Origin of the sequence: Paraburkholderia sp. Cy-641, from assembly GCF_011752945.1 — a bacterium.
GTDB lineage: Bacteria > Pseudomonadota > Gammaproteobacteria > Burkholderiales > Burkholderiaceae > Paraburkholderia.
This window is the reverse complement of record NZ_VWWM01000004.1, coordinates 1-115,343: the sequence shown is the minus strand read 5'-3', so window position 1 is coordinate 115,343 and position 115,343 is coordinate 1. Positions and strand designations below refer to the sequence as shown.

90 protein-coding genes and 5 pseudogenes (1 of these 95 running past the window's edge) are annotated in these 115,343 nt (G+C 61.5%); 32 read left to right on the top strand and 63 right to left on the bottom strand.

Annotated features, from left to right (window positions below; all coding sequences use genetic code 11):
* Both folE and F3J20_RS03565 read left to right on the top strand, forming a co-directional pair.
* Positions 1 to 256: the 3' portion of a GTP cyclohydrolase I FolE gene (folE, locus tag F3J20_RS03570; RefSeq protein WP_167281949.1), read on the top strand. 383 nt of this gene lie to the left of the window's left edge; only the last 256 of its 639 coding nucleotides appear in the window; its start codon lies beyond the left edge, outside the window; it ends in the stop codon at positions 254 to 256.
* A gap of 170 nt (positions 257 to 426) precedes the next feature.
* Complete coding sequence (locus tag F3J20_RS03565; protein WP_167281947.1) at positions 427 to 1,524, top strand: VTT domain-containing protein; 1,098 nt, start codon at positions 427 to 429, stop codon at positions 1,522 to 1,524.
* A 228-nt stretch (positions 1,525 to 1,752) separates the two neighbouring features.
* On the opposite strand, the gene F3J20_RS03560 is transcribed toward F3J20_RS03565, so the two are convergent.
* Positions 1,753 to 3,321: a GGDEF domain-containing protein gene (locus F3J20_RS03560; RefSeq protein WP_240162692.1), complete on the bottom strand. Its 1,569-nt coding sequence runs from the start codon at positions 3,319 to 3,321 to the stop codon at positions 1,753 to 1,755.
* 143 nt (positions 3,322 to 3,464) lie between these two features.
* Complete coding sequence (locus F3J20_RS03555; RefSeq protein ID WP_167281945.1) at positions 3,465 to 4,307, bottom strand: CHAD domain-containing protein; 843 nt, start codon at positions 4,305 to 4,307, stop codon at positions 3,465 to 3,467.
* Between the two features lie 523 nt (positions 4,308 to 4,830).
* Here F3J20_RS03555 and F3J20_RS03550 point away from each other — a divergent pair.
* On the top strand, positions 4,831 to 6,417 hold the full coding sequence (locus tag F3J20_RS03550) for an inorganic phosphate transporter (RefSeq protein ID WP_167044660.1): 1,587 nt from the start codon (positions 4,831 to 4,833) through the stop codon (positions 6,415 to 6,417).
* 119 nt (positions 6,418 to 6,536) lie between these two features.
* Here the strand turns inward: F3J20_RS03550 and ppk2 are convergent, their stop codons facing one another.
* The gene (gene ppk2, locus F3J20_RS03545) at positions 6,537 to 7,463 is read right to left on the bottom strand and encodes a polyphosphate kinase 2 (RefSeq protein WP_167281943.1); all 927 of its coding nucleotides are present in this window, start codon (positions 7,461 to 7,463) and stop codon (positions 6,537 to 6,539) included.
* 248 nt (positions 7,464 to 7,711) lie between these two features.
* A complete protein-coding gene (locus tag F3J20_RS03540) occupies positions 7,712 to 8,113 on the bottom strand; it encodes a VOC family protein (RefSeq protein ID WP_167281941.1) in 402 nt (133 codons plus the stop codon).
* Between the two features lie 235 nt (positions 8,114 to 8,348).
* On the opposite strand from F3J20_RS03540, the gene F3J20_RS03535 reads away from it, so the two are divergent.
* Together F3J20_RS03535 and F3J20_RS03530 are read left to right on the top strand one after the other, a co-directional pair.
* Positions 8,349 to 9,395 carry a trypsin-like peptidase domain-containing protein gene (locus F3J20_RS03535; RefSeq protein WP_167281939.1) on the top strand — a complete coding sequence of 349 codons (1,047 nt, stop codon included), beginning with the start codon at positions 8,349 to 8,351 and terminating at the stop codon, positions 9,393 to 9,395.
* A gap of 165 nt (positions 9,396 to 9,560) precedes the next feature.
* A complete protein-coding gene (locus F3J20_RS03530) occupies positions 9,561 to 10,763 on the top strand; it encodes a Fic family protein (RefSeq protein WP_167281937.1) in 1,203 nt (400 codons plus the stop codon).
* 24 nt (positions 10,764 to 10,787) lie between these two features.
* Here the strand turns inward: F3J20_RS03530 and ggt are convergent, their stop codons facing one another.
* The 6 genes from ggt to F3J20_RS03500 form a co-directional block, all read right to left on the bottom strand.
* The gene (ggt, locus tag F3J20_RS03525; RefSeq protein ID WP_167281935.1) at positions 10,788 to 12,533 is read right to left on the bottom strand and encodes a gamma-glutamyltransferase; all 1,746 of its coding nucleotides are present in this window, start codon (positions 12,531 to 12,533) and stop codon (positions 10,788 to 10,790) included.
* 350 nt (positions 12,534 to 12,883) lie between these two features.
* Complete coding sequence (locus F3J20_RS03520) at positions 12,884 to 14,278, bottom strand: MFS transporter (RefSeq protein ID WP_167281933.1); 1,395 nt, start codon at positions 14,276 to 14,278, stop codon at positions 12,884 to 12,886.
* A 252-nt stretch (positions 14,279 to 14,530) separates the two neighbouring features.
* Positions 14,531 to 15,295 carry a phosphocholine cytidylyltransferase family protein gene (locus F3J20_RS03515; protein ID WP_167044679.1) on the bottom strand — a complete coding sequence of 255 codons (765 nt, stop codon included), beginning with the start codon at positions 15,293 to 15,295 and terminating at the stop codon, positions 14,531 to 14,533.
* Between the two features lie 27 nt (positions 15,296 to 15,322).
* Complete coding sequence (locus F3J20_RS03510; protein WP_167281931.1) at positions 15,323 to 16,351, bottom strand: lysylphosphatidylglycerol synthase domain-containing protein; 1,029 nt, start codon at positions 16,349 to 16,351, stop codon at positions 15,323 to 15,325.
* The gene (locus F3J20_RS03505) at positions 16,348 to 17,166 is read right to left on the bottom strand and encodes a 2OG-Fe(II) oxygenase family protein (RefSeq protein WP_167044685.1); all 819 of its coding nucleotides are present in this window, start codon (positions 17,164 to 17,166) and stop codon (positions 16,348 to 16,350) included. Before F3J20_RS03505 ends, F3J20_RS03510 begins: the two co-directional genes overlap by 4 nt.
* Entirely contained in the window at positions 17,163 to 17,864 is a 702-nt protein-coding gene (locus F3J20_RS03500) for a CDP-alcohol phosphatidyltransferase family protein (RefSeq protein ID WP_167281929.1), read from the bottom strand. The genes F3J20_RS03505 and F3J20_RS03500 overlap by 4 nt, the downstream gene beginning before the upstream one ends.
* 249 nt (positions 17,865 to 18,113) lie before the next feature.
* Here F3J20_RS03500 and F3J20_RS03495 point away from each other — a divergent pair, with 249 nt between their 5' ends.
* Positions 18,114 to 18,545: a hypothetical protein gene (locus F3J20_RS03495; RefSeq protein ID WP_167282055.1), complete on the top strand. Its 432-nt coding sequence runs from the start codon at positions 18,114 to 18,116 to the stop codon at positions 18,543 to 18,545.
* Positions 18,546 to 18,553: 8 nt separating this feature from the next.
* Here F3J20_RS03495 and F3J20_RS03490 read toward each other — a convergent pair whose 3' ends face one another.
* Entirely contained in the window at positions 18,554 to 19,102 is a 549-nt protein-coding gene (locus tag F3J20_RS03490) for a hypothetical protein (RefSeq protein WP_167281927.1), read from the bottom strand.
* 613 nt (positions 19,103 to 19,715) lie between these two features.
* Here F3J20_RS03490 and F3J20_RS03485 point away from each other — a divergent pair.
* The 3 genes from F3J20_RS03485 to F3J20_RS03475 all read left to right on the top strand — a co-directional run bounded on the left by F3J20_RS03485 (position 19,716) and on the right by F3J20_RS03475 (position 22,299).
* The gene (locus tag F3J20_RS03485; protein ID WP_167044696.1) at positions 19,716 to 20,867 is read left to right on the top strand and encodes a porin; all 1,152 of its coding nucleotides are present in this window, start codon (positions 19,716 to 19,718) and stop codon (positions 20,865 to 20,867) included.
* 406 nt (positions 20,868 to 21,273) lie between these two features.
* Positions 21,274 to 21,627 (top strand): hypothetical protein, encoded by a 354-nt coding sequence (locus F3J20_RS03480; RefSeq protein WP_167044699.1) that lies wholly within the window; start codon positions 21,274 to 21,276, stop codon positions 21,625 to 21,627.
* Between the two features lie 159 nt (positions 21,628 to 21,786).
* Positions 21,787 to 22,299: a metal-dependent hydrolase gene (locus tag F3J20_RS03475; RefSeq protein WP_167044700.1), complete on the top strand. Its 513-nt coding sequence runs from the start codon at positions 21,787 to 21,789 to the stop codon at positions 22,297 to 22,299.
* Between the two features lie 175 nt (positions 22,300 to 22,474).
* On the opposite strand, the gene epsC is transcribed toward F3J20_RS03475, so the two are convergent.
* Together epsC and F3J20_RS03465 are read right to left on the bottom strand one after the other, a co-directional pair.
* On the bottom strand, positions 22,475 to 23,401 hold the full coding sequence (gene epsC, locus F3J20_RS03470; protein WP_167281925.1) for a serine O-acetyltransferase EpsC: 927 nt from the start codon (positions 23,399 to 23,401) through the stop codon (positions 22,475 to 22,477).
* 106 nt (positions 23,402 to 23,507) lie between these two features.
* Positions 23,508 to 23,741 (bottom strand): hypothetical protein, encoded by a 234-nt coding sequence (locus F3J20_RS03465; protein WP_167044705.1) that lies wholly within the window; start codon positions 23,739 to 23,741, stop codon positions 23,508 to 23,510.
* Between the two features lie 333 nt (positions 23,742 to 24,074).
* On the opposite strand from F3J20_RS03465, the gene F3J20_RS03460 reads away from it, so the two are divergent.
* Positions 24,075 to 24,527 carry a DUF3005 domain-containing protein gene (locus tag F3J20_RS03460; RefSeq protein ID WP_167281923.1) on the top strand — a complete coding sequence of 151 codons (453 nt, stop codon included), beginning with the start codon at positions 24,075 to 24,077 and terminating at the stop codon, positions 24,525 to 24,527.
* Between the two features lie 180 nt (positions 24,528 to 24,707).
* Here the strand turns inward: F3J20_RS03460 and araD are convergent, their stop codons facing one another.
* The 3 genes from araD to F3J20_RS03445 all read right to left on the bottom strand — a co-directional run bounded on the left by araD (position 24,708) and on the right by F3J20_RS03445 (position 28,620).
* Positions 24,708 to 26,468 (bottom strand): L-arabinonate dehydratase, encoded by a 1,761-nt coding sequence (araD, locus tag F3J20_RS03455; RefSeq protein ID WP_167281922.1) that lies wholly within the window; start codon positions 26,466 to 26,468, stop codon positions 24,708 to 24,710.
* Between the two features lie 155 nt (positions 26,469 to 26,623).
* Positions 26,624 to 27,568: an SMP-30/gluconolactonase/LRE family protein gene (locus tag F3J20_RS03450; protein WP_167044715.1), complete on the bottom strand. Its 945-nt coding sequence runs from the start codon at positions 27,566 to 27,568 to the stop codon at positions 26,624 to 26,626.
* Positions 27,565 to 28,620: a dihydrodipicolinate synthase family protein gene (locus F3J20_RS03445; protein WP_167281920.1), complete on the bottom strand. Its 1,056-nt coding sequence runs from the start codon at positions 28,618 to 28,620 to the stop codon at positions 27,565 to 27,567. Before F3J20_RS03445 ends, F3J20_RS03450 begins: the two co-directional genes overlap by 4 nt.
* A gap of 558 nt (positions 28,621 to 29,178) precedes the next feature.
* On the opposite strand from F3J20_RS03445, the gene F3J20_RS03440 reads away from it, so the two are divergent.
* Positions 29,179 to 29,883, top strand: a complete 705-nt coding sequence (locus F3J20_RS03440) for a LuxR family transcriptional regulator (RefSeq protein WP_167044721.1) — start codon at positions 29,179 to 29,181, stop codon at positions 29,881 to 29,883.
* Here F3J20_RS03440 and F3J20_RS03435 read toward each other — a convergent pair.
* A complete protein-coding gene (locus F3J20_RS03435; RefSeq protein ID WP_167044723.1) occupies positions 29,867 to 30,184 on the bottom strand; it encodes an XRE family transcriptional regulator in 318 nt (105 codons plus the stop codon). The two genes, F3J20_RS03440 and F3J20_RS03435, sit on opposite strands and share 17 nt — an antisense overlap.
* 154 nt (positions 30,185 to 30,338) lie before the next feature.
* Here F3J20_RS03435 and F3J20_RS03430 point away from each other — a divergent pair, with 154 nt between their 5' ends.
* Positions 30,339 to 30,932 (top strand): acyl-homoserine-lactone synthase, encoded by a 594-nt coding sequence (locus F3J20_RS03430; RefSeq protein ID WP_167044726.1) that lies wholly within the window; start codon positions 30,339 to 30,341, stop codon positions 30,930 to 30,932.
* Positions 30,933 to 31,161: 229 nt separating this feature from the next.
* Here F3J20_RS03430 and F3J20_RS03425 read toward each other — a convergent pair whose 3' ends face one another.
* Complete coding sequence (locus F3J20_RS03425; protein ID WP_167281918.1) at positions 31,162 to 31,851, bottom strand: FCD domain-containing protein; 690 nt, start codon at positions 31,849 to 31,851, stop codon at positions 31,162 to 31,164.
* A gap of 298 nt (positions 31,852 to 32,149) precedes the next feature.
* Here F3J20_RS03425 and F3J20_RS03420 point away from each other — a divergent pair, with 298 nt between their 5' ends.
* The 4 genes and pseudogenes from F3J20_RS03420 to F3J20_RS03405 form a co-directional block, all read left to right on the top strand.
* Positions 32,150 to 32,617, top strand: coding sequence for a universal stress protein (locus F3J20_RS03420; protein WP_167044732.1), 468 nt, complete (start codon positions 32,150 to 32,152; stop codon positions 32,615 to 32,617).
* A gap of 236 nt (positions 32,618 to 32,853) precedes the next feature.
* Complete coding sequence (fnr, locus tag F3J20_RS03415) at positions 32,854 to 33,648, top strand: fumarate/nitrate reduction transcriptional regulator Fnr (RefSeq protein ID WP_167044906.1); 795 nt, start codon at positions 32,854 to 32,856, stop codon at positions 33,646 to 33,648.
* A gap of 258 nt (positions 33,649 to 33,906) precedes the next feature.
* On the top strand, positions 33,907 to 35,199 hold the full coding sequence (locus F3J20_RS03410; protein ID WP_167281916.1) for an SUMF1/EgtB/PvdO family nonheme iron enzyme: 1,293 nt from the start codon (positions 33,907 to 33,909) through the stop codon (positions 35,197 to 35,199).
* 117 nt (positions 35,200 to 35,316) lie between these two features.
* Positions 35,317 to 35,544 (top strand): annotated as a pseudogene (locus F3J20_RS03405) (transposase); the annotation flags it as partial.
* Here F3J20_RS03405 and F3J20_RS31990 read toward each other — a convergent pair.
* The 3 genes from F3J20_RS31990 to F3J20_RS03390 form a co-directional block, all read right to left on the bottom strand.
* The gene (locus tag F3J20_RS31990; RefSeq protein WP_240159104.1) at positions 35,519 to 35,728 is read right to left on the bottom strand and encodes a hypothetical protein; all 210 of its coding nucleotides are present in this window, start codon (positions 35,726 to 35,728) and stop codon (positions 35,519 to 35,521) included. The pseudogene F3J20_RS03405 and the gene F3J20_RS31990 overlap by 26 nt on opposite strands.
* A gap of 776 nt (positions 35,729 to 36,504) precedes the next feature.
* Positions 36,505 to 37,956: a TIGR00366 family protein gene (locus F3J20_RS03395; RefSeq protein ID WP_167281913.1), complete on the bottom strand. Its 1,452-nt coding sequence runs from the start codon at positions 37,954 to 37,956 to the stop codon at positions 36,505 to 36,507.
* A 149-nt stretch (positions 37,957 to 38,105) separates the two neighbouring features.
* The gene (locus tag F3J20_RS03390; RefSeq protein WP_167281912.1) at positions 38,106 to 41,543 is read right to left on the bottom strand and encodes a molybdopterin-dependent oxidoreductase; all 3,438 of its coding nucleotides are present in this window, start codon (positions 41,541 to 41,543) and stop codon (positions 38,106 to 38,108) included.
* Positions 41,544 to 41,714: 171 nt separating this feature from the next.
* Between F3J20_RS03390 and F3J20_RS03385 the strand changes: the two genes are divergently transcribed.
* Complete coding sequence (locus F3J20_RS03385; protein ID WP_167281910.1) at positions 41,715 to 42,629, top strand: LysR family transcriptional regulator; 915 nt, start codon at positions 41,715 to 41,717, stop codon at positions 42,627 to 42,629.
* A gap of 307 nt (positions 42,630 to 42,936) precedes the next feature.
* On the opposite strand, the pseudogene F3J20_RS03380 reads toward F3J20_RS03385, so the two are convergent.
* Positions 42,937 to 43,245, bottom strand: a pseudogene (locus F3J20_RS03380) (catechol 1,2-dioxygenase); the annotation flags it as partial.
* Entirely contained in the window at positions 43,245 to 44,570 is a 1,326-nt protein-coding gene (locus tag F3J20_RS03375; RefSeq protein ID WP_167281909.1) for an MFS transporter, read from the bottom strand. The gene F3J20_RS03375 and the pseudogene F3J20_RS03380, both read right to left, overlap by 1 nt.
* 406 nt (positions 44,571 to 44,976) lie before the next feature.
* Here F3J20_RS03375 and F3J20_RS03370 point away from each other — a divergent pair, with 406 nt between their 5' ends.
* On the top strand, positions 44,977 to 45,489 hold the full coding sequence (locus F3J20_RS03370) for a MarR family winged helix-turn-helix transcriptional regulator (protein WP_240162691.1): 513 nt from the start codon (positions 44,977 to 44,979) through the stop codon (positions 45,487 to 45,489).
* A gap of 34 nt (positions 45,490 to 45,523) precedes the next feature.
* Here F3J20_RS03370 and F3J20_RS03365 read toward each other — a convergent pair whose 3' ends face one another.
* From F3J20_RS03365 to F3J20_RS03300, 14 genes are all read right to left on the bottom strand, one after another.
* Positions 45,524 to 46,615: a porin gene (locus tag F3J20_RS03365; RefSeq protein ID WP_167281907.1), complete on the bottom strand. Its 1,092-nt coding sequence runs from the start codon at positions 46,613 to 46,615 to the stop codon at positions 45,524 to 45,526.
* A gap of 85 nt (positions 46,616 to 46,700) precedes the next feature.
* The gene (locus F3J20_RS03360) at positions 46,701 to 48,296 is read right to left on the bottom strand and encodes an MFS transporter (protein ID WP_167044758.1); all 1,596 of its coding nucleotides are present in this window, start codon (positions 48,294 to 48,296) and stop codon (positions 46,701 to 46,703) included.
* Positions 48,297 to 48,466: 170 nt separating this feature from the next.
* Positions 48,467 to 49,090, bottom strand: a complete 624-nt coding sequence (locus tag F3J20_RS03355; RefSeq protein WP_167044761.1) for an N-carbamoylsarcosine amidohydrolase — start codon at positions 49,088 to 49,090, stop codon at positions 48,467 to 48,469.
* A gap of 9 nt (positions 49,091 to 49,099) precedes the next feature.
* Positions 49,100 to 50,134: a 2,5-dihydroxypyridine 5,6-dioxygenase gene (locus tag F3J20_RS03350; protein WP_167044764.1), complete on the bottom strand. Its 1,035-nt coding sequence runs from the start codon at positions 50,132 to 50,134 to the stop codon at positions 49,100 to 49,102.
* A gap of 23 nt (positions 50,135 to 50,157) precedes the next feature.
* Entirely contained in the window at positions 50,158 to 51,012 is an 855-nt protein-coding gene (locus tag F3J20_RS03345; RefSeq protein ID WP_167281906.1) for an alpha/beta hydrolase, read from the bottom strand.
* A 31-nt stretch (positions 51,013 to 51,043) separates the two neighbouring features.
* The gene (locus F3J20_RS03340; protein ID WP_167044770.1) at positions 51,044 to 51,796 is read right to left on the bottom strand and encodes an Asp/Glu racemase; all 753 of its coding nucleotides are present in this window, start codon (positions 51,794 to 51,796) and stop codon (positions 51,044 to 51,046) included.
* 59 nt (positions 51,797 to 51,855) lie between these two features.
* A complete protein-coding gene (locus F3J20_RS03335) occupies positions 51,856 to 52,848 on the bottom strand; it encodes an amidohydrolase family protein (RefSeq protein ID WP_167282049.1) in 993 nt (330 codons plus the stop codon).
* 74 nt (positions 52,849 to 52,922) lie between these two features.
* Positions 52,923 to 54,140, bottom strand: a complete 1,218-nt coding sequence (locus tag F3J20_RS03330) for a 2Fe-2S iron-sulfur cluster-binding protein (protein ID WP_167282047.1) — start codon at positions 54,138 to 54,140, stop codon at positions 52,923 to 52,925.
* A gap of 13 nt (positions 54,141 to 54,153) precedes the next feature.
* Entirely contained in the window at positions 54,154 to 54,993 is an 840-nt protein-coding gene (locus F3J20_RS03325; protein ID WP_167044772.1) for an FAD binding domain-containing protein, read from the bottom strand.
* Complete coding sequence (locus F3J20_RS03320) at positions 54,993 to 57,398, bottom strand: xanthine dehydrogenase family protein molybdopterin-binding subunit (protein ID WP_167281904.1); 2,406 nt, start codon at positions 57,396 to 57,398, stop codon at positions 54,993 to 54,995. The genes F3J20_RS03325 and F3J20_RS03320 overlap by 1 nt, the downstream gene beginning before the upstream one ends.
* Before the next feature lie 51 nt (positions 57,399 to 57,449).
* Complete coding sequence (locus F3J20_RS03315; RefSeq protein ID WP_167281903.1) at positions 57,450 to 57,959, bottom strand: aromatic-ring-hydroxylating dioxygenase subunit beta; 510 nt, start codon at positions 57,957 to 57,959, stop codon at positions 57,450 to 57,452.
* Positions 57,960 to 59,252 (bottom strand): aromatic ring-hydroxylating dioxygenase subunit alpha, encoded by a 1,293-nt coding sequence (locus F3J20_RS03310; RefSeq protein WP_167281901.1) that lies wholly within the window; start codon positions 59,250 to 59,252, stop codon positions 57,960 to 57,962.
* An 18-nt stretch (positions 59,253 to 59,270) separates the two neighbouring features.
* Positions 59,271 to 60,497 (bottom strand): FAD-dependent oxidoreductase, encoded by a 1,227-nt coding sequence (locus tag F3J20_RS03305; RefSeq protein WP_167281899.1) that lies wholly within the window; start codon positions 60,495 to 60,497, stop codon positions 59,271 to 59,273.
* Positions 60,498 to 60,533: 36 nt separating this feature from the next.
* Positions 60,534 to 60,839: a non-heme iron oxygenase ferredoxin subunit gene (locus F3J20_RS03300; RefSeq protein ID WP_028197862.1), complete on the bottom strand. Its 306-nt coding sequence runs from the start codon at positions 60,837 to 60,839 to the stop codon at positions 60,534 to 60,536.
* Between the two features lie 483 nt (positions 60,840 to 61,322).
* Between F3J20_RS03300 and F3J20_RS03295 the strand changes: the two are divergent.
* A pseudogene (locus tag F3J20_RS03295) lies at positions 61,323 to 61,721 on the top strand (aldo/keto reductase); the annotation flags it as partial.
* A gap of 662 nt (positions 61,722 to 62,383) precedes the next feature.
* Here F3J20_RS03295 and F3J20_RS03285 read toward each other — a convergent pair.
* The 12 genes from F3J20_RS03285 to F3J20_RS03230 all read right to left on the bottom strand — a co-directional run bounded on the left by F3J20_RS03285 (position 62,384) and on the right by F3J20_RS03230 (position 77,588).
* Entirely contained in the window at positions 62,384 to 62,809 is a 426-nt protein-coding gene (locus tag F3J20_RS03285; protein ID WP_167044790.1) for a ParB N-terminal domain-containing protein, read from the bottom strand.
* A complete protein-coding gene (locus tag F3J20_RS03280) occupies positions 62,806 to 64,044 on the bottom strand; it encodes a type III PLP-dependent enzyme (RefSeq protein ID WP_167281895.1) in 1,239 nt (412 codons plus the stop codon). The genes F3J20_RS03285 and F3J20_RS03280 overlap by 4 nt, the downstream gene beginning before the upstream one ends.
* Positions 64,041 to 64,838, bottom strand: a complete 798-nt coding sequence (locus tag F3J20_RS03275; RefSeq protein WP_167281894.1) for an aldolase/citrate lyase family protein — start codon at positions 64,836 to 64,838, stop codon at positions 64,041 to 64,043. The genes F3J20_RS03280 and F3J20_RS03275 overlap by 4 nt, the downstream gene beginning before the upstream one ends.
* Positions 64,835 to 66,604, bottom strand: coding sequence for an IucA/IucC family siderophore biosynthesis protein (locus F3J20_RS03270; protein WP_167281892.1), 1,770 nt, complete (start codon positions 66,602 to 66,604; stop codon positions 64,835 to 64,837). The genes F3J20_RS03275 and F3J20_RS03270 overlap by 4 nt, the downstream gene beginning before the upstream one ends.
* On the bottom strand, positions 66,601 to 68,439 hold the full coding sequence (locus F3J20_RS03265; RefSeq protein WP_167281890.1) for an IucA/IucC family protein: 1,839 nt from the start codon (positions 68,437 to 68,439) through the stop codon (positions 66,601 to 66,603). Before F3J20_RS03265 ends, F3J20_RS03270 begins: the two co-directional genes overlap by 4 nt.
* A gap of 5 nt (positions 68,440 to 68,444) precedes the next feature.
* On the bottom strand, positions 68,445 to 69,644 hold the full coding sequence (locus F3J20_RS03260; RefSeq protein WP_167281888.1) for an MFS transporter: 1,200 nt from the start codon (positions 69,642 to 69,644) through the stop codon (positions 68,445 to 68,447).
* Positions 69,644 to 71,485 (bottom strand): IucA/IucC family protein, encoded by a 1,842-nt coding sequence (locus tag F3J20_RS03255; protein ID WP_167281887.1) that lies wholly within the window; start codon positions 71,483 to 71,485, stop codon positions 69,644 to 69,646. The genes F3J20_RS03260 and F3J20_RS03255 overlap by 1 nt, the downstream gene beginning before the upstream one ends.
* Positions 71,482 to 72,501: a 2,3-diaminopropionate biosynthesis protein SbnB gene (gene sbnB, locus F3J20_RS03250; protein ID WP_167282043.1), complete on the bottom strand. Its 1,020-nt coding sequence runs from the start codon at positions 72,499 to 72,501 to the stop codon at positions 71,482 to 71,484. The genes F3J20_RS03255 and sbnB overlap by 4 nt, the downstream gene beginning before the upstream one ends.
* 1 nt (position 72,502) lies before the next feature.
* Complete coding sequence (gene sbnA, locus F3J20_RS03245; RefSeq protein WP_167281885.1) at positions 72,503 to 73,528, bottom strand: 2,3-diaminopropionate biosynthesis protein SbnA; 1,026 nt, start codon at positions 73,526 to 73,528, stop codon at positions 72,503 to 72,505.
* 96 nt (positions 73,529 to 73,624) lie between these two features.
* Positions 73,625 to 76,090: a TonB-dependent receptor gene (locus tag F3J20_RS03240; protein ID WP_167281883.1), complete on the bottom strand. Its 2,466-nt coding sequence runs from the start codon at positions 76,088 to 76,090 to the stop codon at positions 73,625 to 73,627.
* A 114-nt stretch (positions 76,091 to 76,204) separates the two neighbouring features.
* The gene (locus F3J20_RS03235) at positions 76,205 to 77,041 is read right to left on the bottom strand and encodes a FecR domain-containing protein (RefSeq protein ID WP_167281881.1); all 837 of its coding nucleotides are present in this window, start codon (positions 77,039 to 77,041) and stop codon (positions 76,205 to 76,207) included.
* A 13-nt stretch (positions 77,042 to 77,054) separates the two neighbouring features.
* Positions 77,055 to 77,588, bottom strand: a complete 534-nt coding sequence (locus F3J20_RS03230; protein ID WP_167282041.1) for an RNA polymerase sigma factor — start codon at positions 77,586 to 77,588, stop codon at positions 77,055 to 77,057.
* 652 nt (positions 77,589 to 78,240) lie between these two features.
* Here F3J20_RS03230 and F3J20_RS03225 point away from each other — a divergent pair.
* Positions 78,241 to 79,233 carry a TRAP transporter substrate-binding protein gene (locus tag F3J20_RS03225; protein ID WP_167044819.1) on the top strand — a complete coding sequence of 331 codons (993 nt, stop codon included), beginning with the start codon at positions 78,241 to 78,243 and terminating at the stop codon, positions 79,231 to 79,233.
* Positions 79,234 to 79,612: 379 nt separating this feature from the next.
* Here F3J20_RS03225 and ilvD read toward each other — a convergent pair whose 3' ends face one another.
* Together ilvD and F3J20_RS03215 are read right to left on the bottom strand one after the other, a co-directional pair.
* The gene (gene ilvD, locus F3J20_RS03220; protein ID WP_167281879.1) at positions 79,613 to 81,475 is read right to left on the bottom strand and encodes a dihydroxy-acid dehydratase; all 1,863 of its coding nucleotides are present in this window, start codon (positions 81,473 to 81,475) and stop codon (positions 79,613 to 79,615) included.
* A 270-nt stretch (positions 81,476 to 81,745) separates the two neighbouring features.
* Positions 81,746 to 82,563: pseudogene (locus F3J20_RS03215) on the bottom strand (alpha/beta hydrolase).
* A 532-nt stretch (positions 82,564 to 83,095) separates the two neighbouring features.
* Between F3J20_RS03215 and F3J20_RS03210 the strand changes: the two are divergent.
* A complete protein-coding gene (locus F3J20_RS03210) occupies positions 83,096 to 84,487 on the top strand; it encodes a TIGR00366 family protein (protein ID WP_167044828.1) in 1,392 nt (463 codons plus the stop codon).
* Between the two features lie 127 nt (positions 84,488 to 84,614).
* Here the strand turns inward: F3J20_RS03210 and F3J20_RS03205 are convergent, their stop codons facing one another.
* The 3 genes from F3J20_RS03205 to F3J20_RS03195 form a co-directional block, all read right to left on the bottom strand.
* Entirely contained in the window at positions 84,615 to 85,760 is a 1,146-nt protein-coding gene (locus tag F3J20_RS03205) for a branched-chain amino acid ABC transporter substrate-binding protein (RefSeq protein WP_167281877.1), read from the bottom strand.
* Between the two features lie 339 nt (positions 85,761 to 86,099).
* Positions 86,100 to 87,083: a substrate-binding domain-containing protein gene (locus F3J20_RS03200; protein WP_167044832.1), complete on the bottom strand. Its 984-nt coding sequence runs from the start codon at positions 87,081 to 87,083 to the stop codon at positions 86,100 to 86,102.
* 103 nt (positions 87,084 to 87,186) lie between these two features.
* A complete protein-coding gene (locus F3J20_RS03195) occupies positions 87,187 to 88,545 on the bottom strand; it encodes a leucine-rich repeat-containing protein kinase family protein (RefSeq protein ID WP_167281875.1) in 1,359 nt (452 codons plus the stop codon).
* 241 nt (positions 88,546 to 88,786) lie between these two features.
* Here F3J20_RS03195 and F3J20_RS03190 point away from each other — a divergent pair, with 241 nt between their 5' ends.
* Positions 88,787 to 89,452, top strand: coding sequence for a methylated-DNA--[protein]-cysteine S-methyltransferase (locus tag F3J20_RS03190; protein WP_167044838.1), 666 nt, complete (start codon positions 88,787 to 88,789; stop codon positions 89,450 to 89,452).
* A 129-nt stretch (positions 89,453 to 89,581) separates the two neighbouring features.
* Entirely contained in the window at positions 89,582 to 89,887 is a 306-nt protein-coding gene (locus F3J20_RS03185) for a panthothenate synthetase (protein ID WP_167281873.1), read from the top strand.
* Positions 89,888 to 89,966: 79 nt separating this feature from the next.
* On the opposite strand, the gene F3J20_RS03180 is transcribed toward F3J20_RS03185, so the two are convergent.
* The 4 genes from F3J20_RS03180 to F3J20_RS03165 form a co-directional block, all read right to left on the bottom strand.
* Positions 89,967 to 91,208 carry a Zn-dependent hydrolase gene (locus F3J20_RS03180; RefSeq protein WP_167044923.1) on the bottom strand — a complete coding sequence of 414 codons (1,242 nt, stop codon included), beginning with the start codon at positions 91,206 to 91,208 and terminating at the stop codon, positions 89,967 to 89,969.
* 175 nt (positions 91,209 to 91,383) lie between these two features.
* A complete protein-coding gene (locus F3J20_RS03175) occupies positions 91,384 to 92,394 on the bottom strand; it encodes a helix-turn-helix domain-containing protein (protein WP_167044844.1) in 1,011 nt (336 codons plus the stop codon).
* 98 nt (positions 92,395 to 92,492) lie between these two features.
* Positions 92,493 to 93,200 (bottom strand): dienelactone hydrolase family protein, encoded by a 708-nt coding sequence (locus tag F3J20_RS03170; RefSeq protein WP_167281872.1) that lies wholly within the window; start codon positions 93,198 to 93,200, stop codon positions 92,493 to 92,495.
* Between the two features lie 668 nt (positions 93,201 to 93,868).
* A complete protein-coding gene (locus F3J20_RS03165) occupies positions 93,869 to 94,828 on the bottom strand; it encodes a porin (protein WP_240162694.1) in 960 nt (319 codons plus the stop codon).
* Positions 94,829 to 95,322: 494 nt separating this feature from the next.
* Between F3J20_RS03165 and F3J20_RS03160 the strand changes: the two genes are divergently transcribed.
* Positions 95,323 to 96,831, top strand: coding sequence for an MFS transporter (locus F3J20_RS03160; RefSeq protein ID WP_167044929.1), 1,509 nt, complete (start codon positions 95,323 to 95,325; stop codon positions 96,829 to 96,831).
* A 164-nt stretch (positions 96,832 to 96,995) separates the two neighbouring features.
* Here F3J20_RS03160 and F3J20_RS03155 read toward each other — a convergent pair whose 3' ends face one another.
* The gene (locus tag F3J20_RS03155) at positions 96,996 to 97,793 is read right to left on the bottom strand and encodes a peptidylprolyl isomerase (protein WP_167044850.1); all 798 of its coding nucleotides are present in this window, start codon (positions 97,791 to 97,793) and stop codon (positions 96,996 to 96,998) included.
* Between the two features lie 111 nt (positions 97,794 to 97,904).
* Positions 97,905 to 100,127, bottom strand: a complete 2,223-nt coding sequence (locus tag F3J20_RS03150; RefSeq protein ID WP_240162690.1) for a glycoside hydrolase family 3 C-terminal domain-containing protein — start codon at positions 100,125 to 100,127, stop codon at positions 97,905 to 97,907.
* Between F3J20_RS03150 and F3J20_RS31985 the strand changes: the two genes are divergently transcribed.
* A complete protein-coding gene (locus F3J20_RS31985) occupies positions 100,126 to 100,311 on the top strand; it encodes a hypothetical protein (RefSeq protein WP_240159098.1) in 186 nt (61 codons plus the stop codon). The two genes, F3J20_RS03150 and F3J20_RS31985, sit on opposite strands and share 2 nt — an antisense overlap.
* Before the next feature lie 595 nt (positions 100,312 to 100,906).
* Here the strand turns inward: F3J20_RS31985 and gudD are convergent.
* Complete coding sequence (gudD, locus tag F3J20_RS03145; protein ID WP_167044856.1) at positions 100,907 to 102,256, bottom strand: glucarate dehydratase; 1,350 nt, start codon at positions 102,254 to 102,256, stop codon at positions 100,907 to 100,909.
* A 575-nt stretch (positions 102,257 to 102,831) separates the two neighbouring features.
* Here gudD and F3J20_RS03140 point away from each other — a divergent pair.
* The 3 genes from F3J20_RS03140 to F3J20_RS03130 all read left to right on the top strand — a co-directional run bounded on the left by F3J20_RS03140 (position 102,832) and on the right by F3J20_RS03130 (position 105,182).
* Positions 102,832 to 103,542 (top strand): FadR/GntR family transcriptional regulator, encoded by a 711-nt coding sequence (locus F3J20_RS03140; RefSeq protein WP_167044859.1) that lies wholly within the window; start codon positions 102,832 to 102,834, stop codon positions 103,540 to 103,542.
* A 135-nt stretch (positions 103,543 to 103,677) separates the two neighbouring features.
* Positions 103,678 to 104,502, top strand: coding sequence for an alpha/beta hydrolase (locus F3J20_RS03135; protein WP_167281867.1), 825 nt, complete (start codon positions 103,678 to 103,680; stop codon positions 104,500 to 104,502).
* 452 nt (positions 104,503 to 104,954) lie between these two features.
* Positions 104,955 to 105,182: a hypothetical protein gene (locus F3J20_RS03130; RefSeq protein ID WP_167044865.1), complete on the top strand. Its 228-nt coding sequence runs from the start codon at positions 104,955 to 104,957 to the stop codon at positions 105,180 to 105,182.
* Between the two features lie 177 nt (positions 105,183 to 105,359).
* On the opposite strand, the gene F3J20_RS03125 is transcribed toward F3J20_RS03130, so the two are convergent.
* Positions 105,360 to 107,588: an NADP-dependent isocitrate dehydrogenase gene (locus F3J20_RS03125; RefSeq protein WP_167281866.1), complete on the bottom strand. Its 2,229-nt coding sequence runs from the start codon at positions 107,586 to 107,588 to the stop codon at positions 105,360 to 105,362.
* 474 nt (positions 107,589 to 108,062) lie between these two features.
* Between F3J20_RS03125 and F3J20_RS03120 the strand changes: the two genes are divergently transcribed.
* Positions 108,063 to 110,267 carry a TonB-dependent receptor gene (locus F3J20_RS03120; RefSeq protein ID WP_167281864.1) on the top strand — a complete coding sequence of 735 codons (2,205 nt, stop codon included), beginning with the start codon at positions 108,063 to 108,065 and terminating at the stop codon, positions 110,265 to 110,267.
* Here the strand turns inward: F3J20_RS03120 and F3J20_RS03115 are convergent, their stop codons facing one another.
* Positions 110,268 to 111,569, bottom strand: a complete 1,302-nt coding sequence (locus tag F3J20_RS03115) for an MFS transporter (protein WP_167281862.1) — start codon at positions 111,567 to 111,569, stop codon at positions 110,268 to 110,270.
* Positions 111,570 to 112,027: 458 nt separating this feature from the next.
* Here F3J20_RS03115 and F3J20_RS03110 point away from each other — a divergent pair, with 458 nt between their 5' ends.
* The 3 genes and pseudogenes from F3J20_RS03110 to F3J20_RS31980 all read left to right on the top strand — a co-directional run.
* Positions 112,028 to 113,299: a glucarate dehydratase family protein gene (locus F3J20_RS03110; protein ID WP_167281860.1), complete on the top strand. Its 1,272-nt coding sequence runs from the start codon at positions 112,028 to 112,030 to the stop codon at positions 113,297 to 113,299.
* Between the two features lie 130 nt (positions 113,300 to 113,429).
* Positions 113,430 to 114,509: a LacI family DNA-binding transcriptional regulator gene (locus tag F3J20_RS03105; protein ID WP_240162689.1), complete on the top strand. Its 1,080-nt coding sequence runs from the start codon at positions 113,430 to 113,432 to the stop codon at positions 114,507 to 114,509.
* Positions 114,510 to 114,892: 383 nt separating this feature from the next.
* Positions 114,893 to 115,343 (top strand): annotated as a pseudogene (locus F3J20_RS31980) (hypothetical protein); the annotation flags it as partial.

Genomic DNA, 115,343 nt, shown 5'->3' with positions numbered 1-115,343 from the left:
CGCGAAGCGTCTGCAGATCCAGGAAAAGATGACCGTGCAGATCGCCGATACGCTGAACGACGTGCTGCAACCGGCCGGCGTCGGCGTGATTCTCGAAGCCGCGCACCAGTGCATGTCGACGCGCGGCGTGCATAAGGCCGGCGTCACGATGGTCACCTCGCGCATGCTCGGCACGTTCCGCACCGATCCGTCGACGCGCCGCGAGTTTCTGTCGATCGTCGGCAGCCCCGGCGGAATGGCGGTGCCGAATACGTGAGCGGGATCAGGGCTCGAGACTTCTTCCGAACGCCCGAGCCTTGCCTTGCGGGCCGTCGCGGCCCCTGACGCTGACCACCGAAGCTGGCCGCTGAAGCCGGTCAAGTGAAGCCGGCCAGGGCCAGCCGCCCCGGCAGCATCGGCCCAACCGCAGGAACAGGAGCGCCTCAATTGGTAGAGCTTCCGTCGTCGGCGATTTCCACCTGGGGCGGCGCAATCGTATTCGCCAATGTCTTGCTGACGCGCCTCGGCATGCCGATTCCCGCGGTCCCGGTGCTGCTGTTCGCGGGCTCGGCGATCGCCGCCGGCACGTTGTCGTTCTGGCCGGTGCTCGGCGCGGCCGTGCTCGGCGCAGTGCTCGGCGACGGCGCCTGGTTCGCCGCGGGCCGTCTCTATGGCCGCAAGCTGCTGGCAGCGCTCGGCCGTCTGTCGCCGGCCGTCGATACGCGGCTCGACATGGCGCGCTCGCTCTTCGAGCACTATGGCGTGCCGCTCGTGTCGATCTCGAAGTTCGTACCGGGGCTCGGCCTCATCACCCCGCCGCTGATGGGCACGACCGCCGTCGATGCCCGCATCTACGCGCTCTGGGATGTCATGAGCGCGCTCGGCTGGGCGACGTTCTGGCTGCTGGGCGGCGCGGCGGTCCAAAGAGAGCTGCATATGCTGCGCGCATTCGTCGAATCGCGCGGCGGCACGCTCGCCGATCTCCTGCTCGCCGCGGCGCTCGCGTATCTGCTGTATCGCCTGTATGCGCGCGACCGGGGGCGGCGGCTCGCGCGCGCAGCCTCGGTGCAAGCCTCGCTGCAGTCATCCATGCAACCCGCGCGGCCCGCGCCGAAAATCGCGCGCGGCTGGCGCCGCATGGCGCCGTCGCAAGTCTTCGATGCCCGGCCCGGCGCGCCGCTGCTCGACTCGACGCACGGCATCCCCGGCGCGCTCGCGCTCGATCCGCATTCGCCCGAGCAGCTCGACGGTGCGCTGCGTGCGCACGACATGGTGATCTACTGCATCTGCCCGGACAGCGCGACCGCGCTCGACGTCTCGCAACGGATGCGCAGCAACGGCTATACGCGGATTCGAGCGCTACGCGGCGGGCTCGACGCATGGCAGCGGCGCGGCTTTCCGGTCGGCTTGCCGGCGCATAAGGATGGACAGATTGCGGCGGCCACGAAGATGCCGCGCTCGCGCGGCGACACGCAGGATGCGATCACGCTGCGCGGTTTCGCGCCACGCAGCGCGCCGCGTGTAAGCCGCGTCAGGGCAAGTTGAAGCGGAGTCAGGCGGGGGTAAAGCAAGGTCAGGCGGGCTCAAGCAGGCTCACACAGGCTCAAGCGGATTGAAGCGGCTTCAAGCGCATCGAGGCGCACCGTGCCGCACGGCGGCAATCGCGAAGCCACGCGGCACGGCCACAACGACACAAGGGCCGCACCGGCGCCGCTTCAGCCCCGCATGCGCTTTGCTTTGCGCCACATGCCTTGCCGCACAAAGCACCGATACCTACGTCCCCTGCGTCGCCGCGCACTCGTCCCATTGCGCCGATCTCGTGCGATTGCGTCCCTGCTCCTTGGCGATATACAACTGCTGATCGGCGGTAGCCAGCAATTCGAGCGCGCTGCCGCCATGCGCGGGCATCGCGCTCGCGCAACCGACGCTCACCGTCACTGCAAGCGGCGTATCGTGCCCGCGCTCGATCGCCAGGCTTGCCACCTTGCGGCGAATCTGCTCGGCAACCTCGAAGGCGCCCTGCGCCGTCGTGTCCGGCAGCAGCACCACGAACTCCTCGCCGCCATAGCGTGCGACCAGATCGGCTGGGCGCCGCGCAACCGACGAGATGCAACGGGCCACCGCGATCAGCGTTTCGTCGCCGCTCGCATGACCATAGGTATCGTTGAAGCGCTTGAAGTGATCGATATCGACAAACAGCACCGACAACGGCTGCTGCTCGCGCCGCGCGCGTCCCCATCCTTCGTCGAGCCGTTTGTCGAGCACGCGGCGATTGCTGAGCCGCGTCAGCGGATCGGTCGCGGCAAGCCGCACCAGCGCGGCCTGCGCGCGCTGCTTGTCGCGCAATGCAAACGCCAGCAGCCACGACACGAAAACGAAGACGCCGCCGAATACGAACGTCAGCGCAACGGCAATCTCGGTGCGGTGCCGCCACGGCTCGAGCACGTCGTCGACGGCGGGCGCCACCACCGCGATCAGCGGCGTGCCCGGTACATGCGCGTAGCTATAGATGCGGCGCACGCCGTCGACGGCCGCGACCGACAGATAGGTCCCGGCGTCGTGCGTCGCCATCGTCTGAAAGGAGAGCGACTTCGCGATGCTCGCACCGATATCGCGCGCGACAAACGGCTTGCGCGCAAGCAGCGTGCCGTCGCTCATCGCGATAAACACCGAGCCCTGTTTGCCGGGATCGACGCGATCGATCAGATGCTGGAAATACTCGATGCGAATCGCGATCAGCGCGATACCGGCAAAGCCGCCCTGCTCGTCGTTGATGCGCCGCGTCAGCGCAATCGACAGTTTGTTGTCGCGCAGCCGCGAGCGGTAAGGATGCGAGAAAAACAGGCCGGCCGCCGGATTGCGCTGCTGCGCCTGAAAATAATCGCGGTCGTCGAGACGAACCGCGGGGTGGGCGTCGTCGTATTGCGCGACCATGACTGCGCCATTGGCGCCGATCAGATAGGCGCCGCCGAGATAGGGCGCGGTGGTCGCGCGCTCGAACAGCAGCGAGCGCCGCACCTTGACGGGCAATGCCGAGATAACCGGATTGCGCGCGCCGTCCACCATCGATTGCAGCGACAGGTCGTAGATTTCGACGTTGCGCGCGAGATCGGCGGAAATGATCGAGACGAGATTGCGCGAGGTCTGCCGCGCATGATCGAGCGTTTCGGTGCGGCCCGCGTCGAGCGTCAATAGCGTCAGCACCGCCATGAGCGTGGCGACCAGCGTGCCCGCCACGCCGGCGAGCCATGGCCGGTTGCCGAGGTAGCGCGTCATGGCGGCCCTGCCGAGATGAAACATCGTATGCAACCGCCACAGCAGCGTCCGCCATGCCACGCTCATCAACTCTCCTTTCGCGGACGATTCCGCCGCGGCGTCGTTGCGCCGCGGCCTACACCCCGGTCATGCTTCGAATCTGGCAGGCCCGCGCGGCGTCGGCGAGCCGAACTGCGTCGCACTGCATCGCACTGCGTAAGCGCGTGCGATCAGCGCAGCAATCCGGCCACCACGCGCAAATGGCGCTTGCGCTCCTTATCGAGCCACTGCAGCGCGCCGTCGAAATCGCCGGCGCCGGCCAGCAATGCGGCATTGTCGCGCAACAGCGCCTCGCTTGCGACCGTGTCGTTCAGCTCGCCGAAGCATTTCTGGATGCGCTTTAAACGCTTGAGCGTGCGCTTCTGGCCGCCCTTCAGAACCGGCCCGAAAAACTCGAACAGATAGCGCAGTTTCTTGCCCGCTTTCCTGACGTCGTGAAAAGCCGCGTAATCGGAGCGCTTTGCGCGGCTTGCGCGTTTGACGCGCTTTTTCATCGACCGCTTCGATGCGCTGACGCGCTTGAACGCAAATTGACGCAGCGCAATACGCGGTGCGTGCGCGGTATTCAGTTCCGCCGTCGTGCGCGTGAATGCATCGCGCAGCAGATGCTTGACGTCCGCATTCAGAAGCGTTTGGCGGCTAACCGCAAGCGTTTCGCCGCGTGCTTCCTCGAGCCTGGGTATCAGTTCCCGCACGCCGCTGTGCCGCGCGAGCAATTCGATCAGGATGTCCCAGTCGCGCGTCTTGCCGGCCGCGCTCGCAAGAAACTGATAGACCGCGCGCTGGCGTGCATTCTCGCCCTCGTCGAGCAACGGCGCGAAGGCCCACCACAATGAGCGCAAGCGCCGCAACGATACGCGCAGCTCGTGCAGCGCTTCGGGCGACGGGTCCTGATGCACCGCCTCGACAAGTTCGATCGCCTCGCCGATCAGCGGCCTGGCATAGGATGCAAATGCCTGCTGCGCCGAAGCGTCCTGCGCCAGTTGGCTGGTTGTCCCGCTGTCTTGCTTCATCGACACTCCCCCGCAACACGACGTTACTTCGAGGGTAGCAAAAAGGGGACTCAGCGGGTATGCAACCCATTCGATACCCTCGATACGCATAAAAACGCCCGCAAATATTTCCCACGCGCATCCATACCCGTACACTCTTCCTTGCAGCACGATGGCGCCGCGTGTCGCGAGCGTCTATCTTGATCTATACGCGGGCGGCGCAATCGTCGAGCCGCGCAGCACGCCATCATCACCGCGCACCACGAGCCGCAAACCACGAGGGTTTCGCTCCACACGCGGGCTTCTCCGGTCAACGCAGCACCAGCACGTCGTAACGGGCCGCCGGCCCGGTTCGCTTCGGACATCCGTGCGCTTGCGTCCGCCATGCGGGAAAACCCCTTTTCCGGCGCGGCGCACCGCCACGTAGCGACTGCCACGCCTTCGTTAAGCAGACCCTGTAGTGCCGTCACGCAATTGTCATTATTACGACATGTAAAGAAAGCAGCATCGAAAACTCTGCGACTCACTTTTTGGGGCTCATGTCATGCCGGAACTCTCGTATCCGCAACCAGGCGCTGCTAGCGGCAAAGGGCGCAATTTCGGCCTGTTTATCTTTCTCGCCCTGCTCGGCGCCGGCGTCATCTATTGCGCCGTCAATCTGCTCGACGATCTGCAACCCGTTCGCGAAAGCTCGTTCCTGCCGTATCTGCTGCTCGCTATCGCACTGCTGATCGCGCTCGGCTTCGAGTTCGTCAACGGCTTTCACGATACGGCCAACGCGGTCGCCACCGTGATCTATACCCACTCGCTGACACCGAACCTCGCGGTCGTCTGGTCCGGCGCGTGGAATTTTCTCGGCGTGCTGACGTCGAGCGGTGCGGTCGCATTCGGCATCCTGCAACTGCTGCCGGTCGAATTGATCCTGCAGGTCGGCAGCAGCGCGGGCTTTGCGATGGTGTTCGCACTGCTGATCGCCGCGATCATCTGGAATCTCGGCACCTGGTATTTCGGGTTGCCGTCGTCGAGCTCGCATACGCTGATCGGCTCGATCATCGGCGTGGGCCTGATGAATCAGATGATGCACGGTGCGAGCGGCACGAGCGGCGTCGACTGGAACCAGGCGCTCGGCGTCGGCAAGTCGCTGCTGTTTTCGCCGATCGTGGGCTTTCTGCTCGCTGGCCTGCTGCTACTGATCCTGAAAGCGGTCGTGCGCGTGCCGGCGCTCTATGCCGAGCCGAAGGGCAAGGAGCCGCCGCCGTTCTGGATTCGCTGTCTGCTGATTCTGACCTGCACGGGCGTGTCGTTCGCACACGGCTCGAACGACGGCCAGAAAGGCATGGGCCTCATCATGCTGATCCTAATCGGCACGGTGCCGACCGCCTATGCGCTAAACAAGGCGGTCACCGCCGAGCAGACGCAGAATTTCGTCGCCGTCGCGCAGCAAACCGCGACGACGCTCGCGAACTATACGCAGGGCGCGGCGCCCTCCGCGAATCCGCGTGCCGATGTCGAAGAGTTCGTACGCACACGCCATCTGACGCCGGCCACGCTGCCCGCGCTGCAACAGCTGACCGCGCAGATCGGCAGCCAGGTCGGCTCATCGGGCTCGATGGCCGCGGTGCCGCAAGGTATTGTCGATAACGTGCGCAACAATATGTATGTCACGTCCGAAGCGATCCGCCTGATGCAGAAGGCCAACCAGCCGCAGTTCGCGCCGGAGCATGCGAAGGTGATCGGCAACTTCAGAACGCAGATCGATCACGCCACCAAGTTCATTCCGACATGGGTCAAGGTGGCGGTCGCGATCGCGCTGGGGCTCGGCACGATGGTTGGCTGGAAGCGCATCGTCGTGACGGTCGGCGAAAAGATCGGCAAGCAGCATCTGACCTATGGCCAGGGCGCGGCGGCCGAAGTCGTGGCAATGGTGACGATCGGCGCCGCCGACGTATACGGCCTGCCGGTTTCGACGACCCATGTGCTCTCGTCCGGCGTGGCCGGCGCGATGGCGGCCAATGGCTCGGGTCTGCAATGGAGCACGGTGCGCAGCCTGATCCTTGCGTGGGTGCTGACGCTGCCCGCTTCGATCGCGCTCGCCGCGGGTCTGTACTGGCTGTTCCGGACGGTGTTCTAAGCTTGAGTGTCCAGGCCGGCGGTTGATGTAACCGCCGGCCTCGCCAATAAAAAAACGCGGTACGTAGAAAACGTACCGCGCTTTTTTTTGCCCTGCTATTTGATACCGCCAATCGCGCCTCAATACACCTCGGGCACGATCATCGTCTGCGGCACCGGCTGACGGCTATAGTCTTCGTGATAGACGCGCGACGGCAAATCGATCTGAGCATGCTCGATCTCGTGATACGGCACCTGGCTCAGCAGATGCTGAATACAGTTCAGGCGCGCGCGCTTCTTGTCGACGGCCTGCACGACCCACCACGGCGCCTCGGGAATATGCGAGCGTTGCAGCATTACTTCCTTGGCCTGCGTATACGCTTCCCAGCGACGCCGGCTTTCCAGGTCCATCGGACTCAGCTTCCATTGCTTGAGCGGATCGTGAATACGGTTCTGGAAGCGGATTTCCTGCTCTTCGTCGGTAATCGAAAACCAGTACTTGATAATCTGCACGCCGCTGCGCACAAGCATCTTTTCGAACTCCGGCACCGAGCGGAAAAATTCTTCGTACTCATCATCGGTGCAGAAATTCATCACGCGCTCGACACCCGCGCGGTTGTACCAGCTACGGTCGAACAGCACCATCTCGCCGCCCGCGGGCAGATGCGAGACATAGCGCTGGAAATACCATTGCGTGCGCTCGCGGTTATTCGGCGCGGGCAGCGCAGCGACGCGGCAGACGCGCGGATTAAGCCGCTGCGTAATGCGCTTGATCGCACCGCCCTTGCCGGCCGCGTCGCGCCCCTCGAAGATCACGACGACCCGATGGCCGGTCTGCACGATCCAGTCCTGTAGCTTGACCAGTTCGCCCTGCAGGCGGAATAGCTCGCGGAAGTACTGCTTGCGCGCCTCGCGATGCTCGGGCGTAAAGCTGTCCGGGCCGTCGATAATGCGGTCATCGACTTCCATTTCGAGCTCTTCGTCATAGGCATCGATGAGGTCCTCTTCGAAACGGCGTTGCCGCTCCGCCATGACTTCGGCTTCGGATCTCGGGTCAAGCTCTTTCATTGCGGCTCTCCTCGCAACAGAAATGGATTGGCGCGCAGCGGCAAGCGCGGCGCGGACGCAGTTGCTCGATTATCGGAGTAGAAGGTGTCATCCTTGTTACCGCATCGTAAGATTGCCGATGCATCGGTGCGACTCATGATAGCGAGGATAGCGAGTTTTGCGCGGTTCCCGGCGGCAAATTCGGCCGCCGATCCGATAGCCGGATCAGCGGCTGGATGGAGTCGCCAGCCTAATCGCAAACGCCGCCACTAGCCTAGCGGCCGGGCGAAACTCAGTTCGTGGCCATCCGGATCGGTGAGATGAAAATAGCGCTCGCCCCAAGGCGCGTCGGATGGCGCGAACGATGGCTGCAATCCCGCCGCGAGTACTTTGCGATAGAGCGCGTCGACATCCGATACATAGATAATCACGCGCCCCCACCAGTTGACCGGCGCGCGAGCATCGGCAATCAGATTCAGATAGGTCCCGCCGAATGCGAACGATGTAAACGTCTCCTGCGGGCCGCCGAATTTAAGCGGAAAACCGAGCGCTTCGTAGAACGGCACGGCGCGCCGCATATCGCCGGTGGCCAGCGTAATCGCACTCAGCGATTCGATCCGCGGTTCGGAAGAAGCGGTTTGCGACGATAACGAGGAAGCAGTTGCGGGCATAAAGCGTCTCCTTTTTATCGATAAAGCGCAGCGGCATAGGCATGGAGACCACACTATCGATATCGGTCCAGCACGCCCCACTTAACCTCGAATCAACTTCGAATTCGCGAGCCCGCACCCAACCGCCGGCATGCGGCAAGTGTCTCACACGCCGCCGTCCCATCCCCATGCGCGCGCCCTTGAAAAATCCTCGGCGCGCCCCGCATCTTTGTGCCCGCCTATCCGGAGCATCGCCATGGGAAGCCGCCCCCGCTTTATCGATGACCTGTCGAGCGCCGCATCCGACGCCCCCGGGCCCCAATCCACCGAACCGCTTAGCGACGACACTGCCCTGCTCGACGCCTATTCGCGCACCGTGATCGGCGCGCTCGAGCACGTCCAGCAGGCGGTCGCCTTTATCGCCGTCGAACGCCGCCTGCCGGGCGAGCCGTCCGGGCACGGCCGCGGCGCGCGCGGCGGCACCGGCTCGGGTTTTTTATTTACGCCGGACGGCTATCTGCTGACCAATAGCCATGTCGTGCATGGCGCGACGCATATTCAGGTGACACTCGCCGACGGCGCGAAATTCGACGCCGATCTGGTCGGCGACGACCCCGGCAGCGATCTCGCCGTGCTGCGCATCGGTTCGCCGGAGCCGCTGCCGCATGTCGAGCTTGGCGAATCGTCGAAGCTGCGCGTCGGGCAGATTGCGATTGCGGTCGGCAATCCGCTCGGCCTTCAGCAGACCGTCACGACCGGCGTGGTCTCGGCACTGGGCCGTTCGCTGCGCTCGAATTCCGGCCGCATGATCTACGACGTGATCCAGACCGACGCCGCGCTCAATCCCGGCAATTCGGGCGGCCCGCTTATCAATTCGGCGGGCCAGGTTATCGGCGTCAATACGGCGATCATCCCCGGCGCGCAGGCAATCTGCTTTGCAACGGCAATCGATACCGCCAAATGGGTCATCATGCAGATCTTTGCTTATGGCCGCGTACGGCGCGCGTATATCGGCGTGGCCGGCACGACGATGCCGCTGTCGCGACGTATGCAGCGCTATTTCGGGCTTAGCGCGCAAAGCGGCGTGCATGTAATGGAAATCGTCAAGGGCAGCCCGGCCGCGCTCGGCGGCTTGCGCACCGACGATACGATTGTCGCGATCGACTCACAGCCGGTGCAGGATGTGGATAGCCTGCAACGTACGCTCGACGCTTCGCGTATCGACAGGCCAGTCAGCGTGACCGTGCTGCGCGGCGCGCAGCGGGTGGAGCTGACGTTGACGCCGGTGGAGCAGGCGGGGTGAGGAAAGGGGTTGGCCGCGCCGCGGCCGGCCCCTGGGTAGGGCTGGGGCACTCTACATCGAACCCTACATTCAACCCTACATAAAAATAAATTAACCCTTATAAACCAATTAGTTGCGATATATAATCGAGGACATTAAACCCTACATAGAACCGTATTGTCTGTTATGACGACCGTCGTTTCATTCGAACCATTGTTTCCCGAGGAGCGCGTACTCGATCCGCTGCTCGAACGCACCGCCGAACTCGTCGATTCGTCACAAAAGCTGCTTGCCGTAAGCGGAACGCCACTTGCCGCTGCGCTCGTGCCGCAATTGCGGGCAATGAATTCGTACTACACAAACAAGATCGAAGGCCAGCACACCACGCCTGCCCGAATCGAGGCCGCGCTCAAGCGGAACTATTCCGCCGATATGGCCGAACGCAAAAAACAGCGCCTTGCGCTGGCGCATATCGCAACGGAAACCACGCTTGAAGAAGAGTGGTTTTCGCTCGGGGTATCCGCCCTGTTCGAACCCGCACGGCTTGCCGCCATTCACAACCGGTTCTTTTCCTATCTGCCGGTCGACGAGCGCTTTACCAGCGAGGGCGAGCCGATTGAACCCGGCAAGCTTCGCCAGGCGGGTGTCACGGTAGGCCGGCATCTGGCGCCGGAGCCCGAAATGATCGAGCCGCTACTCGATGCCTGGTCCACTCGATATGCGCGCATACGAATCAAGGATTACCAGTTGATCGGCATTGCCTGCTCGCATCATCGGTTGGCATGGATTCACCCGTTTGCGGACGGCAACGGCCGGGTCGCGCGCCTGCATTCGCATCTCGCCCTGCGTGCAGCCGATTTGACGCACGGTTTATGGTCCCCGCTTCGCGGCCTTGCGCGAGAACATGAGCAGTACTATGTCAGATTAAGCGAGGCCGATCAGCGGCGCCGTAATGATCTCGATGGCCGGGGCACACTCTCTCAGGAAGGCCTGGTGCAGTTCGCCCAGTTCTTTCTGGACTGTTGCCTGGACCAGGTCAGCTTTATGGTCCGCATGACCGGATTCGACGGCATTGCGGATCGCCTGCACGATCTATTGCGATATTTCGATTCCAATCCATGGATGATCGGTTCGGAAAAATCGGTTATCAAACCGGAAGCATCAGCACTGGCTATGGAATTCGTGGCGACGCGCCGCGCAGTCGCGCGCGCGGAATTCAATCAGATGCTCGGCGTAAGCGATGTTCTGGCGCGCCGGATTACGCGCTCCCTACTCGATATCGGTCTGCTCGATTCGCCTTCGCATCGCGGTGATCTTTCCTTTGGACTCCCACTAAAAAGCCTTCGCTTTCTATTCCCACGCTTGTGGCCCGAAGTCGACCAGGAATAGGCAAACCGCAACCCCCAACACCCTCTACTGAACCACCCGCGCCACCCCTCGCCCGCGCGGATCAGTCGCCGCTTCCGGCCTATTGCCATTGACCTGGATCACCTGAATATCGCCGACAAAATCCTGTCCTTCCAGCGTATAGCCCTTCGCTTCGATCTGCTTCGCGAGTTCGCCCTCGATCGGCTTATACGGCTCCCAGAAAATCGTATTCGCTGGCAATAGCTGATGATGGAAACGCATCGCGGCAACCGCATCGGGCAGCGGCATATCGTAGTCGTAGATATTGTTGATGACCTGGAAGATCGACGTAAAGATACGCGAGCCACCCGGCGTGCCGATGACGAGCGCGACCTTGCCATCTTTCGTCAGGATCGTCGGGTCCATCGACGATAGCGGCCGCTTTTTCGGCTCGATCGCATTCGCATCGGCGCCCACCACGCCAAATGCATTCGCGACGCCGGGCTTCGAGGAAAAGTCGTCCATCTCGTCGTTGAGCGCGATACCGGCGCGATCCACCACGACACCCGAGCCAAACGCGCCGTTGAGCGTATACGTATTCGAAACCGCATTGCCCCATTTGTCGACCACCGAATAGTGCGTGGTCTCGGACTTCTCCGGCATCGACGTGCCGAGGCCCGGCTGAATGCTCGCCGTATCCGAAGGCGTAACGGGATTGACCTCGGCCGCACGCTTCGCGAGATACGCATCGTCGATCAACTGCGCGACCGGCACCTGATAGAAGTCGGGATCGCCGAGATACTGCGCACGATCCGCAAACACGCGCTTCTCGATCTCCGCGATCAGATGCACATACTGCGCGGAATTGAGCGGCACGCCCTTGAAGTCGGGCGCGAGATCGGCCTTCATCTTCAACAGCTGCACGAGACCGACGCCGCCCGAACTCGGCGGCGGCGCGGTAATCACACGATAGCCGTTCCAATCGGCCTGCACCGGCTCACGCCATACGGCCTTGTATTGTTCGAGATCGGCCTTCGTAATCAGACCGTGACCGCGCATCGAGGCTGCGATCAGATCGGCGGTCTTGCCCGAATAGAAATCCTTCGCGCCCTGATCGGCAATACGCTGCAACACCGCGGCCAGATCGGGCTGCCTGAAGTGGGCGCCCTGTTTCAAACCGCCGAAATACGTATCGAAATTGGTCTTGCCCGCGAAGTTTTTCTCCGCTTCGTCGCGCCGCTGCTGTAGTGGCTGGCTGACTTCGAAGCCGTCGCGCGCATAGTGAATGGCCGGCGCAAGCACCTGCTTCCACTGGAGCTTGCCGAAGCGGCGCTGCGCTTCCCACATGCCTTCGACGGTGCCGGGCACGCCCACCGCGCGATAGCCGATAAGGCTCATATCCTTGATGACCTCGCCCTTGTCGTCGAGATACATGTTTGTGGTCGCGGCAAGCGGCGCGCGCTCGCGATAGTCGAGAAAGTAAGGCTTGCCGTCCATATACAACGTCATAAAACCGCCGCCGCCGATATTGCCCGCATCCGGAAACGTGACCGCAAGCGTAAAGGCGATCGCAACGGCCGCGTCGACCGCATTACCGCCTTGCCTGAAAATCTGCTCGGCGGCATCGGCGCTGTAGTTATCGGGCACGGCAATCGCCGAGCCGCTCAGCACGGCGGGCTGCGTTGTCGCGGGCGCCTTGGCAAGCGCGGGCGTCGCTTCGAGAAAACCAGTGGCAACAGACAGAAGCGTAACCAGCGCAAAACCGCTGGCCGAAACGCTAAGCGAAGCTTTGGCGCTGCGAAACGACTTCATTGCGATCTCCGTAAACGACGGTTTTATCCGTATGACGAATCGGGCTACCTTGGGCTTATAACATGCGCAGCAAGGTTTTGCTAAACCGCTATATGCCGTATGCCTCGGCGTACTGCCGCATAAAAAGCCTTGAAAAAGGCACTCAAGCGCAATGGGATGAACGTGGCTTGATACGTGCCGCCGCAATCGCACTGGCACTGGCGAAGTGCGAATCGGCTGGATAGAAGCAAAGCAATCGAAGCTGGGGAACGGTAAAACGGCGCAGCCGATGCCGCGAACGCGAGGCGTAAAACGATCGGCACAAATAGAGCAAGCGCGCACTACAAGCGCCGCGAATTGTGCTCACACGCTCACGTGCTCCCGCGAGCAATTTCGTCGCCCGCATCGTGCGGAAGACGCGCCGTAATCGGAATCGACAGGAACGAGAACAGGCCGACAACCACAAACGCCGGCCAGAAATCGGAGAACACGATCTTGGGATGGCCCTGCACGTAATGCGAAATCTGCAGCACGATACCCGAGATCGTCACGCCGAGCCCGAGCGACATCTGCTGGATCACGCTCGCCACGCTCGTGGCGCGGCCGATATCGCTGCCCGGAATATCCGCATAGGCGAGCGTATTGAGCGACGTAAATTGCAGCGACGGAAAAAAGCCGCCCACCAGCACGATGCACCAGATCAGCCAGTGCGGCGTACCTGGAAAAAACAGCCCATATGCGGCGATCGCAACACCCGCGCAGGCGGCATTGACCATCAGCACGGTACGAAAGCCGTAGTGCCCGAGAATGCGCGTCGCTAGCGTCTTCATAAAGATCGAGCCGAACGCGGACGCGCACGTGATCGCACCGGCTCTGAACGCGGTCATGCCAAGCCCTTCCTGCAACGCGAGCGGCAATAGAAACGGCACGGCGCCCAAGCCGATACGAAACAACGAACCGCCGATCACGCTCGCATGAAAGCTCGGAATGCGCAGCAGGCGCAGATCGAGCACCGGCAACTCGACACGGCCCGCGTACAGCACATAGGCCAGCAGCAGCGCGATACCGGTCATGCACATGCCGAACGATGCGCTACCCGAGACGAGTTCGCCGCCCACGAGCGAAAGCCCGAGCATAAACAGCGACGCGCCGCTCGCCGACAGCACGAAACCGATCCAGTCGAGCCGTCCGGGATGCGGCTCGTGCGTATTCTCGATGTATTTATTGGTCAGCCAGATGCCGAGCAGACCGATCGGCACGTTGATGACGAAGATCAGCCGCCAATGCAGATACGTCGTGATAAAGCCGCCGAGCGGCGGCCCCACTACCGGCCCGAGCAGCGCCGGCACCGCCAGATAGTTCATCGCGCGAATAAACTCGGACTTCGGCAGCGAACGGAAAATAATGATGCGCCCCACCGGAACCATCAGCGCGCCGCCAATGCCCTGCACGAAGCGCGCGGCAACGAAGGTATCGAGCGAGGTGGAGACCGCGCACAGCAGCGAGCCGGTGATAAAGATACCGATGGCCGTGCGGAACACGGTACGCGAACCGAAGCGGTCGGCCACCCAGCCGCAGATCGGAATAAAGACGCCCAGCCCGATTACATACGAGGTGACCGCAAGCTTCAGGGTGATGGGATCGTGGCCGAGGTCGCGCGCCAGAACCGGCAGCGACGTCACAATGACCGTGCCGTCCACGTTTTCCATGAACATCGCGCACGCAACGATCAGCGGAACGATGAAGGGGCCTAAGGCGAGCAGCATGGGCGTGGCGGCAGGCGGCTAGGCCGACGATTTAAAGCAGCGATTATGGCATCGCGGCGGCAACCCATGTTGTTGTGCGAAGGAATTTTCGCCACGCACAGCGGTGCGGACGACGCCGTGCCGGTATTGCACCGGGCTCGGTGTCTCCGTGTCGAGATTAGACAGTTAAGGGCTACCGCGTGGGATGCGGGGCGGCGGCGGAACGCGCCGCGTGTCCCGTCCAATGCCCCGCTCCCGGTTCCCCGCTACGGCTTAGCGCGACGCGCTAACGAGCGGCTGCAACTGCGGGAGGATCTCGTTGGCCGCGCGCGCGACGTCGTTCGGGAAGTCGATTTCGATCCACGGCGCGCCGGTCACGTCGGCGGTATCGAACACCTGGCTGCGTTCGAGCAGCAGGTCGCGCACCGCTTCTTCGTGAGGCATGTTGGCGCGGCCGCTGTCGATATAACCCGCCACAATCTGCGTAAAGCGGCGCGCGGTTTCTTCGCGGAAGCGGAAGAAGCCGACCGATTCGCCGATCGTGTCGTACTCGAGATTGACCGCCAGCTGCTTGCGCAATTCGACCGGCACGCCGTCTTTCAGACACAGCTTGACGGGCTCGTCGCCCGCCTCGAAATCGCGGTCGATCAACAGACGGTTGACCGATTCACCGGCCACCAGCGCGCTCAGGATGCGTTCGTCGTAGAGCACGTCGGCGTCCATCAGCAGCACGTCGCCACCGCGCGTCAGCGCATCGGCCACGGTATGCACGGTCAGCACGCTGCCGAGATCGAAGCGCGGGTTCAGCACGGTCTCGACCCGATGCGGCCAGCCGATGCGCGCGAGTTCCGCCTGCACCGATTCCGGTTGAAAGCCGAGCGCCAGCACGACGTCGGTCACCCCGGCGGTTTCGAGCATTTGCAGATGCCGCTCGAGCAGGCTCATGCCGTCGAACTGCAGCAGGCACTTCGGAAACTGGGCCTGTGGCGGCTGCTGAAGACGCAGGCCGAGGCCTGCGGCGAGAATGATGGCGCGCATGCGCGGTCCTTTGAAAAAATACGGAGATCAATCGGCAACCGGCACGCGCCGCGTGGCGCGCCGCCGTTGCCAGCTTCTTTCGCTGAAGTGCAAAACCAGCAGACCCGGCAAGCCGAGCAGGATTTCACGCGCGCGCTTGGCGAGCGAAAGCGCCAGCGCCGCGTCGGGCGGCAGGCCAACGAGCGGCGCGAGCAGCAGATACCCCCCCTCCTGCACGCCGAGCGAGCCCGGAATCATAAAGGCCGCGCCGCGAATCGCCTGGCCGATGCTTTCGAGCAGCAGCGCATCGATCCAGCCGACCGGATGGCCGAGAAAACGCAGCGCGAGCCATACCTCGACCGTACCGACGACCCAGCCGACCAGGCTCAGCGCAAAGCTCGCCGCCACCCGGCCGCGCTCGCGATAGAGCGACTGCACGGCGGCGTCGACGGCTTCGGCGCGCGTCATCAGCGAGGACCAGTCGCGCTTGCCGAACACCTTCGACACCATGCCGAGCAGCCGGCCGAACAGGCCGCGCCGCTGCGCATAGTAGAAACCGGCGATCAGCGCGCCGAGCACGGCCGTGGCGATCAGCGTGGCCATGCGCAGGTCGTGCAGCGCGCCGTGCGCCGCATATGCGCCGAACAACGCTAGGCCGCCGAGCGCGAAAACGATTTGTGCGAGCGCCTGCCAGGTCGTGCTGACGGTGATCGCGGCGGCCGCGTCGCGCAGCAGCATGCCGCGCTGCGACAGTTGCCGCACCATCACGACCGGACCGCCGATCTGCCCGGCCGGCAGCAGGCTATTGACCGATTCGCCGATCCAGCGTGCGAACAGCGCATCGCGCAGCGAGAGATCGTAAGCGGTGTTCTCGCGCGCGGCGCCGCTGCGCCGAAGCAGCACCGAGATCGCGCCGGCATCGAGCACGAGCGGCACGAGATGGAACGCCGCGACGACCACGAGCCCCCAGCCGGCCGCCAGCAAGGTCGAAGCCACCGAGCCGAAGCCCTGCCACGCGAGCAGGCCGACGAACAGCGCCGTGCCGATCGACAGCAGAAGCAGCGCCACGCGACTCATGCAGCGCCCTTGCCCCGCGAGACCATCTGACGGAACACCTGGCGGAAACCGAAGTACGCAATCGCGTCTTTCATGTTCGAGACGAAACGGCGCCACGGCCGCATGTTGGGGTCCGTGACATATTCGAACGTAAGCGACACGCGCATTTCTTCGGCGCCGGCCGGCGTGATGCGATGGCGCAGCTTGTCGCCGTCGAAAAACACGAGGCCGCCCGGCGGAATCTGCACCGCGCCCGGCACGTCGGGCACGTCGGGATTGCGCGTGTGCAGCTCGTATTCGAGCCGGCACGACGATTCGTCGATCACGCCGAGCAGCAGCGTGTAACGGCGTCCGTCGTAGTACGAAGTATCGTAATGCCAGCCGATATGGTCGCCCGGCCGCGTGTAGTAATAGAGCGCGTAGGCATGCGGATCGTCGGCGGGAGAAACCTGCAGCTTGTCGCCGCTCACCTGCTCGAGCCAGCCGATCAGCTCTTTCGAGCGATACAGTTCGGCGATAAACGGCGCAAGACGGTCGATCATATGGCGGCTCACGCTGCCGCCCTGCTTGTGACCCGGCAGATAGCTGCGGTTCACGTTATCGAGCAGGGCGCGCGCGCTGTGAACCAGCTGCGCGGTGGCTTCCGGCGCGAGAAAGTCGTCCAGATAAAGAAACGCACCCTGTGCCGCGAAGTCTTTGCGCAGACGCGGATTGTCGAACGTGCGGGTGCGACTTGCGACCGCGCGGTCCGCGTCCGGTGCGGGCGCGGCAGATGCTGCGACAGAGGCGGTTGCCACGGGGGATGCGATCACGTCGTCTTCGGCGTGGATACTCATTTGCTGGTCCAAAGTTGACTGGTTTCGGAGGCTTTGGCGGCGCCGGCTGCCAGCCGGGCGCTGCGGCGCGACACGCGCACATAATCGATCACGACCCAGACGGCGAACAGCGGCGCGCCGATCGACGCCACCACGACGAACGGCGTCACGACGTTCGTCAGCGTGACGATAGGTAGCAGGTACAGCACGTCTTCGGTTTCAAAGCCGCCCACCGACGCCTGCTTCGTGCCGGCCTTGCCGGCCATTTCCTCGATGCGCATGCGCAGGAAGAAGATCAGCGCGACCGCAATGCCGGCTACCGCGCCCAGCACGCCGGGCGCGAGTTTCAGGCCGCCGATCTGCGTGCCGCCGACACCGATGCCCATGCCGACGAACAGCATCACGGTGACAAGCGCGTCGCAGGCAAGATCGTAAAAATGACCGATACGGCTCGACTTGCCGCCAATACGCGCAAGCTCGCCATCCGTATGATCGACAAAATTGGAGAGCACAATCAGCAATGCGCCCGCATTGGCCGACGAAAAACCGCCGCGGGCGAGACACAGCGCGCCCGCCACGCCGATCAGAAGGCGCAGCGTGGTCAGGTGATTAGGAGTGACCCAGGTATCGACTAGCGGTGTCACGAGCCGGCGTGCGAGCCGGGCGTCCCATGTGCGGGGCGCTGGAACGTTTAATGGAGGCGGAGCTTTCGAAGTCATAATCTGCAAATATATACGGGTTCACAAAAGATTGCTTTCTTCCCGTACGTTTCTCTTCGATCCGACGATGACAGGGGTGTGTCGGTCACGCAGCGGGATTCACCGAATCGCGATAAAGTGCGAATCCTGTTGCGCCTGTCACGCCCGATCACCTTGATACACAAGGCCTCGCGGGCCTGCACGCGAGGCCATCGGCCGTTGCAAAACCACGACAGCGAACCCGGATTGCCGCTCAAGCTCATGACCCTCATGAACCGTTTTCTTGCCACCCTGCTGTTCAGCGCGGCCGCCGCGCTGCCGCTGCCCGCGCTGGCCGTTGCGCTCGACGCGCCGCTCGCCTGCAACGAAAGCGGCCATCAGTTCATTGCCGATCTGATCGGGCAGCAACTGATCAACCCGAAGCCGACGCATGTCGAAAGCAATTCGATCAACGCGTTTTCGCCGGTACCCCATGCCGATCTGACCGCGTTCGGCTTTCGCGTCTTCGCGGTGGTGGGATTCGAAAAGGACGATCCGATATTCCGTACCGGCGACGGCGAACCGCTTGCGCAGTCGGCGTATGGCGCGGTCGTGTTCGCCAGCGAAGACAAGGTGAAAAGCGCACTGGCGGATGCCGGCAGCACGGCGATCGTGCACCGCGTCGCGCCGTTCATCACCGCGATTTTCTGCAAGCGGAACTGACAGGTGGTCTAGTTCGGCCGGCGAAAGCCGTTTTCGACCCACGCCGCGGCGCTCGCCTTGTTGAGCTTGAAGTTGAGCGCGACCTGCACTTGCGCGAGCTGCTCGCCGAAGGGATCGAGCGCGCTCAGCAAGGCATACGGCTCGTCTTCGTCGGGAACGATGTCGAGCGTGATGTCGAGTTCGTCGTTGCCGTCCGCGCTCGGCACGCGCACCGCCTTATGCAGTTGCGCGCGCAATTGCTGTTCATGACGGCGCAGCACTTCCGAGGCGGTTTTCACGAGCGTGTTGAACGCCGAAACGTCGAGCGGCTTCGGGTCCTTCTTGTTGCGGCCCATCGTCCAGGGTCCGACGAGCGCGGGCTCCGCTTCGCCGTCCTTGATCATTTCGACGGCCCAGCCTTCGTCGTCTTCATTCTTGATGATGCGCGCGGTCCAGCCGTTATCGCGCCACAGACGCTCTTCGTGCACGCTGTCGTCGAGCCCGGACGAATCTTCCGCGCGGGCATCGGCATTCGGATCGGCATCCGCATCGGACGAGGAAAGGGGCGTGTCGGTCATTACAGGTTCACTCACGTTCGCGAGGGGCGAAAAACATATCGAACCCGCGATTCTACCCGCCCCGCCCACGCCGCCCTCCCGACTCTGACGAACGGACAAGCCCTGCCGCGCCACGCGCCGACCGGAATAACGCATTCCGCCAGTTTGCGGCAATGTATAACCCGGATTTAAAAGCCCATAAAAAAACGCGACCCGAAGGCCGCGTGTAAAAATGAAAAAGACACCCTTGGTCATAGGGGTCTTTCACGATTATAAGTGGCCGGCTCTGACGATTTAACGTCACCACCGGAAGACTGCATTGCAAAAAACAGTGCGAATCTCCCGTCATGAAGTCGGTGCGCGGCGCGCTCCAGTCTGCCTGACAGGCCGTAAGCCGTCGCCGCCAGGCAACGTCAAGCGGCTTGACAAGCCCTCTGTCCATTAATTGCAAAGATTATTTTTCTTTTTCCGCCCTGTACTTAGGCGATCAATTCCCACTATCTCCAATTTGAGAATTAATTGTTGTAGTACGCGGAATTAAATATCCGCATAACGGCAATTACACTTCGTCACGAATCGCCAGTCAGCGCACTGGAATCCGATTGTCCATGCCCTATCCCGGAGTGATCCCTAGATGAAAAGAACCCTCATTGCCGCAGGTCTGGTCGGCACCTTCGCCGTCACCGCACACGCACAAAGCAGCGTCACGATATATGGCTCGCTCGACGCGGGCCTCGTCTACTCGAACAACCAGGGCGGCCACACCAACTGGCAGCAAGGCAGCAGCTCGCTGTCGAACACGTACTTCGGCCTGCGCGGCAGCGAAGACCTCGGCGGCGGTCTGCACGCGATCTTCACGTTGGAAAACGGCTTCAACCTGAACAACGGGCGGAACGCAGAGAACGGCACGATGTTCAATCGCCAGGCGTTCGTCGGCCTGAAAAGCGACCAGTTCGGCACGTTGACGCTCGGCCGTCAGTACGATTCGGTGAGCGACTATCTGGCGCCGCTGTCCGAAGCGGGCGCGGGCTTCGGCAACAATCTCGCGGCCCACCCGTTCGACAACGACAATCTCGCCAGCTCGTTCTCGATCAAGAATGCCGTGAAGTACACGAGCGCGAACTATGCGGGCCTGAAGTTCGGCGGCCTGTACGGCTTCAGCAATGCAGCCGGCGAATTCGCGAACAATCGCGCATGGAGCGCAGGCGCTTCGTACGATAACGGCCCGCTCAGCTTCGCAGCCGCCTATCTGCAACTGAACAACTCGGGCAGCGCGAACCTGAACGGCGCCGTGTCGCAAGGCGACGGCACCGCGGCAGTCGCGGCCGAACTGCAACGCACGTTTGGCGCGGGCATCAACTATACGTACGGCCCGGCCACCGCGGGCTTTGTCTATACGCATACGCAACTCGACGGCATCACCGGCGTGAACGTCGGCGGCGCGACGCTGCCGGGCATCGCGGGCACCAACCTGCATCTGGACAACTACGAAGTGAACGGCCGTTACTCGCTGACGCCGGCACTGAGCCTCGCGGCTTCGTACACGTTCACCGACGGCAAGATGACGGGCTCGAACGGCTCGGGCGATCCGAAGTGGCACACGGTCTCGCTGCAAGGCGACTACTCGCTGAGCCGCCGCACCGACGTATATGTCGAAGGCGTGTATCAGCATGCGTCGGGCGAACTCGGCAACTTCGGCACGAACGTCGCGTCGATCAACACGCTCGCGCCGTCGTCGACGGGCAATCAGGTTGCGGCGGCCGTCGGTCTGCGTCACCGCTTCTAATCAACGCCTCCAGGCAGCACAGCTTGCAGGTACCGCTTCCGGGCCGTGCGCCTCGCGGTGACTGCGGCTTCGCTTGCCATCTTCCACGCAGTACGCGCGGCGCGGGTTCATCCACCCGAGCCGCGCTTCGGCCCGCGCGCGATACGATCGCGCCGCGGGTTTTTTCATGGGCCTTACGATCCGCCGTCGTTGCGCTGAACACGCTCATGCGCGCATCGACAAACGAACGCGCATAGTGACGCTGCCCGCGTGCGGTGGGTATACTGCTCCGGCCACGATACACCGCCGCGCCGCCGTGACGGTGTATCGCGGCTTCGTCGCGAAGCATTGCATTGCGCGTCACCGCAGCGCGCTTCGCCCGCGCCTCATCTTCCCATGCACGACCGGGAACGCCGACGATCGGATCATGAAAAGACTTCTTCTGCTTGCCCCCGCTGTTGCCATCACCGCCACTCTCGCCGCCTGCGGCTCGTCGAGCGGTCCCGCGCGCGATGCGTCCGCGCCGCTCGTCTATGTGTCGTCGCCACGCACGGCTACATCCATCGCCACCTGCCTGCAGGATCGTCTGTCACGCGTGCGCACCTCGCAGGCGGGCGACTCCACCGAACTCGCGGTCGGCGCGGATTCGAACAACTCCTACTTCATTACGCTGACGCCGCTCAACGGCAATACTGTCATCAAGGTGATGCGTCCCGCGAATGCGCCGAACGATCCGCCCGAAGAGGAACTGCGCTTCGACATCGCGCGCTGCGCGACCTGAGGTTTGCATCGATCGCTCATGCCGTCAGCGTTATAAGCGGCGTGAACGCGAGGCCGATGCGCGAATTTTTATCTCGCGCATCGGCTATTTTTTTATGCGCTCATCTGCGAACATAGCCGCCCTATGTTTTTTGGCGCGGCGTTCGTGTCGCGAGTTTCGATGGCATCCAGCAAGGCACATCATGCAACCGGTTTTGCGGCGGGCGTCATCGCGGCGGCGATCGTCGCGCGCGGCAGCGGCGGCCTGCTTCATCCGGGCGTGCTGCTGAGTTTTATCGCCGGCGTGGCCGGCGGCACCGCGCCGGACTGGCTCGAAGTCGCATGGTGGTCGCGCGCGCGGCGTCTGTGGATCACGCATCGCACGCTCACGCATTGGGGCCTCGCATGGCTCGCGTTGCTCGTGCTGTCGTACCGCTCGCTCGGGCATTCGCTCTATGCCGCGCCGGCGTTCGGTTTCGCGTGTGGCGGGCTCATGCATCTGCTCGCCGACTGGCCGAATCCGCTCGGCGTACCGTGGATCGCCGGACGGCATTCGTTGAATCTATGGAATAGCGGGCACTGCGATCTGATCGTGGTGGCGGCGTCGTGGGCCGCGGCGTGGTTGATCGGCGATCATGTGCTGCTGCATGGCGCGCATGGGCTGCCGTGGCTGCGGCATTGGCGGGTGGGGTGAGCGGGTCGCTACAGGCCGCTCACGCGGGGCTCATGCGGAAGTCATGCCCCGTGCTGCACATGCGCACGCGCGCGATCGTGCATCGGCACTCGCCGTTCTTCGCACTCTGCACGGCACGCGCGCCGCGAGTCGCGCAAACTTCGCGCCCCACCGCGCGCACCCCACCTCGCACGCGTCACTGCCGCCCTTCGTCACCGCGCTCGCCTTCGCGCACCTTGCCTTGCGACACGCTGCTGCCCGGCGGCACGCTATGCGTCAGCCACACGTTGCCGCCGATCACCGAGCCGCGCCCGATCGTCACGCGTCCGAGGATCGTCGCGCCCGCGTAGATCACGACGTCGTCCTCGACGATCGGATGCCGCGCGTTGCCCTTGACCAGCGCGCCGCTCTCATCGGCGGCGAAGCTCTTCGCGCCGAGCGTCACCGCCTGATACACGCGCACGCGCTCGCCGATGATCGCGGTCTCGCCGATCACGACGCCCGTGCCGTGGTCGATAAAGAAGCTCGGCCCGATCGTCGCGCCCGGATGAATATCGATGCCGGTGGCCGAGTGCGCGATCTCGTTGATAAAGCGCGCGAGCAGCGGCACACCAAGCCGATGCAGCGCATGCGCGAGGCGGTGATGCGTCATCGCCCATACGCCCGGATAGCAGAGCAGGATCTCGGTGATGTGCTGTGCGGCGGGGTCACCGGTAAAAGCTGCCTGAATGTCGCTGACGAGCAGTGCACGAATGCCCGGTAATTGCGTTGCGAATTCGCGCGCCACGGCGAATGCGCGCTCCTGCAACTCGGCGTCCGGCGTCTCGCCGAACTCGGGCAGAAAGCGCAGCGCGCGGCGAATCTGCGCGGCAAGCAAACGCAAGGTGCTTTCGAGCGTATGGCCGACGTAGTAGTCGACGGTTTCGTCGGTCAGATCGGGCGCGCCGTAATGCGTGGGAAACAGCGCCGCGCGCAGGCCGGCCACGATATTGACGATCGCGTCGCGCGACGGCAGTTCGCGAATGCCGAGCGGATGCCGCGTGCGATGCAATTGTTCGCGCGAGGCGCGCAGGTCGGCGACGATCTGTTCGAGACCCCAGTTCTGGGTGGGCACGTTGGACATAAAGACAGCGCCGTGCGGCAAGCACGGTTCGAAGTGGTTATCCGCAAAGATTACCGCGTTTTAACGCGGCCCGCGCGATACGGCTTGCACAGCGCGGTCGCGCCATTCAGATCGTCATGCTGCTCGCGTCGATCCAGCGCACCGCCCAGTCGCGGGCATGCGCGATGGCGCCGGCTTCGTCGGGGAAGCGGAGTTCGATGGGAAAGAAACGGTTGGCGACCAGTTCGCCGTCGCTCGAGCGCGAGATCACCACATACGGTTGCCAGCTTCCGTCGCCCGTGCGTGCCGGTTCGCAATTCAACAGATAGCCGCGATGTGTAAATGCAGCATCGAAGTGCATGTGTCACCCGCCCATGACAGCCCCGTAACATGTATGTATTCAGTCGCGCGGCCATTTTGTTGTTAGTTATTTCCGGCCATGCTGGAACAGCCGGAACGCGGCGTCAGTGCCACCGTACACGGCACGCCGGAGTACGATCATACTCTGTAGAAAATAGGCGTTCATTAAAAAAATCGAAAAGAACCACGGACGCCATCGCCATTCGATCGCGCGAGACAACCTCCGGCGCATGAAAGTACAGGGCATGCGCATCGCGAGTTCAGCGCCGAGGCGCCGTGTCACCCGGAACGGCTTTTGCTGCTTTCCACCCTATCCTCTGCAGGAGAATGCACGATGAACAGCGCGATCACCAGGCCGGAAAACGCCGGCACGAAACCCGCTGTGAAGGACCCGAAATCGACGGATCTGCACAACGAGCGCACGCACGACAGCACCGTCGACACCGACGGCAAGAACCTCGAAGCCGCGCGCATCGCGGGCCACAGTCCGATCTCGCCGGACGAGATCATCACGAGCAATGCGACGCTCGCGAACAGCGTGCCCGAGGCGCTCGACGGCATGGCCGGCTTCGACAGCCGGCCCGGCGGCAATCATCTGCTGCTTGCGCTCGAACCGGGCTATGCGGTCATCGACAAGGGCATGACCGCACCGCAGGGCGCCTATTCGGCGGACCATCAATACGATGATCCACGCCCCGTCGGGCAACGTCAGGAGCGTGGCCGCATTCATTACGCGCTCAATCATTTGCGGCCCACGCGCGTGATCGAATTACACCGGCTGAAATAAGCGACGAGCCCGTATTGCAACACGGGCTCGCGTTTGAATTGCCGCGTTTATTCCGCTTAATCAATCAACAGGCAAGCACGCGGCGTTTCAATATCTCGCGCCCTGGCGTTTCGCGTGCGGAGGCGGCGCAGGTATCGCGTGGCCTATCCGTGGAGTATCCGTGGCATATCGACACGCGCCTCAGTGAATCTCCGGCTCGCCCGCGCGGCCCTCGCCGGTGGCACCGGCCGCGGGGTCCTGCGCGCCGCCGCGTTGCAGAAAATCGAAGTCGCAGCCGCGGTCGGCCTGCAACACATGGGTCTGATGCAGCGCGCCGTAGCCACGCGCGAAACGCGGCTCGGGCTTGACCCACGCGGCCTTGCGGCGCGCGAGTTCGTCGTCGGACACGAGCACGTCGAGCTTGCGCCGCGGCACGTCGAGTTCGATCAGATCGCCGCTCTGCACGAGCGCGAGCGGCCCGCCGACGAACGACTCCGGCGCCACGTGCAGCACGCACGCGCCATAGCTCGTGCCGCTCATGCGCGCGTCCGAAATACGCACCATGTCGCGCACGCCCTTTTGCAACAGCTTGCGCGGAATCGGCAACTGGCCCCACTCGGGCATGCCCGCGCCGACCGGTCCCGCATGCTGCAGCACGATCACACAGGTCTCGTCGATATCGAGCGCATCGTCGTCGATGCGCGCGGCCATGTCGTTGTAGTCGCTGAACACGACCGCGCGCCCGGTATGCGCGAGCAGATGCGGCTCGGCCGCGCCCGGCTTGATGACGGCGCCGTCGGGCGCGAGATTGCCGCGCAGCACCGCGAGACTGCTGTCCCGCAGCAGCGGATTGGCGCGGCGGCGAATCACGTCGTCGTTGAAAATGCGTGCGTCGGCGAGGTTCTCGCCGAGCGTGCGGCCGTTCACCGTTTTCTGCGAGCCATCGATCAGTTCGCCGAGTTCCGCAAGCAACGCGCGCAAACCGCCCGCATAGAAAAAGTCTTCCATCAGATAGGCGCCGGTCGGCCGGATATTCGCGAGCACCGGCGTGCGGCGCGCGATCTCGTCGAAGCGATCGAGCGTCAACCCGATACCCGCGCGCCGCGCCACCGCGATCATATGGACGACCGCATTGGTCGAGCCGGACAGCGCGACGCAGGTGGTCACCGCGTTATCGATCGAGCCGGCCGTGAGCAGGTCCGAGGGCTTCAGGTCCTCCCACACCATCTCGACGATGCGCATGCCAGTGTGCGCGGCCATTTGCGCGTGACGCGAATCGGGCGCCGGAATCGAGGCGAAGCCGGGCAGCGTGAAGCCGAGCGCTTCGGCCGAGCTCGTCATCGTCGATGCGGTGCCCATCGTCATGCAGTGGCCTGGCGAGCGCGCGATGCCGCCTTCGACGCCCTGCCAGTCCTCCGGCGTGATCGTGCCCGCGCGCAGCTCGGCCCAGTACTTCCAGGAGTCGGAGCCCGAGCCGAGCGTCACGCCGTTCCAGCTGCCGCGCAGCATCGGGCCGGCGGGAAGAAAGATCGCGGGCAGGTCCATCGAGATCGCGCCCATCAGCAGCGCGGGCGTGGTCTTGTCGCAGCCGCCCATCAGCACGACGCCGTCGACGGGATATGAGCGCAGCGTCTCCTCGGCTTCCATCGCGAGGAAGTTGCGGTACAGCATCGTGGTGGGCTTCTGGAACGGCTCGGAGAGCGTCTGCACCGGCAGCTCTATCGGAAAGCCGCCGGCCTGCCAGATGCCGCGCTTCACTTCCTCGACGCGCTGCCTGAAATGCGTATGGCACGCGTTGATCTCGCTCCACGTATTGAGAATCGCGATGACCGGTTTGCCCGCGTATTCGTCGCGGTTGTAGCCCATCTGCGCGGTGCGCGAGCGATGTCCGAACGAGCGCAGATCGTTCACGCCATACCAGCGATGGCTGCGCAACTCCTCGGGGGATTTTCTTTTCGTCAACGTCTGCTCCAGGATTTCGTCATGCCTCGGTGTCTCCGCCTTGGCGCCGCGCTTTCCGCGCTTTCCGCGCTTTCCGCGCTTTCCGCGCTTCCCTCTTTTGCCGCTCGTCCGCTACGCGCGAAACGCCTGCATCGGGCTCGCGAATTGCCGCGCGCTCAACCGCCGCGAACGCCCTGCGTATTCACATACAGCGAGTACAAGCCGTGGCTCGCCGCCATGAAGAGGCGATTGCGATGCCGCCCGCCGAAGCATACGTTCGCGCAGCGCTCCGGCAACGCGATATGGCCGAGCGGCTCGCCTTGCGCGGTGAACACGCGCACGCCGTCGAGTTCGTCGTTGCCCATGCCCCAGCCGCACCACAGGTTGCCGTGCACGTCGACGCGAAAACCATCGGGCGTACCCGGACCCGCGTCGATCAGCACGCGATTGTTCGACAGCGCCGCGCCCTTGCCGCTCGCGTCGACGTCGAACGCGCGGATCTTGCGCGGCTCGCCGCGCGATTCGACCACGTACAGCAGCGACTCGTCCGGCGAAAACGCGAGGCCGTTCGGGCCGAGCACGTCGTCGGCGACGACCGACACTTCGCCCGACTGGCCGTCGATCCGATACACGCACGCGGGCAACTCCGAGGCCTGCTTTTCGCCTTCGTAGAAGCTGTCGATGCCGAAGGTCGGATCGGTGAACCAGATCGAGCCGTCGGACTTCACGACCACGTCGTTCGGCGAATTGAGACGCTTGCCCTGATAGCGGTCGGCGAGCACGGTGATCGAGCCGTCGTATTCGGTACGCGTGACGCGCCGCGTCAGATGCTCGCAACTGACGAGACGCCCCTCGCGGTCGCGCGTATGGCCGTTCGCGTTATTCGACGATTGCCGGAACGTGCTGACGGCGCCGGTCGTTTCGTCCCAGCGCAGGATGCGGTCGTTGGGGATGTCGCTCCACAGCAGATAGCGGCCGTCGCCGAACCACACGGGCCCTTCCGACCAGCGCGCGCCCTGATACAGACACTCGACCGACGCCGCCGTGACAATCAGCGACTTGAAGCGCGGGTCGAACACGCGGATGGAAGCATCGGGATAGCGGCGGCTGTTGTCGGTCATGCGGATACCTGAGTGTGAGAAAGATTCGGGTGGGTGTGCGCGAATTCGCGCTCGCGCGCAAGCAGCATGTGCGCGGCCTGCGCGATCTTCGCATGATGCCCGGGCGGCGTCGAACTGAGCAGCGGCAGAAGCGGCCCCATGTTCGCGATGCCCGACAACGTGACCGCGTCGTGCAGCACGCGGATCAACGAGATTTCGTCGCGCAGCGTTTCGAGCGGCAGAAACGCGTCGTACAGAGGTTGCGCGGGGTCGCCGCCGTTGCTGCGTTCATTGCTTCGCTCGTTGCTTCGTTCGTTATTCCGCTCGCTGCTTCGCTCATGACGTCGCTCGTTGCTCCGTTCGTTGCCACACTCATGACGCGCCGCCTGTAGCAGCGCCATCACCATGCGCGGCGCGATGCAGCCGGAACCGGTGGTCCATGCGGCAAGGCCGAACTCGCGCAGATGCACGAGCGCCGGCCGCTCGCCCATGCCCGAGATGATCTTCGCGGCCGGCACGCTGCGCAGCAGCCTTTGCAGATAAGGATCGTGCGCGGGATCGTCGCGCACGATCGCGTATTTGATGGCGCACAGCGTACCGCGCTCGACGAGCCGCGCGAGCGCGTCGACGTCCACGTAGTTTTCGCTCTTGATGTAGACCGTGAGCGGCATGGCCGCCGTGTCCGCGATCCGCGCGAGTCCCGTCTCGACGCCCTCGGCGGTCGTGAAGCCGCCAGGCGGCAGCACCATTGCGGTCCGGTAGCGCGTTTGCGCGAGAATGCGCGCCTGATCGAGCATCTTGCCGTAGTCGGGGCCGATCGCCGGGATCACGCGCGTAGCGGGGCTCGCGGCATCGGCGAGCAGGTCCAGCAGCTCACGGTATTCGCTGACGGCGGTGTGATAGAGATTCGCGTTGCCGCCGTACAGCAGCGTACGCACACCGCCGGCCTCGATATGGCGGATCAGCGCGAGATTCTGTTCGGGGTCGAGCGTGTAGTCGGCGCGGCGCGCGAGCGGCGGCACGGCCATCACCGACGCGGCGAACTCGCTGTCATGGAGCGGAGCTTCGTTCATGATCGTTCACGCAGGCAGGCGGGACGGGGGATTCGACGGTAGCACCGGCATCGCGACGATGTCAAACAACCTGGTCCGCCGGAAGCAAGGCCGGTCTCCCGTCCGAGCCATGTCAACGGCAAGGTGCGAATTGTCCATTTCGTATGACAATAGCGCCTGCGCGACGCCTCGCGCGTCATCGCGGCTCTTTTTCGGGACAGCAGCAACCCTGCCGAATTAAGCCGCCTCCCGAATAAGCTGGATAATTGCGATTAATCAAAAGGAAGCCGCAATAATTTTGTCAATAACACGCATTAAATTTCTTTATTTTTCGTAATGAGCATTTTCAATAGACTATGAACCCGGCATGGTCTAAAAATTTAATACGCATGTTTTTTCGCGACACTACGGGCACTGTCCGTTCCATGGCTGTGGTTCCGTCGCGTCGAGAATTCACCTTTTAGTGTTAGATTATGTGGATAAAACAGGTGGACGCGGAATACCGGCCCGCCGTTAACCGCAAATAGGTTGTTTGCGAGCCTGAGAGAGTCAAAATTGACGCTACATTTTATCGAGCAAATGGCTCCGCTACTGGACGCCGCCGACGAGGCGGAATGGTTCGGCGCGATCGCGGGCCTTGCCGAGACGTGGGGCTTCGACAGGATTCTGATCGCCATGCTGCCGCGCCCCACCATGCGTCTGGAAGATGCCTACCTGCGCAGCACCTACGCGCCCGCGTGGCGGCAGACGTATGACGATACGGGAATGGTTCATATCGACCCGACGGTCGCGCATTGCCTGTCGCGCGTCGCGCCGCTGATCTGGACGCCGGACCTTTTCTCGACCACGGCGCAGCAGGCGCTTTACGAGGAAGCTCGCTCGTACGGCCTGCGCTCCGGTGTGTCGCTGCCGATTCATGGGCCGAACCAGGAAGCCGGCATGATGTGCTTCGTCAACGACAGCAATCCATCCGAGGAATTCCGGCGCGATCTCAACGCCGTGCTGCCGAACCTGGTGTTATTGCGCGATCTCGTGATCGACACGAGTCAGCGGCATCTGAATACGCATGCCCAGACGTTGCTGCCCAAGCTCACGCCGCGCGAGCGCGAATGCCTGAAATGGACCGCGCGCGGCAAATCCACCTGGGAGATATCCCACATCCTGAACTGTTCGGAAGCCGTGGTGAACTTCCACATGAAGAACATCAGGACGAAATTCGGTGTGAATTCGCGGCGCGCGGCGGCCGTGATTGCGGCGCAGCTCGGGCTTATTGACCCGGGTTGAGCAACGCGGCGGCGTCGCGGCTGTACATCACGCGTTCGGCGCGGCCGAGGTCGGCGTCGGACACCGTCTTCATGAAATACAGGCCCAGCAGAATCGACACCGGTGCCGGAATCTCCGCGCCCGACTCGAAGCGGCTGCCGCGCGACTGCGTGACGCCGAAACGAGCCCAGAAACGGCGCTGGCTTTCCTTTTTCTTCTTGCGATAGGCAATGATCAGCACGCGATCCACTGCCGAGGAAACGTCCGCCGAGCGCGGCTGGAGATGGGTTTGCGGTTGCCAGTGACTATCGAGGAGTTCCATTTTTGAGCCTTGTAGGTTGAGTGTGGATACGTGTCCGAATTCTGCGTGACCCGATAAGCATCCACACCTATCCAGGTAGGTAGGTGGCAGAACGACCCAAAATGCATAAGTTTTCCTGCGTACTGGTAACCCCCAACACGTTCAGGAGAACGTCATGCAGACAACGATCCGGATTGGAATGCGGCAGGAATTCGACAACGAGGTCATCAACGAGATGTACCGCCTGCGGGCCCGGGTATTTCACGGCCGGCTAGGCTGGGAAATCCCGACCATCGCCGGCATGGAGATCGACGGCTACGATGCGCTCGGGCCGCACTATATGCTGATTCAGGGAGAAAACGAACAGTTGCGCGGCTGTTGGCGCCTGATGCCGACGGAAGGGCCCAATATGCTGAAGGACACCTTCCCGCAGCTGCTGCACGGCGCGGCCGCGCCGGTCGGCCGGCATATATGGGAATTGAGCCGCTGGGCGATCGAAACCGGCGGCGAGGAACAGTCGTTCGGCTTCACGGACATGACGATCCGCGCGATCCAGGAAGTCATGCGCTTCGCGCAGCGCATGGGCATCTCACGTTACGTCACTGTGACAACCACACCGATCGAACGGATGTTGCGCCGCGCCGGCCTCGACATCAGCCGGCTCGGCGAGCCGATGCAGATCGGCGTCGAGCGCGCCGTGGCACTCAACGTTGCAGTGAGCGAAAAGACCCTTACCGCATTGTTCGGACCGGTCGCGGCGGCAGCCTGATCGCCGGCTGAAGCGAATTCGAGCGCGGCCCGGTTTATGGACACCGTTTGACGGTCACGGTTTGCAGCCCTGATCGCCGTCTGATCGACGGCTCCGACTCTCCGCCCGATTCCAAGCCCGACTCTCGATCCGACTCCAAGCCCGGTTTGTGGCACCGATTCGCAGCCTGACAACAACCCGGCTGTGGCTTGACCACCGCGACACCCAATCCGGCGGCATGCGCGCCGACTCAGGAACCGAACATCCGTTCGAGAGCGTTCTCGAGATGCGCGCGCATCGCCGCCTCGGCGGCAGCCGCGTCCCTGCGGCGAATCGCATCGAGCACGGCCATATGCTCGGCCTGCACGAGCCGCTGCCGCTCCACCGTTTTCACGAGCGACAGATTGCGCGACAGGTTCATGCTGAACACGATCTGCTCCTCGATAAACGACATGACCGTGATGAAAAACGGGTTCTTCGAGGCGCGCGCGACCGCCACATGAAACATGAAGTCGTCCTTCGCGCCGATCCCCTGGGCTTCGATGATGCGCTCCAGTTCGTCCCACGCCTGCTCGATCGCCGCGATGTCCTCGGCATCGGCCTTCAGCGCGGCCTGCGCGGCCGCGCCCGCCTCGGTCACGATGCGGAATTCGTAGCAGCGGCGGATATCGGACAGCGTTTCGAGCGGCGCGAAGCGGCGCACGTCCGGATCGGGCCGCCGCGCGACGGTCGTGCCCGAGCCATGCCGCGTCGTAATGATGCCGTCCGCCCGCAGCCGCGCCAGCGCCTCGCGCACCGTCGGCCGCGAGGTCGCGAAACGCTCGGCGAGCGCATGCTCGGTCGGCAATCTCTCGCCTTCCTTGTACTCGCCTTCGAGAATGCGATTGAGAATGTCGCCGTAAATCTGGTCGGGCAAGCCCCTGGTTTTACGATCGTTCATCAGCGGACTGGGCTACTTGTCTGAATATGGTCTGATTGTAAGGCCAACCCTGTGACGCCTTGAGAAAACTTATGCGCCCTGTATTTTCCCGGGGATCGCCCGCGCTTGCCGCCGCAACGCTCGTCGCACAGCGACTGAGCCGCAAAATTTGGCAAATGTTTGATTTACATCCTGGTCGAGTGCATCTTTTCCGGCAATCATCTAAGCTTCGTTGGTATAAAAGACCGAGGAGCCCGGCCGCTGCAACGTTTGTTGCACAGCGGTTGCGGCAAATGCATTTCTCAGAAGCGGAGTCGATATGTACACACGCATTCTCGTCGCGGTCGACGGCAGCAATACCTCGCGCCGTGCGTTCGAAGCAGCGCTCGATCTGGCCAAATCCAATGGCGCGGTTTTGCGGCCATTCTATGTCGTCGAAAACACGCCGATGTATTTCGAGGCGCCCGGCTACGATCCGTCCATTCTGCGCAACCGGCTGATCGAGGAAGGCCAGGAGCTTCGCGCGGAATTCTCGAAGGCCATGGCCGACCAGGGCGTGCGAGGCGAGCCGGCGGTTTCCGAGGCGTCATCGCTCGGCGATGTGTCGGATATCGTGCTGAAGGCCGCGGAAGAATTCGGCGCCGATCTGCTCGTGATGGGCACGCATGGCCGGCGCGGCTTCCAGCGGCTGATTCTCGGCAGCGTCGCCGAGCGCTGCGTGCGTCAGGCTACGCTGCCGGTGCTGCTGATTCCGTCCGCCGCGGGCACCGGGAAGGAATCCGCCTGAGTTGTTGCAGCATGCGCCGGGCACCGCATACAACGCGATGCCTGGCGGCAACCGGGCCGCCGTGTCCGCCGGCAGAGAACCCACCGGCGCAATCCCCGGCGGCTCATCGTCCCGCTCCGGCGTGAACGCGCAGGCTTCGCAGAATGCCTACCCAGCCCACGCGTCACTTTGCCACCCGGCCCGTGCAAAGACGGATGGGACAATCGATTCACCCTTACGCTTACCGCGCGCAGACCATGCCGACCTCTTCCGCTGCTAGCCGTTCCCTACCCCGCGCCACCGGCACGGCCGATCGCACCACCGGCGCGCCGCCCGCGCGCGGCAGCCGCCGGACCCCGGCCGCACGCACCGCCGCGCGCTGCTCGAGTTGCTCGATGCGGCAGCTCTGCATGCCGCAGGGCTTGTCGCCGGAAGAGCTGTCGAAGCTCGAAACGCTGATCTGCTCGGCGCGTTCCGTGCAGCGCGGCGAAGCGCTCTATCGCAGCGGCGACCACTTCGACAGCATCTACGCGGTGCGCTCGGGCTCGATGAAAACGGTGATGGTTCATCGCGACGGCCGCGAGCAGGTCACGGGCTTGCGCCTTGCCGGCGAAGCGCTCGGGCTCGACGGCATCAGCGCGGACGTGCATGCGTGCAGTGCCGTCGCGCTCGAAGACAGCAGCGTCTGCATCGTGCCGTACAGCGCGCTGAAGCTGCTGTGCCGCGAGATCAGTTCGATGCAGGAACGCATGCACAAGCTGCTCGGCGCGCAGATCGTCAGCGAGGCGGCGCAGATGATGGTGCTCGGCTCGCTGTCCGCCGACGAACGCGTCGCCGCGTTCCTGCTCGACGTATCGCAACGCAATGCGCAGCGCGGCTATTCGTGGGCCGAATTCAATCTGCGCATGACGCGCGAGGACATGGGAAGCTATCTCGGCATGACGCTCGAAACCGTCAGCCGCACCCTGTCAAGATTTCAAAAGCAAGGTCTCATCGACACGCAGGGCAAGCACATTCGCATCGTCGATATCGAAGGACTGCGGCAGGTTTGAGCCGTCTGTCGGCCCGCTCGTGAAAGGGCTTACGGGCCCGTATGCCGTCTTTTTCCAGCGGTATTCCTCGCAGCTTTTCGTGCGCTTTTCGTGCGCTTTTCGCGCACTTTTCGCGCACTTTTCGCGCACTTTTCACCTTGGCACGGGCCCTGCGAGCGGATAGAGTTTTTGGACCGTCCCCCGTGGCAAGCCGCTCGCGCGGGACAGGAGTGAGTGCCTTGCGCTAACTCTGCTCGACCGCCTTAGGAGACCCGGCGAATGAATCGCGACCCTGCTCCGCATCACCCGCTCGTGCAACGCCTGATCGACGCGCGTCGAATCACCAACGCCCTCTTTGCCGTCGTCAAACCCGAACACCTCTATGAGCGGCCGATCCGCGAACGTCATCGCATCGTGTTTTATATCGGCCACCTCGAAGCCTTCGATCGCAATCTGTTCGACCGGCGTCTGTTCGATCTGCCCGCGTTTGCGCCGGAACTCGACCAGCTTTTCGCATTCGGCATCGATCCGGTCGGCGGCGGCTATCCGACCGACGAGCCGGGCGACTGGCCCTCGCTCGATACGGTGCGCGAGTACGCGGTACGCGCGCGGCGGCAAATCGACAACGCGCTCGACAACCTCGGCGACGTGGCTCGCGGCGAGGCAGCAGAGCAGTTGCTCAACGTCGCGATCGAGCATCGTCTGATGCATGCCGAAACGCTCGCGTACATGTTCCATCAGTTGCCGCTCGCGCAGAAGAACACTGCATTGCGTGAGGCTGTGGCGACGCGTCCCGAGCGGCGCGGGGCGTTGTCGTCGATGGTGAGCGTGCCGGCCGGGACCGCCGTGCTCGGCATGACGCGCGAGGCCGGCCGCTTCGGCTGGGACAACGAGTTCGGCGCAAGACAGGTCGAGGTGCCCGCGTTCGAGGTCGACCGCCATATGGTGACGAACGGCGCGCTCCTCGGGTTCATCGAGGACGGCGGTTATCGCGAGCCGAAGTGGTGGTCGCCACGTGACTGGGCGTGGCGCGAAGCCGAGCGCATCGACCATCCGGCCGGCTGGTCGCAACGCGCGGCGCGAAGCGACCATGGCGAATGGACGCTGCGCACGATGTTCGACGAGGTGCCGCTGCCGCTCGATTGGCCCGTCTACGTGAGTCACGCCGAAGCGAGCGCCTATGCGCGCTGGGCCGGCAAGACGCTGCCGACCGAAGCGCAATGGCAGCGCGCCGCGCATGGCGCACCGCTGGCGGCATCGGGCAATTTCGACTTCCGCGGTTGGGACCCGCAACCCGTCGACGCGCATCCGGACAACGTCAGCGCGTTCGGCGTCGAAGGTCAGTTCGGCAATGGCTGGGAGTGGACCTCGACGTTATTCGACGCACTGCCCGGCTTCGAAGCGTTTCCGTTCTATCCCGGCTATTCGGCCAACTTCTTCGACGGACAGCATTACGTGCTCAAAGGCGGTTCGGCGCGTACCGCGGCATGCATGCTGCGGCCGGAATTCCGCAACTGGTTTCAGCCGCATTATCAGTATGTTTATGCGGGGTTCCGCTGTGTGAGGGCCTGACGGATTAAGCGATAGTTGACGCAGAAAATCGGCTATCGCTTTATTGATCTGCTGCAGGAATCCTGGACAGAAATGAGTGTTAGTGTTTCGGAGCAATTTTCCCCATGACACGGGAGGTTGGCGACGAAACGCAAACAGTACCCGGTGGAGCAGATCGTGGCGGCGCTCAAGCAGGCTGAGCTGGGCATGCCGGTGGCGGACCTGATCCGGCAGCTGGGGATATCCGAGCAGACGTATTAGCGATGAAAAAAGCAGTACGCGGGCCTGGAGTCGAACCAGGTCTGCGTACTCAGGCAGTTCCAGGACGAGAATGCGCGGCTCAAGAAGCTGGTTGCGGAACCCAGTCGAACAGACGCGCTTTACTGAAACCGCAGACGGCCGCCGCGCGATAGGGACGCCCGTCCCCGATGCGAGTGGCCATTGCGAGAACGCCCTGTTGGACGCGATCAGCCGAAAACCGCTCGCCGCCGGAAAGAGCTGCAATCATCTCCCCGGTCTGAGCGGCCACCCACATTTCGTCATCGGTCACTCGCTCAACCCCGATACTTGCACATGACAGGCCCAGACTGCCGCATCTGGCGCACACCCCGGGCACCTGCCGTCGCCACCATAGTCCAAGGCGACGCGCTGGCGGACTGCCACAGGTCGAACGAGCGAGCCGCATCGCATGCCGCGGGCATACGGTAACGACACTGACATCCCAAAGAATCGGGCGCAACGCCGCCGGATACGATCTCTCGCGCAAACATTCGGGACAATGACGCGGCCCATCGGCTGCCACCCAGCCAGGTCCAGCACTGACACGAGCGCCGCAAGCGAAAGGTAACGGACCGCGGACAGTCCTGTTACTCTCGCCAGAGCCGTTTCGAGCCTTTCCGTACGTCCGCGCGCAAACAGGGAAACGGCGGCACTACGATTCCACCAGGAAAAGTGCCTCCATCTCCGGAAATCGTATCCCGAGTGTGGCGACGGTTGACGAGATCATCGACGGCAACCGCATGTGCTTTGGCCAGCCGGCACAAATAGCTGACAACCCCTTCGCAATTCCACTGCCCCACGCACATTGGCGGAATCTGGCATAAGACCGATAAGTTATCCATAGCAATCACCAGGGGATTCTACCGTGCAGCTCAGCCCCCCAGGCGATTGCGTGGCCTCCAAAAGAGATTCTTGCTTCATTTTTTTACCATGAATCATCCCATCTCAGACGCAATAACATACTATTTGGCATACTATTTGGCTTAGGTTACATATCAATATAAAATAATAATGTCGAAAAATTCGACAATTATGTTCTCCGGATTTCTAAGGCATCCAAGGTGGATGATATTGAAGAGTGCTAGTCAGAGCCCAAAGAAGGAAGATAACAACGGGAAAATGCACTAGCAACTGCGTAAACGTAAAACCGATTACGTCTCTGGCGCGCAATCCTAAGACTCCTAGAAGCGGCAGCATCCAAAAAGGGTTGATGAGGTTGGGAAGCGCTTCAGCGGCGTTATAAACCGTGACTGCCCAACCCAGATGAACCTGCACAGCTTTTGCGGTCTCGATTACATAAGGGGCTTCGATTATCCATTTACCGCCACCTGAGGGGATGAAGAATCCCAATATTGCGGAGTGCAAGCCCATGACTGCTGAGAAGCTGGAGTGAGAAGAAATCGCAACAAAGAAGTGCGCAAGGTGCTCGGACAGTGGTACACCCGACGGGACGGCAGCCTTGGTGAGGATGAATGCTATTCCGCCGTAAAGCGGGAACTGGATAAGGACGCCTGCCGTAGATGGCACAGATTTCGCAATCGCATTAAGGAAGCGTTTGGGCCGCCAATTCAATAGCATCCCAAGCATCAAAAAGACAAAGTTGTAGGTGTTCAGGTTTGAGATCGCGAGTATAGGGTTTTTCGTAGTGAACTCGTGCCATATCCAGACTGCTCCAAGCAGGACAATCATGATTGTAATAACCGGCGAGTGGTCAAGCCGATCTCCAGGTCGAACCGGAGCGCTTAACCGCGTCTCCTGGTCACTAACGTCAACGCCCATATCCACTGCAGTGCGTACCCGATCACCTGTTGGTGCTGAAAAGTATGCGATTAGGACTGAAATTATCGTCAGAACAGCAACCACCAAGAACGACTGTGGAAGAAAAATTGTTTCGGAAAATGGAATAACGCCGGTGATAGCGAGCAGTCCCTTAGGAAGGCTTTCCGGATTCGCCTGTAATTGGGCCGCAGAAGAGCTTAGGCCCAGAGCCCATGTGGCTCCTAGGCCCAGGTAAGCAGCAGCACCCGCTGCCCGGTAATCCATGCGCAAATCTTCGCGCCTCGCGAGAACCCGAACCAATAGACCACTAAAGATCAGGCTGATTGCCCAGTTCAGGAGCGATGTGGAGATACTCACGAATGCGACAAATGCAACGGCAGAACGTGGCCCTCTCGGTAAACGAGCCAGTCGATTCATCACTTTCGCTGCCGGAGGAGAAACAGCGACTACGTATCCAGAGATAGCGCCGATGACCATTTGCATGGTGAAAGGAATTAACGTCCAGAAGCCATCACCGAACGCGCGCCCAACCGTTTTAACTGGCGCTCCAATCGCCATCGCTCCAACCGCAACAACAATAACTGCGATCGCAGCAAAGATATACGCATCCGGAAACCATCTTTCTGACCACCGAGTCATAGCCGCGGCGACCCCCTCTAGCGTTCCAACCGTGTTCTGCCGGCTATCCCCTGCTAATTCTCTGCCTGATATCTGCTCCATGACTGCCTCCGATCTCCAATTTGATAATCTGATTATGTGAAAACAGCTACGCCGCGCCCCTTAAGCCATTCTTCTGATTTTCTCTACAATGGCTAAGGGAAATAGATTGGAATCGTCCATACCATCCTGCTGACAATGATTGGTTCTCGCTAGGCTTCAATCTCAATTTTGCTAGCCGGTATAGCCTGACAGGCGAAACACATACCGTCCTCCTCTGGTCCATGCCCCCCCATGTGGTCAACTTTCCCCGACACAACACGAACCGCACAGCTTTCACATTGTCCAACTCGACACCCGCTGGGCATTGAGATTCCCAAGCTCTCTGCGAAAGATAGTAAGCTCCCCTTCTCCGAGGACCACTCAGCGCACACATTTGAGCGAGTAAATTGGACAGTGAAGTGCTGTGACGCATCCAGGTTAGGCTTGGAAGGCGACTTGAAAGCCTCCTTGAAGATGTCGAAGGAGGGAACGCCGCGATCGGTGAGTCCTGTAATAAACGCCTCCATCATCCGATCGGGACCACACAGATAAAATCTGGCTCGCCTTTGAATCAAGTCTTCGTCGACGTCTTTTGCTGTCAAATAACCCATAAGGTCATAATCAACGCCTGCCGTTTCTCCTTCTGGCTGGTTATAGCAATCAATCACCTTGAACTGCGACAAGCGCCCTTTTAGTTCGGCCACCCGCTCTCGGTAAGCGTGGGTGCGACTGTTCAGGTTTGCGTACAGGAGTAACGTCTCCGGCGCATCGGGGGAGTCCTTGACCGACTCGAGGTAGGAGATAAATGGTGTTATGCCTATTCCGCCGGCAACGAGCACAATCGGTTGCCTGCAGGTCAATGGCAACGTAAAGATGCCGCTTGGTGAGCGTACAGAGACGCGATCTCCAACTTTGAGAACGTTATGGATGTAGCTTGACATTGCCCCTTCAAAGGCTTGCCCGTTTCGAGCTGTTCCGCGTTGATGCCGCACGGAAATACTGTAGGTTTTCCGATCGGGTTCGACGGCCGGACCGACAAGAGAATACGCCCGGGTTGTTCCCTCTTCGCCAAGCGACGGAACGGACACGGTGATGTGTTGCCCTGGCAAATAGTCCGGCAAAGAACCGCCATCCACGGCTGCTAAAGTAACCGTCCGCACCCCACTTGCTTCTGCCTTGATTGAAGCCACATAAAAATCGCGAAATCCTTGCCACGCTCTTCGCATAACGTCATACGAAGGATCAAGATCGATATTGCAAGGAATACTTCGCAGTGGCGAGGAACCACTGATAGGGTCTCCGGCCGTGCCGTCCGCCAATTTGTTGAAGTTGCTGTTCCCAGGCCCTCGAACAGCCATTGCCTCCATGCCAATCTCGTCGCATGATTGCCACCAGCCATACTCGGCGACGATGACATCACGAGCTAACGCTTTAATCACACGCGCACGAAAACGAGCTGAACCATTAGTAGAATTTATTTTTACCCAATCTCCGTCTACGATTTTTCGCTCTTCAGCTAGTTCAACGCTTATCTCCACGACTGGATACGGTGCTCGCCGGCGAAGGCTAGCCAAGCTTCGATGTTGACTGTGGCAGTAGTATCCATTTTTGATTGAAGTAACGATCAATGGATAGTTCGCATTATTCTCTGGTGTCGGGTTTTTATTAGGAGGGACATACGTGGGCACTGCTGGATAGCCATGTCGCAACAGTTTTTCGGAATAGAGTTCAATGCGTTGAGTTTCCGTATCAAATCCGCGCAAACCGTTTTCCGTCGGAAAAGCGTACTTTCGCTCATTCTGAACCAACGGCCGTATAACACCTTCTGGTACTCCTCGGAGAGTACCGATGTCTAATCCGAGCGGAGCAAGCATATGATTCCAGCCTGCTTCGACATTGCCTTCATAAAATTCTTTTTCCAGCCCTATTCGTTTTGCAAGGTCGAAAACAATTTCGTAGTCTCCCCGACTCTCGCCTCTGGGAGAGACCATCCGCTGCCGAAGCTGGATTAACTCAACCGCTCTGTCATTGATCTCGAAGCCGAAACGCAACGCCTCTCGTTCCCACGGTGTGTTCACGGGAAGGAATATGTCGGCATACCGAGACGTTGGCGTTTCGAAAAGGTCACAGTGCACGTGGAACTCCAACGAACTCAACGCCTCGTGCGCCGAATCCGCATCAGCGTGCGAAGCGAGCATATTCGTTCCAAAAGCAAAAAGCCCTCTAACCGGGTAGGGCTCTCGGCAGATAATGGCTTTATAAACATCTCGAGCTGTTACCCAACCGTGCGCTGCAGGGCCAATAGGACGATCGCCCAAGCCGAGCGCTTTGGCCGCCTGCAACGGATCAAGCAAGGAGAAAGCATTTATCCTGTTATAAGGCTGCTGGGTGAGCACACGGTTCGACCCTCGCGTGTCGAAAGCTCCGGTCAACGCGTAAAGTGTGGCGATTGCTCGTTCGGTTTGAGTGGCGTTCGTATGCTGAGCCACGCCCGACCAGGAGTGGTATGCAATTCTTTTACCTGGTTTCAACATGCCCGCAACAGTTAGCAAAACAGCCGGCTCAACCCCGGTTATTTGCTCAACTGCGTCGGGCGTATAACTTTCCAGAGCGTCCCTGTAAATCTGAAAGGCCGGAACGCACTGGACGAAAATTGTCCGCCCCTTCGGATCGATTGTTCGTATTTCATACGCCCCTGTGATAGCGAGATCACCTGGCGATTGTTGAAGTTCAGAAGCGACCGGCACTCCGCGTCCCTTCAGAGCGTTCCATGCCATGTAACGATTTGAAGACGATCCCGGAGAAATGTCCCGTTCGCGAAGAAACATTCCGTTATCAGACCGGACGAGCAAGGGACCGTTCGTCCATTTTTTTACGAACTCGTAGTCCACATTGCCAATCTCAATCATTCGGCGGGCTATGCCGAGCGCAAGAGCGCCGTCTGTACCCGGGCGCACGCGCATCCATGCATTCGCCTCTTTCGCTAATTCCGTCGGGCGTGGATCTACAACGACTAGCGAAGCACCAGCGCGCCGTCCACGTCCTATCGCATCGGCCTGAGCAAGCCATGTGTTGGTCGGATTCGTCCCCCAAATGACAATAACATCAGCATACTGATAATCTGCAGTGGGAAGTCCGCATCCAAATGTAAAAGCATGCGCAAAGTCTTTGTGCCAGTTGCATATTTCCGTTGCGTAGCAGATGTTCGGACTTCCATAAGACCAGATGAATCGCTCCACCCAGTCAATGCTGTCGCTCATTGGCGTACCGCTAGGCGTGCTTACACCGAACACCATTGACTCCGGTCCACTCTCCCGCTTGAACTGGAGAAGTTTTCCGGCAATCTCTGTCAGAGCTTGTTCCCAGGTGATTCGCATCCAACCTGGATCGCTCGACCCTTTGGGCGTTGTGCGCCGCATCGGATAAAGCTTTCGATTAGGGCTATGCACGAGTTCAGGTGCTGCCTTTCCCTTCATGCACATTGCGGAGCCGGTCGGATGGTCCGGGTCCGGACGAACCTTTACCAGCACATCGTTCTTCACGGTGTTTATCGTGCCGCATCGCGATCTGCACAGCGTGCAATATCCTTTTTTTTCCTCTACTTCCATCTTGCCCTTCCTTCGCTATTTCGAAGAAATCCTATCTAGTCACAATTTGATCGCCAAATTCATATTTCTAATCTCCTGATATCGTTTTTTTCAATACCGTTTGTTGTATTCTTCTGTGACACCGGTCGTCGGCCTCATTGGGTTCGCACCAGGATCATTGGAGGTTGCACCTTGAGCACTCATATCACCCTTAGACAGATCGAGTACTTCATCTCCGTCGCCGACACGGGTCAGATCTCGATATCTTCCAGCCTATGCAATGTGTCGCAGTCGTCCATGACAATCGCGCTCCAAAAATTGGAGGAGAGCCTGGGAGTAGAGCTTCTTTTAAGACATGCAAAAGGCGTACGGCTAAGCGACGCCGGAGAGAGATTTCTCCGCCATGTGCAACAAGCCAGCCGCTCGGTTGAAGATGCCGTGTCAGCTGCGCAGGAAGTTCCAGTGCAGATATCTGGCCGCGTCAAGGTTGGGATGACGGATACGATCTCCGCATATCTCCTACCGTCGCTCGTCACATCGCTTCGTCAGCGGTTTTCAGACCTGGATATCGAGGTTGTCGAGCGATCACGCGAAGATATCGAAGAGGCTCTCATACACGATAAATTGGAATTGGCGCTGCTGTTAGTATCGAACGTCGCGCCAGCCGACGAACTAACCTTTGAGGTCGTTCTCCGCTCGCCGAGACGCCTTTGGACAGCACCCGACCACCCGCTGCAGGCAGCCGAGCGCGTCACACTTGAGGACGTTGCAAAAGAAAGATTTCTGCTGCTCGACATGGATGGGCATATAGCAACGGTCAACAGGTACTGGGGACATTACGGACTTGCTCCACAAGTCCACATACAAAGCCGTTCAATCGAGGCGGTTCGCAGCCTGGTTGCTGTGAATCACGGGGTCACGATTCTCTCTGACCTGGTGTATAGACCGTGGTCGCTAGAGGGACGTCGCATAAGCCGCCGCGACATTAGCGCTGAGTTGCCGACGATGGATATTGGCGCTGTTTGGCGGAAGGGTCACTCATTAAGCCCTCAGGCTCGGGCATTTCGCCACCTGCTCCGGTCCTGGAAACCTCTGTTCAAGGTTTAAACGTGCTGTTCTCTGGCCTAGATGGCGCGCCTATGCGATCAGCAGGCCGCATTTCAGCGTGACACGACCACCGGAGCGGTACAACAATGAGCACGAACATCAGGGGCGATAGTGCTACGTCAAGACGCCTTGGCGTACCTTCCTCGACTCACTCGAACTCGCCAGGGGGAAACCGATTCCTCACTGAATCGCATTCCTTACTTCGCTTCTCCGACTACCTGTCAGGTCCGGTCCAGGCTAATACATGTCATCCGACGACAATCACGGGAGCACCGCGCAGCGCAACCGGGTGCTCCCTTACCACGAGTTACGCTACAACCGCAGCGCGCACACGTTCGACGATCTGATTGTCCCTGCCCTGCACCAGCGGCATCACGACGAAGCCGAATTCGATCTCCCTGTAGTTATCGTTCTTCAAACCTAGTTCCGTCCCGCCCTGCTTTTCGGTAACGGGAGGAATCAGTTCCTCGCGCGGCGCGTAAGCAAAATCATTCCAGATCAGGGGATCACCTTCGATGTTGAACTGAGTGGTCAACTTGCGATAGCTGTCCGAAGTGGCAAAGAAATGCAGGTGCGCAGGGCGATTTCCGTGGCGACCCAATGCGCCCAGCAGCCTCAATGTGAGGATGCAACGTCGGCGTGGACTGGAGCACGCCAGGTGAAGCCAATGATGACGCCGAGTACGCAGAGCGCGGCGATATACCAGGCGGGCGCCATGAGGATGCCCTGCCGACCCACCATGTACGAGGCGACTGCCGGTGCGGTGCCGCCGAAGATCGCGTAGGCTGTGTTGTACGACAGTGCAAAACCCGTGAAGCGGACCTCGGGCGGGAAGCTTTTCACAATAATGTACGGCCCGAGCGTAATGGTACCGATCAGGAAGCCGCCGGCGATATAGAGCGGCCAAACCGCGCTACTGCCGGAAGTCAGCGCGAAGTAGAAGGCGCCCGTCACAACGAGCATTGTAATGCTGCCCAGCGCGTACGCCTTGCCGCCGCCAATCCTGTCCGCGACCCAGCCTGCGATCGTGCTGCCTATGATCAGTCCCAGAATCGACCACGAGTTGTTGGCGAATACCGCTTTCGCTTCATAGTGGAACTGCGACTGCAGGAAGGTCGGTGTGTACAGAAAATACAGCACGAAGATGCCGGAGAAGACCCATGTGGCCAGCAGCGATACAACGATCGCACCACGATGATGTTTGAGCACGACCGACAGCGGCAAACGCGAGTCAGCGGCACGTTTGGCGCGCAGCGCTTCGAAGACGGGCGTTTCGTGCAGGTAGCGACGCAGGTAGACGGAGATCAACCCAAAGACGCCGCCCGCGATGAACGGCATGCGCCACCCCCAACTCCTCAGGCTCTCCGCATCGAGATTGCCCATCAGATATTTGGCGCTCAACGCACCCAGCAGGATGCCAGTGCAAAGACCCGACATCAGCAGGCCACACGCGAGACCCACGCGGTCACGGCGCACGTGTTCCGAGCAGAAGATCCAGGCACCCGGAACTTCCCCACCAACGGAGAGGCCCTGAAGGACGCGGCACAGCAGAAACAGCAGTGGCGCGGCCATGCCGAACATCGTATAGCTGGGCAGCAGGCCAATCAGCAACGTGGGAAATGCCATCAGGAACAGGCTGAGTGCAAACATTTTCTTGCGGCCGATCCGGTCGCCGAAGTGGGCGAAGAAGATGCCCCCGATCGGACGAACGAGGTAGCCGGCGGCGAAAATACAGAACACCTCGAGTTGGGCAAGCCATTCCGGTGTGTACGGCGGAAAGAACACGGTAGCGAGTAGCTTCGTGAAGAATACGGCGACGATGAAGTCGTAGTATTCGAGTGCGCCGCCGAGGGAAGCGAGCCCTAGCGTCTTGATGTCGCGCCAGGACATCGACTGCCCGCCCAGGGCAGCCTCATTCGGTCGTACAGGGGTAGTACTCATTCGTTGCCTCCAAACACATGAAAGTTGACGCCTGGCAAAACTGCCACCCCTATTGATCAGCACACTGATAAATAGAGTATAGGACTAGCCCACTAACGAATCCTCGGGTCGAAATGCCTGCGTGACGCTTCTCTTATGTTGACTCTTAAAACCAAGGGAATCTCAGCCGTTAGCAACGGCCCGCCAACTTGGCTGTAAAATAATCAGCATACTGACAGATAGGTTTGTATCCCGAAAAAAAAACGAATGCAACAGGAGTTCCCCCAGGCCGTCCCGTCAAGGACTGCAGACGGCGTGTCTGCAACCCAGGCGCGCACTACGCAGCCTGCCATGACGCAAGCGCCACCGACTGCCACCGCCAGACAACAGTTACACTTGTCCTGAATGACAGGACTCTTTGAAAAGGATGAATATGGGTACAGTTACGGAGAAAAAGACTGCCGCCGCGGATTCGGCGATTGAGACCGGTCACCTCTGGCAGCGTCCGGGCTTCCTGATCCGGCGCCTCAATCAGATCCACGTCGCACTGTTCTTTGAAAGCTGCAAAGACTTCGCGATTACGCCGGTTCAGTACGGCTTGCTCACAACGCTGAGCGAGCGTCCTGGGCTCGACCAGACCTCACTCTGCGCCGAAGTCGGCGTCGACCGCACGACGATGGCCGACGTTCTCCGGCGCCTGGAAGAACGGGGACTCGTCAAGCGCGAGCCTAGTCCCGCTGATGGACGCCAGAAAATCGCCAATATCAGCAGCAAGGGACAGCGCGTCATGAATGACATGTATGAGAGCATGCGCGAAGCTCAGGTCCGATTTCTGGCTCCTTTGGACGCCAAGGAGCGCATTGAATTCATCCGGATGATGATGCAGCTGGTCGAAGGCAACAACCAGTATGGCCGCACATTACTCAAACACTTCGACTGAAAATGTGGCGTCTTGGGACGCCATATTTCCGCTCTCAAAACCGATGCAATATCCCGACTCGCGTCAACAGTTGCCTGTCGTTGCTCGACGCACTCGACACTGCCATGATCCATGCCTGCGGGTCGTTGTCGCCACTCACCTTCTGATACACGGCTTCTGTATAAAGTACCGTGCGCGTGGACAATGCATATCGAACGCCCACTGAGAACTGGTTAGCCTTGTCGCTGGCAAGCACGGCATTGCCTTTCATCAATTCGTAGTCTCCACCAAATGAAAGTGCCGACGTAATCTGGTAGTGCGCACCGATCTGATATACGTTGATGGTTGCGTTGTTGGCTGTGTTTTTTGTGTTCGTGTACAAGACGTTAAGCGCGGCCAGACCGAATTTGTATTCGGCGCCGGCCCCGAAATTTCGTATCCCTGCCATGCCGTTCGCAAGCTGCGCATACCGTTGGTACGTATACGCCACACCCGCGGAAAAAGGCCCATTGGCATAGTTAGCGCCGAAACTCTTACCGTCGTTCTGCGCGATCGCGCCAGGCACACCGCCAAAGCTGTAAAGCATGCCGGCTGAGAATCCATAGTACGTTGGCGTCGTGTATTTCACCGAGTTGGAAATGGCGGTGCCCGACATGCGGTCGAAATTCGCGTTCCCTGAGGAATTTCCCGGAATGCCAAGGCCCGAAAATGGTCCCTCCCGAAAACCGTACAATCCCGCGATGTAGATCGAATTGTCAAAGCGCAGCAACGAGTCAATCATGAAGTCGTACTGTTCTCCAAAAGTCAGTTTCCCGTACTGATCGCTCGACAGACCCACATAAGCGTTACGGCCCAAAAGTCCGCCGCCGTTCGTTGGAAAAATTGCGCCGGTTCCGAGATTGAACTGGTCGATCAATTCAAATATTGCCTTGTTACCGCCGCCGAGATCTTCCGTGCCGCGCAGGCCCCACAGGTTCGGCATCGCGATGCCGTTATCCATCGTGTAGTTATGGCCGCCCTTCTGATTAGTGACTATTGTGACCCCCGCATCGAGCGCACCCCAGAGTTGCACGGAAGATTGTGCGCGCGCCGGAATGGCGGCCGCAAGAGTACACGCTGCTGCAGCAACGGCCCATGAATTTCTCATCGCCAAACCTTATATGCAAGATTGTACGAAGATCTCCGTTACCCAAATGAACAGGATAAATCTTCTCTATTTATTAAAATATAAATTACTTAGAAATGTCCCGGCGAAAAGTTTCTGGAACGAAAAGCACACCGACTATTAGAGAGAGCACCGCAATCACAATCGGATACCACAGGCCAAAGTAGACGTTTCCGTTCGCTACGGCCATGGCCGAAACAACGAACGGCAACATCCCGCCGAACCAGCCCGATCCTAGATGGAACGGAAGTGACAGCGAGGTGTAGCGGATTCGTGCGGGGAACAATTCAACCATGAATGCCGCCATCGGACCGTAGACCATCGCGAGATACACAATCAGCAGCCACATAAGGAAGATGACCATGGGCGTATTGATCTGCGCCGGGTCCGCATGCTGCACCCACCCAGCGGCCAGCAGCGCATTCTCCAGCTCGTGCCGATCGCTGCCGTGCACGGTGACGTCGCCAATAGTGGTATCCGCCGACTGCCCTGGTTGCAATGGCATCTGCTGGTATGAAACGCCCGATGCACTCAGGAACGAACGAATGCGGTCGCAATCCGTTTTCGGTGCGGCAAACAACGAAAAGTGGCAGTCATCTGCGTGAACGATGACAGGTGAGTTTTTCTGGAACGCCTCCAATTTCGGATTCGCGTAGTGGGTCAACGCGTGAAAGATTGACTGCGTCGTTACGGCGAGCAGCAGGCAGGCTGCCATCATGATCCACTTACGGCCAATGCGGTCGGAGAGCCAGCCGAAGATCAGGTAGAACGGAAAAACGCACACCAAGGCGATGGCCAGATAGAGATTCACCGTGTTGGGAGCGACCTTCAGCGTGTTCTGCAGAAAGTACATCGAGTAAAAATGACCAGTCCCAAACACGACGCCGACGCCGGAGGCGGTACTGAACAGCATGATGAGCACGTACTTGAGATTTTCCCAGCTGCCGAAGCTCTCGCTGATCGGAGATTTCGACAGTTTTCCCGCATGCTTCATACTCTGGAATGTCGGCGACTCGGCTAACTTCGTTCGAAGGTAAACGGAGATCACCAGTAGCACGAGCGAAACCAGGAACGGCACCCGCCAGCCCCACTCCTGAAACGATGTACTGTCCATGGCGGACCGGCACGCGCTGACAACTGCAATGGATGCCAGCAAACCCAGTGTGGCAGTCGTTTGCAGCGAACTGGTATACAAACCCCGACTCCTGGCTGGGGAATGTTCAGCCAGATAGGTAGCCGCCCCACCCGTTTCACCGCCCAGCGCAAAACCCTGCAACAGCCGCAGGCATACGAGCAACAGCGGCGCCAACATCCCGATCCTTGCGAACGAAGGAAGCAGTCCCACACCCACTGTAGCGACACCCATCAGGACAATGGTCGCCATGAAAGTATATTTTCGACCGATCCTGTCGCCGAGCCGGCCGAAGAACAGCGCGCCGAGTGGCCGCACGAGGAAGCCGGCACCGAATGTCGCGAGACTGGCCAGAAAGGCCGTGGTCTCATTTCCACTGGGAAAGAAGAGCGTACTGAACGTTCCCGCCAGGGCGGCGTAGATATAGAAGTCGTACCATTCGAGTAACGCCCCAAATGAGGACGCGATGATAAGCGTAAATTCGCGACGCGTGACAGCGTGCCGCGACGGCTTCGACGTCGAGATATCCATTCCCACTCCTGGTTGCACGGCTTTCTCCGCAGATATATTTAGTTATACGTAATTATTTAAGGATGATCTGGCATAACCAGACCAGTATTGATGCACGCTTCGATTCGAAAAGCGCTAGCGATCGGCGCCGGGCGCGCCTTATCTGACGCGCCCTTCTGCTTCGGCCCCGGCTACAAATTTCCAAGGACTCTGAGTGCTTCGTCCCGGGTCATGACAGCGGCGTACTTCTGTGCCATATCAAAGAGGTTGGCCTCGTGCGGAGCGATGGCACGGTCGCCTACGCAATCTGAGAGCACGAACGGACGGAAGCCGTACTGCATCGCGTCCACTACGCTCGAGCGCACGCAGCCGCTCGTCACCGCACCGGCGACCGCCAGCGTCTGTACACCGCGCTGTGTGAGCCACGCAGCCAGTGATGTGCCGAAGAACGCCGACGGCACCGTCTTGCGCACCACCAGTTCACCCTCACGCGGCGTGAGTTGCGACACGATGGCGCTGTTGTGCGTGTGCTCCTTCAGTGTGAGCAGACCCGGCACCTTCAGCGTAAAGATGTTTTCGTCCGCATCGTCGTCAGCGAATACGATACGCGTATGGGCGACGGGCCAGCCGCGCTCGCGCGCATGCGCCAGCAACGCAACGGTGCGCTCGATAGCTGGCGCGATGTTGCCTCCGCCAAACACTTCGGGGTCGGCAAAGCCGTTGACAAAATCGACGATAAGGAGGCCCACCGGCGCCTTCGGTTCAAGCGTCGAGCCGAAGCTCTGGCGCTGGTATGTATCAAGTTCATTGGACATGCTGATTCCTCACTTATCCAGCACCTTGCCATTGCGCACCACTGCTTCACCATCGAGGAACACATCGCAGTGGCGCAGCGGAATGTCGATGTGGCAGGTAGTTGTGCGCTTGCCACCCGCTTCGTTGTTCGGTCCGAGCGAGAACAGGAAGTTGCCCTCGAAGGCGCGCGCATCCATACCGATGGTTGCCTCCCGGTCATACAGCCCCAACGTTGACCAGTGCGCGCGTGGCTGCAGCCCCCAACCGATGTGCGAGATGGCATACGCCTCGGGGTCCTTGAAGGTACCCATGTACTCCTTGAGCAGATCCGCGTCCATGCCGCCTTCAATGCGCGTAGCAAAGCCGTTCTCGACAGTGAGCTCGATCCGGTCCTGCACATAGCATTTTTGCGGCAGCAGGATGTCGCCGCGGTCGATCACAATGCGCCCGTAGGCTCGCCCTTCGTCGGGAAATGTCAGTGCAAAGCCGCTGGGCCAGTGATCCCACCGGCCCGGCGTGTCGACAAAGCCGTACTCCGCGATCGCCTCGAATTCGCCTATCGGACAGTGGAAATCCGTTCCGGCGGCCGACACGATGCGCATCTCTTTGGACCGATTGATGTGGGCCTGGGCAGCCAGCACGCGCTCGCGGTCGGCCAGACTTGGCACTAGCCGTGTCAGCACTTCAGGCGGCTCGACCGCGAGCAGAATCCTGGTGCCGGTCTTCAGAATGTCGAGCTGCTCCGGCGAGAACAGCAGCGTCATCAGGTCCAGGACCAGGTCGCTCGCCTTGAGCGCGGCTATCGCCGCGGGGTTGCCCGTGAGCGGTGTCGTGCCAAGGTAGGCAAGCGAGTCGCGGCTCAGCGCCTTTTCGCCATTCACCGGCGGCAGGTCCAACCGGTTGACGATCGCACCCATCGACTGCGTCGCGATCAACGCGGTCGAGAGCGTTTGCGGATGGGTAGCCGCGCTCGTCAGAATCGTGACAGTCTGGCCCGCTTCAAGGCGCGAGAGTGTCAATACCTGCTTCCACGCCTCAACCATCTGGTAGTCGCTGACTGGCATCGAGTTCTCCTTAAAAAGGGGCGTCAAGCCCGAACGGTGGCCAGACTCGGCAGAGGCGTGCCCAAAAAATCACCGAACGCACGATAGAAACCGGGCTCGTCGTCCCACGGAATCATGTGGCCGGCGTCGGACACGTGCGAGTGCTCGAGTTGCGGTACCAACGTACGGATCTCTTCGACGTCTTCGGGGCGGACCACGTCGCCACGCCCAGCCGTCATCAGCAGGACGGGTATGCCGATGTGCGGCAGGTCCCCATGCACGTCGTCGGTATGGAAACCCTCAAAGCTCGCGATCACGGCGCGTTCGTCACACGTGTGCAGCCACTCGGCGCGCAGTTGGCGCTGCTCATCGGTCCAGGTAGGACAGAACGCACGCATACCCTCAGCGTCTGTGCCTTCGCGCGCCAGGCGCATCGAATCGACGTACCAGGGCAACTGCGATGGATACGAGCGACGGGCCGGTCCGGATACGGGCGGGTCGAGCATGACCAGTCGCACAAGACCGTGCGGCTGCGTGCGCGCGGCGCGTGCGCCAATGCGGCCGCCCATCGAGTGGCCCACTACGCTGTAGCGTGTCAGCCCCAGCGCCTGAGCGAACGCGACCAGGTCCGCAGCCTGCGCATCCAGGCTGTAGTCCAGTGAGTCCGATGCCGAAGACAAACCCCGGCCGCGGACATCGAGCACATAAGTGTCGAACGTCGTGCCGAAATGCTCGCCGACGAAACCCCACGTTACAGCCGGGCTGGTGATGCCCGGCACGATGATGACGGGATCCCGACCGGCGCGTGCACCGGTCGCACCGCCGTAGCGCAGGTAGTGCTGGCGGATTCCGTTCGCGTGAACGTTGCCGCCGTAGAGAAATGTGGATGTTTTGCTCATGCCCGTCTCGGAGTCGTTAAGCGTCAGCACGTCAGTAGGCACCAGAGAGCAACGCGCCGGCACCCGGCACTACGGCTTCCAGACCGAGCTGTTTGAGCATGGCGTAGGTCGTCGCAATCGAGGCGGTGATGACGGGCTTGCCCGTCATCGCTTCGACCTTGGCTACGGCCGGCAGCGAGGGCATCTGCACGCATGCCGAGAGCACGATCGCATCGGCGTGCGTTGTGTCCATCCGGGAAACGATGCCCGGCAGCAGACCGGGGTCGTGACGGCCGACCTCGAGGTTGTCGGGAATCTCGAGGGCACGGTAATCGAGCACCTCGTAACCTTCATTACGGATGTAGTCGACCACCAGCTCGGTGAGTGGCTTCATATACGGAGCCACCACCACAATACGCTTTGCGCCGATCACCTTTAGCGCATCAACGAGTGCGCCAGCGCTAGTGATGACCGGTGCCGCCCCACCATTCTCGACCGTACGCTCATGCAGTCGTTTCTGCGACACGCGGTGGTAACCGTGGCCCATCGCCATGATCGCAACCAGACACGCATAGCCAAGCACGTCCACGCGCGCGTCGCTGAGTTCCAGCGCACAGCGGTCCGACTCCGCGTCCATGGCGGCCAGCTCCTCCTTCACCACTTTCTTCATGCGCATGCGGCTGGAGTGGAACGTGAAACGCTCGGCACGGATCGTCTGGCGCGCGAGAAACATCGACGGAATCTCTGTCTCCATCGTCGTGTTCGAACTCGGCACAATCTGACCAATTCGGTATTGATTCGTCATTGCGACTCCTGGATAAATTTAACCTGATGTTTTCGCTGCTCGCGGTTAAAAAACCAGCGTCACAGCTTGAAGATACGTTCGGCATTGCCGTGGCAAACGAGATTTCTGACTTTCTCGTCGAGTGGCGCCTGCTCAATGAAATCGGCAGCAATCGCCGTGGATTCGTACGGGTAGTCCACCGAAAACATCACGGCCTCCGGGCCCATTTCCCCAATTGCACCAAGCAGAGATGGAGCCGAGCAAACACCGGAAGTGGTAATCAGGATGTTTGTTCCGATGTACTCGGAAGGCGCGCGTTCGAGACGAATACCGTGCGAGTAAACAGCGAAACGGCTATCAAACCTCCAGCGCAGGTAGGGCAAGCCCTCACCCATGTGGCCCAGAATGACTTTCAGTCTGGGGAATCGGTCGAAGACACCGCCGAAGAGAAGGCGCAATGCATGGCTGCTGGTTTCAACACCCCACCCCCACACGGCACCCGCCAGTTCCGGATGGCCGTCGAATACCTTTGGCGCCACATACGCATCGGCAGGATGCAGATACAGAGGCACATCGAGTTCCTGCATCCGCTCCCAGAAAGGGTCGTAAGCACGGCCATCGTAGTACGTTCCCAGCGTGTGCCCATTCACCAGCGCGCCCTTAAAACCAAATTCCCGAACCGTGCGGGTCAACTCGTCAACGGCGCCATGAGGTGTGTGCATCGGCAGCGTGGCAAACCCGCCAAACCGCGTCGGATGCCGCGCAATCTGTTGTGCCAGAAAGTCATTGCTTTGCCTGGCGCGAGCAACTGCCAGGGCCGGGTCAGTCTCGCCCTGCACACTCGGCCCACTCTGGGACAAGATGGTGTAATCGATCCCGGCGCGGTCCATCTCGACGATCCGCTGCTCGTCGAAATCCGCAAGCCGGGCCGCAAGATCGGCGAGCACGTCCGGCTCGATGTGCTGCGTGAAGCTTTTTGAGTAGCCCTGGAAGTCAGGCGTTGAAAAGTGCTCTTCCAGGGCAATCTTCCGAATCCGTTTAGTCACGACAAACTCCCATTTTTTAATCAGCATGCTGACAATAAAGGGGCGAGACGGCGTGCTTGACACGCTACGCCCCCGATCTTCCGCTATCGTTGTGACAGCATTTATTCGCCTCGGCCAAAGAGCCGTTTCATACGACCCCACAGGACACTCCACACCAGACTGCCGACGTTGAATCGGGTCTGCAACGTTGCGGAGTCCGGCACGTCTGCGCCGCCCAACTGCGCGGTAATTCGCATACCGAAGTCAGCAATCATCCGTCGCACAAAATCTTTAACAAGCCCGGAACGGGAAAATTGCGCGAGCGGTCCTTGCAGCATGTATTCGAGCGTGACCGCCACTCGTGTCTGCGTCCCGTTCGCTTCATCACTCAACGCGTAAGTCACGTCGCCGTTCGCCTTCGAGCGGCTGATGTTGTCCTGGCCGGCTCCACGCATCACGGCCCGATGCGTCGCGTCATCACGTTCAAGGCGTGCAGCACCGGCAAAATTCGCCGACATCGGCCCAAATTTGATGGCGATCTTGCCTTTCACTTTTTCAGCATCGTGCTCGATCAGTTCCGCCCCTGGCAGACAGCCGGTGACGGAGGGAAGGTCTCCCATAAAACCCCAGACCCGCTCAAGCGGAAACGGCACGACGAAACTGTCATCAATTGCCGTCCAGCCTTTGCGCTCACCCGCCGGCTGGGCAGCAGAAACCGGCGATGCCGCGCTCGCCTCTTGCGGCGCGCGTTCCGAGGAAATCGACGGGGCAGCCGCCACTGCTGCAAATGTCTGGAATGCACCGGTTTCCTGCGTCGCCGCTTGTCGAACTGGAGCAGTGGGAACGGTGAGGACGTCAGCGATCGGATTGTCTTTCAGGTCGCCAAGTACCGCTTTGATGGCGTTGACGATACCCATGTAGCCGGTGCAGCGGCACAGATTTCCGGACAGCTCGAGACGAATGCGCGACTCATCAGCGTCAGGAAAACGGCGCACGATATCGCGTGCCGTAATGAGCATACCCGGCGTACAGTAGCCGCACTGCAGGCCGTGATGCACCGAGAAAGATCGACGGATGCGCTTCATCAGTTCATCGTCGTCGAACCCTTCGATCGTACGCACCTTCTGGTGGTCGCAAGCGACCGCGAAAGTAATGCAGGAACGCACCGGTTCGCCGTCGATAAGGACGGTGCACGCGCCGCACACTCCGTGCTCGCACCCCAGGTGGGTACCGGTCAGATTCTGGTTATCGCGCAGGAAATCGCCCAGATGCGTGCGCGGCGCAACCTCGCCGCGTATCGCCCGGTCGTTGATGGTGAGTTCAATGACAGACATGGAAATTCCTGTTAACGCGTTAACGCGCTGATGAACCGAAGGTTTGTGCAAGACAGCGCTCAACCGTGGCGGCGTGCATGGAGCGGTCGATAGCGTCCGCATTCGGCATCGCGTTCGCCACACCTGCCGCAATCGCTTCCGGCGTGGCAGCACTTGGGCCCTGCTTCGCGATTGACTGCGCAAGCGAGTCCAATGCAGTCGGCGGGCCATCAAGCGCGCCAAGGACCACGCGGGCCAGGCCGGTTTGCGCGTCAAACGCCGCAGCTGCGCTTGCGTGGGCGAACTCGCCAGTCTTGCGGCAAAGCTTGTAATAGCCCCAACGCAGGGTGCTCCCGATTTTTGGCAACAGAACCGCAGAGATAATCTCGCCGTCGTCAAGCAGCGTTGTAAAGGCGCCCAGCATGAACTCACTGACGCGCACGTGACGCGTACTGCCCGCCTTCGCGAGCTCCAGCCTGGCGTCGAGGGCCGAAAGCGCCAACGGCCAGTCCGCTGCGGGGTCGGCATGCGCCAGACTGCCGCCGATGGTTCCTCTGTTACGAATCGCGCGGTACGCAATACCCGAAGCGACATACTGCATAAATCCGTTACGCAAAGGTTCGTACTTCCCGTCCTCGATTTCCGCGTGAGTAATCGCCGCGCCCACACGAACCACATCGCCTACGACAGTGACGCCGCGCAATTCGTCAACATGTGACACATCGACCACGCGCGATGGCCTCGCCAGGCGGAGATTCAGCATCGGCCCCATCGACTGGCTACCGGCAATCGGTTTCACGCCCGTCGCCGAATCACCGAACTCACGTAACGCGTCAGACAATGTAGCAGCGCGTACGTATTCAAAAGCGGCGGCCTTCATCAAATCACCTCGTGAGCATGTTCTGCTTCTGCCTTGCCGTGCGAAGCCGCTTTGGCCGCTTCAATCGCGGCAAGCAGCCGTCGCGGCGTGAGAGGTGTCTCGCTGACGAGTGCTCCAATAGGGCTAAGCGCATCGTTTACCGCATTGAAAAGCGTGGCGGGGGGTGCGATTGCACCGCCTTCGCCGACCCCCTTCGCGCCGAATTCCGTGTAGGGCGACGGCGTCTCCATATGAATGATGGTCAACGACGGCAACTCCGTCGGCCCGGGCAACATGTAGTCTGCGAGCGTGGACGTCAGTGGCTGCGCGTTATCGTCGTATAGCGTTTCTTCATAGAACGCGGTGCCGATACCCTGTGCCGTGCCGCCGATGGTCTGGCCTTCGACAACCATCGGGTTAATCATTCGCCCGCAGTCTTCAACGATGACGTAATCCAGAATGTCGACGTGGCCCGTTTTTGTATCAACCGCCACGGCAGCCGCATGCGTCGCGTAGCTGAATGCGCCGGTATCGACCTTCGGCTTGAAACCCTGAGTTGCTTCGAGCCCGGTCAGATCCACGCCCGGCGGTAAGCGTTCGGGCCGCAGATACCACGCGTGACCGATCTCCGCGAGGGATACCCGTCCCGTTGCGCCAACCACCTCGCCGGCCTCGAATCGGACCGCGTCTTCCGGTTCACCCAGGATATGTGCGCCAATTTTGATCAGTCGCGGTACCAGTTCGCGGCACGTTGCCGCGACTGCACCACCTGCCATGACAATGCTGCGAGAGGCGTAGGTACCCGTGGAGTACGGCGTGAGAGCCGTATCGCCGTGCACGACCTTGATCTTCTGAATCGGAACGCCCAGCACTTCATTTGCGACCTGCGCCAATGTCGTTTCCATACCCTGGCCATGGGAATGGATTCCGGCACGAACCTCCAGACCGCCATCCGCTGTGATCCGGACAGTTGCCAGGTCGTAGCCTGGAACCACCGGCAAGCCCCACGACGCGAACACTGCCGTGCCGTGTGCCGATTGCTCCGTGAATGTCGCGAACCCGATACCGATCAGCCTGCCGTCTGGCTCACCCTCTTTCTGACGACGGCGCCATCTGGCAACATCAAGCTGTTCAGCGGCCCGCTTCAGACTCTTCTGGAAGTCGCCACTGTCGTAGTGCTTCTTGACAACGTTCGTATAGGGCATGTCAGCCCCGCGAATCAGATTGTCGTAGCGAACCTCCCACGCTTCGCGGCCGACTGCGCGCGCAATGGCGTCCATCGTCAGTTCGATCGCGAAACAGACGCCGGTACGTGCCACGCCGCGATACGGGAGGAACCCGGGCTTGTTGGTTGCCGCGCACTGGGTACGGCAGCGGTATCCGCTGAAATCATAGGGGCCAGGCAGGTTACCCAACGCCTGCCCTGTTTCGAGCCCAATCGTAAAAGGCCACGCGGAATACGCGCCGCCGTCAATCAACAGGTTGCAGTCCAGCGCCAGGAGCCGTCCATTGTTGTCCGCATATGCGGTAAGTTCGTAGTGGTGCTGGCGCGTATTCGCACCCGCGATCAAATGCTCGCGACGGTCTTCGATAAAGCGAAACGGACGTTTGTAGGTGAGAGCAAGCCACGCAATGCAAAGCTCTTCCTGTTGAAGCACACATTTGTAGCCGAATGCACCGCCCACATCAGGCGAAATGACACGCACCTGAGCATGGTCAATACCAAGGCATTGCGCAAGCACCGTACGGATCATGTGCGGGACCTGGGTCGACGTAATGACGACCAGTTGCGCCTGCGTGTGGTCCCAGTAGGCCAGTACGGCCTTGCCTTCCATTGGGACCATGCACTGACGGGCCAGGTCGACCTTTTGTCTGACGACGACGGGTGCATCTTTGGAGCGCTCGTCGAAATTGACATCCGCCTTCAGATCGAGGAAAAGATTGTCTGTCCAGTGGTCATGCACCCGCACGTCTGTGCGCTCGCGTGCTGTAAATGCACTCGCAAACGCAGGCAGTTCCTCCAGATCCAGCTCAACTTCCTCCGCGATGTCCTCGGCCTCGGCGCGGGAACTCGCGAAACACATTGCCACAGGTTCGCCGACAAAGCGGGCTTTCCCGGAGGCGAGCGGCGGGTGCGACGAAGGCTTGTAGGTCGGCAAGCTGGAATCAGCCACGATGTCTGTCGCCGTCTGCATGTCTTCCCGCACAATGACCTGATCAGCGAAGCGTTCGGGCTTGCCGATGCGCTCGATGCGAGCATGCGCAAGTGGGCTGCGCAGGAACGCCACTTCCTGCAAATCAGGAAACGTATAGTCGGCAACGAATTTTCCCTTGCCATGCAAATGGCGCTCATCTTCGCGACGCCTCACGCGGGCGCCGATGCCGCCGCTTTCGATGGGCGCTTCCGTCGGTTCGGTGTGGCTCATATGCATCCCCCTGGTTTGTGGCCCGCTCTTGACATTCTCGGCTTACCCCCTTCAAACAGGATAGGCCAGATCGTTCGCAATCATCGCCGTGTCATAAATAGCCTGCCGTTCCTTCAGAAGCAGCTCATTGCCCTTTCGAGCAAAGCGGTCGAAAAGCCGACCGGCCTGATGCAGGCAAGTCGCGCCTTCGACCAGGGTCTGCATCAACATGTAGTTACTCTGAGCAATGATTTCTTCGTCTGTCACGTCAAGAATCCGAACGTTGGTGACGAAATGCAGCATCTGTCGCGGCGCGAACATCTGCGTTCTGGAGATAGCTACTGCGCGGTCGCGCAGCATGTCCCGACCTTCGGCATAGACCAGGCCGACCGGAAACCCGAGGGCGGCATTTTCGTACTCGGTCACCCGGTAAAGACAGTTCTCCGTAAAAAAGTCCGGCCACCGCTCGACGTCGCCCCCGTCGAGCACCGCACAATATTCGGCATGGAAATCTTCCACGGCTGCGCGCGCAGCAAGTGCCTTGTCGTGTGCAATTGGTTTCTTTTCGAATCCTGGCAGCATTTAAAACCCCATCACTTCACGGTAGTGTTTGTACATCGCGCGAATTGCAGCTTCCGAAATCAGATTGTCCGCGGTTCCAATTTTTTCACTGTCGAGTTTGAGTACGCTGCGATCGGTTACGGAACGACGCACGCCTTCCTGCACAAACTTCATGGCTTCGTTGTCCTCAAGACCGAGGAATCCAGCTGGCCCCATCAGGTTGCCCTGGCGCAGCCGGTGACGTGTGGTCTCTTCTGTATCGTCTTCGTAGCCGAACATCGTCCACAGCATCACCATGCTGTTTGGCCCATTCGGAACGATATGCCGCACCCCCAAAGTATTCATTTCACGCTGAACGATCAGATTCGGCCAGATCGTCTGCATCGTCACCGACCATTCAGAGTCAAACTCCTTGACGTACTCAAGGAACCGCTCATCCTTGAGGACCATACCCTCGTGGAACGAACGCATTTCTTTTTTCTTGTCGGTGTCCACCGTTGCATAGAGTGAATCGCTTTTGGCCGACGCCATCGTGCCGTGTATGCCGTATTTACTGTCGGCCACCATCGCCGAGCGGTTCCCTGCAACCAGCAAGCCGAACACCACCAGGAAGGAGTGCAGCAGCGTTGCGTGGTAAGGATCCTTCAGATTCTCGTGGTACATCTTCCAGTTGCATGGCAGCTCGTTCTTGTAAAACCCGAGGATGCGCAGCTTCTTGCCGTTGAAGACGGTGTCGAAATCTTTCAGGATTTCGGGCGTGAGGTAATCTTCAATAGGCTCCATGTCGTGCGTGAACGAGGCGAAGACCACTCCGTTACGCGTCGTGACAGCAAGCTTCTTGAGACCGTGGTCCTCATTACGGAAGTCGCGCGGCATCCCGCCGAGCTTGTTCACACCCCGTTTGAACGGAATACCTTGCAGATTCCCTTTCAGGTCATAGGACCACTGGTGATACGGGCAGACGAACTCAGCATTGTTGCCGCGCGTGTGACGACATAATTCGGCGCCACGATGGGCGCAGCGGTTTTCGAACACATGAATGGAACCATCTTCTGCGCGTGAGACGACCACCGGCGTCGGACCTACATACGAGCGCTTGTAGTCCCCGCTGTTGGGCACTTCGGCCTCCAGCGCAACGAAGTTCCAGGTACGGCCCTGAAAAATCCGCTCAACCTCGCGAGCGTACACATCGTCGCTCGTGTAAACCCAGTCTGGAATAGCGTGAAGGCCGTCCTCCGGCCAGACCAGTTGCTCGATGGGCTTATTTTTGACGCTCGGCGTACCAAGGCCAATTACCGTCTCTGACGAATACAAAGTACTCTCCTGAATGCGTTATGAGTGAGCTTTTCGTTCAAGTTGCCGCAACTTGACGTTCAGGTCCGCGAGGGCCTCGGGGTCGACCTGAATCGCCTCCTCAACGAGACGGCGAATTGCACGCAGTTCGCCACCGCTATTGACTGCGAGCGCGTACACAATGACGTTGTTGCTCAACCCCATCAGCAGAACCCTGTCGCTCGATACCCGGCGCTCGATCCATTGCTCTATTGAGCTGTCGAGCATTCCTAGCATCTGTACGTTCCAGTCATACTGATCTGTCCAGAACCAGGGGTTTGGCCGATATTCGATCGACTCTCCCAGCATGTTGCGCGCGGCAACGATCGCCTGGTCTTGCGCGTTCTGCCATGATTCGAGACGCAGACGTCTTCCGGACGCGCCAAATGGGAAATTTGCACAATCACCCGCGGCATAGACACCGGCGCCCGACGTCCGGCAATGCGCATCAACGTGTATGCCGTTGCCCGTTTCCAGACCAGACGCTTTGGCGAGCTCTTCATTCGGCTGCTGCCCAATGGCAACCACCACGAAATCGAACCGCTGCGGTGCATGGTCGGCAAACGTCAGCGCTACCCCCGACGCATGCTCCACGGAGGCAACCAGCCTTGCGCCCAGCATGAACTTCACGCCGTTCTGTTCGTGCCTGGCGCGCAAACGCTCCGAGAATTCGTGCGGCAACGCGCGGCCCAGTATCTGCTCCCCCGCTTCAACCACGGTGACATCGATTCCGCGCGCCCTTGCGCTTGCTGCGAACTCAAGCCCAAGGAAGCCGCCGCCGATGACGGCCACCGAACTAGCACCGGCCATGCGCTGCCGCACCCGCATCGCATCCGGCAGCGTACGCAGCGTGAATACATGGCGACTGTCCGGCGTGCCGGGCAGGTGGCGCGCGCGACCGCCTGTAGTCAACAGGCACTTGTCGAAGCTGATGCTTCGCCCGCTTCTGAGCATCGCAGTGCGGTGTGTCACGTCCAGTCTTTCGACACCGTCTGCGATCCAGTCGATCTTTCTGGTGGCGTAGAAGTCGCTCGAATGTAGCCACGCGTCGAAGCATTCGTTATCGTCCACTGCCGTCAGTACCGTCTTTGACAATACAGGCCGCTCGTACGGCCTATGCTGTTCATCACCGACGAGCAGGACCGATCCCTCGAAGCCATGCGCCCTCAACGTCTCGGCTGCACGGCCGCCTGCCTGTCCGGCGCCGACGATCAAAATCGTTTCCACTTTCGGATTCCTGACGTAGTCAAAAAGGTATGGCGCTCAGAGTTCAACCATCACCGCACCGCCTTCCACGTGGACCTTGTAAGTCCTGAGCGGAGCGCTCACCGGCGCACAAAGCGCGGCGCCGGTCTTCACATCGAATTTCCCCTGATGAAGCGGACACTCAACGCATCCGTCCTCGAGGAAACCGTCACTAAGCAGCGCGAACTGATGCGTGCACACGTTGTGCGTCGCATAGACCTCGCCATCTACGAGGTACAGGGCGATCTGCTCCTTGTCGACCGTTGCTGCGTAAGGCTCGTCCGGGTTCAGATCGTCAAGATTTGCCGCGAATTTGAGTGTCATCGACTTGCCTAGATAATTGATCAGTATGCTGATGAATTGATAGTATCAGCAATTCGTCTTGAGTCAATAAGGCAAGAACCTATCGTTTACCCTTTGAAAGTGGACTTTGCCGCAATAAGGGCCGAACGGTGAGCTCAACAGCTGGCAGAAACGTGAACCGCATGATGAAGAAGACGAAGGGATGCAGACGGAACCGCACGCCGCAGTTTCGCGCCGATCAGTAGCGCAAGGATCTCGGACCGGTTGATCACCGGCGACACCCCACTCGCCAGAATTATCAGCACACAGGACGTCCACCCCGGAACAATGAAGACGTTTTCAGCCCTCACCGGCTTATTTTTAGCCATGGGAGATCGGCACGGCGTACACGAAAGGAGACCATGCGCCTGTGAATCACTAGAGAATGAAAGGGACGGCGCGGCAGAATTGTCGTGACGAGGTGATAATCGCGACAAAGTCGCGCGCCGTCGAGGACCTCGGACCGGGGCAGTCGCTGAGTTCATAGTTAAATTGGCTGAAGATAGCTTGCGATGTCTCAAAACCGACCGCATTGATCTCTATCAACTGCATTCGTATCGCGACCTATCGCCTCTTGATGAAGTTATCGATGCAACGAAAAGGCTCGTAGATTCAGGCAAGGTGCGATACGTCGGTTGCGGACATGCGAGCGACGAGGAGTTGAGACAACTCATCAGCTTGTACCGCCCAGGCCATTTCGTTTCTTGCCAGGTCGAATGCAACGTTCTGCAGCCGCAGGGGCTACGGCATCGGGCCTCGTTTTTTGATGAAAATCATCTCGCACTGTTGGCATTCAGGGTCTTGGGCGGCGGCGTTCTTACTGGTAAATATGTGCATCGAGGAATGCAAGTCTTTGCAAACTGAAGGAATGGATAAGAAGGCTGTCCCTAGCAAGACTGATTCCACTTGCCTTGCTATTAACTTATATCGCGTCTGTGCCTCCGATTACGTTAGGTTTACTTTACCCCGGGAGGGTTTAAGGGGCTAACCCTTACTCGGCACGATCCTGTCAAAGTCACCGTTCCTGAATGCATCGTCGCGCCTCTGCTGGAAACAGTGGTGCTTCAGTGGCTTTGTATTCCGATCTTAAGAAAGGCGCGGGTCCGAGCAGGCTTCGCAGTCCTCGCTTCAGCAATTTTTTCTCGCGCATAGTTACAGTGTTTTATACATAAGCCTAACGTTCTGTGTAGGGTTGGTGCTGGGTTCGGTGTTCGTGATCGAAGACTCACGAAGAGGCAGGCCGTTTTTGGCGACGTTTTTGGTACACGCTCTTCACAACACAGTGCCCACAGGAATGATGATCTTAGCTGTTTGACCACATGCACAGATGACGCAACGAACTCGGAGCGTGGTTGCAGCATCGCCTCGAAAGCTGCAGATCCGTGCTCATTCGTCCTCGGATACGCGCCATGATCGACATGTCCTCGCGCCTTGAGTTCAAAAAACCCAGGAGGACCATCGAAAAGTGGCGGTCGCGGTCGGGACGATAACCGCAACCACACCATAAAAGTGAATTCCGAGTGCGGTTACCGGATTTCAGGCATGCCTGGCACCCGCCCTCGGCACAGGACCAAAGAGATATTGCAGTTTGGTATTGGGGACGAAAACATATGACGTGTGGTCTTCTCCGGGTAGAGGTTCCCTTGACGAGCACGCATCACAATCTCGTCCGGCGTCACCGTGAATCCCTCTCGCGTCGCCACTACCTCGACATGCTGGTAGTCAAGCCGTAAAACAGGAACCCTGATTAGACCGAGTGAACGCGCTGCCGCGAGACGATGATGACCGTCCATTACGGCAAGGCTTTCTTTTTCAAGAAGGATCGGCACGCGCCAAAGACCGCTGTATTTCATTGCATTCGCAAGTTCCTCGGCATGTGCCGCGCTGTGTTCCTCATTGCGCAGAATTCTCTCTGGATCGATGAATTCGATTCCGACGGTCGCGAGTTTCATGTCAACGTCCCTGCGCGGGCGTCAGCGTTCCTCACCACATCGAAAAACCTTCGCTCTGGATGCGGATGGCTCAGGAAATCGTGATGCGATATATGCCATCCATATGCGCCTGCCAGTCTGAACACGATGCGATCACCCACTCGCAAACGCCCAACCTCGACTTCGCGCGCAAGAACATCTTTTGGGGTGCACAACTCTCCGCACAGCGTCACTGCCGCACGCTCAAGCGATGGTCTCCCGAACGCATACGGCCACGTCTCGTTGGGCACGATTGAAAAGGGATGATTGTGCTGCCACGACGAAGGCAGACGAAAATGGTGGGTGCCACCACGCAGGATCGCGAAGTTCTTTCCGTGATTACTTTTGAGGTCGACGACTTCTGTTACGTAGTAGCCACAATCTGCGGCAATGAAACGCCCGCACTCGAACACAATCCGGCAACCCTTGTCGAAATCGGTCAGCAAAGCACCGAGTCCGGCGCAGAATGCGCTCCAGTCGAAACCGCTGTCGGGGTCGACATAATTGACGCCGATTCCTCCTCCGACGTTAAGCGTCTCCAGCCTCAGACCACATTCGCGCTGTAACCGGCGTGCGAGCGTCATGTAATGGGCCATCAAAGCAAGATGCGACTGCGCATCCAGATTGTTTGAGAGCGCGTGTATGTGCAAGCCCACAACCTCCACCGCCGCAAGCGTGTTTGCAATCGCAATCACTCGAGGCAATTCGTTTTCCTCGATGCCAAACTGAGTTGGCTGGCCGCCCATCGTCAATGTACCCGTCGGCCGTTTGCTATCCGGATCGACAGTCAGCGCGTTCGGGTTGACCCGCAGGAGCACGCGCGCGCTTCGCCCCATTTGCGCCGCCACGGCATTGAGGCGCAGCAATTGCAGTTGGCTCTCGACGTGAAACAGCTCCACGCCGCGCGCCAGCCCGCCCTCGAGCTCCGAGTCGGTTTTTCCTGGGCCGCCAAAAACGATTCGCGCGTGAGGGCCAACTTCCCGGGCACGCGTCACCTCGCCGAGTGAGGCGACCTCGTAGCCCGCAACGATGCCATCGAGCGAGCGCAAAACCTCAGCATCGCTATTGGCTTTGATGGCATAAAACAACTCACAATTGCGCGGAAGCAATTCGACGAGCCCGGCAGTGCGCGTCCGCAGATGATCCAGATCGTAAAGATAAGCGCACACTGGCGATGCTACGCCAGCCAGATAGCGCTCAACCAAAGTTCGATTCATTCCCGAATCCCTTGAAAATCCTGCAGGCAGGCATGCAGTTGCTCGACCATCGCTCGCCGCGCGATACCGCGATCGTCGCCAGCGATCAGCAGGCGAGTGCCGCAACGATGTACCGTGGCAATTTCGTCGGCGTTGCGCGGAAGTGCACAGAAGGCCTTACCATGCTTGCGGGCCGCCGCCTCGATTCGCGCGAGCGCCGACCGTATCTCCGCGTGTCCAGTCTGCCACGGGAGACCCAAATCCTGTGACAGGTCCGCAGCGCCGCCGAGCAGAACATCGATCCCGTCGATCGAGGCAATGTCATCGAGCGAATCGAGTCCTGTGCGGTCTTCGATCATCGCGACGACCAGCGTATCGTTCGATGCCTGCAGCACCGATTGCGCGAGATCGTCACGGCCGAAACCGTTTGCGGCGGTCGAATTCAAGCCGCGATATCCCAATGGCGCGTGATAAGCGGACCTGACGGCAAGCCGAGCCTCATGCGCCGTTCGCACACGCGGAACGACGATGCCTTGCGCGCCAGCGTCCAGAACCTGAACGACTTGATGTGGCGCGGCGACACGCACGAGCGCAGCGATGCCGCTTGCACGGGCGGCGAGGAGCATTGCGTTAAGCGTCGAACCGTCGATCAGCGTGTGCTCAAGATCGATCACGGTGAAATCAAATCCCGCGGCGGCGATCAGCTCAACCGATAGCGATGCGGGAGTTGAGCAAAACAGTCCAACCAACGGCGGCGTGCCGGCATCTCCAATGCGCTCTTTTAGTGATCTTGATGCCTCGGCGATTGATCTCATGCGAACTCCAGCTGGGCAAGCGGATTTGCGGTCGCGCGTGTTCGCAGACGGATCTCCGGTAGAAAGCGGCGACTTGCGAGCAACTCGACCTCCATCTCCGGCGCCAGACAGTCAAACAACGAAAAACGGTCTGCGAGATCGGGATGCTGACTTTGATAGTCGCCAATCGCACGAGCCACGATTGCCCAGAATTCGGTTTCGTCCAGATTGAAGTGGCAGGAGAAGAACCACGCAATCTCTGCGAGATTGACGAAGAAGAGCGCGTCGCAGGTGAAATCGCGCAGTTCATTGGCGTCGTCCGTCTCGATGAACGAATTCGGATTGACGCGAGCGTGTTCCGCTGGCGGAGCATACAAAGACGGCGGCGGCACGGAAAGCCATTGCTTCGAATAGCGTACGCCGTCGTGGAAATCTTTCAGCGCAACGCGCACCGGCAGGCCGTCCATGTGCAGAAGCACCATGTTTTGCGCATGCGATTCAAGCGCGGTGCCGTTGCGCCAAAGCAGATGGAGCACAGGCAGCCAGGCCCGCGCCACCAGTCGACGGACCCAGACTCGCGCGCCATGTTGCGCGATCCAGTCGGCGATCAGCGGCCGGCCATCGGCGTCGATATGCGTAAGCGCAGTCATTGGCAACGCCGATTCGTTGGCCCGCACATGGCGATGCACGCTCTCGCGCCAGATACAACCTAGCGCACCATACAGCCCCGCGACGGGAACCGTCGGCACATAGGCGACTCCTGCAATTTCCTTGAGTATCACGGGCCGCGCGAGTGGCTCGCTCCAGTCGGTTCGCGCGACGAGATCGTCAAGCCAGTCGCTGATCGGCGCAGCGTTGCAGACGGTGTGCGGCGCAAGCACCCGCGAGGTCGACGTATTGACGAGATTCATCGCCAGTTTCAACGATGGCGCATCGAGCCGATTGACGTTCGCCAGCGTCCGGATCGACTGCTGCGGCTGGTATCGTCCGGCAAGTGGTCCAACGGGCACCAGTTCGCGACGCGAGAACGCGGAATGGCAGACCGTTTCAGCAATGGCGCTCCATTGCCAGGGATGTACCGGCAGCGGCACGTAATGCGCGGGATTCAGGCCGCGTTGAGCAAGCTGCACGTTGAACGCCGCTTGTTCCTCCAGCGAAAGAAGCTGCTGGGCATCGCGTCCCGCCACGTCCCGGCTGACGTTCGAACGGCAATGATCCGAATGCACAGCCAGGAGTACCGGCGCGACGCCGGAAGAACATTCGGGCGCGTAACGTTCGTTGTCGTCGAGTGTGAAACCGACTCTCGATTTGTATCCCGGATGGTAGGGATGCGCGCCGATTAGCGCGGATTCGATCTCATCGTAGCTCCCCGTGCGAAGCAGTTTTCCTGATTGCGCCATCCGGGTCTGCGCATCCTTGATATGTGTGGCCGACAACTCCGCAGCGAATTGCGAGAGGCATACCGGATCGGCACCGAGTTGCGGTCCCAGTTCCGCGACAACGCGCGCGACGTCATCGGCTTTCGTCATCACCCCGTTGTGGTCCCGGCTCACCGGCGAAACAATCCGGACTCTGCCGAACGACGCGGTTCGTTGCGCCTTGCAACGATAGAACACTGCTTCGCCGCTGCTGGTGGTCGCCGAAATCGACAACGTTTCGCCGGACCACGCCGTGTCGGGCAGCGCACCTTCGAACAGTAGCGCCTCAAGCAATTGGCGAACGACGCGTTCTCCCGCTTCCTGATAGGGAGCGCTTTCGAACAGCGCTTCGAATGCAGCGAATTTCATACGGATACCTCCACGGTCGCCAGCGGATTGGGAATCTCGACCCACGCCGGTAATTCACCATGCCGGCCAAAACAGCTCATCATGTTCGCCTTGGCGGGAAGCGAAGTCCGGCCACGGACGTCACGCAGCAATGCGGTGACTGCGGGCTCTGGATCACGCGACCAGATGTCGGCGGTCAAGCTCCAGAGCATTGCTTCGTCGCCATAGCCCGCCCGTGCCACGCCCGCAATCACGTGCCCGATGTGATTGACCAGCACGTAGTACAGGAAGCGATGCCACGCATCCTCATCGCGGTATAGCGCTGGACTGTCGTCGGGCAGGTTGAGCGGGCGCAGGCATCGCGCGCGGCTGATGCTCGCCCCTTCCATGTCGCGAACATAGCCGCGCACCGGCCATCCGTCCTGAAACGCGACCATCGTATTTTGCAGATGTGCCTCAAGGCTGACGCCGTAGCGCGCGAACAACCGAAGCAATGGCATAAGCGTGACATTCAGATAGCGTGCCCACCAGGCGACGAGGTGTTGATCGCCAGGCGCCGTCCCGAGTGCTTCTTCAAGCAGCATGGCAAGCGATGATTCGCCTTCTGCCGGCTCCTCCATCACCGTCGCCAGCACCTGGGCATAGTCGCCCACTTCATCGCTCATGCCATCCCGATAGAGGACCGCCGAACTCGCCTTCAGGGCATCCTCCGTCGTCTCGAGTGACGCGCTCGCACCGTCGAGCAGAACCTCGAACGCATCGGAAGCGCGATCGCTGGACGGCAACGAGGCAATGTAGAGACTCGCATCCAACGCGCGAACGACCTGTACTGGAGGATTGTTGCGAATAAAATTCGTTATCCGTACATTGAGCGGAAGCTTCAGGAATCGTCGTTGCACGGGCAACCATACCGTTCTAACCGATGACGTCGGCCAGACCACTTCACCTAGCGGCCCGAGCGAGATCAGATCGCGACGTGCGAGCAATTTCTGGATTGTTTCCTGTTGCAACAGGTATTCGGCTTGCCACGGATGACAAGGAAGCAGGCGATATTCGCTGTCACCCAGCAACGCAGCCGCGGCGTGCATCGCTTCCGGATCGATCGGCGGACGTGTGCCGTCAATCGAGCGCGTATCCAGGCAGTTCGTCGCCACCGCGAAGTAATGCAAACGGAACGATGCCCCGAGTTCTGGCGCGAACGCCTGCATGTCGCGCTCGGCAAAGCCATCCGATGCTTTCGACGTCACATGGAATACATGCCCGAAGCGGAGCGACTGTTCCGCGCGCACGAACGCCGATACGCCAAGGTCTGGGGTCTGCGTGTGGTAGTAGCGCACGCGATCCACGCTGTTTTGCATCAGCGTCGTGAAGCGTGCGATCCAGTCGGGGCTGATCGCAAGCCCGCGGGCAAGCGACTGCGCGATGCGTACAATTAGCGCCTCGATGCCATCGAACTGGACATGACCGGAGCCGCCCGGCAATTCCACGATGGCGTAGCGCCCTACTCGATGGAATCCAATGAGGGAAAAATAGTCGAGCGCGACATAAAGGCGGCTGCCGTCACCGGGAAAGGCAATCGTCGCCACGTCCAAACCTGCATCGCGCCAGCTTTGCACGACGGCGCAGACATCGTCGGCGAGCTCCCGGTCTGCATCGGGTGAAACACGCGGGTCGAACTGGCCGGTTTCCCGGCAATACGTGTTGAAGTATTGTTCGAGCAACCTTCGATCAAGCGCAGACAGAACGCTTTCGGCACTGTGAGGTTCGTCGACACGATGCGTTGCATGGGAAGCGTGGGACACCTGCAGCGCAGCATTTCGCGTCAGCGAAACGGATCTCGGAGAGGAAAACAGCATAAGTCTTACCTCGAATCGGAAACGGAGATGGGATGGGCCGCCGGCGCGCTACGCGCGACTACCGCTGCGGCGATGAACATGGATGCGGTCAGCCAGAGCGTCGCGGAAGCGCCGACACAAGGAAGAAAAACGAGAACGGCAATCGGTCCGAGCAACTGTCCGAGCACCATGGCGCTTTTGGAGACCACTGTGATACGGCTTCGCATTGCAGGCGGCACACTGCGGCAGCAAAGCAGCAGAACTGATTGGGCCAGCGCGGCGTAGCTGGCGCCCTGCGCGATGCGCAGAACGCCGATCTGCCACAAACGGGAAGCGAACGGCATCAGCGCAAGGACGATCGCGCACGACAGCGCCGCAGCGACAAAGTGACGTGCGGGGTCCCCACGGTCGTTGCGCGCCCCCCACCACGGCCCCGCAACGAGCGTGGCGGCCCAGCCAAGCGCATGCAAAACGCCGATCTTGCTGGCGAGAAAGCTGGCACCCGCCATGCGTTCATCGACAAACAGAGCGAACACGTTCACGAGCGCGAATGCGCCGGCTTGCGTCAATGCGCCCGCGAGAACCCAACGAAGCAGGACAGGATCGGCGAGCAATGTCGTTCCAGGCGTTTCCGCCGCCCCTACGCGCTCCGCGTTTCTCTGGCTGGGTTCACGCAACGCGAATGCCAGCAGCAGCAATGCGGCGCCCGTGCAGAGTGCTACGCCTAGTAGCAATGGGCGCACCGACCAGTGGTCCTGCAGCACGCCTCCAAGAACGGGACCAGCAAGAGCGCCCGCCGCTACAGCGGACTCCTGCCAGCCAAGCGATCGCCCCTGGGCAGCGGGGTCACTGACACGCGTGATGAAAGCCGTAATGATGACGCCCACCGTGCTCGCGCCTTGCAGCAGGCGCCCGCCCACGAACATCACGACGTCGCGTGATATCGCCATCGTCGTCATGCTCACGACGAACAGCGTGAGGGCAAAAAGAAGTGCCCGCCTATACCCGAATCGCTCGCACCAGCGCACTGCGTAAGGTGCGCAAAGCAACGCGCCAACGCCCGGGGCCGCTAACGCAATGCTCGTCCAGCGTGCTGCATCGGCGCTGGAGCCGCCGCTCAGACCGTGGAGATAGAACGGCATGATGGGCACCAGCACCATCAGGCCTAGCGTGATCACGCCCTGGCACACGATCAGCATGGCGACGGCAAGGTTCGCACGACGCATTACGGAACCCTCGCTGGTTGCGCCGGTCGGCGGGATAGCAGTGGATTGCCGATTGCGCCCATTCCACTGGGCATCCCCGTGCCCAGCGCCGCACGCGCCGCGAGAGGTTCAAGCAGTTGCTTGAACGGCCAATGCTGTGCGTCGAAAAGCAGACGCGCCACGTAATCGCGCGTCGGGCTCGTGGCGAAGACACGCTCTAGCACCTCGTGCAGCGTACGATCGACAATGCCCCAACCCGTAGCCTCGTCGCCATCGAAACAATCAGCGATTGCGGCAATGATCGCGTACAGATTGACTTCGACCGCGAGGGTCTGGAAATAGGCGAGCAAGGCGTCCCGCGATTCGAGAATCAGGGTATTAGGTGTGCTTCGATCGATCACATAGTCAGGCACCTCCACACCCGCCCCGATCATGACCGCAGGGCAAATCCGCAACGTATCGTGGTCACGCAGCACGATCTTGCATGGCCCATTTTCCCCAACGCGCAACAGCACATTCTGGCCGTGCAACTCAGGCATGACACCGTGCGCAAAGCAGCGCAGACCGAGTTCGATCAAGAGGTGCGCGATACGCTCGAACATCCTCCACGCATATTCCAGATCCGATTTTCCTGTTGTTCCATTCGCATGACATAACACGGCAAACGCGGGAAGATGTGCATCGCTCGTCGACGCAGCGCAGGCGGCCATCGGCAACAGCCAGCGGTCAGCGTCGGGATAGCGACGCAGCATGCACGCCACCTCTCCCTGCTCCGCGATCAGCGTGCTGCCATTGCAAAGCGCCCACCATGCACGCTCATCGCACAGTTCAAGATGCTCACCTAACCACTTGTCACGAATGCAAAGCTCGCGCAGGCAAAGCTCGGCAAGCACTGCGTTGTGAAGATATCTCGGTGGCATCACGCGCGATGCGCCGAGCGCCTGAACACCCAGAGAAAGCTTCAGGTGCAACCGTTCGCCCGATCCGATGCCGAGCGTACGCAACGAAGCGGTCGGCCTGACGGTTCCGCATCCTTCGCCGAGATCGACGCATTGCGCAGCGAGCTGCGGATGCTTCGCCTGGATCTCCCCCCACTGCCACGGATGAACGGGCATCCATAGCGCAGCCGGATCGATACCGAGCAAGGCGGCACGTTCTGCAAGCACGGCAAATGCATCTGCATCCAGCACTGCTCCTGCGATTGGCTGGTGGTCGTCCCACTCCAATGCTGGCTCACCCGAACACCACAGCGCGTTTCGCGGCACGGCGACCCAGTGCGGCGTGATCTCGCCAGCCTCGACCTCGAAGGCATCGCCTGGGCTGCCGGGCCACAATTTTGCGCGTGCAAGCGGATGAAAGGGCCGGTCGCGCAGACAGCAAATCGCCTCCCAGGCCATCAGGCTGTGCGGCGTTGCGTCGATATCCGCCAACCATCGCGCCTGTGCAGCAAACGTTCTCTCGATCTGACGCGCTGCAAGCGCCAGCAACTCCGCCAGACGGTGGCTGTATGCAAGCCACCAGTCCGCTCGTTGCAGTGCTTCGAGTGTCTGTGTGACGTTCAAAGCCTTTCGACCGGCCTCACTCGCCAATTGCACTCCAGGCCCCGATCGCGCGATCCTCAAAGGCCGCACGCCATTTAGCCGCGTGCCTCGCCACATAAGTTCGAGGCCACGACCGAGCGACAATACGAGTGCAGTGTCGGCGGCGCCGCCAATCCAGCGGATGCGGGCGCGCATGCCGTACAGATCCTCCAGCCACAGCGCGTCGAGCAGATCCTGGGCGAGCAGTCGTTCGACACTGCCGTGTGCGAGCGGATCGACGCATGCCGTTCTGCAATCGACCACGTTTTCGGCGTATGTCATAGCAGCGGCAGCCGGATGCCCACGCCCTGCTCAGTTGCAAGCCGATAAAAATGACGCGCGCAAACCATGTCGTCCAACGCCATCCCCATGGGGTTGAGCAGGATGATTTCGTCGTCGTTCTCGCGCCCCGGGCGTTCGCCGATCACAATTTCACCGAGTTCGGCATGCAGTTGTTCACGACTGAACCGCCCTTCGAGCACCAGTTGATTGATGATCTTTTTCTCGCGATTCGACTGATCCCAGTCGTCGACGATCACCTTGTCCGCTTTTTCATAGACCTCCTTCTGCACGTCCATGATCGAGACGTTGCAAACAAACGCGCCGCGCTTGAGCCACGCGTACTCGAGATAGGGCGTGTCCGTGACCGTGCAGGTCACGATCACATCGGATGCGCGCACCGCGAATTCGGCGCTCGCCATCTCTTCAAAGGCGACCTGCGGATAGCGCTCGCTCAACTCACGGCTGAAGGCACGCATCGCGTCGCGCGACAAATCGAACAGATGAATGCGTCGAATGCTGGCGAATTGTTCGAGCAGTGTCTGCATCTGCATCTTCGCGATCGGGCCGCAGCCGACGCACGCGACGTCAGTGAAGCCGGCACGCGCGAGATGGCGCGTTGCTACCGCGCTGATCGCGGCCGTGCGCATCCCGCTGATCAGTCCGCCTTCCATGATCGCGACCGGATAGTTCGTATCGGCATCGTTCAGGACGATGACTGCGCTGGCGCGCTCAAGCCCGAAGCGAGACGGATTGTGCTGCCGGCTGCCGATCCACTTCAGGCCGGCGATCGGATCGTTGCCGCCCACATAGCACGGCATCGCGATGATCCGATCCGCGATGTGATCCGCACCCGCCCAGCGCAGATACGGCTTCAACGGCTGAACGAAGGCGCGTCGCGCGTGCAAGGCCAGTCCATCGGCAATGGCGTCGACATAAGGTTGTGATCGGTTGCCACCGAGGGCGATCAGATCCTGACGGCCGAGATAGAGAAGGCCGGAATGAGCCGGTTGGGTCATATCAGTGAACCTCTTCGAGAAGGGAAGTTGAAAGTGACGATGTTTCAGGCTGCGTTTGCGCAGCGCGCGCTGCGGCAATGCGCGCCAGCCAGCCGTCGTCGTACACGCTGTCGAGATAGCGCTCCCCGCGATCGGGCAGCAGCGTGACGATGCGTAGCGGGTGCGCTGCGGGGCGCGTCGCGCGCGCCAGCAGACGGTCAATCGCGACGACAACGGCGCCCGACGACCCGCCCGCGAAAATGCCTTCATGTTCGAGCAGACGCCGGCAGCCGAGCGCCGCGTCGTAGTCATCGACATGCTCGACTTCGTCGATATCGTCCAGACAAAGCAGCTCGGGAACGCGACTCGCACCAATGCCAGGCAGTTCACGCGGGCCAGGTTTCGCGCCAAACAGGACCGAGCCGACCGCGTCCACCGCCACGACCTTCAGTTCCGGCCACGCACGCCTGAGCCGTCGCGCGATGCCGAGTACCGTGCCCGATGTGCTGACGCCCAGCACGAGCACGTCGGCCGGTTGTTCGAGCGCGCGGGCGATCTCATCGCCCTCTCCGTGGAAATGACTCTCCCAGTTGCGCGGATTGCCGTACTGATTGATCCACACAGCACTCGTGTCCCCAGCAAGCATCTCCTGCACACGTGCAATGCGGGTTTCGAGGTAACCACCCTGACTGTCTTTGCGATTGACCTGCTCGATGCCCGCGCCGTAGCAGCGCAGAATCTTCAGGTTCGTCGGCGAAATCTTCGGATCGACGACCGCGGTAAAACGCAGGCCTTTCACCCGGCACACCATCGCCAGCGCGATCGCAAGATTTCCCGACGAGCTTTCGATGATGTGAGCGCCGGGCGCGATCGTGCCGTCGGCCAGTCCGCGTTCGACGATATAGCGGGCCGGGCGGTCCTTGATGCTGCCCGCCGGATTCAGCATTTCCAGCTTTGCGAACACTTCGGCTTCATGCTGGGCGTACAGGCGATCGAGCCGCACAAGCGGCGTGCCACCAACGCAATCGACGATATTTCTGCCGATCATCACTCCCTCCTTGATGAGGATGTTTCCAACAGTTAATGAGATTGCGTCTCATTAACTAACGAACGCGCACGGCGCCCCGAAGAACGCCGCGCACCCTTACCAGCGATGGGTATAGCTGGCCGTCATCACGGCGCCTGCGGCAGGCAGGCGGCTCGTGTTGTTGCTGTTGCGCATGAGCTGGCTGTATTGCGGGAAGTAATAACGGTTCAGCAGGTTTTCGACGCCGACCGTCACGCGATCCTTTTTCGTGACCTGATAGCGCGAGATCAGATCGACGGACGTATAACTGCTCACATCCATGCGCCCGAAGCTGGTCTTGCCGTTGAGCCGGTAGTCGCGGGCCGCGTAGAACGTCGTCTGCAGGCGATTGCTCCAGCGAGAAGACGGCCGGTACTCGAGATACGCGGTCAGCTTGAGCGGCGGAATCCGGTAGCCCGTCATGTCCTGAAAATTCGCGCTGTTCTGCGGACGCTCGCGGCCTTGAATGTAGGTCAGCGTGCCGCCTGCACCCCACTTGTCATCGTCGCTCACGTAGTCGAGCGTCGCTTCGACGCCGGAAATGCGCTCGGCCGTTCGCGTGAGAATCAAACCGTTGTTAAAGCTCTGCACATCGCCAAGCTCGGACGTCGTGTAGAACAATGCGATGGTGCCGTCCGTGTTTTTGCCGAGGCTGCCGCGCCAGCCGATCTCATAGTTATTGGTTTTAACAGGCTCAAGGCTCGACGAGTGAATATCGAAACCTGCGGTTGCATTGCGCAATTGCAGGCCGACGTCTGGCAACTGGAAGCCCTGACTGAACGCCGCATAGACTTCCTGGCCCGGAATGGGCACATAGGCAACGCCCGCATTAAACAACCACGCGCCGTAATCGGTCGATCCGCCCGGCACCATGTACTTGTTCGCCAGCCGCAATTGCGAAAGCGGCACGAAACTATCGAAGCTCCCGCTTGCATGCTCGTAGCGCACACCGCCTTCCGCCGACCATTTTTCGTTGAACTTGTGTTGCAGCTGCGCGAATCCGCCGACGCTGGTCGTCGTGAGCGGCGGAAGATACATGAGCGTTCCGGTCTTGCGATAGACCAGACCGCCACTGGCGTCGTATGCCGTGGGCGAGAAAATATCGTCCGGCATGTCGCTGCGCTCCTGGTTGAAATCGGCGCCCCACTGAATCTTCGTGCGGCCGGCGCGATCGAGCGGCGTCGTGATCGTCAGACGGCTACCGAATACCTTCGAATCCTGCATGACCTGGTCGATATTGCTCCCACGCGTTGCAACGGCACGCGCGTCGAACGGTGCAAAACGTGTGTAGTAGTCCCGATAATAGATTTGCGCCGCGACCTCGCTGCCCAGCACATCCTTGTTGCTGTATTGCAGGTTGAGCTGCGTGTTGCGGATGCGGTTCTGGTCGTCGAGCTGGAGTCCATCTTTTGCGCGAGCGGCAACCGTGCCGGGTGTCAGCTTCGCGACCGATGGATCGCTTGCGTAATCGGTGTCCTGCTTCGCGTCGAAGTGGCTCGCCGAAAACACGATGCGCTGGTTCGCATCGATGCGAAATCCGAGTTTGCCTTCGACGTTATAGACGTTCGAGTCGAACAGATCGCCCTGACTGGGCTCCGGCGCAATGCGATGACCGCGCGCGTCGTATGAGCTGCCGATGTGCTGCGCGTCGACGTTGAACTCATATTCGACGGGGCCGTGACTGCCCGCGAAATACTGCTGGACGGTGCCGCCAAGGCCGCTACTCCCCAAATGGGAAAGCGGCGACGTCATGAAAAACGTCGTCTCGGCGCGAGGCTCACCACCGGGCTGCCGCGTCGTGAACGACACAATGCCACCTGTTGCGCCCGCGCCGTAGACCGCGCTGCTGCCACGCAGGACTTCGACTTTCTCGATGTTGTTCGGATCGACGTTTGCCAGATTGCGGGCGGAATCGCGATTGGTGTTCAGCGGCACGCCATCGACCAGCACGAGGATATTTCTGCCACGCAGGGTTTGGCCGTAGTCGGTGATCGTATGGCTCGAATCGGCCATGCCGGGCACAGCCTTGCTCAATACCGTCGCCAGATTGTTCGAGCCGGTTTGCAGATCGCGCAGTTCGTCGCGGTCAATGACCGTGATCTGTCGCGTAGGACGAACGAGGTCGCTATGGGTCCGATCTGCTGAAATAGCGATGGCCGAGAGCTCTGCCGGCTCCGCCGAACGGCTCGCACTCGAATCGGATTCTGGCGATGCGGGCGCTGCACGCTCCACCGTGAACGTGTTCGCGCCTGTCGCTTGAGCGCGCATTCCGGAGCCCGCTAACAACTGGTCTAGCGCTGCGGAGGCGGTCATCCTGCCTTTCACGGCATGGCTCGTCGCCTGCTCGGCGCTGGCCGTCGAAAACAGCAGTTGCGCATTGGACTGCCGCGCAAACGCATTCAGCGCGCGGTCAAGTCGCTGCGCAGGAATGTCGAATGATGCCAGGTCCCCACCCTGCCCCCACGCCGCGGCCGACAGACAGCTACTCGCAACCGCTACGCACGCGATGCGCCCCAAACCAGCATGGCGCCCATGAATCTCCATACCACCGCTCCTCGTTTGAATCGATATAAATCGATGACTCTCACAAGGGTTGCCGGATCGGCCGATGGTTTTGTTGACGTCCCGGAGAAAATATTTTTGAGGCAGGGTGGGTGACTAGCGATGCGCGATCATGGCCGCACCATTGGCGTCACGCTTTACCTTCAGCGGCAGCACGTGGGGCAACATATCGAGCAGCGCGTCGATGTTGGCGGTATTGAACTGGCCAGATACACGCAGGTTTGCCGCGCGAGGATCGAGTTCGATTGGCGCCTGCCGATAACGGCGCATTTCCGCAACGGCGACGCTTAATGGCGTTCCGTCGAACGCGAGGCGCCCATCGCGCCAGCCCAACGCCTGATTGGGATCGAACGACTGGCGTGCACCTATATGACCAGCGGCAACGGTAACGGCCTGATCGGGCTTAAGGTCGACGGGAGCTTGCGCGCCTGTGGCGACGGCGACCGAACCGGACACCACGCCAACCTGCACGCTGGCAGCATCGCGCCGTACAGCGAACGTCGTCCCGACGTCGTGAATCACGACATCACCTGCGTAGGTCACCAGCGGGCGGAACAAGGAATGCGCGACTTCAATCGATGCCTCTCCACGATCGATCTGCACACGGCGCGACCGGATATACCATTCGGCACGCACGGACGAACCCGTATTGAGCGCAAGCCGGCTACCGTCCGCAAGCAACCAGTCACGGTGCTCGCCTACGGCGGTCTGCAGCGTATCGACACGGTAAGGCGGATCGGCGAACCAGACTGCAGCGACCGCCGCCGCAGACAGCATCGTACTGCCGGTAACGCGCCGTATTGTTCGGCGGCGAGCCGCCCGGCGCACCACCGCGTCAAGCGGATAACGCGCGCGCAACGCGTCCTTGAAGGGATCGAGCGAGCCGTCTTGAAGGGATGTCGAATCGTGACTACGGGAAGGCTCAGGCAACATCGGCATTTGCCGTCTAGGTACGCAGAGTGTTCTGCAGGATCGGAGTAAGGGCCGTCATCGCACGGGCCATATGTTTGGCCACCATGTTACGCGACATCCGCAATTGTGCCGCCACTTCTTCCTGCGATAAATCGTGCAGTTTGTGGAGGATGAACACCTCGCGGCATCGCTCGGGCAAGGCATTGATGATCTGCTCGAGCTCCTGCACGGTCTGCTGGTAACTCAGGGCCTGCTCTCCGTCGTTATCGTCCGAGCGCGTATCGGGAACAACCACACCCGTCGATTCCGTGTGACTTGCATGCGCCTCATCTCCTCTCCATCGATCGATCGCCCGATGGATAGACATATGCCGCAAAAACGCGAGTGGCGCATGGACGGCGGCTTCAGGAGGCCGCTGGAGAAGCTGGACACCGACATCCTGAACCACATCGCAGGCGAACGCTCGATCGCCAAAGCGACGCCGTACATGGCTGACGAGATCTTCGTAGTGCTTGATGAAGGCAGCGATCAACGAAGAGTGGGCGGAATCGCGGTGCGAGCCTGTCACATTGTTACGGGATGAGCGAGCATCACGCCCGAAATGATAATGCGTCTCATTATTTATGTATATTACAAAGCTGTCAACGCCCGTGAGGTTCGGCAACCGTCATTATCGGGTCGTGACTGCCGCGTGGCCTAACGTTCAACTTCTGGTTTACTTTTTGTCTGCTTCCGCTTTATTCGACAGGGCCTGGATCACCCTCATTAAACGGATCGATACGTTTATCGCGAAGTGAGGTGCCAGGCGATAAACGTTTGTCGTCGTACAACTCTATTTCAATCAAACCCGCTCCCCCCACCTCCCCAACCACAGCATCGCCCCGCACACCCGTCACCCTCGATTCCAGTCCCCAAAACCCGCGATCGAATTTGTCTTTCTGACAGATTCGTCATCTCCTTTACATCTACCTAGCGGGTAAACACTAAATGTGCAGCTCAAACGAGTTTTATAAAATTTGTACGTTGTCGTACAACATTTGAGCCGCCGCCGCGCCTTTGCCTGTCAGCGTATCGAACCCGGTTTAAAGCATTCGCCCTCGATGAAGGCGACCGTGCGGCCCGCAAAAATGCCACCCGCCTTGCGGGCCGTACGACGTACCCCACACCACCCGGCGGTATCCGCGATCCGCTGAGTGATCTATTTCTTAAGGAATGTCACGATGAACAAGAAGTTTGCCTCTTCCCGTGTTTCGATGATCGTCGCAGCCGCGGCGCTGGCGTTCAGCATGGGTTCGGCACAAGCGCGCGTGTTTCGTGTGGCCGACGTCCATGGCGATACCTATCCGACCAACATGGCCGTGAAGTTCATGGGCGAGGAAATCAGCAAGGCGACCAACGGCAAGGATTCGGTGAAGGTCTTCGGCAATAGCTCGCTCGGCTCCGAAAACGACACGATCGACCAGGTCCGCATCGGCGCACTCGACATGACGCGCGCGAACGGCGCGGCGTTCAACGAGATCGTGCCGGAATCGATGATCCCGTCGCTGCCGTTCCTGTTCCGCGACATCGACCAATTCCGCAAGGTGATGTACGGTCCGGAAGGCCAGAAGATTCTCGACGCGTTCACGGCGAAAGGCATGATCGCGCTGACGTTCTATGAAAGCGGCGCACGCTCGATGTACGCGAAGAAGCCGATCAAGTCGCCGGCCGACATGAAGGGCGTGAAGGTGCGCGTGCAGCCGTCGGACCTGATGGTCGACGAAATCAAGGCAATGGGCGGCATCCCGACGCCGATGCCGACCGCCGAAGTCTATACGGGCCTGAAGACCGGCCTCGTCGACGGCGCGGAAAACAACCTGCCGACGTATGAAGAAGGCAAGCACTACGAAGTCGCGACCATCTACTCCGAAACCCAGCATTCGATGACGCCGGAAGTGCTGGTGTTCTCGAAAAAGGTGTGGGACACGCTGAGCCCGCAGGAACAGCAGATCATCAAGAAAGCGGCGGCCGACTCGGTGCCTTACTACCAGAAGCTGTGGACCGCGCGTGAAGCCGATGCGCAGAAGACGGTCACGAAGGGCGGCGCGACGATCATCCCCGCTTCGCAGATCGACCGCGCAGCTTTCGTGAAGGCGATGCAGCCGGTGTGGACGAAGTACGAGAAGACCCCGCAAATGAAGCAGATCGCCGACGAAATCCAGGCCATCAAGTAAGCGGGTTCCTCACGCGGCGGCAACGAGCCTAGCGGAAAATCCGCGGGCTCCTGCCGCTGCGCTTCCTGCGCTTCACCTCAGGCAACACCCTCTTCGGCTCAAGCAACGCCCCGAGCCTGAACGTGCCGCACTCGCGGCCAATCCCCGACTGTTCGAACCCGCCGCAAGGCACCGCCGCTGCGTGCACGAAGTTGCCAATACTTCAAGCAGCCGGCTCATTGCGCCTCCTCATTGCGCCCGCCGGTTAGACAACGCTTCGCGGCCAATAAAAAACCGGTACGCGGAACCCCGCATACCGGTTGTCTATCGGCTCCGCTCGCTCGATCGCACCGGAGCCGTTATCGCCACATCAGCGCGTCGTTAGCGCGCCATGCCCGTCTTACTTGCGCTTCAGTTGCGAGATATCGCGCACCGCGCCGCGATCCGCCGACGTCGCGAGCGCCGCATACGCCTGCAATGCCTGCGACACGACACGCTCGCGGTTCGCCGGCATCCACGCCTTGTCGCCGCGCGCTTCCATCGCCGCGCGACGGCGTGCGAGTTCTTCGTCCGACACCGCGAGATGCATCTTGCGCTCCGGGATGTCGATCTCGATCTTGTCGCCGTCTTCTACCAGACCGATCATGCCGCCTTCGGCCGCTTCCGGCGACGCATGGCCGATCACGAGGCCCGACGAACCGCCCGAGAAGCGTCCGTCGGTAAACAGCGCGCAGGTCTTGCCGAGGCCCTTCGACTTCAGATACGACGTCGGGTACAGCATCTCCTGCATGCCGGGGCCGCCCTTCGGACCTTCGTAGCGGATCACGACGACGTCGCCCGCGACCACCTGGTCGCCGAGAATTGCCTCGACGGCTGCGTCCTGGCTTTCGAACACGCGCGCGCGGCCCGAGAACTTCCACTGCGATTCGTCGACACCAGCGGTCTTCACGATGCAGCCGTTCAGCGCGAGGTTGCCGTACAGCACGGCGAGGCCGCCGTCCTTCGAATACGCATCCGCCTTGCTGCGGATACAGCCGCTCTTGCGGTCCAGGTCGAGCGAGGCAAACGTCGCTTCCTGGCTGAACGCGACCGTGGTCGGAATACCGCCCGGCGCCGCGCGGAAGAACTTCTGCGCTTCCTCGCCCGCGCCGCCGGCGACGTCCCACTTCGCAATCGCGTTGCCGAGCGTGCCGCTATGCACGTTGCCGCACGACAGGTCGAGCAGTTCCGCGCGCGCGAGTTCGCCGAGAATACCGATGATGCCGCCCGCGCGATGCACGTCCTCGATGTGGTACTTGTCGGTCATGGGCGCCGCCTTGCACAGGCACGGCACCTTGCGCGAGATGCGGTCGATATCCGACATCGTGAAATCGACGCCCGCTTCCTGCGCGGCGGCCAGCAGGTGCAGCACGGTGTTGGTCGAGCCGCCCATCGCGACGTCGAGCGTCATCGCGTTCTCGAACGCCTGCTTCGTGGCGATATTGCGCGGCAGGACCGACGCGTCCTCTTCCTGATAGTAGCGGCGGCACAGATCGACGACGAGGCGGCCGGCCTGCTCGAACAGGCCCTTGCGCCATGCGTGCGTCGCGACGATCGTGCCGTTGCCCGGCAAGGCGAGACCGATCGCTTCGGTCAGGCAGTTCATCGAATTCGCCGTGAACATGCCCGAGCACGAACCGCAGGTCGGGCACGCGCTGCGCTCGACCTCGGCGACTTCGGCGTCGCTGATCTTCGGATCGGCGGCCTTGATCATCGCGTCGATCAGGTCGATCTTCGCGATCACCTGGCCGTCGGCCGGCGACTTGACCTTGCCCGCTTCCATCGGACCGCCCGACACGAACACGACCGGAATGTTCAGGCGCATCGCGGCCATCAGCATGCCCGGGGTGATCTTGTCGCAATTGGAGATGCAAACCATCGCGTCGGCGCAATGCGCGTTGACCATGTACTCGACCGAGTCCGCGATCAGTTCGCGCGACGGCAGCGAATAGAGCATGCCGTCGTGGCCCATCGCGATACCGTCGTCGACGGCGATCGTGTTGAATTCCTTCGCCACGCCGCCAGCCGCTTCGATCTGCTGCGCGACCAGCGCGCCCAGGTCGCGCAGATGCACGTGGCCCGGCACGAACTGGGTGAACGAGTTCACCACCGCAATGATGGGCTTGCCGAAATCGTTGTCCTTCATGCCGGTGGCGCGCCACAAAGCGCGGGCGCCGGCCATGTTGCGGCCATGCGTCGAGGTGCGTGAGCGATAGTGAGGCATCTGTGTCCTTGGGGATTGCTGTTATCGAATTGGAATGGCGCGCGGACCCGCCGGGGCGCTGCCGTGGACCCGCCGTGGGCGGCGCCGGCATTCCGCTGGCCCGCGAGCGGTGAGAATCGCCACGGGGCGCGGCTTGCGCTGGAAACGAATAGTGCAAGAGCGCCGGTAAGACGTCCAATATATTTTTCCGGCGCCATCAGGTCGGAAAAGATATTAATCGATTCGAGCGGATCAGGTGATGCCGGCGGCCCCGCTCCGGCGCGCTGACGCTCAAGCCAGCCGCTGAAGCGCGCTCAGCAGCATCCCGTCCGGCCGCGCGAGATCGTCGAGTACCGAAAAATGCGTACACCCCGGCATCGGAACGTAGACGGCGTTCTCGCCGGCGGCGCCGCACGCCGCCGCGTAGTCCTCGGACTGGCGCACGAGCTCCGGCAATTCCGCCGCGCCCACCGCGACGACGGTCGGCACGCCCTTGCCGATGTGATGCAGCGGACTGTAGGCGGCGATTTCGTGCTGGCTCAATTGCAGCTTGTCGTTGAGCCACGACAGGCTGACCGGTTCGAGATCGACCAGCGCGCTGATCGGCAGCGCACGCGTGACGAGCGGGTGCGCGCGATGCAGCGCAGATGACCGCCGGCCGAGTGCCCGCTCAGGCACACGGGCCGACCCGCGATGCCGAGCCCATCCGGGTCCGCGTGCAGATGATCGAGCAGCCGGCCGATCTCGCCGACGATCTGCGTCATCGAGGCTTGGGGCGCCAGCGTGTATTCGGCCAGCACGACATTGAAGCTTCTCGCGAGCGGACCATCGGCGATAAACGCGAAATCTTCCTTCACGCAGTTCTGCCAGTAGCCGCCGTGGATGAAGATGAAGGTGGGCGCATCGGCCTCGCCGCAGGAGAGCCAGTCGAAACGCTCGCGAACGCGCTCGCCGTAACGCAGATCGCGCCGGCCCGGCACACGCTCGTACAGCGTCGCGCTACGCGACTGAAAATCCGCCAGGACTTCCGGAAAGTTAGGAATGGCCTTGGTGTTGTTGTAGGCCGCATCGAGTGTCGGCCGGTCCATGCCGCGATAAACAATCGTCATAGTCTTTGGTCTGGTTCGTTGAGATCGCTGAGTTCGCTGAGATTGCAAGCGCCCAACGGGCGTATCGCAAAAACGTTCGCGACGCGAGGCCTGACGCCTTCGGCGTGCTCACCTTGACTCGCGCAGTGTGTCAAGGGAAAACGGATCGGCACCATGCAGCAGGACTTCGCCCGGCAGTCTCGCACTGGCATTCCAATCGTTCGGCCTCGACTCATTTCGTCATGCCAAAGATCAACTCGCCCGTCTTCATGGGGCTGCACCTTCTCATTTAACTTCGGCGCCTGCAAGCGCAATCGAAGGTGCGATTGTGACGAATTGCAAACTCGGTGCTCTATGATCGAAACGTCCAACGTCGAGCATCGCTTTTCTTGACATTGATCTCGCGTGAGCAGAATAATAGCCCGTTCGGTTAACGAAACGATGTTCATTGCAAGAACATTGAAAAGGAGGGCAGAGGTCCTGACGGCACGCCGCGCACCTGCCCTGTTCGCTCCGTCATGCAAATGACCGGGCATCATTCAGAGCCACACATATGACGCGAGACACTTCCCCCCACCCTGCCGCCCAGCCCGCCACGTCGCGCAGCCTCGTCGAAGGCCTGGTTTACGTTTTCGAGCAGGTCATGCCCGACCCGTTCGTGCTGTCCATCTGCCTGACGTTTTTCGTCGCCGCGCTCGCGCTGCTGATCGCGCCGACCGGAACGCTGCCGACGCTGCTCGATTCCTGGTACACCGGAACATTCGGCATTCTGGGCTTCGCACTGCAGATGATCCTGATCCTCGCGACCGGCTACGCCATTGCGGAAGCCCCCATCGTGCAGCGCGGACTGCGCGCGCTCGCGGCCAACGCGAATACGCCGACGCGCGCCGCGCTGCTCGTGTTTCCGGTCGTCGCGGTGGCGGCGTGGCTCAACTGGGGGCTCGGTCTGATCGTCGGCGCGCTGCTGTCGCGGGAAATTGCACGGCGCGTCGATGTCGATTTCGCGTGGCTCGTCGCCGGCAGCTATTCGGCCTGGTCGATCTGCAACAGCGGGCTGTCGAGTTCGATCGCGCTTTCGCAGGCATCGCACGGCAACGCGCTGAATCTCGTCGAGAAAGCGACTGGCCACGTGGTGCCGCTCGGCGAAACCATCTTCGCGCCGTTCGTGTTCGTTCCGACCGTGCTCGTCGTGGTCGTGATGACCGCGATCTTCATCAGGATGCATCCGAAAGCCGAGAACGTCGTCGCGTTTCGCCAGAGCGGCGAGGAAGCCGCCGACGCACCAAGCGACGATCCGCATGCTCGCGCGAGCGGTGCCTCGTCGCTCGCGGCGCGCCTCGAACGATCGGTTCTCGGCACGCTGCTGCTGCTCGCGCTCGGCATCGGCTACCTCGCAATGACGTGGCACAAGGAAGGCTTCGATCTCGACATCAACAACACGATCCTGATCTTCCTGCTGATCGGGCTCGCGCTGCAGCGCACGCCGATCGCCTACGCGAATTCGATCCGCCGCGCGGCGCGTCAGACCGGTTCGATGCTGCTGCAATACCCGATGTACGGCGGCATCATGGGCATCATGAAGGGCACGGGCCTCGCGTCGATGATCGCGAAAGCGTTCGTGACGATTGCCTCGCCGGCCACGCTGCCGTTGTGGAGCTATCTGAGTTCGCTGATTATCACGCTGCTCGTGCCGAGCGCCGGCGGTCACTGGGCAGTGCAGGGTCCGTTCGTGCTGCCTGCCGCCATCAGCCTGCACGCATCGGTGCCGCGTACCGCAATGGGCGTGGCGATGGCCGAGAACGTGTCGAACATGCTGCAACCGTTCTGGGCCGTGCCGATCGTCGCGATCGCGGGCATCCGCATTCAGCGCGTCATGGGCTATACGGCAGTGACGTTCGCCGTGTCGCTCGTGATCTATGCCGTGGCGCTGTGGCTCGTGCCGTAGGTGCCGTGGGTGCTGTAAGCGCCGCCATCAATGCAATGGCCTCGCTCGAGCGAAGCCATTGCCGTTAAAAAAGGCCGATGAAGCTATGCTTCATCGGCCTTTTCCTCTTCTACCCTGGCAAGCGCTTTTACATCTTCATGACGTCGAGCAGCGTCTTCTTACCGTCCTTGTAGTCGTACAGCGAGATGACGCCGTGCTGCAGGTCACCCTTCGCGTCGAACGTCGTTTCGCCGGTCACGCCCTTGTAGTCGGTGCCCGACACTTTCGCGAGCACCTTCGCCGGATCGGTCGAGTTAGCGCGCTTCATCGCATCGACGACGATATACACCGCATCGTACGTGAACGGTGCGTCGAATTCGATCGGATGGCCGAAGCGCTTCACGTACTTGGCCGCGAATTCCGCGCCGCCGTTCATGCGCTCGACCGCCATACCGGCCTGCGAGCACACCACGTTGCCTGCCGCCGGGCCGGCGAGATCGGCGAGGCTTTCCGTGCAGACGCCGTCGCCCGACAGCATCTTCGCGCGCAGACCGAGTTGACGCGCCTGCTTCGCGAACGGACCGCCGGTGGCATCCATGCCGCCGTACATGATCGCATCGGGATTCTCGCCCTTGATCTTGGTCAGAATCGCGCGGAAATCGACGGCCTTGTCGTTGGTCGCATCGTGCGACATCACTTTCAGGCCGAGTGCCTTCGCGGTCTTTTCGAATTCGTTCGCGAGACCTTGACCGTATGCAGTCGAATCGTCGACCACCGCGACGCTCTTCACATTCAGGTTTTTCGCGGCATAGGTCGCGAGCGCGGGGCCCTGCTGCGCGTCGGTCGCGACGACGCGATAGGTCGTCTTGAAGCCCTGCTGCGTATAGGCCGGGTTCGTCGACGAAGGCGAAATCTGCGCGATGCCCGCATCGCTATAGATCTTCGAGGCCGGGATCGATGCGCCCGAGTTCAGATGGCCGACCACCGCAACGACCTTGTCGTCGACGAGCTTCTGCGCAACCTGGGTCGCCTGGCGCGGGTCGCCGGCGTCGTCCTGTGCGTCGAGCACCAACGTGACCTTCTGGCCGTTGATCGTGAGACCCTTCGCGTTGATTTCCTCGATCGCGAGACGCGCGCCGTTTTCGTTGTCCTTGCCGAGGTGGGCGGAGCCGCCCGTCAGCGGACCGACGTGACCGATCTTGACGATCTGGTCCGCGTTCGCGGTGCCCACCATGCTTGCGAATGCCACGACCGCGGCGCTAACCGGCAACAGCTTATGAAACTTGAACGACATACGACACATCTCCTCTTTGCTTGCCAACCGGCTGGTTGGCGTTCCTGATCCTTCCGAATCCATCGCCATGCAGCAATGGATAAATCGAATCGCGGCGCGTCCCGCGCTATACGCGGGAAATACACCGGCAGCCGCTATTTTTGCTGCAGCACGATAACGCAAAACCGCCGGAAACGACAGGCTAAAACACAAACGGGCTTGATGCGATATCGCCAAAGCAGTATCGCCAATACTTTTTTCAGTCTGTTTTCTGAATTGCCGCGCTCGAGAAAGCGTTATCAAGCGTCACGAAAAGTGCGCGAGAAATGCGGCCCGGATAGCGGGCCCGCATGCGGTGCTTCAACCTTTGGGAGACGTCACGAGTTGCAGCGGCGTCTCGATCAGCGTCGACAAGTCGCGCTGCTTGCGCCGCTCGGTGACCGCCCGCAACGCGAAGTCGATACCGAACACGGCCTGGCGGTCGGCGAACTGGTTCATCGTGGCAAGCACGCGGCCATCGGCGAGCAAGGGCTTGATCGCATCGATCGCGTTATAGCCGGTCACATAGACGCTACCGCTTCGGCCCGCGTCGCGAATCGCATCGACCGCGCCCATCGCCATGCTGTCGTTGCCGCACAGCAGTGCGCGAATCTGCGGATGCTCGCCGAGCATTTTCGCGGCCACGTCGCGGCCCTTGGCGTAGTCCCAGTTGCCGGACTCCACCGCGACGACCTTCACGTTCGCCGCGTCCATCGCATCGCGGCTGCCGGCCGTGCGCTGCTGCGCATTGGTGCTGACCGAAATGCCCTCGATGATCCCCACCTCGTCGCCGGCCTTCAGGTGCCTGGCCAGATAATCGCCCACCTGCTTCGCGCCGTTGCGATTGTTCGGCCCGACGAACGGCACGGAAATGCCGGCGGCCGCCTGCGCCGCGTCGTCGAGCGGATTGTCGATCGTAATCATGATGACGCCGGCCTTGATGCCGCGCGCGACGACGGCGACGAGCGCCTTCGAGTCGGTCGGCGCGAGCACGATCGCATTCATCTGCGCCTTGATCATGTCCTCGACGATGCGAATCTGCGCGGCCGTGTCGGTCTGTTTGGCCGTGCCGTGCAGGGTCAGACTCAATTGCGACGCGAAGTGCCGCTGATAATTGCGTGCGGCATCGACCATCGAGACCGTGAACGGGTCCGACATCGACTTCAGCACGAGCGCGATCTTGCGCTTCGCGCCGGGCAGCGCTTCAGCGCATGCGTCGCTCGCGAAGAGGGCGGGCAGGCCCGCGAGTCCGCTTGCGGCCAGCGTACCGGCGAGCAGTATGCGGCGGCGCAGGTTCGGCGTCATCGCGCGTCTCCTTCGCTGCGGCCCTGGCGTATCGCGGTAGCGCGCGCCTTCAGTGCCGATGCAGGATTATCGTGGCGCCGGCCGTGCCGGTATCGTCGCATGCTCATTGTGCGTCCTTCAGGGCCGCGAGGCTCGCGGCAATTTCATCGAAGAGTGGCCTGCTGTCGATCTCGTCGCTCAGGCAGCGCGCCTGCAACGCCGCGAGTTGCGCGACGGCGGCGCGACGAGGCGGCGTATCGGGCACTTCGCACCGCTCGATCAGTTCTTCGAGCAGACAGCCATAGGCCCGCACTTCGAGCCGCTGCAAGGCCATGCCTGAACTTCGATCACCGGCATCATAAAACGATGCCGCGCCGAAATCGCCGAGCAATGCATGCCCCGCACCGCCATGCAGGATATTGTGCGCGTACAGGTCGCCATGCATGACGCCACGCCGATGCAGATGACTCGCGACGTCCGCGATGCCGCTTGCAATGCCGAGCACGGTCGCGAGATCGAAACGCGTGCCGTCGCGATAGACGTCGCGCGTGCACGACTCGAAGCTCGGCGGACCCGCGAGGTTGGCGAAGCACGGATCGACCAGTTCCATCACGAGACCGTGCGCGCCCGCCGGATGATCGACCACCTTGCCGAGCACCGGAATCAGGTTCGCATGGTCGCCGCCGCGAATGCAAGCGGCCATTTCACAGTCGGGCAACCCGTCGCTCGTCACCGCGCCTTTGAAGAGCTTTACGGCGACCGCATGTGGCTCGCGCTCCGGCGCATCCGCACGGCCGGCAAACAGCGAGGCGCGATGAATCACGCCCGACGCGCCTTCGCCCAATGGCTGTTCGAGCTTCAACGCGTTCCAGCGAATCGCGCGGATCGGCATATCGATCAGCGCCGCATTTTCGAGCGCCATGCCAAACGGATTGCCCGCATAGGCGAGCCATGCCAGGCGCGGCAGACGCAACAGCCAGCGCGGCAAGGCGTCGAAGCGATTCGCCGCGAGCCGAAGCAGTTCGAGCCGCGAGCACGCGGCCAGTTCCTCGGGCAAGGCGTGCAAGCGGTTGCCGGCCAGCATCAGCTTCTGCAATTGCGCACAGCGGCCAAGCTCGGCGGGCAAGCGTTCGATCTCGTTGTCGGTCAGAATCAGCCAGCGCAATGACGGCGGCAATGCGCGGCCCGGCACGGTACGGATGCGATTCGCCTTGAAGCCGATCATGCTCAATTGCGCGCATTCGCCAAGCACCTCGGGCAATGCGGTGAACGGGTTATTGGATGCGAAGAGAATGCGCAACTTGCGCAGGCGCGGCAGATCGTCGGGCAACGTCGAGAGCACGTTGTTCGAGAGGTCGAGCACTTCGAGCGTATCGGCGAGATCGAAAATCTCGCGCGGAAATTCGCGCAGGCCGCCTGCCAGCTTGAGCTGGCGCGTACCCGCCAGTTGCCCGGCCCGCAGTTGTTCTAGAGTCGTAATCACGATCGAGGAGAAGAGATTCGGGTAGCGCCGCGCGTCGTACCGAAGGTATCAATTCTACTGAGTCGCGAGCCGTCTGCGGTACAGTGACATGATCGTCGTATCAAATACGGCCATGCAATGCGAATGAAATAGCAATATCTGGAGCGCCTTCGGACAACGCGGCGAGCACACTGCTCCATAACGGCGCGCCTTCTCGCGCCGGTCGGCCCGAATGGCCTCACCCCGTCAGGAGTCAAGCAAAGTGACTTACACATACAAATTGATCGACTCGCCCGTTGGGCAGTTGAAGCTCGTGGCCAGGGGCGATTGCCTTGCCGCGATTCTGTGGGAAAACGACAAGCCGAACCGGGTGCGCCTCGGCGAAATGAGCGAAGCGGGCGAACACCCGGTGCTCGTCGAAACCGAGCGGCAATTGCGCGAGTATTTCGCGGGCACGCGCGACGCGTTCGATCTGCCGCTCGATTTTCAGGGCACCGAATTCCAGAAGAAAGTGTGGCAGGCATTGCTGACGATCCCGTTCGGCCAAACCCGCAGCTACACCGAGATCGCCCAGCAGATCGGCAGCGTCAACGCGGTGCGCGCGGTGGGCGCGGCCAACGGCAAGAATCCGATTTCGATCGTCGCGCCATGTCATCGCGTGATCGGTGCGTCGGGCGATCTGACCGGCTTCGCTGGCGGACTCGCGAACAAGATGCTGCTGCTCTCGCTCGAAGCGGGGCAGACTTCGCTGGAAGCGGCGGCCGATGAGGCAGCAGATGCAATGACAGATGCCGCAGCGAAGGCACGGCCGCCGGCGCCGAAGCCCGCCTCCACGCAAGCGGCACAGGCCAGGCAAGACAGCGCGCAGCCTCAACCCGCGCGCCATACGGCGAGCCGCGGAACGCAGGCTTCGTTGTTCGGCAACTGAGCCCGACGCATCCCGCGTGCGGCTGCAACGGGCGATAACGGGCGATAAATCGTCCGCGATGGACGCCAGCGGCGGCGCATGCAGCACCTATCCTTAAGATGCCATTTCGGCATCGATCGGGAGGACGACATGCGGATGCTTCTCAACATACAAATACCCAACGAGCCATTCAACACGCTCGTGCGCGAAGGCCGCGCCGGCGAATTGATCGCGCAGATACTCGAAGAAACGAAGCCCGAGAGCATCTACTTCACCGAGCAACGCGGCAAACGCGGCGCGGTGGCGGTCGTGAACATCGACGATGCCTCGGCGATTCCCGCACTCGCCGAGCCGTGGTTCCTGAAGCTCGACGCCGAGTGCGAACTGCGCATCGCGATGCTGCCCGCGGATCTGATGAAAGCCGGGCTCGACGGGCTCGGCTCGAAATGGAAATAACGGGGAAAACCGCAGCGCGCCCCGTTTGACGACGCCGGCGGCAAGACGCAACTCACCGCACCGCCGGCGCGGCCATCCCTCAGGCGCGCTGGGCGGCCGCTTCCAGCAGCATCGAAGCGGCGGCGGTCGCCGCGACCTGGCAGCCGAGCACGATATGCTCCTCTGCCGTGTCTTCGATAAAGTCGTGGCTCACGCCGCCGATGCTCGGCACGAACATCATGCAGGCGGGCATACGGCGCGCGATCACCTGCGCGTCGTGCGCGGCGCCGCTCGGCATGCGCAGCCATTGCTCTGGCGCGAGCGCTTCGGCGGCGCGCGCCAGATGACCGGCAAGCGCCGCATCCATGCTGACGGGCTCGATCGGCTCGTCGATCTTCTGCCATTCGACGCTCACCGCGTGATGCGCGTTGAAGTCGCGCACGAGTTCGGCGAGCCGCTGTTCCATCGCCTGCAGACGCGCGGGGTTCGCGTCGCGGAATTGCAGATACATGTCGGCCGCGCCCGGCACGACGCTCATCGAGCCCGGATCGAGATCGATGCGGCCCACGGTCCAGACCGTGTCGGCATCCGCAAGCTGTTCGAATGCCTCGTTCATGCGCGCGATGAACGCCACGAGCGCCGCGCCCGCGTCGCGGCGGATCGCCATCGGCGTCGTGCCCGCATGATTGCGCTGGCCCGTGAAGCGCAAACGCAACTCATGCATCCCGACGATCGTCGTGACGACGCCGATCGATTTGCCGATCGCTTCGAGCCGGCCACCCTGCTCGATATGCGGCTCGAAATACGCGACGTGCCGCCCCGCTTCGAAATGCGCGCGCGGCCGTCCCGCGAGCCCGGCCGCCGCGAGCACGTCTTCGAGACGCTCGCCCTGGCGGTTCGCCGCGCCGCGAATCGCTTCGTCGACCGCCTCGCCGACGAAGCTGCGGCTGCCTAGCAGGCCGGAGAAGGTGCCCTCTTCGTCGATCCACGAGGCGACGTCCACCGCGAGATGACGCGTTGCCTCGTTCTCCGCGAGCGCGCGGGCGATCTCGAGGCCGTACATCACGCCCAGCGCGCCGTCGAGCCAGCCGCCGGTCGGCTGCGTGTCGGTGTGCGAGCCGACCAGCAGCGCGGGGCCGCCGTTGCGCGAGCGCCCGAACACGGTTCCGACGCCGTCGATGCGCGCCTCGAGCCCGGCTTCCGTCATCCGGCCGACGAGCCATGCGCGCGCCGCCAGATCCACCGGCGACAGCGAGAGCCGCACCACGCCGGGACCGGTCGCGCCGAAACTGCGCAGATGTTTAAGGTCGGCCATCAGGCGGGTCGGGTTGATGTTTACCACGTTGTTATCTCCTGCGATCGGATTCATGTCGTTACTGCTTCCATAGCGGCTGTTTTGCCGAACGATCACGGCCTCACTGGACCGGCGCGGCGTGCCTGGCGTGCCCGACGTGCCGATAGGCGGCTCGCGCTGCATCTGCATGCATGTGCGGCGCGCATCGGGCTTCGCCACGCGCTTATCTGCGTATGTCGAGCGCCAGCGCCGCCTCGCGAAAATCGCCCGGCGACATTTCGTAAGCGCGCCGGAACGCGCGATTGAAATCCGACGCGCTATTGAAGCCGAGGCCATACGCGACTTCGATCACCGGCCTGTGCGGATAGCGATGCAACTCGTCCGCCGCTTCGCGCAGCCGCCGGTTGCGAATATACGCGGCGAGTCCGCCCTCCGGCTCGAACAGACGATACAGCGTGGGCCGCGAAAGCTGCGATACGGCGAGCACCTTGTCGATCGTCAGATCCGCCTGGCCGAGATGCGCGTCGATATAGCGGCGCGCGCTCGCGAACATCGCCGTGCGCGCCGCCGCGCGCGCGTTGCCGGTCAAGCCAGTCTGCCTGCCGAAGGCCGCGGCGATCAGCATCGCGCAGCCGCGGAGCGCCTCGTAGGCGGCCTGCGGGCTCATCTCGGGCAACGAGCGGGACAGCTCGGCAAGATGTGCGGGAATCATCCGCGCGAGCGGCGAATGATATTCGATCACGCGGCCATGAATCGACGCCGCCTCCGGCAGCACCGCCTCCACGATCTCGCGGGGCACGAACAAGGCCATCACGCGGCATGGGCCGCGCGTCATCCACATCGGCTGGTTCAGATCGAGCGCGAGAATGCCGGGCACCGTTTGCACCGCATTGCGCTTCGGATAAAGACCCGTCGCGGTTTCGACCACGCCGTCCACGGCCACATGAAACACGAACTGGCACACGTTGTCGGTGGAGATGCGCGCGACCGCGCGCGTTTGCTCGACCGGATCGGTGCGGCAGTCCATGAAAGCCATGCCGCCGACGCGGTAACTGTCGATGCTGCCGCGAAAACCGTCGGCCAGTTGCCGGCGCGAGATCGGCACGTCGAGAAAATGGCCGACGCGCTCGCGCCACGCGGGCAACTGCAGGCGCGCGGCGCTACCGTAAGTATCGAAGTGGCTATAGTCGCAAACCGGAGCGGCCGCGTAGCCCGTTGCGGAATCGGTCGTCAAGATGTCCTCGCGTGAATCGCGTGAGGCGCGGCGGGATGCCCTGCGCCGCGCCTTTCTGCCCCTGTCGGCCCCGTCTGCCACTGAACGGCGCTAAGCGCTCATTTCCACAAGGTACGGCCGAAGAACGTCAGCGTACGATCCCACGCCTGCTGCGCCCATGCCGGATCGTACTGCGTCGCCGCGATGCGGCCCGGTCCGACGGCCGTTTCGTTCGCGAACGCGTGGCGCGCGAGATAGCGGTGAAACTCGAGGTCGACGTTCGCCTCGCCGAGCTTCTTCTCGAGCACGTCGACGGTTTCCGCCGCGAAGAATTCGTCCTGCAGAGCCCAGTGGCCCATCACCGGCACCTTGATTTTCGAGGCGTCGAGATAATCGAGCGGCGGAAAACCATACCAGACGACGCCGGCCGCCACTTCGGGCACGTTGCACAGCGCGAGCAACGTCAGCGCGCCGCCCATGCAAAAGCCGGTCACGCCCACGTTCGCCGCGTACTGCTTCAGGTACTGCACCGCGCCGCGCACGTCCTGGGTGGCGGCGTCGCCGAAATCGAGGCTGCTCATCAGATGGTGCGCTTCCTCTTGCTCGACCGTCGACTTGCCGCGATAGAGGTCGGGCACGAGCGCGAGGTAGCCGGCCTGCGCGAGACGGTCGGCGACACCGCGAATCTGCCCGTTCACGCCCCACCATTCCTGGATCACGACGACCGCGGGCGCGCCCTCCGGTTTCCGCGGTTTGGCCAGGTAGCCCTGAAGTTGCCGGCCATCGGGACGGTTGAAGGTAATCATCGAACCTGCTGGCTGCGTCATGGGTTTCTCCTCGGATAGACGAAACCGGTAGCATAGCGCCTGTCCCGCGAATCCTGCGCTATCGGCTCCCGCGCTTCAAACCGGCGCCTCGAACGGGCGTAGCGCCGTTCAATTCGGCGTCTTATCGACTCCGTATCGGCGCCTTATTCGAGCCGGCCAATATCTGGATAAGCAGAAGAACTTTTTTACAATTAATTTAGCCTCATTCGTACCCACAAATTTCAGGGCTGACGTTATACTTGCCGCCATGCTTTCTGGTTAATACCCCACTCGCCAGCGCCATCGGCCAAACATGCCGTCCCAGCCTGACGAGGGAAACCGCGACGCGATATTCATACGCTCCGGTTTCCGGCTCGAAGTCCCGTGCACCGTGCCCTGCGCCGGTTTGTGGGCATGTCTCTCAGGTTCTGGCAAACATCCTCGGACGCCAGGATCTTTAGGCCGACACATCGTGTCGGCCTTTTTTTATTCCGCAAACCTTGTATTTACGGCAATCTGTCAAATTCCTGCCACGCAAATCATAGTTTCGCCAAAAAATCACACGCGATATCTCAAAATTAATACGCCCGGTCTCCGCCTATCCTGTTTCCCACATTCCAGAAAATTTAAGCGCTTTTATCTAATGATTGGGTAATCAGTGAATAAAACCCGCTGTATTGCGCGGCGTGTCAGAACCGTTCGAGCAGGCCGAATTGCACGCCCGCGACCGGCGCGCCCGGATAAGCCACCGGCAGTCCGGTCACGTTGACGCCGCGCAGCGTAAAGCTTGCGTCGTCGTGATTGGCGAGATAAGCGGCGTTGAAGTAAAGCAGCAGCGTGGGCGAAACGTCGTATTCGAAGGCGGCGCTGAACTGGTCCGCGTTCGCGCCCGCCAGCGTGTAGTCGCGTACGTGCGCATAGCCGAGCGAGGCGCGCGCGACGGCGGAAAAACGGTACTGCGCCGACAGCGATCCGCCCGCGCCGTGATACACCGGCGTGCCGCCGTCGCCGTTGAAGAAGGCGAGCCACACGCGCAACTTGCCGAAGCCGTAGCTCGCGCCGCCGAGATTCGCGCGCAGCGCGCCGGCGCCGTGCGTCTGCTGATGCGCGTACAGCACGTGCAGTCCGTCGAGCCGATAGGATGCCGTGACGTAATAGCCGTCGAGGCCGTTGCCGTCGTCCTCGGAGGGATCGCGCGTCGCCATCATCACGGTCGCGTCGAAACCGGCGATCCGCGGCGACAGATAGGTGAACGCATTGTTCGCATACGGCGTGATCTTCGACAGATTGTTGAGCCCCGAGGCGATCGTGCCGGCGCCGAACGCGTCGAGACCGCCCTTGAACGGGATGTAGATCGGCGAATATTGACGGCCCATTCTCACTTCGCCCCACGCGCCGCGCGCGCCGATCCACGCCTGCCGGTTGAACAGCGAACCGGGCACCTGCAACGAGCCGTCGGCCGAGCTGAAACCGTTTTCGAGCGTAAACACGATCGCCGTGCCGCCGCCGATCGGCTCCGCGCCATGCAAGCCCACGCGCGAACCGCGATACGCGCCCGAATCCATGCGCGGCGTCCAGCCGGAGCCGGGATCGGTGATTTCGATGCTGGTGTCGAAGACGCCATAGAGCGAGACGAAGCCGGCGTTCATGTCGGCGGCGGCCGCCTCGCGCAGGCAAGGGAGCAGCAGCGCGGCGCTCATGGCGACGGCCCGGCCAAACCTCGCCGCATCGCGTTGGCGCCATGCGGCCGCGAGGATCGTGCGGGCCGTCTTGAGCAATGAAGCCGGGGCGTCGTGCAGGATGAAGTCCTCCGCGGACACATATCGGACATATATCGCGAGCGAACTTACCACGTTCGGCCAGGTTCGACCATGTTCGGCACGCATGGGCCGGCGCCTTCCCGCACGCACAGCGAAACCGGCCATTTTTTACCCTCCCCGTGTCTCTTTTCGTTCAACGAATAGTTTCGATTAAGGGGAAACCCGTATAATCATCAAGAGGTCAGACAACTAGCATTGCACGAAGCCGCCAAGAGCCCGACCCGCCCGCCACCGCGCAGCGCCCACCCGAACCGCCTTCTGCCCGACACGTGAATTCCACCGCCTCCGCTTCCGCCCTGCCGTTTCGCAACGCCCTCCTCGCGATGCTCGGCATCGGTCTCGTCAACATGCTGGTCGCGCTCGACCAGACCGTCGTCAGTACCGCGCTGCCGTCGATCGTCGCCGAATTGCACGGCTTCGAATACTTCGCGTGGATCGCAAGCGCCTACCTGCTCGCCTCGGTCGTGACGGTGCCGGTGTTCGGGCGGCTCGGCGACTACTTCGGCCGCAAGCGTTTCGTGATCGCCTCGGTCATCACGTTCACGGTGGCGTCGGTGCTGTGCGGGCTCGCCAACGACATGCTGTTTCTCGTCATCGCGCGCGGGCTGCAGGGCATCGGCGGCGGGATGATGGTCGGCACCGCGTTCGCCTCGATCCCCGATCTGTTCCCCGATCCGCGCACCCGCGTTCGCTGGCAGGTGGTGCTGGCCGCGGCATACGGCATCGGCACGGCGGCGGGGCCGTCGCTCGGCGGCTGGATGAGCGAACACCTCGGCTGGCGCTCCACGTTTCTCGTCAACCTGCCGGTCGGCGTGGCGGCGCTCTATTTCACCTGGGCGCATCTGCCGAGCTTCCGGCGTCCGCAACAGGACGAAGTGAAAATCGACTGGCTCGGCGCGGCGCTCGTCGCAGCCGTGCTCGGCGGCTTGCAGGCGTTGATCGAAGGCGTGCCGAAGCATGGCCTCACGACCGGCAACGTCGTGCTCGGCACCTGCGTGGTCCTTGGCACGGTTGCGCTGCTGATCTGCGAAAAACGCGCGACGCACCCGATCATTCCCCTCGACCTGTTCAAGGACTCGCAGCTCGTCACACTGTTCACGCTCGGCATGCTGTCCGGCTTCGTGATGTTCTCGCTGATCTTCTTCGCGCCGCTGCTGCTGCAAGGCGGCTTCGGCCTCTCGCCGCAACAGGCCGGCCTGCTCGCCACGCCGATCGCCGCCTGTATCGCGCTCGGCAGCCTGCTGAACACGCGCATCGTGATTCACATGAAAAAGCCCACGCGGATTCTCTCGATCGGCTTCGCCCTGCTGATGTTCGCGTCGATCGCGCTTGCGTTTGCCTATCCCGATACGCCGCACGTGCGCATCGCGCTGCCGATGGCCGCGGTCGGCATCGGGCTCGGGTTCATCCTCAACAATCTGAACGTGTTCGCCCAGGAGATCGCCGGGCGCGAACGCTTCGGCATCACGACCGCGCTGCTGCAATCGACGCGTATGGTCGGCGGCATGCTCGGCACGAGCATCGTCACGACCGTGGTTTCGCATCACTACCGCAGCGTCGTCACGCGCACGATGAGCGTGCTCGGCGAGCCGGCCGCGTCGCAATGGCAGCCGCGTTTCGTCGATCTGCGCATTCTGATCGACGAAGCATCGCGCATCCGCTTGATCGCCGATATGAAACCGTCGGGACTCGACACGCTCGCGCTGATCGATAGCGCGCGCGATGCGCTCGTGCAGTCGATCCATCTCGGCGTGTGGCTGACGGCGGTGGCATCGCTCGCGGCCGCGCTGCTCGTGCCGCGCATTTCGCACGTGGTGTTTCACAAGAACTGAGCGGTTCGGTTGCGATCGGCGAATCGCGCGTGCCCTGCTCGAATAAAAAAGCTCCCCGGTCCGCATGAAGGCACGGGGAGCGAATGGGCAGGTCGAAGAGGCTGGATAACGTCTCGCCAGGCTCTCCGTCGCATCCCAAGGAGATGAACGTCAGGGGAGCCTGCTCACTGAACCGTGGCTTTGGCTCGAAGATTCTTCACCATTCTGTCGACGAGTTCGGCCTGTGCCTGCTGGTACAGCATCGGCTTCATGTCCTCGAACGAGGGCACCTGCAACGGGCGGGTGTCATCCACTTCTATGACGTGAAAGCCGTAGCCGGTTTTAACCGGAGTCTGCGTGTATTCGCCCTTGTGCAAATGAGCCATCGCGTCGGCAAACGGTTTGACGACCTTGCTGGACGTGACCCAGCCCAGGTCTCCGCCGTTATATCTCGAACCCGGATCGACCGATTCGCGAGCAAGGTCCGCGAACGATGCGCCCTTATTGAGCTTCGCAATGATGTCTTTGGCTGCGCCTTCATCCTTGACGAGGATATGGCGGACTTTATATTCGGTACTCCCGCCTTTCGCCTTCATGTCGTTGTACATCGCCCGCAATTGATCGTCAGTGACAGGATTTTTCTTGAGAAAGTCCTGCATGTACTCCCTGACGATTTCAGTCTCCCATGTTGCCTGAGCCTGAGCCAGAATCTTTTGCCGGGCCGCCTCGGCGCGCGCCGCGACGTCCGGTTGCCGGTCGAAGCCGGCCTTCTGCGCCGCCTGGAAGATGACTTCGCGGCGCACCAGTTCGTCGCGCACGTGGTCGGTCAATTGCGGCGAATCGGGAAAACCTTGCGCATGCGCCTGTCCGATATACAAGTCGGCGTCTGCTTGAGAAACCGGTTTGCCGTTGACGGTGACAAACGGCTTTTCCGCGGCACTCGCGGCCAGGGGAAGCGTTGCACCGAACACCAGTGCAAGCATCCATCGTGATAGTACTTTCATTCGGCGGACCACTCAGGTTGGTTCGAGCGCTTATGCCGGAGTCCGAAGGAGCATCGGACTCCGGCGACTTACGCAACGTTAAACACGACGTTATTGCGTAATCGTTCCCGCAAGCGTCAGGCTGCGCGACGAGTTACCGACGTACACCGAATAAGAACCGGCCGGGGTCGTCCACTGCTGCGAGTCTTTGTTCCAGGTGCTGAGCGGATGATTCGGCGCGGCCGGATCGATCGTGATGGACACCGTCTGCGATCCGCCGGCATTCAGACTGACCTTCTGGAATCCCACCAGACGCTTGGGCGGCTCTCCAGCCGAGCTCGGCAATGCGACGTACACCTGCGGCACTTCGGCGCCCGCCACGGAACCCGTGTTTTTCACGACCGCGGTCACCGTGTACGTGCCGTTCGCGCCGGAACTCACGGTCGGGTTGGTAATCGTGAAGGTCGAGTACGAGAGGCCATAACCGAACGGGAATGCCGGTGTCTTACCCATCGCGTCATACCAGCGATAACCGACATTGAGTGCCTCGGAGTAAGTCACCGTCGCGCTTCCGTTGATCGACACGCCGGGATACTGATAAGGCGTGATCGAATCCATGAAGCCCTGGCCGACCTGCGGGAACGTCACCGGCAGCTTGCCGGACGGATTCGCAACACCCCACAGCAGATCCGCCACGATATGCCCGTCTTCCTCGCCCGGGAACCACGTTTCGAGAATCGCGCCCGGTGCGGACGTGCCGCCCGTGAGAAGCGAAGGATCGAGAGCCTCGGCGGCGCTGTCCTTCAGCACGAGCACGGTATTGCTGTTTGCCGCGACGATGGTCTGGAGCAACGCCAGCGTGTTGCTGTTCTTCGCGGTACTCGAGGTCGTGATCGAGTTCGACTTCGGCGCATACCAGTCGAGCGTATTCAGGTATTTGCCGGTGTCGAGCGTCAGGCCCGTCGAGTCCGTAAATGTCGCCTGGTCAGCGCCTTCTTCCGACATGGAGCCGGCCATGAAGATCACGGCATCGGCGCTGGTCACCGCTGTCGTCACGGCCGAGATGGACGCGGCCGCGCCATCGATCGTGGCGGTCGAATTGCTGTCGTCCACGAGCGCCAGGTGAACCGTTGCGCCGGTGTTCCCGAGATTGGCGAGCGTGTCCTTGATGCCCTGCACCGGCGTCACCGTGTACAAGGCGACGACATCGGAGCTGCCGCCGCCGGAACCCATCGGGTTGCCGACCGAGCTGCCGCCGGCCACGGCCTGCTGGGCATAGACCTGCGTCGCCTTGCCGACCACGAGCACGTTTCGAACCGTCTTTTTCAGAGGCAAGGTACCGTTGTTCTGCAGCAGCACGGCGGCCTGCTCGCCGATCTGCTTCGCGACCGTACCGTCCGCCGTCGCATTGATGGCAGTCTGAGCAATCGGCCGATCGAAGATACCCGCGCGGAACATCTGCGTATAGCGACGCAGCAGCGCATTGTCGATGTCCGAGGTCTGAATCTGGCCCGAAGCCAGCGCCGCGTTCAGGTTCGCCGGGGTCCAGTTCTGCGGCAGCGGCATTTCGTTATCCATACCGGCCAGCATGGTCGGCGCGGTGCTATGCGCGGCGAAGAAGTCTGATTGCACGTAGCCCTTGAAGCCCCATTGCCCGCGCAGAACATCGGAGAGAATGTGCTTCTGTTCGCACATCGAGAAACCGTTCACCGAGTTATACGAACACATGACGGCGCCGACGTTGCCTGCTTTCACCGCCATCTCGAACGGCAGCATATAGAGCTCGTGCAACGTCTGATCGTCGACGCTCTCCTGAATCGTCATGCGATTCGTTTCCTGTTCGTTCGCCACCAGGTGCTTGGCCATCGCAATCATGCCGTGAGCCTGCACGGCCTGAATTTCGGCGACCCCCATCGTGCCCGTGAGATACGGGTCCTCGCCCATGTACTCGAAATTGCGGCCGCCCACCGGCAAGCGTGCCAGGTTCATACCGGGCGCTTCGAACACGTGCAGCGCCAGATTCCCGCCCTCGACGCCGACCACGTTACCGAACTGGGTTGCCACGGAAGGATCGAACGAGGCCGCCATCGCGATCGCCGATGGCAAGGCCGTCGCCTTGGCCGAACTGGAATCCGTATAGGCTGCATAGCCCGTTACGGACGGAGAAACGCAATCGTTCTGGCCGATGCCGACAGGGCCATTGGTAATCCGCAGAGTCGGAATCGCGTACTTCGCGAGACCGAGAATGTGCCGCGCGCCATAGCACTGCGGCAACTCGGGCAGAATCCCGGGGGTCGAACCTGCTAGTTGCTCCTCCTTGTCGGCGAGCGTCATGGCAGGGACAAGCAGTGCCGCGCGTGCTTCGGGAGAAAGCGACGTATTCATCCACGGCATTGCGGCTGACGGCGTCGATGCCGGGGTGGGCGCCGAAGCCGTCGACGATGGGTTGGGGTTATTGCTGCCTCCGCACGCCGCCAGAAAGAACATGATGCTTGCGGCGGCGGCGGTTCTCCTCTGAATGAATTTCACAGACATTGTCTTTCCTCAATTGTTATAGGCACAAATGCGCGAGACGCACTGCTCGTTCTAGTACTAAGGATTACTACCTGATGAGTTGTTATGACCCGGCCGGCTGTCTCCCTTCAGCTTCGACTCCCAAAAGCATGCAGGCCTGACTGGAAGCTTTTCGTCCCTTGATGTTCATCCGCGTGCCGAATCGAACCTCGGGCTAACAGCGGCGACACGGTCTGCTATCCAGTGATAGGCATCGTAGATATAAATTCGTCATCAGACGACTAGGGTTTACATCAAACCAATAAAAACAACGGCTTATATTGATGCGCTGATGTCCGATGAGAATTTCAAGATCGACAACTCAAGCGTTGCCGCAGAGGATCGGCAGGGATGGGCAAAGATTCGGCGAGACGAAAACACGAGCGCTTCCGCAAGGTCTCCGATGAGTCCGCTCGATACGCAATGAGCGAACCTGGAGTGAAGCGCATTCGCCCGGGCATACGCCAACACCGGGCCTTGAAAAACATCGAGCGGCTGCATGGGAAACCACGCAGCCGCTCTCTTTACATCACACTACCTCAACCGCCGTGCGGCCCGAATCAGCGCACGAGGCAAGGCCGCTTGTTATCGAACGTCCAGTTCGGAATCAGATACTGCATCGCCACGCCGTCGTCGCGCGCGCCGAGGCCGTGCTGCTGATACAGCGCATGCGCCTTCTCCAGCGCATCCATGTCGAGCTCGACGCCGAGACCCGGCTTCTGCGGCACCTTGACCTTGCCGCCGACGATCTGCAGCGGATCGCGCGTCAGGAACTGGCCGTCCTGCCAGATCCAGTGCGTATCGATCGCGGTGATCTTGCCCGGCGCCGCAGCGGCGACGTGCGTGAACATCGCGAGCGAGATGTCGAAGTGGTTGTTCGAATGCGAACCCCACGTAAGGCCCCAGTCGTTGCACATCTGCGCGACGCGCACCGAGCCCTGCATGGTCCAGAAGTGCGGATCGGCGAGCGGAATGTCGACCGATTGCAACTGGATCGCGTGACCCATCTGGCGCCAGTCGGTCGCGATCATGTTGGTCGCCGTCGGCAAACCGGTCGCGCGGCGGAATTCGGCCATCACTTCGCGGCCCGAATAGCCGTTCTCCGCGCCGCACGGGTCTTCCGCGTAGGCGAGCACGTCGTGTTTGTCGCGGCACAGGCGCACCGCTTCGGCGAGCGACCATGCGCCGTTCGGATCGAGCGTCACGCGTGCTTCGGGGAAGCGCTCGGCCAGCGCCGTGACCGCTTCGATTTCGGCATCGCCCGGCAGCACGCCGCCCTTCAGCTTGAAGTCGTTGAAGCCGTAACGCGCCTGCGCGGCCTCGGCGAGACGCACGACCGTTTCCGGCGTCAGCGCCTCTTCGGTGCGCACGCGCTCCCAGTCGTCGCGCGCGCCGGTGTTGTCCGCGTACGGCAGATCGGTCTTCTTGCGATCGCCGATATAGAACAGGTAGCCGAGCATTTCCACTGCGTCGCGCTGCTGGCCTTCGCCGAGCAGAGCCGCGACCGGCACACCGAGATGCTGGCCGAGCAGATCGAGCAGCGCGGCTTCGAGCGCGGTCACCGCGTGAATCGTCGTGCGCAGGTCGAAAGTCTGCAGACCACGGCCGCCCGCGTCGCGGTCGGCGAATTGCGTGCGCACTTTGTTCAGGATTGCTTGCAGATTGCCGATCGACTGACCGACGACGAACGGCCGCGCATCGTCGATCGTCTTGCGGATGTTCTCGCCGCCCGGCACTTCGCCGACGCCGGTATGCCCCGAGCTGTCGCGCAGGATCACGATGTTGCGCGTGAAGAACGGGCCATGCGCGCCGCTCAGATTCATCAGCATGCTGTCGCGGCCCGCGACGGGCACGACGCGCAGTTCGGTGACGACCGGCGTGGCGTTCGATTCGGTTGGTTTCGTGGACATGGAAAAAGCACCTGTTTGTGAAATGAGCCGGCCTTCGACGACATCGCGAGTTGCGCGCTTTCGAGCGGACCGGATGGAAATGCGAACTGGCAAGGATCGACGGCCGCCTGCGACCGTCAGTGTAGCCAATGGACGTTGCGGCCTCGGGACTCCCGCAACGATGCGCATCCGGGCGAAGCACATCGCCTCATGACAAGCATGACACGTTGTACGACGACAGTCTACCCCGATATCCCGAACGATTCCAGAGGAGTGTTTACCCTGCAATCTTTCTAAGACACAAGGCTTTACGGCATGAAAACCCAGAACTCATGACGTGTCCCACGTCGAACTAAGACGTCTGATGACTATAATTTTCCGATAACCTGTATCGGCAAGCCGCAGGCGCGGCAACGGCTTGACCGTTAGTTGCGCGCAGGCAGGCAAGCGGGCTGGAACGCCTGATAACGGCCCGTTGCGCCGCGCGCCCACCATGCGCCCGCGCGCGCAATAGCCCCGAGCGCTACCGTCGAACGCATGGGAATCCAGTAAAGTCCTGTGCGATACTTTGCTGGATCAGTCAACAAGCCACAAAAATGAGCAGCCTAACTGAAAAGGTGGTCGCCACTCTTTCCGATGAAATCCGCCGCGGCACGCTGAGGCCGGGCGACCGCATTCCCACCGAAGTCGCGATGATGAAGCAGCTCTCGGTGAGCCGCTCCGTGGTGCGCGAGGCGATCTCGCGCCTGCAGGCGGCCAACGTCGTCGAGACACGGCACGGAATCGGCACGTTCGTGCTCGCCCCGGCCGCCGAAAAACCGATGCAGTTGCCCGCCGCCGATCTCTCCAGCATGCTCGACGTGATGGCGATCATCGAATTCCGCATCGACGTCGAGGCCGCCGCAGCGGCACTGGCTGCCTCGCGCCGCACCGAGCAGAACCTCAAGCAGATCTACGCCGCGCTCGACCGCTTCGAGTCGGAACTCGAGCGCGGCAGCACCGACACGCTCGCGCACGACATCGAGTTCCATCTGCAGATCGCACGAGCGAGCGGCAACCGCTATTTCTTCGACGTGCTGAGCCAGCTCGGCCGCTCGGTCAGTCCGCGCACGCGGCTCGGCACCGCCGAGATCGCCGAACTCGATCACATCGAGGTGCTGCGCAACGTGCTCGGCGAGCACCTGCTGATCTATCGCGCGATCGAACGCCAGGACGCCGACGACGCGCGCGCCGCGATGCGCATGCATCTGAGCAACAGCCGCGAGCGGCTGCGTCGCGCGCATGAGTTGACGAAAGTCGGCGCCTGAGGGCGTCTTGCCCGCGCATCGGCACGAGACTGGACCAGTCCGCGCAGTTGCATTTCACCTCGATACTTCCGGCGGGAAACCGGCGCAGTATGTTCGCGCCGGCTTCGTCACGCGGCTAACGCGACGGAGGCCAGCATGGCACCACAGCACCACGACGACGCCCTCGAACAGTTCGCCGTACAGGGCGCCGCGCCGCTGCCGGCAACGGACCAGAGCGGCCACGTCGAGCACGACGGCGCGCGCATCTGGTACGCGTCGTACGGCTCGGGCGCACCGGTGATCCTGCTGCACGGCGGACTGGGACATAGCGGCAACTGGGGTTATCAGGTGCCGGCGCTGCTCGATGCGGGGCATCGCGTCGTCGTGATCGACAGCCGCGGCCACGGCCGCAGCACACGCGATGCACGGCCCTATCGCTACGAACTGATGGCGTCGGACGTGCTTGCCGTCATGGACACGCTGCAACTCGCCAAGGCCGCGATGATCGGCTGGAGCGACGGCGCGTGCGTATCGCTCGTGCTGGCGGCGCTCGCGCCCGAGCGCGTCGCAGGCGTGTTCTTCTTTGGCTGCAACATGGACCCGACCGGGACGAAGCCATTCGTGCCTGCGGAGGTGATCGACCGCTGCTTCGGCCGCCATGCGAAGGACTACGCCAGCCTCTCGGCGACGCCGAACGACTTCGATGCATTCGTCGCCGCGGTCAGCGAGATGATGCGCGCGCAGCCGAACTATTCGGCGGCCGATCTTGCGCGCATCCGCGTGCCGGTCGAGATCGTGCAAAGCGAGCACGACGAGTTCATCAAGCCCGAGCACGCCGATTATCTTGCGCGCAGCATTCCAGGCGCACGGCTGACTGTCCTGCCCGGCGTCAGCCATTTCGCGCCGCTGCAACGGCCGGCGCAGTTCGATCGCGCGCTGCTCGAGTTTTTGCGGCGCATCGCGGGGTTAAACGCAGGCTGAAGCGCCGGCCGGCGCATGGCTAACCGATGGCGTGAAGCCGGCAGGAATCCATGACAAAGCGAGGCCGAAACCCACCCTGGCTCGGCTCAAAGCCGCACACCGTCATTTCAGGCCTAACACAGCCCCCCTATTTTTCGCGATACGAAACGATGCCGCGCTTCGTAAAAAATCATGGTGCGTGGCACAAATCAGCCATTTCGCAATGTCGCCCGACGTTGCACATCGCAAAATTAAGCTCGCAAATTGTTGTTTTTAAAACATAATTTTTATTAGAAAGAACCGTTTGACGCCTGCTTGCCCAACTAGCCGCTGACGTAGACTCTTTTACAAGAGCACGCGCTTCACGCAGTCGGATTCGGGAAGGCCTAACAGAGCGGTCCGCCCCAATCCCACAGATTGCGAAGAAGCCGTCACGAACCACGGTTTTTTTATTGGCAACTGGGAGACAAAAAATGAAAGGCTTTCGCTTTGGTTCGACGTTGGGAGCGTTCTACATTCTGCCAGGTCAGGACGGTTGGGAGGCCACCTACGGCAACGAAACGCTCGGTGAATTTTCAAGCCCGCAACAGGCCGCCGACGATCTCGCGCGCGGCCTGAACTGCGAGCATCTGTCTGAACTCGACACGTCGCAGCTCGAGTTTCCGGAGCATCTCGCCGATTGGGAAATCGTTCACGTGTAAGGACCAGGAAAGGGTATGACCGACGGTGACGTAGCAGTGCACGCAGAAACGACAATGGCGCTCGAAAGCGCCATTGTCGTATTTGCCACCGTTCTGGCGGCCGGGCTGCGTGCTTACCGCATGGCTTCTGAAGCCATCGTCATGCTCACTGCCTCAGTCGCGCACGCGGCTTCTGCTTCAGGCGATCGAATCGACGATCGCGTTCAGCGTCGCGCTCGGGCGCATTGCCTGGCTCGTCAAACCGACATTCGGACGGTAGTAGCCGCCGATGTCCACCGGCTTGCCCTGTGCCGCGCCGAGTTCGGCGACGATCTTCGCCTCGCTGTCGGCCATCGCCTTCGCGACGCCCGCGAACTGCGCCTGCAGCGCCGCGTCCTCGGTTTGCGCGGCCAGTGCTTCGGCCCAGTACATCGCGAGGTAGAAGTGGCTGCCGCGATTGTCGATGCCGCCGACCTTGCGGGCCGGCGACTTGTCGTTGTCGAGGAACTTGCCGGTGGCTTGATCCAGCGTCTTCGCGAGAACCTGCGCCTTCGGGTTGTGGTACGTCGTGCCCAGATGTTCGAGCGACGCCGCCAGCGCGAGGAATTCACCGAGCGAGTCCCAACGCAGGAAGCCTTCTTCGACCAGCTGCTGCACGTGCTTCGGCGCCGAACCGCCCGCGCCGGTTTCGAACATGCCGCCACCGGCCATCAGCGGAACGATGGAGAGCATCTTCGCGCTGGTGCCCAGTTCCATGATCGGGAACAGGTCGGTCAGGTAGTCGCGCAGCACGTTGCCGGTGACCGAGATCGTGTCCTTGCCGGCCCGGATGCGCTCGACCGAGAACTTCGCCGCTTCGACCGGCGTCATCACACGGATGTCGAGACCGTTGGTGTCGTGGTCCTTCAGGTACTGCTCGACCTTCTTGATGATCTGCGCATCGTGCGCGCGCGCCGCGTCGAGCCAGAACACGGCCGGCGTGCCGGTCGCGCGGGCGCGGTTCACCGCGAGCTTGACCCAGTCGCGGATCGGCGCGTCCTTGGTCTGGCACATGCGGAAGATGTCACCCTGCTCGACCGGCTGCTCCAGCAGCACCGCGCCGGCGGCGTCGGTCACGCGGACCACGCCGTTCGCCGGAATCTGGAACGTCTTGTCGTGTGAGCCGTATTCCTCGGCCGCTTGCGCCATCAGGCCGACGTTCGGCACCGTGCCCATCGTGACCGGATCGAACGCGCCGTGCTTCTTGCAGTCCTCGATCACCGCCTGGTAGACGCCCGCGTAGCAGCGGTCCGGAATCACGGCCTTCGCGTCGTGCAGCGCGCCGTCGGCGCCCCACATCTTGCCCGACTCGCGGATCATCGCCGGCATCGACGCGTCGACGATCACGTCGCTCGGCACGTGCAGGCTCGTGATGCCCTTGTCCGAGTTGACCATCGCGAGCGGCGGACGCTGTTCGTACTGCGCCTTGATATCGGCTTCGATCGCCGCGGCCGTTTCGGCCGGCAGATCCTTCAGGCGCGCGTACAGATCGCCGATACCGTTGTTGGGGTTGAAGCCGACCTTGGCCAGCGCCTCGGCGTGCTTCGCGAGCACGTCCTTATAGAACACCGACACCACCTGACCGAAGATGATCGGGTCCGAGACCTTCATCATCGTGGCCTTCAGGTGCACCGAGAACAGCAGGCCGTTCGCCTTCGCGTCGGCGATTTCCGCCTCGATGAAGCTGCGCAGCGCGTTCTTGCTCAGCACCGACGCGTCGATGATCTCGCCCGCCTGCACCGGCGTCTTTTCCTTCAGGACCGTCGTCGAGCCGTCCGCAGCCGCGAGTTCGATCTTGACGTTGCCGGCTGCCGCCACGAGCGCCGACTTTTCGCTACCGTAGAAATCGCCGCTGCTCATGTGCGCGACGTGCGACTTCGACTCCGCGCTCCAGGCGCCCATCTTGTGCGGATGCTTGCGCGCGTAGTTCTTCACCGACAGCGGCGCGCGGCGGTCCGAATTGCCTTCGCGCAGCACCGGGTTCACCGCGCTGCCCTTGATCTTGTCGTAGCGAGCCTTGACGTCCTTCTCGGCGTCGGTCGTCGCGACGTCCGGATACGACGGCAGCTTGTAGCCCTGGTCGCGTAGCTCGGCGATCGCGGCCTTCAGCTGCGGTACCGAGGCGCTGATGTTCGGCAGCTTGATGATGTTCGCTTCCGGGCGCGTGGTGAGTCCGCCGAGCTCCGCCAGATCGTCGGAAGCCTTCTGTTCCGCGCTCAGGTAGTCGGGAAATGCGGCGATGATCCGGCCGGCGAGCGAGATATCGCGCGTTTCGACGAGCACGTCGGACGAGCGCGTAAACGCCTTGACGATCGGCAGCAGCGAGTACGTTGCCAGAGCGGGCGCTTCGTCGGTCAGGGTGTAGATGATCTTCGGCGGTGTGGACATGATCGATGCTTTGCTAGGAAGTGGTAGACAGAGCGTTGGCGGTGCGGAGCCAGCGCAATCGCGGCGGCGGCTACGGCGCAATGCGACACGACGCAACCCGCGGCCCTCAGTTTGCGGCCAGACCGTGAGTATATGCGTGTTTTCCTCTATCCGGGGCGCGACAAACAGACGGCCGCACCTCGCCCAAAGGGGTCAAGCCCCGCCAGATAAGGCTTTGCGGCCGATTGCCCAAGTCTTTAAACAGATATCTTATAGATGACTTGAAGTTCGGGTTGACCCTCTGTTTATTTGTAAATGCGAATCATATGCATTATGATTTATGAAAATTTCGAACCTGGATCGCTCGTTTCAACCGTTTAGCCAACCTTAACGACTCAAGCGCTTCATCACTTCTCGCAACCACCCGGCCGACTGGAATTCCGCCGCGCAGCGTAGGCGCATGGCGGCGCCACGCTACGCCTACCTAAAACAAACATGCAGAAATCCATCGAATCCGCCCAGCTTGCCGTTATCCGCCGCCCCGCTTCCGCGCGCGGCGCGCGCCGTGCTCCGTCGCGCCTCAGTACGGGGCTGCTCGTGAGCGCGGGGCTGTCGCTTTCCACGCTGTCGTCAGCGGGTTGGGCGCAGCAGGCTGCGGCGAGCGACGCCGAGGCGACGACACTGCCGGCCGTGAGCGTATCGGCGTCGAAGGATGCGGCCGTCGCGCAGGCCGACACCGTCAGCGCGGGCGCGCTCGGCTCGCGCAAGCAGGTCGACACGCCTTTCTCGACGCGTATCGCCACGAGCGACGACGCCCAGGACCTGTTCGCGACGACGGCCAACGATCTGTTCAGATACGACCCGGCCGTCACCATCAGCAGCGAGAACTCGATCAGCGAAAACTCGACATTCAACGTGCGCGGCATGCCGATCGATACGCTCAACAGCATCAAGGTGGACGGTCAAACCTTCCCGTCCTGGGACACCGACCTCTCGCTCGAACCGTTCGAGCAGGTGGAACTGCTCAAGGGCCTGTCCGGATTCATGTACGGCTTCGGCTCGCCGGGCGGCATCGTCAACTACGTGCTCAAGCGCCCGACCGACGACCCGTACCGCAGCTTCACGCTCGGCTATCGATCGGCGGGCGTATTCAGCCAGGCCGTCGACGTGGGCGGGCACTTCGGCAACGACCAGCGCTTCGGCTATCGCCTGAATCTCGCCAACGAATACGGCACCACTGCCGAGCAGGACGGCCACGTGAGCCGCCAGGTGGCGTCGCTCGCCTTCGACTTCCGCATCACGCCGGACCTCGTCTTCAGCGCCGACGCGCTCTATCAGAAGCGCAAGACCGAGGGCACGATCTTCGGCCTGATGTTCGGCGGCGGCCTCGGCATTCCCGACGCGAGCACGATCGGCGGCGCGCTCGCGCAGCCGCAGAACTACTATCAGACCGAGATGGCGTCGTTCGGCGCGGGCCTCGACTATCGTCTGTCGGAGAACTGGCGCGCGAGCGTGAAGTACCGCTTCGCGAAGGAAAACCGCACGAATTCGGACAGCCTGCTCTATGTGACCGACGACGCCGGCAACTACGCGAATACGCTCTACGCGGCAATGACGCGCTACTTCTATCAGAACGTCGATGCGATGGTGCAGGGCAAGTTCGACACCGGCGGCATCCATCACGAAATCGTGCTCGGCACCGGCTACCAGACGCAGACGAGCGAGTACAGCAACAGCGAAGGCTGGAACGAGGGCTACTTCCTCGGCAACGGCAACCTGTACGCCACGACGCTGCTGAGCAACGACGAAGTGAGCATCGGCGAGGAACTGTACCGCCAGCAGCGCACCACGCAGACCGCCGTCTACGCGAGCGACACCGTGCAGTTCACGCCGCGCCTCTCCGCGCTGCTCGGCGTGCGCTACACGCAGTACCGGCAGAACGTGTACGAGCCGGGCGGCGCGGTCACGTCGCAATACAGCGCGAACCCGGTCACGCCGACCTTCGCGCTGATGTTCAAGACCGATCCGTACTCGACGCTGTACGCGAGCTATGTGGAATCGCTCGAACAGGGCGGCGCGGCGTCGAACACGAACCTGAACTATCCGGCGACGTTCGGCCCGCTGCGCAGCAAGCAGTACGAAGTCGGCTTCAAGTCCGATCACAGCCGCTGGGGCGCGAACCTCGCGTTGTTCCGCGTCGATCAGGGCTACAACTACACGAACACCGCGAACGTTTTCGTGCAGGACGGCACGAAGCGCTACACCGGCATCGACGCAAGCGGCTGGCTCGCGCTGACGAGCGAATGGCGCGTGATGGGCGGCGTGATGTGGCTCGACGCGAAGGCCGTCGATATCGACGATCCGGGCATCGAGGGCAAGCGCATTTATGGCGCGCCGCGCTTTACCGCGACGGGGCGCATCGAATACAACCCGGCATATCTGCGGCCGCTCACGCTCGCATTCGGCGGCCGCTACGTCGGCAACCAAGCGGTCGACGCGGCCAACACGCAGTTCGTGCCGGCCTACGCAACGTTCGATCTGAGCGGCCGCTACGAAACGAAGATCGCCGGCCAGGACGTTACGTTTCGCGCCGGCGTGAACAACCTGTTCAACCGCCGTTACTGGACGACCGCGTGGGGCTACTACGTGTCGCCGTCGCCGCAGCGGACGGCGGTCGCGAGCGCGACCTTGCAGTTCTGATCAGGCCCGCGCTTGCTGTGGCGCGGCTTCCGGCGTTTCGCTCGTCGCGGGACGGCGCACGAGCGTCCACAGCAGCGTCGCGCCAATCAGATCGCCGAAACCGAGCGCGACGAAAAACGGCGTGTAGCCGACGCGGGTCACGAACCAGCCCATCGTCATCGTGAACGCGAAGTTGCCCAAGCCCGCGACGAGCGCGGCCATGCCGGTCACGGTGCCGACCTCGCGGCGCGGGAACAGGTCGGCCGACATCGAGATCACGGTGATCGACAGCGTCTGATGCGCGAAGCCGCCGAGGCACAGCAGGAACACCGCCACCGCCGGGCTATGGACGAAGCCGACGCCGGCCATGCCGATCATCAGGAACGCGGCCATCGTGAACGCGATGCGCTTGCCGTTGACGATCGGCACGTCGAAGCGGCGCTTGAGCCACGCCGAGAACGGACCGCCGACCATGCAGCCGAGGTCGGCCGCGACGAACGGCAGCCACGCGGTGAGCGCGATCGCCTTCAGATCGAAGCCGCGCGCCTGATAGAGGTACAGCGGCATCCAGTAGACCAGCGTGCCCCACACCGGATCGGCGCAGAAACGCGGCAGCGCGATGCCCCAGAAATTACGCTGCCGGAGGATCTCGAAGACCTTTGGGCCCGAGCCTTTCGCGGCGCGCAAGCTCGACTCCTGGGTCGCGCCGATATACGCCGCCTCTTCCTTCGACAACGCCGGATGACGGTCCGGATGCCGGTAAAGCAGCAGCCACAGCACGGCCCACGCAAGCCCGAGTCCGCCGACGATCAGGAATGCGACATTCCAGCTGTAGTGCAGGATCGACCACGCGATCAGCGGCGGCGCGAGGATCGCGCCCGTCGACGTGCCGAGGTTGAACACGCCCGCGGCCGTGCCGCGCTCGTGCGACGGAAACCAGTACGCCGCCGCGCGCATGCCGCCCGGAATGAACGCGGCTTCGACGAGCCCGAGCATGCCGCGCAGCACGAAGAGCCCGACCCAGCCCGCCGCGAAACCGTGCGCCATGCAGATCAGCGACCACGCGACGCCGCACAGCAGAAAGCCCATGCGCAAGCCGACGCGGTCCATCAGATAACCGGTCAGCGGCGCGCCGATCGGATACATGACGAGAAATGCCCCGGTAATCCAGCCATATTCGTGCGTGGAAATGTTCAGGTGTTGCAGCACCGTCGGCGCGGCCACGCTCAGCGAACTGCGCGCGAGATAGTTGGTGATCGTGCCGAGCGTGAGCAGCCCGATCATCCACCAGCGCAGGCCTTTCACCTTGATAGACTTGGTCATGCCGTTACCTCGTGTCTCCGTGCGTCGCGCGGTTGCAGGCGAACCGCGCGCTTCGTTGGTCGCGGGGCGTGTGCCGCGCGACGCGGCGGCAAGCCGGCGGGCGCGAACGCAATCGACACCGCGACGATTCTCCGGTCGAAACCGGGTGGAATCCGCATAGTCTTTGTCGGCTGGATTGTCGCACGAAGGCGCGGAATGAAGAAAACGTTTTCTTTTTTCTTCGGGCCACCGTAGTGGTAAATCGAGTGCTTTCAGGCGTTTTCCTTGCCCTAGCAAAATCCGTGGCACGCGTCATGAATGCTCGATTTCTGTATAGGCGGCGACATCAAAATTCTCGAATTGCGATGTCGAAGCGCATTTACTCGACCGCCACCGCTCGCTAGAATTGGAAATCGTTATCCTTCTCCCGCGCCGGGCGCAAGCGACTGCGCCGTTCATCGATAAAGCAAACCGCCCCCATGAAGATCGCCTCCGTCCGCGTCACGCCCATTGCCATCAGCGACCCGCCGCTTCTCAACGCGAGCGGCGTGCATGAATCGTTCGCGCTGCGCTCGATCATCGAGATCGAAGCCGACAACGGTCTGATCGGCCTCGGCGAAACGTATGGCGACAAGCCCGTGCTCGACGGCCTGCTGCAAGTGAAGGACCGCCTGCCCGGACTGAGCCCGTTCGATCTGAACGGCGCGGCGCGCGAAGTGCGCGCGGCCTTGTCGGCGGGCGCGCCGCCAGCGAGCGCGGTCGAGATCGATCTCGCGCCCGGCTCGCAGTTGGACAAGGCGGAGCAGAAGGTCTTCGGCGCCTTCGAAGTCGCGCTGCTCGATCTGCAGGCGCGCTCGCTCGGCGTGCCGTTGCACGAGTTGCTCGGCGGCGCGGTGCGGCGCCGGGTGCCGTTCTCGGCCTATCTGTTCTTCAAGTACGCGAGCGACGTCGATGCCTCGTACCGCCCCGATAACTGGGGCGAGGCGCTCACGCCCGGGCAGATCGTCGGGCAGGCGCGCACGATGATCGAGCGCTATGGTTTCGGCAGCATCAAGCTCAAGGCCGGCGCGCTCGACCCCGACATCGAGGTGGCGAGCCTGAAGGCGCTCAAGCGCGCGTTTCCCGATCATCCGTTGCGGATCGATCCGAATGCGAACTGGTCGCTCGATACGTCGATCAGGATCGCCAAACAACTGGAAGGCGATCTCGAGTACTACGAGGACCCGACGCCCGGACTCGAAGGCATGGCGCAGCTGCATCGCGCAACGGGCCTGCCGCTCGCGACCAACATGGTCGTCACGAGCATGGACGAATTCCGCCGCAACGTCGCGCTCGGCGGCGTGCAGATCGTGCTGTCGGATCATCACTACTGGGGCGGCCTGCGCGCCACGCAAACGCTCGCGACGATGTGCGCGACGTTCGGCCTCGGCCTGTCGATGCATTCGAATTCGCATCTCGGCATCAGCCTGATGGCGATGTCGCATCTCGCGGCGGCGGTGCCGAATCTCACCTATGCGTGCGATACGCACTATCCGTGGCAGGAAGACGAAGTGCTCAAGGGCGGCAAGATCGCGATCGAAGGCGGCTGCGTGAGCGTCACCGACGCGCCGGGCCTCGGCGTCGAACTCGATCGGGACGCGTTGGGCGCGCTGCACGAGCGCTATCTGCAATGCGGCATGACGCAGCGCAACGACGCCGCGCAAATGCGCAAGCTGCACCCCGAGTGGATCGCGAAGAAGCCGCGCTATTGAGCCGACGAGATTGCGCTGTCAGCGCGCTCGCGCCGCGCCATCCGGGCACTGCGCGCGCGGCGTTTGCCTTTACGGTGCGGGGCATTGCCGTTAGTATTAAGAAGTTACCGGAAAACGTTATCCCGAGCCGATGAAAAAGAGTGCCACCATTCGCGACGTCGCGGCCGCAGCGGGCGTATCGGTTGCGACCGTGTCGAAGTACATCAATGGGGCACAGCGTTTTACCCCGGTCGTCGAAGCGCGGCTCAAGCAGGCGATCGAACAGCTCGGCTATCGTTCGAACCCGCTCGCCCGCTCGATGATCACCGGGCGGACGCGCACCATCGGCCTCGCGATTCTCGACATCCGCAATCCGCATTTCACCAGCATCGTGAAGGGCGCCAACCGCGTGGCGCTTCAGCACGACTACACGCTGCTGCTCGTCGATACCGAAGAAAGCCAGGAGCGCGAGCAAACGCTGATCGAATCGCTCGCGCAACGCGTCGACGGCATGATCGTCAGTTCGCGCATGCCCGACGATTCCGTGCAATGGCTGCTCGATCTCGGCAAACCGGTCGTGCTGTTCGGGCGCAGCGAGCGCTTTCCGATTTCGAGCGTCGGCACCGATAGCTGCCTCGCGGGCTACATGCTCGCGAATCACCTCGTCAAACTCGGCCACCGGCGAATCGCTTATCTCGGCTTTGGCCGCTCGCGCTGGAACGACGAGCGGATTCGCGGCATCCGCAACTGTCTCGACGCCTTCGGGTTGCCGCTCGACGTTCACGAGGCGCAAGCGCCGTCGCCCGCGGCCGGCGAGCGCATGTGCTCGGGACTGATGCTCGGCCCGCGGCGTCCGGATGCCGTGATCTGCTACAACGATCTGATCGCGCTCGGCTTCATCAAGGAAGCGCGCGGACTGGGCTTCCGGTTGCCGCAGGACGTGTCGGTGGCCGGCTTCGACAACGTGCCGTATGGCGAGTACGCGTCGCCAGCGCTGACCTCGGTGGATTTCCAGAGCGAGAAGATGGGCGAACTCGCGATGACGAAACTGCTCGGCGAACTGCAAGGCAAAGCCGAAGAACACGCCGGCTATTCGATGCTCGATCCGCACCTCGTCTTGCGCGAATCGACGATCAGGCGCGGGCCCGCCGCTGGAACGGACGATAGCGGCACGGACGGGAACAGCCCAATGCGGGAAAGCGCGAGCCGGATGCCGACGACGGAGCGATGAGGGCATGGTCTCTTCATCGGGGCACAAAGCGTGTGCCCGAGCTTTAGACGGCGATGCACGGTGTGTGGCCAGGAGCGCGCAGCCCGATCTGCCGGTGAGTTATCCATGGGCGAAGCAAAACGCATGCGGTTCGGCAGCGGCGCTACGGAGCGTTATGCGCAATGCCTCAAAAGACTGTTACGCCCGGCTCGAACGTTACGTAGCACCGGCCGGTACATCGCCCTCGGACAATCTGAAAAACACGCGTTTTACAGATATGAATTGCGCCTTTCGCATGATTCGTCGGTAAATGTTCTTATAAAAGAAGAAATAGAAATATAAATTACGTTTGGCCTGCAACTTGCATTGGTGACCTCCATCAATAGTCGTTCAACGAGGACATCATGCAAAAATTCGCCGGTCGTACAGCCATCGCTGTCGCGACATCCATGCTTCTCTCACTCTACGGCTGCGGGTCGACTATTCAGACTCCGAACAACCCGCTTGGTAATGGTGGGTTGTCGGGGACGTCGGGCACCTCCGGTACGTCGGGCACTTCGGGTACCTCGGGTACCTCGGGTACCTCGGGTACCTCGGGTACCTCGGGTACCTCGGGTACTTCGGGCACTTCGGGCACTTCGGGCACTTCGGGTACGTCGGGTACTTCGGGCACTTCGGGTACTTCGGGCACCTCCGGTACCTCAGGTACTTCGGGCACTTCGGGTACCTCGGGTACTTCGGGTACTTCGGGTACTTCGGGTACTTCGGGTACTTCGGGTACTTCGGGTACTTCGGGTACTTCGGGTACTTCGGGTACTTCGGGTACTTCGGGTACTTCGGGTACTTCGGGTACTT

Excerpts from the sequence above, each read along its gene's own strand:
- F3J20_RS03560 (WP_240162692.1), bottom strand. The coding sequence starts at position 3,321 with ATGAGCGTGGCATGGCGGACGCTGCTGTGGCGGTTGCATACGATGTTT.
- F3J20_RS03555 (WP_167281945.1), bottom strand. The coding sequence starts at position 4,307 with ATGAAGCAAGACAGCGGGACAACCAGCCAACTGGCGCAGGACGCTTCG.
- F3J20_RS03550 (WP_167044660.1), top strand. The coding sequence starts at position 4,831 with ATGCCGGAACTCTCGTATCCGCAACCAGGCGCTGCTAGCGGCAAAGGG.
- ppk2 (WP_167281943.1), bottom strand. The coding sequence starts at position 7,463 with ATGAAAGAGCTTGACCCGAGATCCGAAGCCGAAGTCATGGCGGAGCGG.
- F3J20_RS03540 (WP_167281941.1), bottom strand. The coding sequence starts at position 8,113 with ATGCCCGCAACTGCTTCCTCGTTATCGTCGCAAACCGCTTCTTCCGAA.
- F3J20_RS03535 (WP_167281939.1), top strand. The coding sequence starts at position 8,349 with ATGGGAAGCCGCCCCCGCTTTATCGATGACCTGTCGAGCGCCGCATCC.
- F3J20_RS03530 (WP_167281937.1), top strand. The coding sequence starts at position 9,561 with ATGACGACCGTCGTTTCATTCGAACCATTGTTTCCCGAGGAGCGCGTA.
- ggt (WP_167281935.1), bottom strand. The coding sequence starts at position 12,533 with ATGAAGTCGTTTCGCAGCGCCAAAGCTTCGCTTAGCGTTTCGGCCAGC.
- F3J20_RS03520 (WP_167281933.1), bottom strand. The coding sequence starts at position 14,278 with ATGCTGCTCGCCTTAGGCCCCTTCATCGTTCCGCTGATCGTTGCGTGC.
- F3J20_RS03515 (WP_167044679.1), bottom strand. The coding sequence starts at position 15,295 with ATGCGCGCCATCATTCTCGCCGCAGGCCTCGGCCTGCGTCTTCAGCAG.
- F3J20_RS03510 (WP_167281931.1), bottom strand. The coding sequence starts at position 16,351 with ATGAGTCGCGTGGCGCTGCTTCTGCTGTCGATCGGCACGGCGCTGTTC.
- F3J20_RS03505 (WP_167044685.1), bottom strand. The coding sequence starts at position 17,166 with ATGAGTATCCACGCCGAAGACGACGTGATCGCATCCCCCGTGGCAACC.
- F3J20_RS03500 (WP_167281929.1), bottom strand. The coding sequence starts at position 17,864 with ATGACTTCGAAAGCTCCGCCTCCATTAAACGTTCCAGCGCCCCGCACA.
- F3J20_RS03495 (WP_167282055.1), top strand. The coding sequence starts at position 18,114 with ATGAACCGTTTTCTTGCCACCCTGCTGTTCAGCGCGGCCGCCGCGCTG.
- F3J20_RS03490 (WP_167281927.1), bottom strand. The coding sequence starts at position 19,102 with ATGACCGACACGCCCCTTTCCTCGTCCGATGCGGATGCCGATCCGAAT.
- F3J20_RS03485 (WP_167044696.1), top strand. The coding sequence starts at position 19,716 with ATGAAAAGAACCCTCATTGCCGCAGGTCTGGTCGGCACCTTCGCCGTC.
- F3J20_RS03480 (WP_167044699.1), top strand. The coding sequence starts at position 21,274 with ATGAAAAGACTTCTTCTGCTTGCCCCCGCTGTTGCCATCACCGCCACT.
- F3J20_RS03475 (WP_167044700.1), top strand. The coding sequence starts at position 21,787 with ATGGCATCCAGCAAGGCACATCATGCAACCGGTTTTGCGGCGGGCGTC.
- epsC (WP_167281925.1), bottom strand. The coding sequence starts at position 23,401 with ATGTCCAACGTGCCCACCCAGAACTGGGGTCTCGAACAGATCGTCGCC.
- F3J20_RS03465 (WP_167044705.1), bottom strand. The coding sequence starts at position 23,741 with ATGCACTTCGATGCTGCATTTACACATCGCGGCTATCTGTTGAATTGC.
- F3J20_RS03460 (WP_167281923.1), top strand. The coding sequence starts at position 24,075 with ATGAACAGCGCGATCACCAGGCCGGAAAACGCCGGCACGAAACCCGCT.
- F3J20_RS03450 (WP_167044715.1), bottom strand. The coding sequence starts at position 27,568 with ATGACCGACAACAGCCGCCGCTATCCCGATGCTTCCATCCGCGTGTTC.
- F3J20_RS03445 (WP_167281920.1), bottom strand. The coding sequence starts at position 28,620 with ATGAACGAAGCTCCGCTCCATGACAGCGAGTTCGCCGCGTCGGTGATG.
- F3J20_RS03440 (WP_167044721.1), top strand. The coding sequence starts at position 29,179 with ATGGCTCCGCTACTGGACGCCGCCGACGAGGCGGAATGGTTCGGCGCG.
- F3J20_RS03435 (WP_167044723.1), bottom strand. The coding sequence starts at position 30,184 with ATGGAACTCCTCGATAGTCACTGGCAACCGCAAACCCATCTCCAGCCG.
- F3J20_RS03430 (WP_167044726.1), top strand. The coding sequence starts at position 30,339 with ATGCAGACAACGATCCGGATTGGAATGCGGCAGGAATTCGACAACGAG.
- F3J20_RS03425 (WP_167281918.1), bottom strand. The coding sequence starts at position 31,851 with ATGAACGATCGTAAAACCAGGGGCTTGCCCGACCAGATTTACGGCGAC.
- F3J20_RS03420 (WP_167044732.1), top strand. The coding sequence starts at position 32,150 with ATGTACACACGCATTCTCGTCGCGGTCGACGGCAGCAATACCTCGCGC.
- fnr (WP_167044906.1), top strand. The coding sequence starts at position 32,854 with ATGCCGACCTCTTCCGCTGCTAGCCGTTCCCTACCCCGCGCCACCGGC.
- F3J20_RS03410 (WP_167281916.1), top strand. The coding sequence starts at position 33,907 with ATGAATCGCGACCCTGCTCCGCATCACCCGCTCGTGCAACGCCTGATC.
- F3J20_RS03395 (WP_167281913.1), bottom strand. The coding sequence starts at position 37,956 with ATGGAGCAGATATCAGGCAGAGAATTAGCAGGGGATAGCCGGCAGAAC.
- F3J20_RS03390 (WP_167281912.1), bottom strand. The coding sequence starts at position 41,543 with ATGGAAGTAGAGGAAAAAAAAGGATATTGCACGCTGTGCAGATCGCGA.
- F3J20_RS03375 (WP_167281909.1), bottom strand. The coding sequence starts at position 44,570 with ATGAGTACTACCCCTGTACGACCGAATGAGGCTGCCCTGGGCGGGCAG.
- F3J20_RS03370 (WP_240162691.1), top strand. The coding sequence starts at position 44,977 with ATGAATATGGGTACAGTTACGGAGAAAAAGACTGCCGCCGCGGATTCG.
- F3J20_RS03365 (WP_167281907.1), bottom strand. The coding sequence starts at position 46,615 with ATGAGAAATTCATGGGCCGTTGCTGCAGCAGCGTGTACTCTTGCGGCC.
- F3J20_RS03360 (WP_167044758.1), bottom strand. The coding sequence starts at position 48,296 with ATGGATATCTCGACGTCGAAGCCGTCGCGGCACGCTGTCACGCGTCGC.
- F3J20_RS03355 (WP_167044761.1), bottom strand. The coding sequence starts at position 49,090 with ATGTCCAATGAACTTGATACATACCAGCGCCAGAGCTTCGGCTCGACG.
- F3J20_RS03350 (WP_167044764.1), bottom strand. The coding sequence starts at position 50,134 with ATGCCAGTCAGCGACTACCAGATGGTTGAGGCGTGGAAGCAGGTATTG.
- F3J20_RS03345 (WP_167281906.1), bottom strand. The coding sequence starts at position 51,012 with ATGAGCAAAACATCCACATTTCTCTACGGCGGCAACGTTCACGCGAAC.
- F3J20_RS03340 (WP_167044770.1), bottom strand. The coding sequence starts at position 51,796 with ATGACGAATCAATACCGAATTGGTCAGATTGTGCCGAGTTCGAACACG.
- F3J20_RS03335 (WP_167282049.1), bottom strand. The coding sequence starts at position 52,848 with ATGCTGATTAAAAAATGGGAGTTTGTCGTGACTAAACGGATTCGGAAG.
- F3J20_RS03325 (WP_167044772.1), bottom strand. The coding sequence starts at position 54,993 with ATGAAGGCCGCCGCTTTTGAATACGTACGCGCTGCTACATTGTCTGAC.
- F3J20_RS03320 (WP_167281904.1), bottom strand. The coding sequence starts at position 57,398 with ATGAGCCACACCGAACCGACGGAAGCGCCCATCGAAAGCGGCGGCATC.
- F3J20_RS03315 (WP_167281903.1), bottom strand. The coding sequence starts at position 57,959 with ATGCTGCCAGGATTCGAAAAGAAACCAATTGCACACGACAAGGCACTT.
- F3J20_RS03300 (WP_028197862.1), bottom strand. The coding sequence starts at position 60,839 with ATGACACTCAAATTCGCGGCAAATCTTGACGATCTGAACCCGGACGAG.
- F3J20_RS03285 (WP_167044790.1), bottom strand. The coding sequence starts at position 62,809 with ATGAAACTCGCGACCGTCGGAATCGAATTCATCGATCCAGAGAGAATT.
- F3J20_RS03280 (WP_167281895.1), bottom strand. The coding sequence starts at position 64,044 with ATGAATCGAACTTTGGTTGAGCGCTATCTGGCTGGCGTAGCATCGCCA.
- F3J20_RS03275 (WP_167281894.1), bottom strand. The coding sequence starts at position 64,838 with ATGAGATCAATCGCCGAGGCATCAAGATCACTAAAAGAGCGCATTGGA.
- F3J20_RS03270 (WP_167281892.1), bottom strand. The coding sequence starts at position 66,604 with ATGAAATTCGCTGCATTCGAAGCGCTGTTCGAAAGCGCTCCCTATCAG.
- F3J20_RS03265 (WP_167281890.1), bottom strand. The coding sequence starts at position 68,439 with ATGCTGTTTTCCTCTCCGAGATCCGTTTCGCTGACGCGAAATGCTGCG.
- F3J20_RS03260 (WP_167281888.1), bottom strand. The coding sequence starts at position 69,644 with ATGCGTCGTGCGAACCTTGCCGTCGCCATGCTGATCGTGTGCCAGGGC.
- F3J20_RS03255 (WP_167281887.1), bottom strand. The coding sequence starts at position 71,485 with ATGACATACGCCGAAAACGTGGTCGATTGCAGAACGGCATGCGTCGAT.
- sbnB (WP_167282043.1), bottom strand. The coding sequence starts at position 72,501 with ATGACCCAACCGGCTCATTCCGGCCTTCTCTATCTCGGCCGTCAGGAT.
- sbnA (WP_167281885.1), bottom strand. The coding sequence starts at position 73,528 with ATGATCGGCAGAAATATCGTCGATTGCGTTGGTGGCACGCCGCTTGTG.
- F3J20_RS03240 (WP_167281883.1), bottom strand. The coding sequence starts at position 76,090 with ATGGAGATTCATGGGCGCCATGCTGGTTTGGGGCGCATCGCGTGCGTA.
- F3J20_RS03235 (WP_167281881.1), bottom strand. The coding sequence starts at position 77,041 with ATGTTGCCTGAGCCTTCCCGTAGTCACGATTCGACATCCCTTCAAGAC.
- F3J20_RS03225 (WP_167044819.1), top strand. The coding sequence starts at position 78,241 with ATGAACAAGAAGTTTGCCTCTTCCCGTGTTTCGATGATCGTCGCAGCC.
- ilvD (WP_167281879.1), bottom strand. The coding sequence starts at position 81,475 with ATGCCTCACTATCGCTCACGCACCTCGACGCATGGCCGCAACATGGCC.
- F3J20_RS03210 (WP_167044828.1), top strand. The coding sequence starts at position 83,096 with ATGACGCGAGACACTTCCCCCCACCCTGCCGCCCAGCCCGCCACGTCG.
- F3J20_RS03205 (WP_167281877.1), bottom strand. The coding sequence starts at position 85,760 with ATGTCGTTCAAGTTTCATAAGCTGTTGCCGGTTAGCGCCGCGGTCGTG.
- F3J20_RS03200 (WP_167044832.1), bottom strand. The coding sequence starts at position 87,083 with ATGACGCCGAACCTGCGCCGCCGCATACTGCTCGCCGGTACGCTGGCC.
- F3J20_RS03185 (WP_167281873.1), top strand. The coding sequence starts at position 89,582 with ATGCGGATGCTTCTCAACATACAAATACCCAACGAGCCATTCAACACG.
- F3J20_RS03170 (WP_167281872.1), bottom strand. The coding sequence starts at position 93,200 with ATGACGCAGCCAGCAGGTTCGATGATTACCTTCAACCGTCCCGATGGC.
- F3J20_RS03165 (WP_240162694.1), bottom strand. The coding sequence starts at position 94,828 with ATGAACGCCGGCTTCGTCTCGCTCTATGGCGTCTTCGACACCAGCATC.
- F3J20_RS03160 (WP_167044929.1), top strand. The coding sequence starts at position 95,323 with ATGCTCGGCATCGGTCTCGTCAACATGCTGGTCGCGCTCGACCAGACC.
- F3J20_RS03155 (WP_167044850.1), bottom strand. The coding sequence starts at position 97,793 with ATGCTTGCACTGGTGTTCGGTGCAACGCTTCCCCTGGCCGCGAGTGCC.
- F3J20_RS31985 (WP_240159098.1), top strand. The coding sequence starts at position 100,126 with ATGGCAGGGACAAGCAGTGCCGCGCGTGCTTCGGGAGAAAGCGACGTA.
- F3J20_RS03150 (WP_240162690.1), bottom strand. The coding sequence starts at position 100,127 with ATGACGCTCGCCGACAAGGAGGAGCAACTAGCAGGTTCGACCCCCGGG.
- gudD (WP_167044856.1), bottom strand. The coding sequence starts at position 102,256 with ATGTCCACGAAACCAACCGAATCGAACGCCACGCCGGTCGTCACCGAA.
- F3J20_RS03140 (WP_167044859.1), top strand. The coding sequence starts at position 102,832 with ATGAGCAGCCTAACTGAAAAGGTGGTCGCCACTCTTTCCGATGAAATC.
- F3J20_RS03135 (WP_167281867.1), top strand. The coding sequence starts at position 103,678 with ATGGCACCACAGCACCACGACGACGCCCTCGAACAGTTCGCCGTACAG.
- F3J20_RS03130 (WP_167044865.1), top strand. The coding sequence starts at position 104,955 with ATGAAAGGCTTTCGCTTTGGTTCGACGTTGGGAGCGTTCTACATTCTG.
- F3J20_RS03125 (WP_167281866.1), bottom strand. The coding sequence starts at position 107,588 with ATGTCCACACCGCCGAAGATCATCTACACCCTGACCGACGAAGCGCCC.
- F3J20_RS03120 (WP_167281864.1), top strand. The coding sequence starts at position 108,063 with ATGCAGAAATCCATCGAATCCGCCCAGCTTGCCGTTATCCGCCGCCCC.
- F3J20_RS03115 (WP_167281862.1), bottom strand. The coding sequence starts at position 111,569 with ATGACCAAGTCTATCAAGGTGAAAGGCCTGCGCTGGTGGATGATCGGG.
- F3J20_RS03110 (WP_167281860.1), top strand. The coding sequence starts at position 112,028 with ATGAAGATCGCCTCCGTCCGCGTCACGCCCATTGCCATCAGCGACCCG.
- F3J20_RS03105 (WP_240162689.1), top strand. The coding sequence starts at position 113,430 with ATGAAAAAGAGTGCCACCATTCGCGACGTCGCGGCCGCAGCGGGCGTA.